Annotated in this window: 85 protein-coding genes and 1 tRNA gene (1 of these 86 cut by a window edge); 41 read left to right on the forward strand and 45 right to left on the reverse strand. The window is 57.2% G+C overall.

The window, feature by feature from the left end:
- A protein-coding gene (locus tag F0155_RS14190) for a leucyl aminopeptidase family protein (RefSeq protein ID WP_150525190.1) crosses the window boundary here: on the reverse strand, positions 1 to 1365 show its 5' portion. Its footprint begins 30 nt before the window's first position; the window shows 1365 of its 1395 coding nt (coding positions 1–1365); it begins with the start codon at positions 1363 to 1365; its stop codon lies beyond the left edge, outside the window.
- A gap of 173 nt (positions 1366 to 1538) precedes the next feature.
- Between F0155_RS14190 and F0155_RS14195 the strand changes: the two genes are divergently transcribed.
- Positions 1539 to 2321, forward strand: coding sequence for a tetratricopeptide repeat protein (locus F0155_RS14195; RefSeq protein ID WP_192913815.1), 783 nt, complete (start codon positions 1539 to 1541; stop codon positions 2319 to 2321).
- A gap of 154 nt (positions 2322 to 2475) precedes the next feature.
- On the opposite strand, the gene F0155_RS14200 is transcribed toward F0155_RS14195, so the two are convergent.
- From F0155_RS14200 to F0155_RS14250, 11 genes are all read right to left on the reverse strand, one after another.
- Complete coding sequence (locus F0155_RS14200; protein ID WP_150525191.1) at positions 2476 to 3450, reverse strand: type II secretion system F family protein; 975 nt, start codon at positions 3448 to 3450, stop codon at positions 2476 to 2478.
- Between the two features lie 11 nt (positions 3451 to 3461).
- Entirely contained in the window at positions 3462 to 4484 is a 1023-nt protein-coding gene (locus F0155_RS14205; protein ID WP_150525192.1) for a type II secretion system F family protein, read from the reverse strand.
- A 21-nt stretch (positions 4485 to 4505) separates the two neighbouring features.
- The gene (locus F0155_RS14210; RefSeq protein ID WP_204934479.1) at positions 4506 to 6008 is read right to left on the reverse strand and encodes a TadA family conjugal transfer-associated ATPase; all 1503 of its coding nucleotides are present in this window, start codon (positions 6006 to 6008) and stop codon (positions 4506 to 4508) included.
- A 42-nt stretch (positions 6009 to 6050) separates the two neighbouring features.
- Positions 6051 to 7340 carry a CpaE/TadZ family protein gene (locus F0155_RS14215; RefSeq protein WP_150525194.1) on the reverse strand — a complete coding sequence of 430 codons (1290 nt, stop codon included), beginning with the start codon at positions 7338 to 7340 and terminating at the stop codon, positions 6051 to 6053.
- 7 nt (positions 7341 to 7347) lie between these two features.
- The gene (locus F0155_RS14220; protein WP_150525195.1) at positions 7348 to 8058 is read right to left on the reverse strand and encodes a CpaD family pilus assembly protein; all 711 of its coding nucleotides are present in this window, start codon (positions 8056 to 8058) and stop codon (positions 7348 to 7350) included.
- Between the two features lie 13 nt (positions 8059 to 8071).
- Positions 8072 to 9517: a type II and III secretion system protein family protein gene (locus tag F0155_RS14225; RefSeq protein ID WP_192913816.1), complete on the reverse strand. Its 1446-nt coding sequence runs from the start codon at positions 9515 to 9517 to the stop codon at positions 8072 to 8074.
- Positions 9518 to 9528: 11 nt separating this feature from the next.
- The gene (gene cpaB / locus F0155_RS14230; protein ID WP_150525196.1) at positions 9529 to 10299 is read right to left on the reverse strand and encodes a Flp pilus assembly protein CpaB; all 771 of its coding nucleotides are present in this window, start codon (positions 10297 to 10299) and stop codon (positions 9529 to 9531) included.
- A 169-nt stretch (positions 10300 to 10468) separates the two neighbouring features.
- The gene (locus F0155_RS14235) at positions 10469 to 10978 is read right to left on the reverse strand and encodes an A24 family peptidase (RefSeq protein ID WP_150525197.1); all 510 of its coding nucleotides are present in this window, start codon (positions 10976 to 10978) and stop codon (positions 10469 to 10471) included.
- 194 nt (positions 10979 to 11172) lie between these two features.
- On the reverse strand, positions 11173 to 11364 hold the full coding sequence (locus F0155_RS14240) for a Flp family type IVb pilin (RefSeq protein WP_150525198.1): 192 nt from the start codon (positions 11362 to 11364) through the stop codon (positions 11173 to 11175).
- 443 nt (positions 11365 to 11807) lie between these two features.
- Positions 11808 to 11975 (reverse strand): Flp family type IVb pilin, encoded by a 168-nt coding sequence (locus tag F0155_RS14245; RefSeq protein ID WP_150525199.1) that lies wholly within the window; start codon positions 11973 to 11975, stop codon positions 11808 to 11810.
- A 1475-nt stretch (positions 11976 to 13450) separates the two neighbouring features.
- The gene (locus F0155_RS14250) at positions 13451 to 13630 is read right to left on the reverse strand and encodes a Flp family type IVb pilin (protein WP_150525200.1); all 180 of its coding nucleotides are present in this window, start codon (positions 13628 to 13630) and stop codon (positions 13451 to 13453) included.
- A gap of 449 nt (positions 13631 to 14079) precedes the next feature.
- On the opposite strand from F0155_RS14250, the gene F0155_RS14255 reads away from it, so the two are divergent.
- The 5 genes from F0155_RS14255 (at position 14080) to F0155_RS14275 (ending at position 18484) form a co-directional block, all read left to right on the forward strand.
- Complete coding sequence (locus F0155_RS14255; protein ID WP_150525201.1) at positions 14080 to 14559, forward strand: pilus assembly protein N-terminal domain-containing protein; 480 nt, start codon at positions 14080 to 14082, stop codon at positions 14557 to 14559.
- Positions 14560 to 14588: 29 nt separating this feature from the next.
- On the forward strand, positions 14589 to 15158 hold the full coding sequence (locus tag F0155_RS14260) for a TadE/TadG family type IV pilus assembly protein (protein ID WP_150525202.1): 570 nt from the start codon (positions 14589 to 14591) through the stop codon (positions 15156 to 15158).
- A gap of 11 nt (positions 15159 to 15169) precedes the next feature.
- Positions 15170 to 15748 (forward strand): TadE/TadG family type IV pilus assembly protein, encoded by a 579-nt coding sequence (locus tag F0155_RS14265; protein ID WP_150525203.1) that lies wholly within the window; start codon positions 15170 to 15172, stop codon positions 15746 to 15748.
- A gap of 136 nt (positions 15749 to 15884) precedes the next feature.
- The gene (locus F0155_RS14270) at positions 15885 to 17303 is read left to right on the forward strand and encodes a bifunctional enoyl-CoA hydratase/phosphate acetyltransferase (protein ID WP_150525204.1); all 1419 of its coding nucleotides are present in this window, start codon (positions 15885 to 15887) and stop codon (positions 17301 to 17303) included.
- Positions 17300 to 18484 (forward strand): acetate/propionate family kinase, encoded by a 1185-nt coding sequence (locus F0155_RS14275; RefSeq protein WP_425299945.1) that lies wholly within the window; start codon positions 17300 to 17302, stop codon positions 18482 to 18484. The genes F0155_RS14270 and F0155_RS14275 overlap by 4 nt, the downstream gene beginning before the upstream one ends.
- 3 nt (positions 18485 to 18487) lie before the next feature.
- On the opposite strand, the gene F0155_RS14280 is transcribed toward F0155_RS14275, so the two are convergent.
- On the reverse strand, positions 18488 to 19411 hold the full coding sequence (locus F0155_RS14280; protein WP_150525205.1) for a phosphate/phosphite/phosphonate ABC transporter substrate-binding protein: 924 nt from the start codon (positions 19409 to 19411) through the stop codon (positions 18488 to 18490).
- A 77-nt stretch (positions 19412 to 19488) separates the two neighbouring features.
- Between F0155_RS14280 and F0155_RS14285 the strand changes: the two genes are divergently transcribed.
- Positions 19489 to 20106: an HAD family hydrolase gene (locus tag F0155_RS14285; protein WP_150525206.1), complete on the forward strand. Its 618-nt coding sequence runs from the start codon at positions 19489 to 19491 to the stop codon at positions 20104 to 20106.
- A 5-nt stretch (positions 20107 to 20111) separates the two neighbouring features.
- Here F0155_RS14285 and F0155_RS14290 read toward each other — a convergent pair whose 3' ends face one another.
- From F0155_RS14290 to F0155_RS14380, 19 genes are all read right to left on the reverse strand, one after another.
- Positions 20112 to 21146 (reverse strand): histone deacetylase family protein, encoded by a 1035-nt coding sequence (locus tag F0155_RS14290; RefSeq protein ID WP_150525207.1) that lies wholly within the window; start codon positions 21144 to 21146, stop codon positions 20112 to 20114.
- 21 nt (positions 21147 to 21167) lie between these two features.
- Entirely contained in the window at positions 21168 to 22151 is a 984-nt protein-coding gene (locus F0155_RS14295; protein ID WP_150525208.1) for an aldose epimerase family protein, read from the reverse strand.
- A gap of 94 nt (positions 22152 to 22245) precedes the next feature.
- Positions 22246 to 23745: a phosphomannomutase/phosphoglucomutase gene (locus F0155_RS14300; RefSeq protein ID WP_150525209.1), complete on the reverse strand. Its 1500-nt coding sequence runs from the start codon at positions 23743 to 23745 to the stop codon at positions 22246 to 22248.
- A gap of 64 nt (positions 23746 to 23809) precedes the next feature.
- Positions 23810 to 24319 carry a retropepsin-like aspartic protease family protein gene (locus F0155_RS14305; RefSeq protein WP_150525210.1) on the reverse strand — a complete coding sequence of 170 codons (510 nt, stop codon included), beginning with the start codon at positions 24317 to 24319 and terminating at the stop codon, positions 23810 to 23812.
- A gap of 69 nt (positions 24320 to 24388) precedes the next feature.
- Positions 24389 to 25294 (reverse strand): ribokinase, encoded by a 906-nt coding sequence (locus F0155_RS14310; RefSeq protein ID WP_150525211.1) that lies wholly within the window; start codon positions 25292 to 25294, stop codon positions 24389 to 24391.
- Between the two features lie 296 nt (positions 25295 to 25590).
- A complete protein-coding gene (gene upp / locus F0155_RS14315; RefSeq protein ID WP_150525212.1) occupies positions 25591 to 26220 on the reverse strand; it encodes a uracil phosphoribosyltransferase in 630 nt (209 codons plus the stop codon).
- 76 nt (positions 26221 to 26296) lie between these two features.
- On the reverse strand, positions 26297 to 27523 hold the full coding sequence (locus F0155_RS14320) for a DUF1688 family protein (RefSeq protein WP_150525213.1): 1227 nt from the start codon (positions 27521 to 27523) through the stop codon (positions 26297 to 26299).
- Between the two features lie 36 nt (positions 27524 to 27559).
- Entirely contained in the window at positions 27560 to 28561 is a 1002-nt protein-coding gene (locus F0155_RS14325) for an adenosine deaminase (RefSeq protein ID WP_150525214.1), read from the reverse strand.
- A gap of 24 nt (positions 28562 to 28585) precedes the next feature.
- A complete protein-coding gene (locus tag F0155_RS14330) occupies positions 28586 to 29806 on the reverse strand; it encodes a phosphopentomutase (RefSeq protein ID WP_150525215.1) in 1221 nt (406 codons plus the stop codon).
- Between the two features lie 65 nt (positions 29807 to 29871).
- Entirely contained in the window at positions 29872 to 31188 is a 1317-nt protein-coding gene (gene deoA, locus F0155_RS14335) for a thymidine phosphorylase (RefSeq protein ID WP_150525216.1), read from the reverse strand.
- A gap of 2 nt (positions 31189 to 31190) precedes the next feature.
- Positions 31191 to 31970, reverse strand: a complete 780-nt coding sequence (deoC, locus tag F0155_RS14340; RefSeq protein WP_150525217.1) for a deoxyribose-phosphate aldolase — start codon at positions 31968 to 31970, stop codon at positions 31191 to 31193.
- The gene (locus tag F0155_RS14345; RefSeq protein WP_150525218.1) at positions 31963 to 32775 is read right to left on the reverse strand and encodes a purine-nucleoside phosphorylase; all 813 of its coding nucleotides are present in this window, start codon (positions 32773 to 32775) and stop codon (positions 31963 to 31965) included. Before F0155_RS14345 ends, deoC begins: the two co-directional genes overlap by 8 nt.
- A gap of 6 nt (positions 32776 to 32781) precedes the next feature.
- Positions 32782 to 33177, reverse strand: a complete 396-nt coding sequence (gene cdd, locus F0155_RS14350; protein WP_150525219.1) for a cytidine deaminase — start codon at positions 33175 to 33177, stop codon at positions 32782 to 32784.
- Positions 33174 to 34142: an ABC transporter permease gene (locus F0155_RS14355; protein ID WP_150525220.1), complete on the reverse strand. Its 969-nt coding sequence runs from the start codon at positions 34140 to 34142 to the stop codon at positions 33174 to 33176. The genes cdd and F0155_RS14355 overlap by 4 nt, the downstream gene beginning before the upstream one ends.
- 12 nt (positions 34143 to 34154) lie before the next feature.
- Positions 34155 to 35261 carry an ABC transporter permease gene (locus tag F0155_RS14360; RefSeq protein ID WP_150525221.1) on the reverse strand — a complete coding sequence of 369 codons (1107 nt, stop codon included), beginning with the start codon at positions 35259 to 35261 and terminating at the stop codon, positions 34155 to 34157.
- Entirely contained in the window at positions 35258 to 36823 is a 1566-nt protein-coding gene (locus tag F0155_RS14365; protein WP_150525222.1) for an ABC transporter ATP-binding protein, read from the reverse strand. Before F0155_RS14365 ends, F0155_RS14360 begins: the two co-directional genes overlap by 4 nt.
- A gap of 33 nt (positions 36824 to 36856) precedes the next feature.
- On the reverse strand, positions 36857 to 37855 hold the full coding sequence (locus F0155_RS14370) for a BMP family lipoprotein (RefSeq protein ID WP_150525223.1): 999 nt from the start codon (positions 37853 to 37855) through the stop codon (positions 36857 to 36859).
- 82 nt (positions 37856 to 37937) lie between these two features.
- Positions 37938 to 38936: a BMP family ABC transporter substrate-binding protein gene (locus tag F0155_RS14375; protein ID WP_208999282.1), complete on the reverse strand. Its 999-nt coding sequence runs from the start codon at positions 38934 to 38936 to the stop codon at positions 37938 to 37940.
- 56 nt (positions 38937 to 38992) lie between these two features.
- On the reverse strand, positions 38993 to 39994 hold the full coding sequence (locus F0155_RS14380; RefSeq protein WP_192913817.1) for a sugar-binding transcriptional regulator: 1002 nt from the start codon (positions 39992 to 39994) through the stop codon (positions 38993 to 38995).
- A gap of 661 nt (positions 39995 to 40655) precedes the next feature.
- Here F0155_RS14380 and F0155_RS14385 point away from each other — a divergent pair.
- The 5 genes from F0155_RS14385 to F0155_RS14405 all read left to right on the forward strand — a co-directional run bounded on the left by F0155_RS14385 (position 40656) and on the right by F0155_RS14405 (position 46462).
- Complete coding sequence (locus F0155_RS14385; protein WP_208999283.1) at positions 40656 to 41399, forward strand: DUF1194 domain-containing protein; 744 nt, start codon at positions 40656 to 40658, stop codon at positions 41397 to 41399.
- Positions 41400 to 41566: 167 nt separating this feature from the next.
- On the forward strand, positions 41567 to 41992 hold the full coding sequence (locus F0155_RS14390) for a methylglyoxal synthase (RefSeq protein ID WP_150525225.1): 426 nt from the start codon (positions 41567 to 41569) through the stop codon (positions 41990 to 41992).
- A gap of 7 nt (positions 41993 to 41999) precedes the next feature.
- Positions 42000 to 43043: a glucokinase gene (locus F0155_RS14395; RefSeq protein ID WP_208999284.1), complete on the forward strand. Its 1044-nt coding sequence runs from the start codon at positions 42000 to 42002 to the stop codon at positions 43041 to 43043.
- A 6-nt stretch (positions 43044 to 43049) separates the two neighbouring features.
- Positions 43050 to 45533, forward strand: a complete 2484-nt coding sequence (gene hrpB / locus F0155_RS14400) for an ATP-dependent helicase HrpB (RefSeq protein WP_150525227.1) — start codon at positions 43050 to 43052, stop codon at positions 45531 to 45533.
- A 164-nt stretch (positions 45534 to 45697) separates the two neighbouring features.
- Positions 45698 to 46462, forward strand: coding sequence for a hypothetical protein (locus F0155_RS14405; RefSeq protein WP_150525228.1), 765 nt, complete (start codon positions 45698 to 45700; stop codon positions 46460 to 46462).
- A 19-nt stretch (positions 46463 to 46481) separates the two neighbouring features.
- On the opposite strand, the gene putA is transcribed toward F0155_RS14405, so the two are convergent.
- Positions 46482 to 49622, reverse strand: a complete 3141-nt coding sequence (gene putA / locus F0155_RS14410) for a bifunctional proline dehydrogenase/L-glutamate gamma-semialdehyde dehydrogenase PutA (protein WP_150525229.1) — start codon at positions 49620 to 49622, stop codon at positions 46482 to 46484.
- A gap of 128 nt (positions 49623 to 49750) precedes the next feature.
- Between putA and F0155_RS14415 the strand changes: the two genes are divergently transcribed.
- The 4 genes from F0155_RS14415 to F0155_RS14430 all read left to right on the forward strand — a co-directional run bounded on the left by F0155_RS14415 (position 49751) and on the right by F0155_RS14430 (position 53971).
- Complete coding sequence (locus tag F0155_RS14415; protein WP_150525230.1) at positions 49751 to 50215, forward strand: Lrp/AsnC ligand binding domain-containing protein; 465 nt, start codon at positions 49751 to 49753, stop codon at positions 50213 to 50215.
- Positions 50216 to 50363: 148 nt separating this feature from the next.
- Positions 50364 to 51587 (forward strand): ABC transporter substrate-binding protein, encoded by a 1224-nt coding sequence (locus F0155_RS14420; RefSeq protein WP_150525231.1) that lies wholly within the window; start codon positions 50364 to 50366, stop codon positions 51585 to 51587.
- Between the two features lie 39 nt (positions 51588 to 51626).
- Positions 51627 to 53315: an ABC transporter permease gene (locus F0155_RS14425; RefSeq protein WP_150525232.1), complete on the forward strand. Its 1689-nt coding sequence runs from the start codon at positions 51627 to 51629 to the stop codon at positions 53313 to 53315.
- A gap of 8 nt (positions 53316 to 53323) precedes the next feature.
- On the forward strand, positions 53324 to 53971 hold the full coding sequence (locus F0155_RS14430; protein ID WP_150525233.1) for an ATP-binding cassette domain-containing protein: 648 nt from the start codon (positions 53324 to 53326) through the stop codon (positions 53969 to 53971).
- A gap of 8 nt (positions 53972 to 53979) precedes the next feature.
- Here F0155_RS14430 and bfr read toward each other — a convergent pair whose 3' ends face one another.
- Positions 53980 to 54465 carry a bacterioferritin gene (gene bfr / locus F0155_RS14435; protein WP_150525234.1) on the reverse strand — a complete coding sequence of 162 codons (486 nt, stop codon included), beginning with the start codon at positions 54463 to 54465 and terminating at the stop codon, positions 53980 to 53982.
- Positions 54466 to 54469: 4 nt separating this feature from the next.
- Positions 54470 to 54724: a (2Fe-2S)-binding protein gene (locus F0155_RS14440; protein WP_150525235.1), complete on the reverse strand. Its 255-nt coding sequence runs from the start codon at positions 54722 to 54724 to the stop codon at positions 54470 to 54472.
- 127 nt (positions 54725 to 54851) lie between these two features.
- On the opposite strand from F0155_RS14440, the gene F0155_RS14445 reads away from it, so the two are divergent.
- The 12 genes from F0155_RS14445 to F0155_RS14500 all read left to right on the forward strand — a co-directional run bounded on the left by F0155_RS14445 (position 54852) and on the right by F0155_RS14500 (position 66666).
- Positions 54852 to 55610, forward strand: coding sequence for an SDR family NAD(P)-dependent oxidoreductase (locus F0155_RS14445; protein WP_150525236.1), 759 nt, complete (start codon positions 54852 to 54854; stop codon positions 55608 to 55610).
- Positions 55611 to 55943: 333 nt separating this feature from the next.
- Positions 55944 to 58388: a methyl-accepting chemotaxis protein gene (locus F0155_RS14450; protein WP_150525237.1), complete on the forward strand. Its 2445-nt coding sequence runs from the start codon at positions 55944 to 55946 to the stop codon at positions 58386 to 58388.
- A 177-nt stretch (positions 58389 to 58565) separates the two neighbouring features.
- Positions 58566 to 59519, forward strand: a complete 954-nt coding sequence (locus F0155_RS14455) for a class I SAM-dependent methyltransferase (protein ID WP_244303518.1) — start codon at positions 58566 to 58568, stop codon at positions 59517 to 59519.
- Complete coding sequence (locus tag F0155_RS14460; RefSeq protein WP_150525238.1) at positions 59516 to 60355, forward strand: TrmH family RNA methyltransferase; 840 nt, start codon at positions 59516 to 59518, stop codon at positions 60353 to 60355. The genes F0155_RS14455 and F0155_RS14460 overlap by 4 nt, the downstream gene beginning before the upstream one ends.
- Before the next feature lie 4 nt (positions 60356 to 60359).
- Positions 60360 to 61235: an SDR family oxidoreductase gene (locus F0155_RS14465; protein WP_150525239.1), complete on the forward strand. Its 876-nt coding sequence runs from the start codon at positions 60360 to 60362 to the stop codon at positions 61233 to 61235.
- Between the two features lie 18 nt (positions 61236 to 61253).
- Positions 61254 to 61715, forward strand: coding sequence for a YtoQ family protein (locus tag F0155_RS14470; protein ID WP_150525240.1), 462 nt, complete (start codon positions 61254 to 61256; stop codon positions 61713 to 61715).
- 317 nt (positions 61716 to 62032) lie between these two features.
- On the forward strand, positions 62033 to 62233 hold the full coding sequence (locus F0155_RS14475) for a cold shock domain-containing protein (protein ID WP_150525241.1): 201 nt from the start codon (positions 62033 to 62035) through the stop codon (positions 62231 to 62233).
- Positions 62234 to 62436: 203 nt separating this feature from the next.
- On the forward strand, positions 62437 to 63699 hold the full coding sequence (locus tag F0155_RS14480; protein ID WP_208999285.1) for a TCR/Tet family MFS transporter: 1263 nt from the start codon (positions 62437 to 62439) through the stop codon (positions 63697 to 63699).
- Positions 63696 to 64361 (forward strand): alpha/beta hydrolase, encoded by a 666-nt coding sequence (locus F0155_RS14485; protein WP_192913818.1) that lies wholly within the window; start codon positions 63696 to 63698, stop codon positions 64359 to 64361. The genes F0155_RS14480 and F0155_RS14485 overlap by 4 nt, the downstream gene beginning before the upstream one ends.
- Before the next feature lie 71 nt (positions 64362 to 64432).
- Positions 64433 to 65011 carry a hypothetical protein gene (locus F0155_RS14490; protein ID WP_150525242.1) on the forward strand — a complete coding sequence of 193 codons (579 nt, stop codon included), beginning with the start codon at positions 64433 to 64435 and terminating at the stop codon, positions 65009 to 65011.
- Positions 65012 to 65116: 105 nt separating this feature from the next.
- The gene (locus F0155_RS14495; RefSeq protein WP_150525243.1) at positions 65117 to 66175 is read left to right on the forward strand and encodes an aromatic ring-hydroxylating oxygenase subunit alpha; all 1059 of its coding nucleotides are present in this window, start codon (positions 65117 to 65119) and stop codon (positions 66173 to 66175) included.
- Positions 66176 to 66456: 281 nt separating this feature from the next.
- Positions 66457 to 66666: a cold-shock protein gene (locus tag F0155_RS14500; protein WP_150525244.1), complete on the forward strand. Its 210-nt coding sequence runs from the start codon at positions 66457 to 66459 to the stop codon at positions 66664 to 66666.
- 68 nt (positions 66667 to 66734) lie between these two features.
- On the opposite strand, the gene F0155_RS14505 is transcribed toward F0155_RS14500, so the two are convergent.
- Entirely contained in the window at positions 66735 to 67628 is an 894-nt protein-coding gene (locus tag F0155_RS14505) for a DMT family transporter (protein WP_208999286.1), read from the reverse strand.
- A 66-nt stretch (positions 67629 to 67694) separates the two neighbouring features.
- On the opposite strand from F0155_RS14505, the gene F0155_RS14510 reads away from it, so the two are divergent.
- From F0155_RS14510 to prfH, 3 genes are all read left to right on the forward strand, one after another.
- A complete protein-coding gene (locus tag F0155_RS14510; RefSeq protein WP_150525246.1) occupies positions 67695 to 68060 on the forward strand; it encodes a winged helix-turn-helix transcriptional regulator in 366 nt (121 codons plus the stop codon).
- A gap of 257 nt (positions 68061 to 68317) precedes the next feature.
- Complete coding sequence (locus F0155_RS14515) at positions 68318 to 69505, forward strand: RNA ligase RtcB family protein (protein ID WP_150525247.1); 1188 nt, start codon at positions 68318 to 68320, stop codon at positions 69503 to 69505.
- On the forward strand, positions 69502 to 70155 hold the full coding sequence (gene prfH, locus F0155_RS14520) for a peptide chain release factor H (protein ID WP_150525248.1): 654 nt from the start codon (positions 69502 to 69504) through the stop codon (positions 70153 to 70155). The genes F0155_RS14515 and prfH overlap by 4 nt, the downstream gene beginning before the upstream one ends.
- A 52-nt stretch (positions 70156 to 70207) precedes the next feature.
- On the opposite strand, the gene F0155_RS14525 is transcribed toward prfH, so the two are convergent.
- Positions 70208 to 71254, reverse strand: coding sequence for a M42 family metallopeptidase (locus tag F0155_RS14525; RefSeq protein ID WP_150525249.1), 1047 nt, complete (start codon positions 71252 to 71254; stop codon positions 70208 to 70210).
- A 289-nt stretch (positions 71255 to 71543) separates the two neighbouring features.
- Here F0155_RS14525 and F0155_RS14530 point away from each other — a divergent pair, with 289 nt between their 5' ends.
- From F0155_RS14530 to F0155_RS23935, 4 genes are all read left to right on the forward strand, one after another.
- Positions 71544 to 72629 (forward strand): patatin-like phospholipase family protein, encoded by a 1086-nt coding sequence (locus tag F0155_RS14530; RefSeq protein ID WP_150525250.1) that lies wholly within the window; start codon positions 71544 to 71546, stop codon positions 72627 to 72629.
- Between the two features lie 17 nt (positions 72630 to 72646).
- Positions 72647 to 73750 carry a penicillin-insensitive murein endopeptidase gene (gene mepA, locus F0155_RS14535; protein WP_244303519.1) on the forward strand — a complete coding sequence of 368 codons (1104 nt, stop codon included), beginning with the start codon at positions 72647 to 72649 and terminating at the stop codon, positions 73748 to 73750.
- 79 nt (positions 73751 to 73829) lie between these two features.
- On the forward strand, positions 73830 to 75635 hold the full coding sequence (lepA, locus tag F0155_RS14540; RefSeq protein ID WP_150525251.1) for a translation elongation factor 4: 1806 nt from the start codon (positions 73830 to 73832) through the stop codon (positions 75633 to 75635).
- 50 nt (positions 75636 to 75685) lie between these two features.
- Positions 75686 to 76264, forward strand: a complete 579-nt coding sequence (locus tag F0155_RS23935) for a PhnA domain-containing protein (protein WP_150525252.1) — start codon at positions 75686 to 75688, stop codon at positions 76262 to 76264.
- Between the two features lie 118 nt (positions 76265 to 76382).
- Here F0155_RS23935 and F0155_RS23600 read toward each other — a convergent pair whose 3' ends face one another.
- Complete coding sequence (locus F0155_RS23600; RefSeq protein ID WP_192913819.1) at positions 76383 to 76520, reverse strand: hypothetical protein; 138 nt, start codon at positions 76518 to 76520, stop codon at positions 76383 to 76385.
- A gap of 126 nt (positions 76521 to 76646) precedes the next feature.
- Between F0155_RS23600 and F0155_RS14550 the strand changes: the two genes are divergently transcribed.
- From F0155_RS14550 to pheT, 4 genes are all read left to right on the forward strand, one after another.
- The gene (locus F0155_RS14550) at positions 76647 to 77588 is read left to right on the forward strand and encodes a LysR substrate-binding domain-containing protein (protein ID WP_150525253.1); all 942 of its coding nucleotides are present in this window, start codon (positions 76647 to 76649) and stop codon (positions 77586 to 77588) included.
- A 293-nt stretch (positions 77589 to 77881) separates the two neighbouring features.
- The gene (pheS, locus tag F0155_RS14555; protein ID WP_150525254.1) at positions 77882 to 78964 is read left to right on the forward strand and encodes a phenylalanine--tRNA ligase subunit alpha; all 1083 of its coding nucleotides are present in this window, start codon (positions 77882 to 77884) and stop codon (positions 78962 to 78964) included.
- 35 nt (positions 78965 to 78999) lie between these two features.
- Positions 79000 to 79653, forward strand: coding sequence for a phenylalanyl-tRNA synthetase subunit alpha (locus F0155_RS14560; RefSeq protein WP_150525255.1), 654 nt, complete (start codon positions 79000 to 79002; stop codon positions 79651 to 79653).
- A gap of 81 nt (positions 79654 to 79734) precedes the next feature.
- Positions 79735 to 82152: a phenylalanine--tRNA ligase subunit beta gene (pheT, locus tag F0155_RS14565; protein ID WP_150525256.1), complete on the forward strand. Its 2418-nt coding sequence runs from the start codon at positions 79735 to 79737 to the stop codon at positions 82150 to 82152.
- Positions 82153 to 82313: 161 nt separating this feature from the next.
- Here pheT and F0155_RS14570 read toward each other — a convergent pair whose 3' ends face one another.
- Positions 82314 to 82664 carry a hypothetical protein gene (locus tag F0155_RS14570; protein WP_150525257.1) on the reverse strand — a complete coding sequence of 117 codons (351 nt, stop codon included), beginning with the start codon at positions 82662 to 82664 and terminating at the stop codon, positions 82314 to 82316.
- A gap of 76 nt (positions 82665 to 82740) precedes the next feature.
- A complete protein-coding gene (locus tag F0155_RS14575; RefSeq protein ID WP_150525258.1) occupies positions 82741 to 83769 on the reverse strand; it encodes an NAD(P)/FAD-dependent oxidoreductase in 1029 nt (342 codons plus the stop codon).
- A gap of 155 nt (positions 83770 to 83924) precedes the next feature.
- Between F0155_RS14575 and F0155_RS14580 the strand changes: the two genes are divergently transcribed.
- A complete protein-coding gene (locus F0155_RS14580) occupies positions 83925 to 84575 on the forward strand; it encodes a nucleotidyltransferase family protein (protein WP_150525259.1) in 651 nt (216 codons plus the stop codon).
- 23 nt (positions 84576 to 84598) lie between these two features.
- On the opposite strand, the gene pabB is transcribed toward F0155_RS14580, so the two are convergent.
- From pabB to F0155_RS14605, 5 genes are all read right to left on the reverse strand, one after another.
- Positions 84599 to 86413 (reverse strand): aminodeoxychorismate synthase component I, encoded by a 1815-nt coding sequence (gene pabB / locus F0155_RS14585; RefSeq protein WP_150525260.1) that lies wholly within the window; start codon positions 86411 to 86413, stop codon positions 84599 to 84601.
- Between the two features lie 214 nt (positions 86414 to 86627).
- On the reverse strand, positions 86628 to 88121 hold the full coding sequence (locus F0155_RS14590) for a methyl-accepting chemotaxis protein (RefSeq protein ID WP_150525261.1): 1494 nt from the start codon (positions 88119 to 88121) through the stop codon (positions 86628 to 86630).
- Positions 88118 to 88450: a hypothetical protein gene (locus tag F0155_RS14595; protein ID WP_150525262.1), complete on the reverse strand. Its 333-nt coding sequence runs from the start codon at positions 88448 to 88450 to the stop codon at positions 88118 to 88120. Before F0155_RS14595 ends, F0155_RS14590 begins: the two co-directional genes overlap by 4 nt.
- A 149-nt stretch (positions 88451 to 88599) precedes the next feature.
- Complete coding sequence (gene msrA / locus F0155_RS14600; RefSeq protein ID WP_150525263.1) at positions 88600 to 89244, reverse strand: peptide-methionine (S)-S-oxide reductase MsrA; 645 nt, start codon at positions 89242 to 89244, stop codon at positions 88600 to 88602.
- Between the two features lie 97 nt (positions 89245 to 89341).
- Positions 89342 to 89665, reverse strand: coding sequence for a hypothetical protein (locus F0155_RS14605; RefSeq protein WP_150525264.1), 324 nt, complete (start codon positions 89663 to 89665; stop codon positions 89342 to 89344).
- 393 nt (positions 89666 to 90058) lie between these two features.
- Between F0155_RS14605 and F0155_RS14610 the strand changes: the two genes are divergently transcribed.
- Positions 90059 to 90148, forward strand: a tRNA-Ser gene (locus tag F0155_RS14610).
- The last annotated feature ends 89 nt before the right edge of the window (positions 90149 to 90237 follow it).

Genomic DNA, 90237 nt, shown 5'->3' on the forward strand with positions numbered 1-90237 from the left:
CAAATCAAACAGACACCGTATCCCCTGTGCTTCCCCACCTGATGGCTTGCCCGGCTTGTCGGACGGGTTCCAGGCGTAAATGTCGAAATGCGCCCAGGACTTTGCGTTTTCGACAAAGCGGGACAGGAACAGGGCCGCTGTGACGGAGCCGGCGAAACCCGTTCCGCTCGTATTGATGTGGTTGATGTCCGCAATCGGGCTGGTCATATATTTGAGGTAGGGCTTCCAGAGCGGCATCCGCCAAAGCGGATCGGCAGCCGCATCCGCCATGAGGGCGATATCCTCGGCCAATTCCTTGTCATCAGTGTAGAAGGGCGGGAGGTCCGGACCGAGCGCAACACGGGCAGCGCCGGTGAGCGTTGCCATATCAATCAACAGGTCTGGCGCCTCTTCATCGGCGAGAGCAAGAGCATCTGCAAGGATTAGACGGCCTTCTGCGTCCGTGTTGCCGATCTCAACCGTCAGACCCTTGCGGCTCTTCAAAATGTCGCCCGGACGGAAAGCATTTCCGGAAATCGCATTTTCAACACACGGCACCAGCACCCGCAGGCGAACCGGCAGCTTTGCTTCCATGATCATTGAGGCAAGGCCAAGCACATTTGCAGACCCGCCCATGTCCTTTTTCATCAAGGCCATCCCGCTGGCCGGTTTGATGTCCAGGCCGCCCGTATCGAACACGACCCCTTTCCCCACCAGCGTGACCTTGGGCGCATTTTCATCCCCCCACGAGAAGTCGGCAAGGCGCGGAGCTCGATCGCTGGCGCGGCCCACGGCATGGACCATCGGGAAATTTTCGTTGAGCAGATCATCCCCGACGATGACCTTCCCTGTTCCTCCAAACCGCTGGAACAGATCAGCGACTGCAGAAGCCAGTTCTTCCGGTCCAAGGTCATTGGACGGTGTGTTGACAAGATCACGGGTGAGAGTGACGCCGCTCAGGATTGTGTTCAACCGGTCAAGGTCGATCTCATCCGGAACCGCAAGACGCGGGCGCGGCGTCGCGGACTGGCGGTATCGGTCAAAGCTGTATGCGGAAAGACCAAAGCCTAGGATAATACCGGCGGCATCTTCCAGATTTTCGGGCAGCAGATAATCTCGCGCTGGCAGCGATGCAATTGCCGCCCCAATGGCGAAGGGAGCCGTATCCTCGCCCGGCTCCATGCCAAGCAGCACAACTGTATCCGTCTGACCGTTAGACGGCACGAGAAGCGTCTGCCCCTGTGCGCCCTTGAACCCTCCGAACTCGGCGAGCGTTTCGGCACTGGCACCTGCTTCCTTTAGCCTTGCTTCCAGATCGGCCGAAAAGACCGGAATGATGGCTATCGGGCGCTCGGCCTGAGCGGGACGGATCAGGACTTCTTGCACTTTTTGCTCCTGCTGACGAGAGAGTGATGGTGGTTCAGAGACTTAAGCCTTTGCCGTCAAGTTGGCAATCCGGCGCTTTCCAAGGGAACGCAGCGGAGCTTAACCAAGAATTAGGGTTAATAACCTATTGCTGGAAATCCAGAATGCGAAAAGTACCGCTCGAGGATTGAGCCATGAACAGGTTAGACACCCAAACTGCTGCAAAGCGCCGTCGTCGTCTCATGGCGGTTACCGCCCTTCTTTCTGCATTGACAGTTCTCGGCGGCTGCGCTTCTTCCAACAAGGGAAACGTCGGCACCCATTCATCGGCAACTCAGGGCGTCGATGTCGTGCCCGGTACCTCCGAAGCGCGCCAGGCTGTTGCCTACTGGTCGAACGCCTATGAAAGGGACCGGAACGACCGGAAAGCAATCCTCGGCTTTTCCGAAGCGCTGATCACGAATGAGCAATTTGTGCAGGCCAAGGCCGTCCTGCGTGCCGGTGTCATCACCCATCCCCGCGACAGGGATATTGCGAGCGCCTACGGCAAGGTACTTGCAATGAATGGCCAGCTCGAAGAGTCCCTCAATGTGATCCAGCAGGCGCAGGATCCACAAAAACCGGACTGGAAGCTTCTGTCTGCGGAAGGTGCGGTTCTGGACCAGATGGGACGTCATGAAAACGCCCGCCAGATTTATCAGCAGGCCCTCAAGATCGTCCCGGACGACGCAAGCCTCCTGAACAACCTCGGTCTTTCCTATCTTCTGTCCAACCAGCTTCCCGAGGCCGAATACACCCTGCGCAAGGCTGCGGCCCTTCCGACCGCTGATAGCCGGGTTCGTCAGAACCTTGCACTGGTGCTTGGGGTACAGGGCAAGTTCGACGAAGCAGAAAAAGTTGCAACAGCTGAGCTGGATCCCCAAGAGGCGGAAGCGAACATTGCCTATCTCCGGAGCATGCTGAAGGGGCGCGGCTGAGCAGAAGCCGCTTCTCGCGGCTTCCATAGCCAAGGCAATCTAACAAATCAAAATCGTGAAAATAAGAAGCCCGGACTGATCAAATCAGTCCGGGCTTTCTCTTTTTGATGTCCTTCAGACCGCAGCGAAGCTGTTGTTAGGTCCGTCAGAAATCCTAACCGCCGGTGAGGTCCATAACCTGCATGATTGCAGGAGCCATGATGATCACGAACAGTACCGGCAAGAAGAATACAATCATCGGCACGGTCAGTTTTGGGGGCAGAGAGGCAGCCTTCTTTTCGGCTTCCTGCATGCGGGCCTCACGATTGTCATCAGCCATGGCACGCAGTGCCTTTGCAACGGGTGTACCGTAGCGTTCAGCCTGAATGAGCGCCATCACGACGTTCTTGACGTTCTCCATGCCAGTTCGTCTGGCAAGGTTTTCATAAGCCGCGCGTCGTTCCTGAAGGTAGGAAAGTTCAGCCGTGGTCAGCGTCAATTCCTCGGCAAGGTCACCTGACTGGACACCGATTTCATCGGCGACCCGCTGCATGGCCACCTCGACCGACATACCCGCTTCCACGCAGATGAGCATGAGATCGAGCGCATCCGGCCAGGCGCGACCGATAGATTTTTGACGCTTGGTGATTGTGTTCTTCAGATAGATGTTGGGCACATAGTACCCGATGGCTCCGAACACGGCAGCAATCAGAAGTGCCAATCCAAACGGCTGCTTGATGATCACCGCAGAATAGAACAACGCGGCAACAAACAGTGCAGGCGGCGCGAATACGCGTGCAAGGGCATATTTGTAGATTGGGCCCGGACCCCGAAAGCCTGCCTGGGCAAGGCGTGTCTTCACACTTGCATCATTGATCGTGGCTTGAAGGTTAAACCGGTCCGTCAGCTCCTTCATGCGAGCTGTAGGCTGTGTGCCACGCAGGTTCTTGCGCGAATTCTTGCCGTCACCGGCGAGCCTTGCCCGTTCACGCTGACGAATGCGGTCACGCTCAAGTGCCACATTCTTCATGCGATCTTTCAAGCCGTCGCGCTCAAACAAGGGCGTAACCACTACATAGAGCGTTGCGGTCACCGAAATCATGACGACAAACGAAGCTATGATCTGAACGAAATCCAAGCCAGCAAACATTGTACTACTCCTTAGAAATCGAAGTTGATCATCTGACGCATCACAAGGACGCCGGTCAACATCCACCCAAGGGCACCCGCAAGGATCAGATTACCGTTCAGTGTGCTGAAAAGAGGCTCCATGTAGTTCGGTGCCAGCAAATGAATCGCGCCAGACACGAGAACCGGCAGCGCTCCAATGATCATCGCAGAACTCTTCGCTTCAGAGCTCAATGCAACGATCTTGCGTTTGAGAGACTTACGACCGCGCAAAACTCGGGAGAGGTTTGCCAGGGCTTCTGACAGCGCACCACCGGAGGACTGCTGAACAGAGACCACGATCGCAAAGAAGTTTGCTTCAGGCAGCGGAACCCGCTCGGGCAGCTTCATGAAAGCTTCCCCCATCGAAATCCCGACCTTCTGGGCTTCGACGATCTTGGCAAATTCTGTTGAGACGGGCGCCCGCGCTTCGTTTGAGACAACACGGACACAGTCCGCAAGCGGCAAACCTGCCTTCACACCGCGAACAATGATATCGACAGCGTTGGGCAGCTCATCGAGGAAATCGTTGAAGCGACGCTTGCGCTTGGAGTTGATGTAAAAGCGCGGCAAGCCAAAGGCTCCGGAAAACCCGCCAGCCAAAGCAATAATCGCGTTTCCGGTTATGATCATCAAAAGCACTGCAGATACAAAACCGCAGCCAATGCTGATCTGCCAGAAGCGTTTCAGGCTCCAACTCAAGCCAGCCTGCTCAATCCGCAGGCGGAGTGAGGGTTTTGTTCGAAGTTCTGTTTTTTGCTGGGTCTTCTGGTCCAACTGGTCCAGCTGATCCTTCACAGTCTTTCGCCGACGGTCCGCGTCCTTGTTCACTTTTGCCAAACTTGCGCTGCCGACAGACCGTCTGGAAACGGACGACATTCGTTCGTTGCGGCGCTTGTTTGCGCTCATCGACGGCTGCAGGAAGGCGAAGAGAATACCGCCAATGCTGAAAGCGACCAGAAGCATGACTGCCACAGTGGTCATTTCGCTCGTCATTACGGTATCAAGGTTTTCCATGGCTACTCTTTACCCAGTACATCAATCGGACACGTTTGCATCGTCCAGAGCTTCTGCAAGACGCTGCTCTTCGCCGTAGTAACGCGCCTTTTCCCAGAACTTCGGCCGGCCGATACCCGTGGAACGGTGGCGACCCAGTATCTTGCCATTCGCATCTTCACCAAGCATGTCATACAGGAAGACATCTTGAGTAATGATTACGTCGCCTTCCATTCCGAGAACTTCGGTCACATGCGTGATCCGACGGGAGCCATCACGCAGGCGAGAAGCCTGAATGACCACGTCGATCGAAGAACAGATCATCTCGCGCAAGGTCCGCGAAGGCAGCGTGAAGCCGCCCATGGTAATCATCGATTCAAGACGCGAAAGAGCCTCACGCGGAGTGTTGGCGTGCAGCGTGCCCATTGAGCCGTCGTGGCCGGTGTTCATGGCCTGAAGCAAATCGAACGCTTCAGACCCGCGCACTTCACCAACGATGATACGTTCGGGACGCATACGCAGACAGTTCTTGACGAGGTCGCGCATGGTGATTTCACCCTCGCCCTCGATATTAGGCGGTCTGGTTTCAAGGCGAACCACATGCGGCTGTTGCAGCTGAAGTTCCGCCGAGTCCTCGCACGTAATGATGCGTTCATCACTTTCGATGAAGGCGGTCATACAGTTCAACAGCGTCGTCTTACCCGAACCGGTACCGCCCGAGATCAGGATGTTACAGCGACTGCGGCCGATGATCTTTAAAACTGTCGCGCCTTCTGGCGAAATGGCTCCAAAGCGCACCAACTGATCCAGCGTAAGCTTGTCTTTCTTGAACTTACGAATTGTCAGTGCCGGCCCATCAATCGAAAGCGGCGGTGCAATCACGTTCACACGAGAACCGTCAGGAAGACGGGCGTCACAGATCGGGCTTGAATCATCGACGCGGCGTCCGACCTGGCTCACGATACGCTGACAGATGTTCATCAACTGCGCATTGTCGCGGAACTTGATCGGTGTCATCTGGGTCTTGCCCATCGTTTCGATGTAGACCGTGTGGGCACCATTGACCATGATGTCGGCAATATCGTCGCGGGCCAGCAAGGGCTCCAGCGGGCCGTAGCCGAGAACGTCGTTACAGATGTCTTCAAGCAGGTCTTCCTGCTCGGAGATCGACATAACGAGATTCTTGAGCGAAATGATGTCGTTGATGACATCGCGAATTTCGTCGCGTGCCTCATCTGCTTCCATCCGCCCGAGTTGCGACAAGTCAATCGCTTCAACGAGCGCGTTGAAGATTTGTGCCTTTGTCTCGTAGTACTCGTTCGTCTTCGCCTTTGCCGGCTTTTCAACAGTTGGCTGCGGCGGCGGAGGAGGAGGTGGTGGTGGCGCAGCTTTTTGAACCGGCTTTGCCTGAACGGGTTCCGTAGCACGCTCCTGCTGAGCAACAGGAGCAGCAACGGGAGCCGGTTCCTCAACGGGCATTGCGGGAACCGGCCTTGGTTGACCTTGTCCTGCGTGCCCTTGTGATGTCCCGCGTCTTCCAAACATTTTGTCTGCAACCCCTGTTAGTCAGATGCTCGTTAATATCGATCAGCGTCCAAGCTTTGCCATCAGGGCGCTTAGACCAGATCGCTTGTTCTTTGCCGGATTCACCTTGCCCAAAACCGTGTTGGCCAAATCCGAGAACGTATCCGAAATCGCATGCTTGGCATCAACCTCGCAGATCATTTGACCGTTATTTGCCGCTGTTCCAAACAACTGCGGTTCAAATGGAATCTGGCAAACGAGATCCAGGCCGAGCGCATTGGCGAATTCTTCCGGCTTGATTTCCGGACGCTTGGGGACATTCACCCTATTGATGACCAGCCGAGGCGACCGATCATTCGGGCGCAGCTGCGCCAGCACATCCACCACGTTCTTTGCGTTACGCAGGTTGGCCAGATCGGGTTCTGCAACAATGACCACTTCATCGGATGTCATGAGGACATTCCGGGTCCAACCATTCCAAACATGCGGAACGTCCAGAACGATCGACGGGGCAGCGGCACGCATGACGTCCACGAGAATCTCGTAGGCGCCTTCGCCCTGATCATATGTCTTGTCCAAAGTTGCCGGCGCAGCAAGCAAGCTGAGATGCTCGGAACACTTTGCCAGAATACGATCAAGCAAGGTCTGATCCAGACGATCTGGAGCCGAAATCGCCTCAAAAACGCCCTGAATAGGATCCTGATTGAAGTCCAGTCCTGCCGTACCGAATGGCAAGTCAAGATCCGCCACAACGACGTCGTGTTGGAACTGGCGTCCGATCGACCAACCGGTGTTGTGCGCGACCGTCGACGACCCGCACCCGCCCTTTACGCCGAAGAACGCAATTGCGCGCCCAAGAGGCTCTGCGTCGGGATCAGCGTAAAGACCGCTGATGGATCCGATCAACTGATAGATGTCGACCGGGCTGACGAGATAGTCACTGACCCCGGCCTGCATCAACTCGCGATAGAGCTTCACATCATTGAGGTCACCCAGCACGATAACCTTCGTGCCGGCATCGCAATACTCCGCGAGATTATCGAGTTCGCCCAATACGTTGCCATTGGACGCCTTGACTTCGACAATAATCAGATTTGGGGTCGGCGCCTGCGAGAAATACTCTACCGCAGCCGCAATCCCGCCAAGATGCACTTTCGTGTGCGCCTTGGCCATACGCCGATCTTCCGCCGCGGCCTCAACGGTTCTGGCGGAATGATCTGACAGACAGAACGCCTGCACCGAAATTCTGGGCACCGGAGGAAAGTGGGAAGTATCCACCTGCGAAGAGAGTGCCTCTTCCGGTTGGTAAGAGGCCTCATGCGAAGCTGCTTTTGGCTGAACCGTCACACTCATGGGACCCTCACTCTGAAACCGCTGCGCCTACACCTTCGGCGAAAGTGCTCGCAGTGGTTTTTCCTTCACGGAAATTCTTGTAAACATTCGCGCGTCTTGCCTGATCCGCCGGTGCCGTTGCACGCGGTGACAGCAAGTCAGACGGATTTTCGACCATCGCCGCAAGATTTGCCTGCGTGGCGCAGCCGTAGTTCCCGTAGTCGATGTTCTTGTTCGGAACATTGCCCAGGTTTCCGTCCCAAGACCCGCATGGGCCTGCCGTAGCCTGAATTCTTGGATAGGACAGGCGAATTGGGGCATCTGCCGATGCGTCGCCCACGCTATAGCTTCGTGTCGAAATCGCTCCCGCCGACAATCCACCCGCCCTCAAGGCGCTGCGGATCTGGGGAACAACCGAGTGGACAGCTGCCTCATTCCGGCTACCCGACGGCACCAGGATCTCCACGCGGCCGTTGCCACGTTTGCGGGAATCTGCACCGAAGCCCTCAATCGTTCCTTTGAGACTGTTGTTGAGGTTGCGCATATTCGCACCGACCGGAAGATCGAGAACCTCAGGCTGCTCGGTGACGACGATCGGATGACGCAGGCTGTAGTCCGTCAACGCGAGCTGGCTGTTGTTCTGTCCCACGGTTTGGGAGTTGCAACCGGCAAGAACCAGGGAAACGAGGAATGTCGCTCCAATTGCGGTTCGAGACCGGGACATTTTGATGGCTACCATTTTCTCGTCCGCCTTACTTGTAAATGAACCCGACTTGGCCGTGATACTGTCCCTGACCAGCGTTTCCGCCGGCGCGGTAGACCTTGTTCAGCCTGTTCAGGAAGATCGTTTCGGAATCATCTGCCGGAGCCAGGTTCTGGTCAGGACGCTGGATCTTAGAAGCAGCAACCGGGTTGACGATATACGGGGTCACGAACACCACCAGTTCTGTCTGCTTGCGCAGGAAGTCACGGCTCTTGAACAGGGCCCCGAGCACCGGAAGTTTCATCAGGCCCGGAACACCATTGACCGTCTGATTGTAAGTTTCCTGCAAAAGACCAGCCATCACCAGAGTTCCGCCTGAGGGAAGTTCCAGCGTGGATTCCGCGCGGCGTACCTTCAGGGCGGGAATGGCAAGTGTTCCGATATCCACCGCACCTTCGGAGCTCAGCTCGCTGACCTCGGTCTTCACGCGGAGGCTGATACGACCCCCCGACATGACCACCGGAGTAAAGTCGAGACCGACACCGAACTTCTTGAATTCGACAGTCACTTCGCCGTCCGAAGAGGAGATCGGGATCGGGAATTCGCCACCAGCCAGGAAGCTTGCGTTTTCGCCGGAGATCGCTGTCAGCGTCGGTTCAGACAAGATGCGTGCAATGCCTTCACGTTGCAGAGCCTTCACATCCGCCCCGATGGACGTCGTACCGGACTTGAAAAGACCCGAGATCGAGCTTGTCTGTGTGGCGATGGAAGGGTTTGCAGTGAAGGACGTGTTGTTCGCAAAGCCGATGCCAACATTTCCGATTGCAATTGACCCGTTCAAAGCGACACCGAGCTGCTTGATAACAGAGCGGTCCACTTCAGCTACCGTCACGCGCAGATGGACTTGATCCTCACCCTCTACGGTCACCATGTTCAGGATGTCCTTGGCATCAACATCCGTGCCGGCATAGCGTGCTGCAAGGTCGGCGGCGCGCTGCGCATCGGCCGTGCTTGAGGCAGTTCCGGACAGAATGATGTTGCCGTTGAGCGACTGAGCCTGAATGTTGGACCCAGGGATGTATTTCTGGATGAACCGGACCAGATCCGAGGTGTCGGGCTCAACACGCAGGTTAAAACTCGCCAGTTCGCGACCCGTGCGGCTGAACAGCACCAGATTGGCCTGCCCCGCCGTATTGCCGAGGACGAAGATCCTGTTTGGCGTGCGGACCACAGCGTCAGCCACACGCGGATTGGACACCAGAACATCCGCAACCGGCTCTGCGGTATCGATGATAACCGACCGGCCAACACCGACACTCAGAAGTCGGTTGGAGACGCTCTCTCCGGACGCGACATGAATGCGCTTTTCAAAGTCCTGTGCGTGTACGCGTTCTGCACCGATGGCCATTGTCATGAGAAGGGCCACCGTCAACAACGCCTTTACAGCAACGCCGACCACTCCGCGCCGTTCTGGCGCCCCATTGTCTTTGTGCATGTTTGAAGTCCTCATTGCGATGCTGCCTGGCTTGGAAGGCCATATTTGACGTATGTGACAGCCCGCTTTCTGCGAACTATCTTCTCTGCATCGTCTGCAGAGTCCTGAGCGCTACGCAGCGCCAGGGAAATCGTGCCCAATTGTTGGGCCTGAGCGATTATTTCAGATTGCGGAAGATTGAGTTCGAGCGTTGCGGTCCGTTTTGGATCGACGTTCTTTTCTTCCTGCTCACCGGCCGTCACCGCGTCGATGGCAAGGACACGAACGTTTTCAAGGATCGTATCCGACACCGCTCCGGCGCTGTCAATGCCCGACTTGGTGAGAATGACATCAACCTTGTCACCGGGAAGGATAAAACCGCCAGCCGTTGTTTCCGATTCAACGCTGACCGCGATGGCCCGCATGCCCTTCGGCAGAATCGCGGCCATGAATCCCTTGTCGGTGCTGATCAACCGTTCTTCGCGAATGGGCTCACCGGAAAAGATGGGAGTTCTGGTAATCTGACCTTCAAGGCGCTCAACGGCGCCGGGATCACCGTCCCGGGTCAAAACCCCGGATGGCAATGCGTCCGTGGGCCAGGATGCCCAGGTCAAGTCACCGCCAGAGAGCTTGCTTCCAAGAGTGATATCGGTAGATGCCACCAGGACGTCTGTCTTCTCAATGACCGGAGCTGCTTCGGCGACCGGCTCAGGGGCGGGGGCGGAGGAGGTGGAAACGAGACGCGCAGCCAAGAGGCCTGCACCTACTGCCACTCCCAATATTGCCAATCGTGCGTACTTCATTGTTCAATACCCGTGATCATGAGTGCGCTGGGCACCATTTCAACACTGATATTGACTAGGCAATCGTCAAAACATGGTTAATACGTAGTGATTTTATTTGGTTAGCGCATTTTAATAAAATTCTAAGAAGCAATCCAAAGACTTTCAGGGTCGCAAAACCCCACTGCCGCTAAGGCAGCATCAGTGCACCGTAGACAGATGACGCAGGGTACACAGAGAGCGCTCCGGCCGCGATGGCAAGGCCATAGGGAATGCCGGTTTTCGGGTGTAGCAAATGGGTAAGCCACCCGATTTGCGCCAGCCTTGAAGGCAAAATGATATAAGATCTCGCAACAAGAAGCCCCAGAGTCAGGGCCGCTCCGAACACAGCTGTCAGAAGCAGGAATTCGAGCAAGGTTAGGGTCCAACCAAACCAAAGCGCAATTGCGGTCATCAATTTCGCGTCCCCTCCCCCCATGACACCGAGGGCAAAAAGGCCGAAACAAACAACGAAAACAACTCCGGCGCCTGCCAGATGCATTCCCAGTTCCTCAATCCCAAGACCAAAGAACGGCACATAGAGTGCAAACAAGACACATAACAATATGCAGAGCTTGTTCGGAATGGTCATCGTCAGCAAATCTGACACACCCGCGCGGATGATCAAGAAGGGAAACGCCAGTGACATGACGGCAAACATGGGAAACTCCGCACAAATTCAGTCTGGTCTTTTGTGACCTACTGCGCAGGAATAGCGGAGAAAGCTTAATATCCTCTATCTGCGGATAGGATCACCGAAAGAGGAAAAGCCCCACCATATTGGCAGGGCTTCCGGCCTTCCGAGAGTCCGGTCGGCATTTCCTTTGAACCCACTCTGACAGCGGGTCTCTTTCCTTACTGGGTGCCGCCTGTGCCGCCAGAACCCTTGAGTGCAGTAGAAATCTTACCGAACGCCGTATTGATTTCTCCGCCGAGCGTCTGCGCGGCTCCAATGATCGCAACCGCGATCAGACCGGCGATAAGGCCGTATTCAATTGCAGTGGCACCAGACTCGTCATTCGCAAAACGTGCAAAAACCTTTTTCATAGCTCGCTCCTAAACACCTGTAACTAGACAACTTTCCCTACCAGACGGAGCTAGTTCACAACCGCCAGGCTTGAGGAGAGAGGTAGTTCCAGGCCCTTTCCGAGCGGTTAATGCACTCGGTAAAGTTGTCTAGCCCGCAAGCCGGAATTTTCGTGGTAAATTTTATACTAACCGCAAAGACATGTTTGATGCTTGCTCAAAGCTTGACTTCCTTTGCGGCGCTCTTGAAAAGCCTAAATCGTCACCACAAACAGGTATAACCGCGGCAGATCAGGCATATTGAAATATAATTCTTCGCCCTACACACAAATGCAGGCAAAATGAATTGTAAATATCCTTTTTCACGTAAATAAAAAAGCCCCCTCACCTGGGCGAGGGAGCCTTATCTTTTTTAAGAGCTTCGGAAACCCAATAGCTCCTGAAGTCTATCCGGAACTTATACTTTAATTCGGCAGCGTGTTCGCGATCGTGGTGAACATGGCAGACAGTTTCGTGCCGAGCGTGGTTGCTGCGCCGATGATGGCGATAGCGATCAGACCTGCAATCAGACCATATTCAATTGCCGTTGCGCCAGATTCGTCCTTGGCAAAGCGGGATACAATATTCTTCATCCTTAGAGCTCCTAATTCCACTTGATTTGACAGCTTCAGTCCGCCTGACTTGTTTCTGCCCGGTCGAACTTGACGAAAAGTAATACTCCCAACATCTTTCCAATCGATTAATCGGATCATCCAAACCAAACACTAAACAGGAGATTACGGATAGTACGCTACGTCACTATACAACCTTCAATTAGGTTATTTTTGTGATCCGATTGTATTCTTTCGACATTCCAGCTTTTACTGGAGATATTTATCGGCGATTTCACAGATTTTTCTCCGTAAAAATATTTTGCATACTACAATCCAGTCTATTCCTCCACATACCTGAAAGTAATTTTGCGAAAATTCACTTTCTTGCGACCTAATTTCGCGACTCTACAAGAAATTCAACGTATCTGTACTTTATGCTTATTTGTGTATTTTTTGTAAGTAATTGATTAACTATACTGCAACAATAGCTACGAAATGCTGCGTCGTAGGCAGTTCTTTTCTTTGGAACCGTGAAAATTCCACCTGGCTTCTGAGAAGAATGACAAGCCCTCGCACGCAGAACACGGCAATTCTCCCGGACCAAGAGGCAAATAACCTCCAGCTATCCCGAGCAGCGGGAACGAACTGGCCACGTATTTCGTGGGTTAAAAGGCAAAGACGATGGAATGGGACCTGCAGAACGTATTGAAAATTCGCCCAAGGGGATGTTTCCGCCAGATTGCGGCTGCTTCTTCCACCCGAAGCGCCGGGCCTGCATCGCCCAGCATCAGGAGCAGCAGGTTGGGATAAAGGAGACACGCGGAGCGGCCCTGAAAAGGATCACACGCCACGGATATCGGCAGCCCACATGCACGAGCGCGCTTTCAGAGCTTCCATCCACTGGCACGTATTGGGCAGGCAAGGACCCAGAGCTGCATTGAGAGATCAGACCGGTACCCCTGAGCTGGCATATGCCCAAAACGGTGTGACCACATCATTTCAAGCCTAGGCTAAGAGGTTGAATTGGAGTCTCATGTTTCAAAACAAGATGAAACCGGCATAGGTAATGCCGCGCATCGTTGAACGAGACTAATTGTGATGTTGAGCGGCGCGGACCCGGCCACGATCGAGGTGAAGCAAGTGGCTGCATTTTGAAGGACGCGGCCTTTTAGACGTATATACAATACGTTCGCGCGCGTCCTTTCCTTCGCTTCTTGCCTCTTGCTTCTCGGAATTCGTCTCGAAGTCGCCCGAGCAGCCTATTAGCTTAATGGTTCCAAAGGCAGATAGGAAACATAAGAGCGCTCATGTGGCAGTGTGCGAGCCATTATCCCCGCACGGACACCGAACTCTTGCGCATCCGGCTCGACGGCCCGTCGATCACATAATTCAAGTAGAGATTTTTGGGGTATTGCTGCCTGCGATTGCTCGCTCGTCATTTTTACCGGCGGGATACGCTCACCCGGGTGTCGGCAGGAAACAGCGGGTTGGAATGAACCGAAAAAGCGCCCAGCCTAAGAGCCAATGGCTGCCACAACTGTATTGACCACCATGGAGAACATGTTTGATGTCGCCGTTCCGATATTCGTCGCCGCCGCAATTACGGCAATAGAAACCGCTACACCAATCAATGCATATTCGATGGCAGTCGCACCTGCCTCATCCTTTAACAAGCGCCTCAACATGCTTTTCATGGAGAACCCCCTACCCAACCAAGTCTCGATCCCAGAATTTGCTGAACCACATTCTTATTCTTGCCGGGGGTATTTCTGCCGTAAAATCCCTTTCCATCCGATTAATTCTATATTTTTTTATAAAACTCCTCTTCGTCAGCTCACGCAAAAACTGAGACTTTGTCGAGGCTGCAGAAATGAAATTTCATCGATACCTGCGTTTGAACTGAAATACGCAGCATCAGCTTCATATTTTTACGCACGGATCACAGTACTTTATTCACCAAAGCGAGACTTTCAAATGAACTAAAGTGACCCAAGGCATATATTAGCCAGCGAGTTTCATTTTGAATTAATAACCGCCTTATATTTACGGGTCTGAACCAAATTTCAGCTACGTCATCGATTGTTAGCAAATCTTTCACCATGTTTTGCGCTAATGCAAAAAACTAGTTTTGCTGGAGCCGGAAATGACTTTCCCCGCTAAAATTAAGACCTACGCAGCGATCTTCCTTACAGGAATGGTCGCCAGCACCGCCACTCAGGCTCAGGAAGGGCCGGTAACCGTTATGGTTGACCGTGCAAAGGTCTTCCGAATTCAGGAGCCTGCGAGCACCGTGATCGTTGGCAATCCGTTTATTGCAGACGTTGCGATGCATGACTCCACCACGGTGGTTATCACGGGCAAATCCTACGGCAGCACCAACCTGGTCATCCTTGATGACAACAACGAGCCGATCATTGACGAAGTGATCACCGTAAAGGCTGCTGGTGACGGAACGGTGCTGGTTCACCGCAACGCTTCGCGTCAGACTTATTCCTGTGCGCCTGAATGCGAGCCCACACTGCGTCTTGGTGATCAAACTGAAAACTTCGACAATGTCGCTGAACAGGCAACAAAGCGGAACGAGCTTGCTCTGAAAGCAGCTGGTGGTGGCGGCGGACAATAATGTCTAACAATACTCCTCCAGAAACCAGGATGCCACGAGACCGCACTGGCAAGAAAGTTGCCAGCAAGCCACTTTCGCTACTCCGCAAGGCGTTCCGAAGGTACTCTCGGGATGATCAGGGCGTCACGGCGATCGAATTTGGCATCGTTGGCCTTCCGTTTTTCATGCTCATTTTCGGCATTCTAGAATTTGGCCTAGCATTCTTCGTGAACCGAATTGTCGATAATGCCGTTCTGGAAGCTTCGCGTCTTGTGCGTACTGGCCAGGGCCAGGCCTTCAGCGTCAATATTTTCAGAGACAAACTTTGCGCCAACATGCCTGTGCTCCCCTGCGGAGCAGGAAAGGTCCAGATCAAGGTGGACAAGATCAAGACTTTCTATGATGGAAAAGACTTCGATAGTCTTCCGCCCATGCTGGACAAGGATGGCAAGCCGACTGGCGATCAATATGCGTCCAATATCGGTCGGTCAGAAATCGTGGCCGTGCGCGTGATGTATCGCTGGCCAATGTTCTCTTCCATTCTCAAATTCGGTCCCGGCGACAGTTCGGGTGAGAGACTGCTCTACTCGACCCATATTTTCAGAACTGAGCCGTGGTAGGTGTATGCAGCATGAAGTCCTTTTGCTCCCATTTCCGTCTTTTTCGTTCCCTCTCCTCCAAAGAGGAGGGGGTTGCAGCGGTTGAATTTGCACTACTTTTGCCGGTTCTGCTTATTTTGTTGATCGGTATGGCAGAAACCACGGAAGCGCTGAACCACGACAGAAAAGTCAGTCAAGTTGCGAGCACTTTGGCCGACTTGGTTTCTCAATCGCAAGAACTAACGCGCCTGGAAGTTAACGACCTCATGTGGAGCGCCCGAACCATCATGTTCCCGTATGCTGCGGGACCGATGACCAATGTTGTTGCAAGTGTTGGGTTTGATGCGCGCGGCAAGGCGACCGTTCTTTGGAGTGTAGGCAACAGGCAGTATAGACCATGGCCAACCGGTACAGAGCCTCCAATCAGCATCCCAGCTGTAGTCAAGATACCGAACTCAACAGTAATCGTCGGTATGTCTACCTACAATTATGTGCCGATGTTTGCGTCTTTCGCACAAGGCATATTCCCCCGAGCTAAATCAATGACACTAGAAGACGTTTATTTTCTGCGACCCCGCCTTAGTGATGAGGTCGTCTGCAAGACATGCTGAGGACGTTTTTCTCCTGAGTTTGAATGCCTTAGTGAAATCGGCAAAATAGCAGATACTGCGTATTTGTTTTGTCGCTTTGAAAAGATAGGGTCCCCGGCGCTGCAACCTCGAATGAGCACTGTGCCGGGAGCTACACATGGCAACGAACAAGACCTATGATGAAATCTACGTCGGTCAATCTGCCAGAATTTCTCGGGTCTGTACGGTCAATGACCTGCTGATCTTTGCGCATGCCTCCGGGAACCGCAACCCGTTGCACCTACCTGACACCGACTGGACCGGCGACGGCAAGGTAGATGCGCCAGTTGCTCCATCTATGTGGATTGGAGCTCTTGTGTCCGCTGTTCTTGGCAATATTCTCCCCGGTCCCGGCACTATTTACCGATCTCAAACCTTCACCTTCCATGGGGCTGTCTCCGTTGGAGATCAACTCACGGTCAAGGTGGACGTTGCTGAAAAACTGCCGAACCAGCGGGTGCTTCTCAATGTTTCGGTGACGATCGATCCGGATGGGCGCTTGATCGCATCAGGGCGCGCGGAAGTGACCGCACCGCCGAAGACCATTGAATTTGACGCCTCCGACCTTCCCGCAATCCTCGTTGAGCGGCATAGGCACTTCAACGGAATGATCCGTGCGGCCCAAACGCTCCCAGCCCTGACCACTGCGGTTGTCTCTCCGACAGATGATGCGTCACTTCAAGGCGCCCTTCTTGCAGCAGAAAACAAGCTGATTGGGCCGATCCTGATTGGCGAACGCGCCCTGATCGAAAAGGCGGCCGCCAGTCTTGGCGCAAACCTTGGTCAGTTCCGCATAATTGAAACTCAGGATGAGACGGAGGCTGCGGCCCATGCCGTGCAGCTGGTGCATGCAGGAGAAGCCAAGGCCATCATGAAGGGGCACATCCATTCCGATGACCTGCTGCGCCACATTGTCAAACGGGACGCCGGGTTGCGCACGAAGCGCCGGATCAGTCATGTCTTTGCCATGGACATTCCCGGACGGTCGACCTTGGTGCTGATCTCCGATGCCGCCATCAATATCTCGCCAGATCTCAACACCAAGGTCGACATCACCCAGAATGCGATCAACGCGGCGCTTGCGGCCGGTCTGGAACAGCCCAAGGTCGGTATTCTGTCTGCAATTGAAACGGTGAACCCGTCAATTCCCTCCAGCCTTGATGCGGCTATCCTTTCCAAGATGGCCGAGCGCGGGCAAATTACCGGCGGCATTGTCGACGGCCCGCTTGCCATGGACAATGCGATAGACCTTCAGGCCGCTCGAACGAAGGGCATCAAGTCTCTCGTTGCCGGGCGGGCGGAGGTATTGATTGTTCCCAATCTTGAATCGGGCAACATGCTGGCCAAGGAGCTTACATTTCTGGCTCATGCGGAAGCAGCTGGGCTCGTGGTCGGAGCCAAGGTCCCGGTCATGCTGACAAGCAGGGCAGACAACGGGCGTGCCCGTCTTGCCTCCTGCGCCCTCGCGGTTCTTTATGACTATTGGCTTGCAAACGGAGCGCCGGTCCCTGCTCTCCTTCAGGCTGACGAGGCATGATGGCCGCCGCCCGGTTGATCCTCGTTCTCAATTCCGGTTCCTCGTCGATCAAATTCCGCCTTTACCGAAACACCACGGTGCTTGCGGAAGGCCAGATATCCGGTCTGGGCGCTCGCCCCGAGATTGACTACGTGTCGAAACAAACCGGCATTCGGACGAAGGCGCAGCTCCCGACAGACGACGCCACCCACAAAGACGCGCTGGACAGTCTCTTGCCGCTGCTTTTGCGCGAAACGGATGGGCAGGACGTTGCCGCTGTCGGGCACCGGGTGGTGCATGGCGGCATCCGTTTTTCCCAGCCTGCCGTGATCGACCGAGCGGTTCGCGCAGAACTGGAACGGTTGATCCCGCTTGCTCCCCTGCACCAACCCCACAATCTGGCGGGCGTGGACGCAGCCACTCTGGCCTTTCCGACTGCCACACAGGTTGCCTGTTTTGATACGGCGTTTCACCGTGGTCACCCGTGGGTCCAGGATACGTTCGCTCTGCCCCGCTCCTTTTATGACGAGGGTGTTCGCCGCTACGGCTTTCATGGACTTTCGTATGAATATATCTGCGACCATCTGGCTCAGCATCATCCAGACCTCTTTGCGGGCCGGGTCGTGGTTGCGCACCTGGGAAACGGGGCTTCCATGTCTGCGATCAAGAATGGCCGCAGCCTTGGCTCCACGATGGGCTTCACCGCGCTGGACGGGCTCGCAATGGGCACAAGATGCGGCCAGCTTGACCCCGGTGTCCTCCTCTATCTGATGAGCGAGAAAGCAATGTCTGCCGAGGAGATTTCGAACCTGCTCTACACGGAGAGCGGGCTCAAGGGTCTGTCGGGCGAAAGTCAGGACATGCGTATATTGCTCACAAGCAGCTCCCCGGCTGCAAGGGAAGCCATCGACTACTACGTTGCGCGCATCCGACGAGAACTGGGCGCTTTGGCGGCTGTCCTAAATGGTCTCGATACGCTGGTCTTTACCGGGGGTATTGGCGAAAACGCAGCACAGATCCGGGAGGAAGTCTGCGCGGATCAGGACTGGCTGGGGCTTGTGATTGATGCAGAGCGCAACAGGTCAGGCACGGAGATAATTTCCGCTCCTGCCAGCCGGATCAAAGTCCTTGTCATTCGCACTAACAAGGAGGAGATGATCAGGCGGCATGCAGATAAACTCCTTGCGCCCGCCTCGTTATGAACCTTACCGGCCGAAGACTGCCTGCAAATCCGGATCGTAGGTTCTCATCACGGCGCGATAGTCTGAGTGAACCACTGGTATGAAGCCACCGGGAAAGTCCGGTTCGATCGCTCGATAGGCGCGCGCAGAAGACTTCTTCAACTCCATCAGCCCGGCCCGGAGCGCCCGCTTCATGTCGTCAGGCAATGCGGTGCGTACAACATGGGCTGAGAACGGGATGCCTTGTGACTGCCAGACGACCGAGAGCTTTCCAAGGTCGCGCTTGTTCGCCTTATAGATGTCGCGCAGGGACCCCGCTGAATAACCGGATTTCTGGTCTCCGCTCATGGTCGACCAGGCCAAGGTTGCTCCAAGGCGTCCGTCCAGAACAGCGCGCGCGCCTTCCACACCATCGGCCACCTGAATCAGGGCACTGAAATGGGTCCAGGGGTCTACCCCCTCATATTTCAAGTTCGCAAGCGGTACCCGATAGCCGGCAACCGAACGCGTGTCCTCAACACCCAGATGCACCCCCTTGAGGTCCTGCAAGGTCGTGAGTTCTTCCTTTTTGGGAGCCACCAGAATGGCGTGAAAACGGTCAGTCTTTTCATCCGGCCGCGCCGATACCATGGGCTCGACACATTCGCACAAGGCGTCCGTTGCAGCATAGGCGGTTGGTGTCAGGCGGGCATAGTCGATTTCACCAGACGCCAGAGCCTCCACCAGCCCACCCATCGTGTCGATCAGATAAAGATCAACGGGGCGATCAATGATCTTCTCGAGAGCAACTCGGAAAGGTTCCATTTGCTCACGCGCATCTTCCTGCGTTCCGATGGCCACACCAACCCTGAAGCGGGTTACTTCATTGTCCGCCAGAGCTGCGCCGGAGCAAAGGCTGCCAAAGCTGAAGGCGAACGCCAAGGAAAAGAGGATACGAATACGCGTCATCAAGTTGCCACAGCTCCATGATTCGAAGATAAACCACGTTCAATTAGGCGACAGTCCCTTAACATTCAGGTGTCTTCATGGCGGCAAGTCCAAAAACAGTGATATTTGACTTTGGAAACGTACTGCTGCGCTGGGACCCAAATCTTCTCTACGAAAAGCTGATCCCGGATGCCGAAGAGCGTGAGTACTTTCTGACCCGGATCTGCTCGCCCGAATGGAACGCGGAACAGGATCGCGGCCGGCCTTGGGCTGAAGGCATAGCTCTTCTCGTAGAGCAGTTTCCCGATCACGAGCACCTGATCAGGCCGTTCTATGACCGGTGGCACGAGACCCTGCCGGAAGCCATCGAGGGGACAGTCGAGATCCTGGAAGCTCTCAAGGCGAACGGAGTGCCGCTCTATGCAATCACCAACTTCTCAGTCGAGAAACTTGATGAATGCAAGGTGCGGTTCCCCTTTCTGGCAAACTCTTTCATTGACACCATCGTGTCTGGCGACGTGCGTCTTTTGAAGCCAGATCCGGCGATCTATCACCTGTTGATCGAACGGAATGATCTGGTTCCGCAGGACTGCGTCTTCATTGACGATTCACTTGCCAATGTCGACGCAGCAAACTCTGTCGGGCTGCACGGCATTCACTTTACCACCCCGGCAAAGCTTCGGTCCGAACTGAAAGGCCACGGCTTTCCGGTTTGACCCGGTTAGCCTTTCTCAAAGGCCTCAAGAACATTGACGCAGTTGGTGCCAAGGGCATCGACTGCATATCCGCCTTCCATCAGGAACACTGTCGGCAAGCCGGTCTTGCCGAGCCGGGCGCCAAGGCGGGAGAAGTCGTCGCTGGTGAACTTGAAGCCGGAGATCGGGTCGTTTTCAAAACAATCCATCCCGAGCGACACAACCAGCGCATCAGGCTTGAACACCTTTAGCCAATGGCATGCCTCTTCCAGTGCAGGCAGGTAGCCCTCCCAATCCGTACCGAGTGCCAGCGGCCAGTTTTTCGTAAAACCGGTCCCGCCCTTCACGCCCGTTTCGTCGCCATGACCAAGGAAATAGGGATACTCCTGACGCGGGTCCGCGTGAATTGAGAGGAAAAGCACGTCGGGACGGTCGTAGAAGATCGCCTGGGTTCCGTTGCCGTGATGATAGTCCACATCAAGGATCGCGACCCGTTCAGCCCCATTGTCCCGAAGCCATTGGGCTGCAATCGCAGCATTGTTCAAAAAACAATAGCCACCAAAGAAATCCTTTCCGGCATGGTGCCCGGGCGGGCGGCAGAGGCCAAAGGCAGCCTTGTTTCCCTCATGCACCAGCTTGGCAGCTGTGAGGGCCGTGTTCGCAGACGCTTTGGCAGCTTCCCATGTCCGGGCACCAAGCGGCGTTCCCGCGTCCATGGAATATCGGCCGAGCTGGCCGTCGATGTGATCGGGCACTGGATCTGCGCGCAGTGAGCGGACCGGCCAGATAAACGGGAAGGCCTCAGCCGAGGCTCGCCCCTCCGCTTCCCACTTGCCCCAAAAGCATTCGAGAAAGGCAAGGTAGCCCTTGTCATGCACTTTCTCCAAGGGCCGCTGACCGAAGTCGGACGGTTCCAGAATGTCACCGAGGTTTCGGGCTTTGACTGTTTTCAAAACAATCTCGGCCCGGCTCGGAATTTCAACTGCAGGCTTTAGTTGCCCATCGGAAATCTCGTGCCGCGGCGCATGTAGCAACTGGTCATCGGAAAATACCGTTTTCATGTGAACTGCTCCCGTCAGATGTCAGGAAAACCGAAATTCCGTGATCTGGGTATAGGTTTCGCCGGGCCGCAAGACAGCTGACGGAAACCCTTCGTGGTTGATCGCGTCCGGCCAGCGCTGTGTTTCCAGCGCGACACCGGCTTTGGGGCCGTAAGGAAAGCCCGACAACCCCTTTGCTTCCGTCAGCATTTGACCAGCATCGTAGAGCTGCAACCCGGGCTCCGTTGTCCAGACTTCCATCCGGCACTCGCCGCCCGCATCTTCCAGAGCCGCGGCAAAAGCCACGTCATCCTGCGGTTCGTCTGCAAGGCAGAAATTCAGATCGAAGTTCTCCGTAGTCCCGATCCTGCGCCCGTCCTGAAAGTCAAACGGGGTCCAGGCGACGTTCCGAATTTCGCCGGTCGGCACGAGCCCCTCTCCAAGAGGCAAATAGCGCTCGGCCGCAATCTCCAGCACATGATCGGCAACCGACACGCTGCCATCCAGATTGAAATAGCTGTGCTGCGCGAGATTGACGAGAGTTGGTTTGTCCGTCGTGGCTGTAATCTTCACCCGCAAGGCTCCGGCACCGGTCAGCGTATAGCGGACCAGAGCCTCCACACGCCCCGGATAGCCTTCTTCCCCGTCTTCAGACACCAGCTTGAGGAGAACGCTTGCCTTGTCGTGCTGCTCCACGCTCCACACACGTCGGGAGAACCCAATATGTCCGCCATGCAAATGGTCTCGCCCGTCTACGTTGAGGCTCAAGGCGGAAGCCCGGCCATCAATGACGGCGACACCACCGGCAACCCGGTTCGCACAGCGCCCGACAACAGCGCCAATATAATTGCTGTCTGCCAGATAGGCGCCGAGATCAGCAAAGCCAAGGACGACCGATTTGCCATTGAAGGTCAAATCCTTGACGATGGCACCATAGGTCAGCACCTTCGCTTCCAGGGCGCCCTTCTTCAGCGAAATTTCCTGAATGTCCGTCCCGTCCGGCAGTGTGCCAAAGATCTGTATCATGAGCGGTTTTCCGATTGCCAGAAAACCTCGTTAAAGGAAAAGGCGCCCGAACCGCAAGGGCCCGGACGCCTTTTCATGGAGCTCATTTGAACAATCAGATGGTCTGATTGTACTCACCCACTTCCGGGTTTTCCCGCAACACGCCATCGACCGCCTTGAACATCGCGTGCAAACGCTCTTCAGACGCAGGGCTTTCGATCACAACAACCAGCTCCGGTTTGTTGGAGGAAGCTCGCACCAGACCCCATGTGCCGTCATCCGTCACCACGCGGACGCCGTTGACGGTGATGAGATCCGTGATCGGGTGACCGGCGATCTTTTCGCCCTTGGCCTGCATGTCCTTGAACCGGGCAACGACCTTGTCAACGATGCCGTATTTGATCTCGTCGTCACAATGCGGCGACATGGTCGGAGACCCCCAGGTCTTGGGAAGATCACGGCGCAGATCCGCCATGGTCTTGTCCGGATTCCGGTCCAGCATGTCGAGAATGGCGATGGCCGATACCAGTCCGTCGTCATAACCGCGCCCAATCGGGGCATTGAAGAAATAGTGACCGGACTTTTCAAAGCCGACGATGGCTTTTAGTTCCGTCACCCGGCGCTTGATGTAGGAATGGCCGGTCTTGAAATAGTCGGTTTTCGCGCCGTTTGCCTGAAGAACCGGGTCCGTGTTGAAGAGACCAGTCGACTTCACATCGACCACAAACTGGCTGTTCGGGTACAGTGCGGAGATGTCGCGGGCAAGCATCACGCCAACCTTGTCAGCGAAGATTTCCTCACCCTCGTTGTCAACAACGCCGCATCGGTCGCCGTCGCCGTCAAAGCCAAGCCCGACCTCCGCACCGGTTTCCATCACCTTGTCGCGGAGCGCATGAAGCATCTTCATGTCTTCCGGGTTGGGATTGTAGCGCGGGAACGTGTGATCCAGCTCTGTATCCAGCGGAATGACATCGGCCCCAAGCGCGGAGAGGATACGCGGCGCAAAAGCTCCGGCAGTCCCATTGCCACAGGCTGCAACCACCTTGATCGGGCGCTTCAGCTTGGCCCGGTTGGTCAGATCGTTGAAATAGACTTCAGGGAAATTCTCGACAAAACGATAGCTGCCGCTTCCCTTCACGATGAACTGGGCTTCAAGGACAATGTCCTTCAACCGTCCCATTTCATCCGGGCCAAAGGTCAGCGGGCGGTCGATACCCATCTTCACGCCGGTCCAGCCATTGTCGTTATGCGATGCGGTAATCATCGCCACCGCCGGAACATCCAGCGCGAACTGTGCGAAATACGCCATCGGCGACAAGGCCAAACCGATATCATGCACGTTGATCCCAACAGCCATGAGGCCGTTGATCACCGCCATCTTGATCGAGGCCGAGTAGCCGCGGAAGTCGTGGCCGACAACAATATCCGGACGTACGCCGCGCTCGTGAATGAGGGTACCAATCCCCATTCCCAAGGCCTGCATACCCATGAGATTGATTTCTTTTTCAAAAAGCCAACGTGCATCATATTCCCGAAACCCCGTGGGTTTCACCATCGGGGCGGACTCATATTCGAATGTGTTGGCCTTGAGAAAAGGTACCGGCTTCGGGAACATGGAAACCTCTTGTATGGGTGGGGTGAGTTACGATTCAGACGCAACCCAAGGATTGCTGCGGACCTTATTGGACCAGTATCAGGGTGTCATTTGAAAAGTGAAACTTGTCGAGCTTACCCAAAGCGGACATGCCGAGCAGCGTGATGCTCAAAAGGTCGTCTTTCAGAATGATCGCATCGACATCTCGAAGGCGAATGGAACCAAGCTTCATTTCGCGAACCGTGGCCCGCGCAGCCTTGGCGACGCCATTGGCCGTACTCACGGGCAAGGTGTAGTCTGAAGGCTTTGGAAAGACACCGATCTTCTTGGCAACGCTCTCCGGCAGGGCCAGTGCGGAAGCGCCGGTATCCACCAGCATGGTCACGGTCCGACCATTCAGTTTTCCATCCGTCACATAGTGCCCATCACGCCCTACCTGGATCTTGTAGATGCGTTCACCACTCTCATTTTCATCATCGGCCGATTGGCGCGCACTTTCCTCCGATTGCCGGGAATCCACATAGGTCTGGAGAACTCCAGGCACGAACGGAGCTGCAACGGCGATTGCAATGACCGGGACGAGCAGACGCCACATCTTCTGATCCTGTAAAACATCCAAGGAGACTGTACGTTACCCTGTCAGTCTTATCAGGTCGTGAAAGGATCAGATTTTTTCGACCTTTTCGGCCATTTCTGCAATCTGAGCGGAGGTTGGAGCACTCGACTGCGCTCCGGTGCGCGTGCAGGCAAGGCTGCCAGCAGCAACGCCCTGCTTGAGCGCAACTTCCAGCTCAAGCCCGCTGTGGAGGGCTGCTGCCAGCGCTCCGCAAAAGGCATCCCCTGCTCCGGTTGTGTCCACCACTTCAACAGCCGGCGGCCTGAACCGAAAGCGGTCCTTGCCCTTGCGGGCCACAACTCCGTCGGCACCAAGAGTGACCACGACAAGATTATGATCCGAGGCGACTGCCTCAGCAAAGTCTTCCGGCTCTCCAGCCACACCCAAGGCGCTCCCGATATGCTGGGCCTCGGTTTCGTTGACCACCAGAACGTCGACCTGCTCGATCAGTTCAGGAATAGAGCTCCGGGGAACCGGAGCGGGATTGTAGAATACGGATGCGCCGGCAGCCTTCGCCGATTTCATGGCTGCGAGAGCCTGTTGCGCTGGCACTTCGCCTTGCAACACCAGCATGCCATCGACTGCCAATGCTCCCGCCAGCCAGTTCGCGTCAACGCGCGCATTGGCACCGCTTGCAACGATGATCTGGTTTTCTCCACCTGCGTCGACCCCGATAAGGGCCAGCCCGGTTGCGCCGTCCAGACGGCGAACATGGGACAGCTCGACGCCAGTGGCCAGCAGGTTCGCCAGCGCAAGATCGGCAAATGCATCCGATCCCACGGCCCCGATCATGGAGACTTCAGCGCCAGCAAGACGGGCGGCAAGCGCCTGATTGGCACCTTTTCCGCCCGCAAAACTTTGGTGATCCGGCCCGTTGACGGTTTCACCCGGTCCGGGCAGGCGCGGCACGACCACAACAAGATCGAGATTGATGGACCCGAATACCGTGATCATGGCTGCCCCTGCTCTTAGGCTGTGTAGACGAATTGGCGATGTATTTCGCCGGGAAATTCAGCGTTCAAGACAAGGCAGAGCTGGCGCAGGCGATGTGGTGCATCGTCAAGCCGGATTTGCCTTGGTATTGGGCGCTGCAGGCCCGGCCCATTCGGGTGGATCAAACGTCTGCAATCTGAAGGAAACGTCCCCTTGAACGTATGATCAATACGTTCTTCAGGCCCCTTTCCATCATATTTTGCCCTTTGATCCACGAAATACGCCTCCAATTCGTCCACGCAGCCTAGATCGAAACCTTACTTCGTGCCGTACATCCGGTCACCGGCATCGCCGAGGCCCGGAACAATATAGCCTTTCTCGTTCAAACGCTCATCGATGCTGGCGGTATAGATCGGCACGTCAGGATGATGCTCGTTGAATTTCTGCACGCCTTCCGGGGCGGCCAGCAAGCACAGGAAACGAACGTTGTTTGCTCCGCGCTCCTTGAGTTTCTGGACGGCGGCAATCGCTGAATTGGCTGTTGCCAGCATCGGGTCAACGACGATCACGAGACGCTCGTTCAGGTCTTCCGGTGCCTTGAAGTAATATTCAACCGGCTGCAGCGTTTCAGGATCACGATAAAGACCGACATGCGCCACGCGCGCGGACGGGACCAGATCCAGCATGCCTTCAAGCAGGCCGTTTCCTGCGCGCAGGACGGAGGCAAAAACCAGTTTCTTGCCCGCGAGCGTCGGTGCCTGCATTTCCGCAAGTGGTGTCTCGATCGTCTGGCGAACGAGCGGCAGGTCGCGGGTTACTTCATAGCAAAGCAACGTGGAAATTTCTCGAAGCAGACGGCGAAAGCCCTGAGTGGATGTCGACTTGTCCCGCATGATTGAAAGCTTGTGCTGTACAAGCGGGTGGCTGATCACATTTGCTCCGGACATGGCTGCCTCTTTCTGTTTGATCCGGCAGGTTGCCGGTTCCGATTGTTGTGTGCGATTTCAGATGTGGCTTTTGAAGCTATGCCCCTTTTGGAGCCCAAAAAACAGCCCCGGTAGACAGGATATTCCTGACTTTCTGAAATGCCTCGGGATTTTCCATTGCCAGTTTTGCCGCTGCCCTGACCGTTCCCCCCTCGATAATGCAGGGAAGAGGAAGACCGTCAGCGTCTGTTTCCAGAATTTGGCGCAGACGTGCGGCGAGTTCCACAATGAGCGCGGACGACACTGCCCGCAATTCGGTTCGCTGCGCCTCGGCGGGAAATGCGTCTTCCGGTCTAATTGCGCCCGAAGCCACCAGCAGCCCGGCGTGGATACCGTCGCTGGGCGCGGGAAGCTCCTCGAAGCCGGATGTGCCGATACCCGCCCATGAGAAAGGCTCAATCAGATTGAACGCCAGTGCCTGCACCGCATGATGCAGTGGCACGATGATCTCGTCGTCACCACTTTCCAGACGCCAGCTGTCCCCGAGGATCAGGTCGCCTTCCTGTGCTCCGCCATTCCAAAGCGGCGCAAGTGCATCAGAGAGGCTATCGAAAACTGTGCTCATCTTGAGATCACCGTCTTCCACATGCTTCAACATGGCAACGAGCAGGCGGCCCGGACGGAGCGTTCCCTTATGGCCGAAGACGTCCGGCCGCATACCGACCACTTCACCAAACCGGCGCAAATGCCCCGTCATGGCGGCGAGCCACTTTGGATGAACAGACCGATCAAGGCCGAAGGATGCTGCGATCTCGTCCTCCTCAAGCCGGATCAGGGCGTCAACATCCACGCGGAGCGGGTCATTCGGGTCGGCGGAAAACACGCCTGACTGAAACATTGCAAAGACAGCAATGAAGAGGGCAGTCCTGCCACGATGAACCTCGCCGGTTCCCGGTTCGGTATAGATCCAACCTTCGGGCGGGTTTACGTCTGCGGCACCCAGCAGGATCGCCAGATCTCCGGCGACCTGCAAAAGATCCTCGGCAGACGAGAAGCCTCGGGCACTTGCAAGACTATCCCAGCGATCCATGCCGCTGCTTTCCAGCATTCGCCAACAGCTTGCCGGCGGCACCTGATAATCGGGATATGTTTCCTGCATGGCCAGGTCACACAGCTTTGCAACTTCGTCCAGTCGGGAAAGGTCGACGGACAAGGAGCGCGTCTCGCCACGAAGGGCCCTTTGCAGCACGTCAGCAGTTTCACGGCGTGTCCGCTGCGCAGTCAAAAGGTCCAGAAGTGCTGACGGAGCCGTTTCAGATGTCATGTGTTTTCCCGGTGCGTTTTCAGTCGACAGGCAATGTTATTCGGCATCCGAAGTCGCACTGTCGAGACGGACCAGAAGCCGGTTCTTTGTCGCTTCGTCGCAGAAGGCCGCATCAATGGCCGTTCTGGTGATCGCCAGCTGATCCTCGAATGTCAGCCCGAACGTGGTGCTGACCGTCTTGTATTCCTGTCCGAGCGTGGTTGCGAAAAACGGCGGATCATCCGAATTCAATGTGATGCGAACCCCTTCGTTTCTCAGAATATTGACCGGATGAAATCGCAGGACCGGGTAGACGCCCAGAGCCACATTTGATCCGGGGCAGACTTCAAGCACGATCTTCTCATCAATCAGTCGCCGTACGAGGCTCTTGTCCTCAACCGCCCGCACCCCATGGCCGAGCCGTGTCACACCGAGGAAGTCCAGTGCTGCGGAGATGCTCTCAGGCCCACCAAATTCGCCCGCATGCGCGGTCAGCCCCAGCCCGGCTTCGTCGGCCATCCTGAAGGCCTTGGAAAAATTGGATGGGTGGCCGTCGCGCTCATCTCCTGCAAGGCCAAAACCTGTGACCAGAGGATGCGGATTGGCAATGACTTCGCGGGCAACGCGTTCTACTGCATTCGCCCCAAAATGGCGGACACCGATTGCGATCATCCGGCCTTCTATACCGGTGTCGAGCTTGGCACGTTCCATGCCCGCAGCCAGTCCCTCGACATAGGATCGATAGGAAAGCCCCGCCGCCTGCGCATGATCTGGCGAAATGAACACTTCGCCGTAAATGGCCCCCTCAGCCGCCAGCATGCGGAAATAGGTTTCGCTCAACAGCGAATAATCACCCGGTGTCTTGAACACAGAGCTTGCCAGATCATAGGCCTGCAGGAAGGTGGAAAAATCCGACCAGCGATATTTGCCTTTCCGGTCGATGATCGACGACACGTCAATTTGATAGTGTTCAGCCAGACGCATGACCAGCGTGGGAGATGCTGCCCCCTCAATGTGGCAGTGGAGCTCTGCCTTCGGCACCGTCACATAGTCTGTCATGGATCATCACCTGTTCAGGTCAATTCAAAGGAAGCTGGTTCCGTGCGGCCCTGCCGGAATGCCGAGATGCCTGGCAATGGTCTCGCCAATGTCAGCATAGGTCTTTCTGGCGCCGATGCCACGCCCCTGAAGCCCGGGACCTGTGCACAACACCGGCACGTGCTCGCGGGTATGATCCGTTCCGCGCCAGGTCGGATCGCAGCCATGGTCCGCTGTCAGGACAAGAAGGTCGCCTTCTTTGAGGTGGGCAATCAACTCCGGCAGCCGCGTGTCGAAATGTTCAAGGGCTGCAGCATAGCCGGGCACATCGCGGCGGTGACCATAAAGAGAGTCAAAATCGATAAAGTTGGCGAAGACGAGATCCCCGTCCCCGGCAAGATCCATTGCTTCCAGCGTCTTGTCGAACAATTGATCATTGCCCGCGCCCTTCAGCACCTTCGAGACCCCCTGATGAGCAAAGATGTCAGAGATCTTGCCAACGCCAATCACTGTCCGCCCCGCATCGGTCAGGCGATCGAGAACAGTGCGCTCGGGCGGCAGCACCGAATAATCCCTGCGATTGGGCGTGCGCTCAAAGGTGTCCCTGCTTTCGCCGGTAAAGGGGCGAGCTATGACGCGGCCGATATTGTAGGGATCGGCGAGTTCCCGGGTAACCTCACAAAGCCGATAGAGCGCCTCCAGTCCGAAGCGTTCCTCGTGTGCCGCGATCTGGATCACGCTGTCCGCGGACGTGTAGAAAATCGGCAATCCAGTGCGGACATGTTCCTCGCCCAGCTCTTCGATGATGACAGTGCCCGAGGCATGTTTGTTGCCGAGAACGCCGGCAATGCCCGACCTTGCTTTCACCCCTTCGATCAGTTCATCAGGAAAGGTTGGCACGGTTTCGGGAAAATAACCCCAGTCGAAGCGAACCGGGACACCGGCGATTTCCCAGTGACCGGACGGCGTATCCTTGCCGTTGGAGACTTCTTCGGCGTAGCCCCAAAGCCCTTCAGGCTCACCTGCAAAATCGAGACCCGGCGCAGCCTTTCCATTTGAGGCAAGAGACGCTGCGCCCAGACCGAGCCGATCCATGTTTGGCACATGCAGTGGACCGGAGCGCAGACCGTCGCGGTCGCCCTCGCCGATTGCACAGCGTTCTGCAATATGGCCCAGCGTGTCGGATCCGGCATCGCCAAACTTCTCCGCATCGGCGGCACCGCCAATTCCGAAGCTGTCCAATACGCACAGAATAGCTCTAGGCATGAGCCTGTCCTCTTTATTGCCGACCGATGGCCGGAGAGGCCCCGTTTTCCGGGGCCCTTGAGATCTCAAGACGCGATCCGCTCGACAACGGCGGGGTAGTCCGGCACGTCTCTCGCATCGCCGATCCGGTAGGCTGCACGCACCATGCGGGATGCTTCTTCAACCTGGTCCTGCGTCTGGGCATGCACGATGGCGAGCGGAGCATCGGAATCGACCGAATTGCCAAGACCGGCCAGATTGGTCAGTCCGACAGCCGGATCAATCTTCTGGGCGGCAAATGTCCGGCCACCGCCGAGAGCAACAACGGCAAGGCCAACCTGACGCGCGTCAACGCCGGTGACGATCCCGTCCATGTCTGCGTAGATCGGTGCCTCGATCGGCGCCTTGGCCAGATACAGTTCAGACTTTTCCATGAAGTCCGCAGGACCACCAAGAGCGGTGACCATTTTCGCGAAGATCTCCGCCGCCTTACCGCTTTCAAAGGCGTCCCGCATTTTCGCTTCACCATCGGCGCCGTTTTCGGCAAGACCACCGGTTGCGAGCAACTCGCCACCTTGTGCGACCGTGACATCCCACAAGCGGCTATCAATCGCCGTGCCTTTCAGGAAGTCGACAGCGTTTTGAACTTCAATCGCGTTGCCGGCAGCCGAGGCCAGCGGTTCGTTCATGTCGGTCAGGATTGCAGTTGTCTTCAACCCGGCACCATTGGCGACCAGAACGAGGCTTTGGGCAAGGGCCCGCGCATCTTCCAGCTTCGCCATGAAGGCACCCGTGCCCCATTTCACGTCCAGCACCAGACCCTCAAGTCCCGCTGCCAGCTTTTTCGACAGGATGGATGCTGTAATCAGGTCGATGCTCTCCACAGTGGCCGTAACGTCACGAATTCCATAGAACCGCTTGTCGGCAGGAGCAAGGTTGCCGGTTTGCCCGATAATGGCGCAGCCAACTTCCTTGACCACTTTCTTGAAGAGCGTGTTGTCCGGTTGGGTCTTGTACCCTGGAATGCTGTCGAACTTGTCGAGCGTACCGCCGGTATGACCGAGGCCCCGACCGGAAATCATCGGCACGGCTGCGCCACAGGCAGCAAGCGCCGGAGCGAGCATCAACGAAACATTGTCGCCAACACCGCCGGTGGAATGCTTGTCGAGAACCGGTGCATCGACATCGGACCAGTCCAGCACATCGCCGCTGTCGCGCATACCCAATGTCAGTCCGACGCGTTCTTCAACAGTCAGCCCCTTGAAGAAGACCGCCATGGCAAAGGCCGCAACCTGGCCTTCTGTGATGGTTTCGTCGGCCAGACCCCTCACGAAAAACGCAATCTCTTCCGGGGTGAGCGTCTGCCCATCCCGTTTCTTTCTGACAATTTCCTGCGGCAGCATTTTTAGTATCCTTCGCCCGCGTGCACAGTTTTTCCCTCAAGTTCGGCGATCAGGGCATCCAGAAGCCCACTTGCTCCAAACCGGAAGGTGGTGGCGGACACCCAGTTGTGTCCCATGATCTTGTCGGCGAGAGCCAGATAGGCAGCGGCATCTTCGGCCGTCTTGATCCCCCCGGCGGGCTTGAAGCCCACGTTGCGACCATGATCCCGGCGCTCCTCCTCGATTGCCGTCAACATGATCTCGGCAGCTTCCAGCGTGGCGTTCACCGGCACCTTGCCCGTGGAGGTCTTGATGAAGTCCGCGCCTGCGCCAATGGCAATTTCCGATGCCAGATGGATCAAAAGCGGATCCTTGATCTCTCCGGTTTCCAGAATGACCTTCAGCTTTGCCGGAGCCGGAATTGCTTCTTTCACCCGAATGATCTGCTCCTCGGCAAAGCCTTTCCGACCTTCCATGAAAGCGCGGTAGGGCATGACAAGATCGATCTCGTCCGCACCATCGGCAATTGCCTGCCGGGTCTCGGCAACAACTGCAGAGGTTTCAGTGCCGCCTGCCGGAAAATTGACGACCGTTGCCACTTTCACACCAGTACCAGCCAGTTCCCGCACGCCCTGCGCAACGAAGCGCGGCCAGATGCAGATGGCGGCAACAGAACCATGTGGCGTTACGGCCCGTCCGGTCAGCGTTGTGATGTCTGCCTCGGTGCAGTCGTCATTCAAATTGGTCAGGTCGACGAGACCCAGCGCTCGCCGTGCCACGTCTTTCAGGGACAAGTCATCCACGGCCAGCCTCCTTCACAAATCCACGTACAAGCTGCTTCATCCGGTTCATGCCCAGTTTGGCGACAGACTTGGTCTCGTCATGGGAAAGCGCATGCGACTGGATACCAGCGCCATAGTTGGTGATGATCGACATGGCAGCGACACGCATGCCAAGGAACCTTGCCATGATGACTTCCGGAACCGTGGACATGCCAACGGCATCCGCGCCCAACACCTTTGCCATGCGGATCTCGGCAGGCGTTTCGAAGGACGGACCGGAGAACCACATATAGACGCCTTCGGCCACCGGATCGCCGGTTTCCTCGGCCACCTTCTTCAAGGTCGCGCGAAGCTCGGGATCGTAAGCTGCGCTCATATCCAGAAAGCGGCTCTCGTCCTCTTCCCCGATCAAGGGGTTCATTCCGGACCAGTTGATGTGGTCGGAGAGGATCATGGGATTGCCGGGAGCAACATCTTCGCGCAGGGAACCTGCAGCATTGGTAGCAAGCAGGATCTCGCAGCCCAGCTCCTTCAGCGTCTCCACCGGAGTTCTCATGATGGAGGGGTTGCCGCTTTCGTAGTAATGCGCGCGACCGGAGAGGATCACCACCGGCACTCCATCCATCGTTCCGGCAACCAGCTCGCTGGAGTGGGACGTAACGGTGGAAACCGGAAACTGCACCAGACGGGAATAGGGAATGCGAACAGCATCCTCGACCTCTTCGGCCAGAGATCCGAGGCCGGAGCCGAGGATCATGCCGATCTTGTAGGAACCCGAACGGGCTGCGCGGACAATATCCGCGCATTCACGACCATAACCGCTCATGAGGCGTCAGTCCTTTTCGTTTAGTTCAAAACCGGCCGGGAGGAGTTCGGCCACAGTGAAGGTCTTCTTCACTTCATCGAGATTGGCGATGTGCACTTTCACATCATCACCGGCAAATTCCTTGATCTTCTGGCGACACCCGCCGCAGGGCGTGCAAAGAGCCGCATCGGCCATGACCAGCACTTCGGCAATTTCCGTTTCCCCTGCGAGGATCAAGGCGCTGATTGCGCCGCCTTCCGCACAAACCCCTTCCGGATAGGCCGCGTTTTCCACGTTGCATCCGGCGATGATCTTGCCACCCTTTGTGCGCAGGGCCGCGCCGACCTTGAATTTCGAATAGGGCGCATAGGCGCGCTCGCGCGCTGATTTCGCTGTTTCAAAGAGAAGCTGAACGGAACTCATGTGCGCTCCTTCAGATAGGGAATGCCCGATGCCTTTGGCGGGATCGCCTTGCCGATGAACCCGGCGAGAAGAATGACCGTCAGGATGTAGGGCAGCGCCTGGAAGAACTGGACCGGCACTTCGCCAATGCCCGGGATCTCCTGTCCCTGCAGGCGGATGGCAACCGCATCGAGGAAGCCGAAGAGCAGGCAGGCGAACATGGCATTGCCCGGCCGCCACTTGGCGAAGATCAGCGCGGCCAATGCGATGAAGCCCTTGCCAGCCGTCATTTCCTTGATGAAGCCAGAGGATTGAGCAATCGACAGATAGGCACCGGCCAGGCCGCACAGGATGCCGCAGATCAACACCGCACGGTAGCGCAGCCAGATCACATCAATGCCTGCCGTGTCGACCGCCGCCGGGTTTTCGCCGACGGCCCGAAGACGCAAGCCAAACCGGGTGCGGAACAGGACCCACCACGTCAACGGCACGGCAGCAAAGGCCATGTAAACGATGATGTTGTGGCCCGACAGAAGCTCTGAATAGATCTGCCCGATCACCGGCACACCGCTCAACGTTTCCGCCAACGGCAGGTTTATGTTCTCGAAGCGCCCGCCATCGGGAAGCGCGGGTGTGCGCCCGCCTTGCTGGAACCATGTCTGCCCAAGAAGGCCGGTCAGGCCGATGGCAAGGAAGTTGATGGCTACCCCTGAAACGATCTGGTTGCCCCGGTTGGTGATGGAGGCAAAGCCGTGAATGAGGGCCAGAACGCAGGCAACACCAATGCCCGCCAGAAGGCCCAGCCACGCGCTGCCCGTTATATATCCGACAGCACCGGCGCCAAAGGCCGCGCCAAGCATCTTGCCTTCCAGTCCGATGTCGACGACGCCGGAGCGTTCTGAATAAAGCCCGGCCAGACATGCCAGCAAAAGCGGCGTGGACAGGCGAACCGTGGAATCCAGAATGAGGATGAGAGTTTCAAACATGGTCGTTCCTCCTCAAGCCGCTTGAGCTGCAGGTGAACGACCTGCCGAAAAGAGCCGGATCAGGGCCGGACGGAAGAGATATTCCAGTGCCCCGGCGAAAAGGATCACCAGACCCTGAATGACGACGATCATGTCACGGGTGATGGCGGGCATCTCGAAAGAAAGTTCCGCGCCCCCCTGATAGAGCATGCCGAACAGGATCGCTGCCAGAACGATGCCGACCGGATGACTGCGCCCCATCAGGGCAACAGCAATCCCCACAAAGCCGTATCCGGCCACGTAGTCGATCAGCAGCCGATGCTGCGAGCCCATGATCTCGTTGATCGCCATCATGCCCGCAAGCCCACCGGAAATGAGCATGGTCACAATGATAATGCGGACCGGATTGATGCCGGCATAAACGGCAGCGGTCGGGTTCGCGCCAAAGGAGCGGATTTCAAAGCCGAGCTTGGTGCGCCAGATCAGCAGCCAGACGAGAATGCAAGCCAGAAAGGCGACAAACAGCGAGAGGTTCACCGGCGCATAGTCAAAACCAAAGCCGGGGAAGATATCATTGAGGAATGGCAGACGACCGCCTTCCTCGAAGGTTCGGGTTTCCGACTGCATGGACCCGGCCTTCTTCATCACATTGTTCAGAAGATAGACCATCAGCGAGGCGGCGATGAAGTTGAACATGATCGTGGTGATAACGACGTGGCTGCCACGTTTGGCCTGAAGCCAGGCCGGAATAAAGGCCCACGCAGCTCCCATAAGAGCAGAACCGAGAATGGCGAAAGGCAGGGTCACCCACCACGGCACATACTGGTCGAGCGCAAGACAGGCAAAGGCGACGCCCAACCCACCGAGATAGGCCTGCCCTTCCCCGCCGATATTGAACAGTCCGGCATGAAAGGCGACCGCAACCGCGAGCCCGGTGAAGATGAAGTTGGTGGCAAAGAACAAGGTGAAGCCGAAGCCCTCGCCATATCCCAATGAGCCCCAGAGAAGGACCTTTACGGCGTCCAGCGGGTTTTCCCCGATCAGGACCACCACAAGCCCGGAGACCAGAAACGCTGCAGCAAGGTTGAGCAGCGGGATCAGGCCATAATCCACCCAGCGCGGGAGCTGCCCAGCACTCATTTCGTTTCTCCTTCAACACCGGCCATCAGCAGGCCCAGTTCGCCCTCGTCGGCATCTGCCGTGCGTTCACCAACGATCTTGCCGTCGAACATCACGAGAATTCGGTCCGCCAGAGAGCGGATTTCGTCCAGTTCAACGGAGACAAGCAAAATGCCCTTGCCGGCATCCCGCAGCTCCACGATGCGCTTGTGAATGAACTCGATGGCGCCAATATCGACGCCGCGCGTCGGTTGCCCCACCAGAAGAACGGTCGGATCGCGTTCGATTTCGCGCGCCAGAACGATCTTCTGCTGGTTCCCGCCGGAGAAGTTGGCGGTCTTCAAAAGCGGATTGGGCGGGCGAATGTCGTATTTCTCGATCTCACCGCTTGCCAGTTCCTTGATCTTGGCGATGTCGAGAAGCAGCCCTCTCGAGTAGATCGGGTCATTGTGATAACCGAGGATCGAGTTCTCGTATTCGGCGAATTTGGTGACCAGACCCATCCGGTGACGATCTTCGGGAACATGCCCGAGGCTGCGCTGGCGCATCTGCGCCGGATCAAGCGGGTTTTTCGCCAGATCAATTTCCTCGCCATCGATCCAGAGCGTGCCCGTGTCGGCATGCCGGATACCCGCGATCGTTTCCAGAAGTTCCGATTGCCCGTTACCCGACACACCGGCGATCCCGACAATTTCACCGGCGCGAACATTGAACGAGACGTCCTTGACGACCCGAACGCCGCGGCTGTCCGTAACGTTGAGGTTTGAAATCTCGAGAACCTTGTTCGTCGGGGTGGCCGGTGTCTTGTCGACATTCAGCAGCACGCTTCGGCCAACCATCAACTCGGCCAGTTCGGACATGCTCGTCTCGGACGTCTGGCGTGTTGCCACCATCTCACCGCGGCGCATCACAGATACCGTATCCGTGATTGCCATGATTTCGCGCAGCTTGTGCGTGATCAGGAGAACGGTCTTGCCCTGATTTTTCAGAACTTCCAGGATCTTGAACAGGTGGTCTGCCTCTGCGGGCGTCAACACACCGGTCGGCTCGTCCAGAATGAGGATTTCTGCGCCGCGGAACAGGGCTTTCAGAATTTCGACACGCTGCTGGAGACCGACGGGAAGTTCCTCGATCAGAGCATCCGGGTCCACCTTCAGTTCATATTCGTCTTCCAGACGCTTCAGCTCTGCCCGCGCACTGGCCAGCCCTACCGACAGGTTCGCCCCGCCTTCAGCTCCAAGCACCACATTTTCCAGGACGGAGAAGTTGTCGACCAGCATGAAGTGCTGGTGAACCATGCCGATGCCGAGCGAAATGGCCGTTTTCGAATCCGGAATGGCAACCTTCTTGCCATCGACCAGAATGTCACCTTCATCCGCCGTGTAGAAGCCGTAGAGGATCGACATCAAGGTCGATTTACCGGCGCCGTTTTCGCCGATGATGCCGTGAATGGACCCTTTCTTGACGAGAAGGTCGATGTCCTTGTTGGCGTGGACCGGACCAAAGCGCTTGTTGATCTTGCGCAGCTCGATGGCCGGTTGAGCTGTCGTTTCCAGCTCCTGTGTGGTGATCGGCTTGTTCATGGGATCAATACCGGGCCTTTCCAAGAATTCATGTCACGAGTGCGGGCACGGGCCGTCGCTGAGGATGTCGTGCACCTTCAGCTCCCCGGACGAAATGGCCGAAACGGCTTCATCGGCAGCAGCTTTCATGTCCGCGCTGATCAGGTTCCGGTTGTTGTCGTCGATCACCCAGTCCATGCCGCCTTCAGCAAGGCCAAGCACACGAATACCCGGCTTGAAGGACCCGTTCCTTGCGGCTGTGAAACTGTCGTGGACCGCATTGTCCACGCGCTTGCGGATTGATGTGAGCACATTGCCGGGATGAAGCGCATTCTGGTTGGAATCGGTCCCAATGCCCAAAACATTGGCATCGGCTGCGGCCTGCAGCACACCGATGCCGGTGCCGCCTGCGGCCTGAATGATCACATCTGCGCCAGCCTCGATCTGTCCGCGCGCCAGCTCGGCGCCACGAACCGGATCGACAAAGGCAGCGGGCGTGTCGCCCGCCATATTGTAGAGAACCTGAATGGTTGGATCGACCGCGTTGACACCGGCCTGATAGCCGCACAGGAAACGCCGGATGATCGGAATGTCCATTCCGCCGACAAAACCCACGACACCGGTCTTGCTTGCTTTCGCGGCAAGAAGGCCCGCGATGTAGGCCCCTTCGTTTTCCCTGAAGACATAGGAAGCAACGTTCGGGGCATCCACGACCATGTCGATGATGGCGAAGGAACTCTCGGGAAAGTCTTTTGCCGCTTCGGCAACGGCAGACGCCTGATTGAAACCGATGGCGACGATGGGTGTCTGGCCGCGCTTTGCGAAGTTCCGCAAGGCCTGAATGCTCTGCGCATCCCTGTCGATTTCGAATTCGCGAACTTCAAGTCCGGTTTCCTCGCGAAACCGGGTTACACCGCGAAAGGCGCTCTCGTTGAAGGAACCGTCAAACTTGCCGCCAACCGAATAAACGATTGCGGGTTCGCCATCTGCAAGAGCGCTTGCGGGCTGCATCAATAACAGCGCGATGGCCGCGCTCAGTCGCCAACGTTTCATGATGCCCCCCTGCGGCAATCGTCAAACGCAATGAAATAAAACGGCCCTCCCGCCCTGCGGCGGGAAGGCCAAGGCTTGCACCTTAGAACGGGCAGCTTTCGTTAGACATGTAGTCGTGAACAACGACCTTGCCGGAGACGATGTCAGCCTTTGCCGTTTCAACAGCGGCCTTCATTTCGTCGGAAATCAGCTTGGCATTGTTGTCGTCCAGAGCCCAGTCGACACCACCTTCAGCAAGACCGAGAACGGAGAAACCGGCGCTCCAGTTGTCGTTCTTTGCGTCTTCGAATGCCTGATAGACGGCAACGTCAACGCGCTTGAGCATGGAGGTGAGAACGGAACCCGGATGCAGGCCGTTCTGGTTGGAGTCGACGCCGATGCCGAGCTTGCCTGCATCAGCTGCTGCCTGCAGAACACCGATGCCGGTGCCGCCTGCAGCGTGATAAACAACGTCTGCGCCACGGTCGAACTGGGACTTGGCCAACTCACCGCCCTTGACCGGGTCATTCCAGGCAGCGCCGGTGGTGCCGGTCATGTTCTCGAACACTTCCGCAGACCCGTTGGCTGCCATTGCACCCTGCTTGTAGCCGCAAGCGAATTTGCGGATGAGCGGAATGTCCATGCCACCAACGAAGCCGACCTTGCCGGTTTCGGACGCCATCGCGGCCAGCATGCCAACGATGTAGGAGCCTTCATGCTCCTTGAACACGATGGAACGTACGTTCGGCAGGTCAACGACCATGTCGACGATCGCGAATTGCAGGTCCGGGAATTCCTTTGCGACCTTCTCGACGGCATTTGCCTGAGAGAAGCCGATGGCGACGATCGGGCTCATGCCGCGCTTTGCGAAATTGCGCAGGGCCTGCTCGCGCTGGCTGTCGTTCTGGATTTCGAAGTCGCGGTATTCGATGCCGGAATCGGTCTTGAACTGCTCGGCGCCGGTATGAGCCGCTTCGTTGAACGACTTGTCGAACTTGCCGCCAAGATCATAAAGCAGGGCCGGCTTGATGTCCGCTGCCATTGCTCCGGCCGCCATCAGCATGGATGCTGTTGCGACACCGATCATCAAAAACTTTTTCACTCTTTTGTCCTCCATACAAGGACCGGCGACATGCCGGCCCGGTTCGGATCTTCCCCTCAGGCTGTTCCATGCAATGAGCTGGAACACTGTGTTTGCAGGCCAGCTTTTTTACACACTGCCCTTGCCAAGGTTTCGTCTGCTATCAGGTCGGTGATCACACCGGTCCTGAGAGCAGCCAAAGTGGCGACGGCTTTGCTTTCACCGCCCGCCAAAGCCAGAATGCGCGCTCCGCGCACGTCCTCGTAATGCAGGCCGACCGCGCAATCGCCAAGCGTGCCGCGTGCCTCCCGCCCATCAACATCCAGAAAGCGCCCCATCAGGTCAGAGGCCGCGCCCGTGCTGATCAGCGCGGACTGTTCTTCCTTGGTAATGATGCCCCGCTCGACCAGGTGCCCCTCATTTTCCATGGAACCGATACCGACAACGAAGAGATCCGACCCTCGTGCGCGGTCCAGAAGTCCCTGAACGCTGCTTTGCCCAAGGAACACCGCCTTCTCGGCCGGCGATTCCGCAAAATAGGGCACCGGCAGATAATAGCCGACACCGCCAACCCGCTCCTGCATTTGCTGGACAACGTCATAGGGGTTTGCCGCAAGGCTTCTTGTCAGCGAGCCACTGATCGAAATGATCTCGAGATCAGGGCGGGAAATCTTCGGCAGCGCTTCGACAGCTGCCTTCAAGGTGCGGCCCATGCCGACACCAACGCGGCGCACATTTTCCGAGGTCAACAGGCCGGTCAGCATCTGGGCCGCGGTCCCGGCAATTGCGCGGATGGCCGTTTCCTGATCGGAAGAACCTAGATCCGGCGTCACAATGCAGCGGTTCAGTCCGAATTCGCCTGCGATACTCTCTTCGAGTTCAAGACATTCAAGCGGACGCCCCTCGATCTGAAATTTGACGAGACCGGTCTTTTGCGCATGCGCAATCAGGCGATGAACCTTTGCTGGCGAGACGCCAAGTTGACTTGCGATTTCGCCTTGCGTCCGGCCACCAACGAATGAAAGCCAGGCCGCGCGAATGGCCAGATAGGTTGTCCAATCGTCCTCTTGCGCCCGCATGGCGTTCGCCTACTCCCACAGGCGGCATATCGGTCACGCAGGACCGGGTCTGCCGTCACCAGGCAATTTTTGCCCTCTCGAAGCTCAAACCCGCTATAATGGGTTGGTGAAATTTTCTTCACCGGCTGATTATTTATTCACTTTTGTACCAGCCTCAGCAGGAACGTCAAGAACCCGTTGGCGAAAAGAGCGCGATTCGCGGGAATTAGGTAGTTTTATCACCTGCGTCCGGGCATGTGATGCACGGCAAATTTTGCCCTCCGCCGCTTGCAGATTGCAATCATTGGCATTTTTCCATTGAAACCCACCTCCTCTGGCTGCAGGGCCAATAACTTGGGCACAAGGTGTGAACTGCCGGCACATTGATTTTGCCGGTTAAACCAGAATCTGACATTATTGGCATGCACTTTACCAAGTAAACTGCAAACACCCTCAACGTAAGTATTCTGTAGTCGTCTAAATTCACGAGGAACGATTCGATAACAAATTAGAGTCACCATAATAAAAAACAGCTTGGGAGACGTACTGAACCGGCCTTCGGGTCTAGAAGGAGAAAAAAATGCTTCTCGGTACTTCCAGAGCAGTCAAAACACTGTGCACGACGCTGTTCGGTCTGAGTTTCGGTTTGAGTATCCAAACCTGCGTATCGCAGGCCGCAACAATGAACCCCATCAAAACCGCGACCACCGCGTATTCCTACGACTTCGCCAATGAAGTCGATGTGGAGCTGGTCCTTGCGGTCGATATCTCCCAGTCCATGGACACGGAAGAACAGGAAGTGCAGCGCGCCGGTTACATCTCGGCCCTCACCTCCAAGGAATTCCTTGAGGCCATTCAGCTTGGCCCGATCGGCAAGATTGCCGTCACATACATGGAATGGGGCGGCGTCGATGAGCATTTCATCGTCGCAGACTGGACCATCATCGAAAATCTCCAGACGGCGGAAAGCTTTGTCAGCCTCATTGCCGAAGCTCCCCTTCGTCAGGTGCAACGGACTTCCATCAGCTCTGCGCTGAAGAAGTCCGTCGATCTGGTACAGGACAACCAGTACACCAGCCTTCGGCAGGTGGTCGACATTTCCGGCGACGGCCCCAACAATCAGGGTGGCTCAGTCACGGAAGTGCGGGACCGGCTACTCTCCACCGGCGTTGTGATAAACGGTCTTCCGCTGATGATGAAGGCCAACACCAACACCTGGCAAGCGATGCTCAACCTCGATCACTATTATGAAGACTGCGTGATCGGTGGACCTGGCTCCTTTGCCATTCCAGTCCGCTCTCAGGAAGGGTTTGCCGATGCAATCCGCATGAAACTCGTGATGGAGATTGCCGGCCTGACATTCCCGAAGAGCTACGTGCAAAAGGTGAGCATGCGCGAACCCATTCGCTGCAACATGTTCGATTGAGTAATGTATATGCCGGGCAACTGAACGGAGCGGGTTTTTGTCCCGCTCCGTCGATATATTGCTGAACACGACCCTGCCTTGATTGACTTCATTTCCGAACGTGCTTTATCTGCCCGCAGCCGTGGCGTTACCTTTTAAGCGCCCATTTACGAACGGATGCAGATTTCATGGCCGCACGCCCAACCCTTGCCCTTGTTGCGCATGACGCAAAAAAGGACACCATGGTGGCCTTTGCGCAGCGAAACACCGAAAAGCTCAGGGACTATGATCTTGTGGCCACCGGCACGACGGGCGGTCGCATTCTTGAAGTCTGCCCCGGTCTCAAGGTGACCCGGTTAAAAAGTGGGCCCTTGGGCGGCGACCAGCAGATCGGGGCCATGATCGCGGAAGGGCGCCTTCAGGGACTTGTGTTTTTCGTCGATCCGCTCAGCCCGATGCCGCATGATGTAGATGTGAAGGCCCTTATGCGCTTGTCCCTGGTCTACGACTTGCCGATGGCACTCAACCTGTCCACTGCAGAGATCCTGCTGCGGTCCGCCCGACTGTCGGGACTGAAGACCACATCAACCACTCCGGAAGTCAACTGTGGCTGATAACTCCTTGTCTACCAGACCTACCGAATTCGAGTATCCGGTCCTCGTTGCCGATATCGGTGGAACGAATGCCCGCTTTGCGCGGATTGACGGACCGAATACCGAGACGGTCAAATGTCCCAGTCGCGGCACCGGAAACCATCCGGGCCTCGTGGAAGCCATTCGCGACAGCCTCGCCGAAGTGGCAGGCCCTGCCCCCAAGACCCTTATTGCCGCCGTCGCCGGGCCCGTCACTGGAGACACCATCCCGCTGACCAATGCGCCATGGGTTATCAAGCCCGCCGAGGTTCTGAAGGAACTGGGACTGTCTCAGGTCGTGATCATCAACGACTTTGAAGCGCAGGCGCTGGCGCTGCCGGGCCTTTCCGGACCAGACATCGAACAGATAGGCGGAGGCAAGGTTCGCCCGGATTCCACCAAATTCGTTCTTGGCCCCGGCACAGGACTGGGCGCGGCCGCAATGATCTATGCGGCGGGCACTTGGATCCCCGTCCCGGGCGAAGGCGGGCATGTGGAGATCGGCCCGGTGACAAAGGAAGACGAGGCCATCTGGCCGCATATCGAGCGCATGGGCGGTCGTGTCGGGGCAGAGAGCATCCTGAGCGGGAGTGGACTGCCAAGGCTTGCCAAGGCCGTTGCCGCAAGCCGTGGAACCGAACACCGCCTCACCACGGGTGCGGCCATTACGCAGGCTGCAGGCGAAAATGATCCTGTTGCGCTTGAAACGCTGCATGTTTTTGCTCGCGCCCTTGGCCGCGTTGCCGGTGACTTTGCCCTCAGCCTTCTGGCGCGCGGCGGTGTCTACCTGACCGGCGGCGTCACCCCCCGCATTGACCGCTTTTTGAGCGATGGCCAGTTCCGTGCGGCCTTTGAAGCAAAGGCACCTCACGAAAGACTCGTCGGTTCAATCCCGACCTTCATTGTCCGCCATCCCAATCCCGCGCTTGAAGGCCTTGCTGCTTTCGCACATGAACCGGAACGCTTTGCGGTCGACCTGTCGGGGCGCAGCTGGCATTGCGCGCCGACGCAGGATATCGAACGCGCGGTCTGACCCTCCATGGCAGACCGCACCCGTTTTTCTTCTCCCCTGCCGATTGACGCCGTTCTTGATGAACTTCTGGCGGCCCTGAGCGACAGCGTGAACGCCGTTCTGGTGGCAGAACCGGGGGCAGGCAAGACAACACGTGTTCCGCTTGCCCTGTTGGAAGCCGAGTGGCGCAAGGACGGAAAAATCATCGTTCTGGAACCGCGCCGTCTTGCAGCGCGGGCCGCAGCCCGCCGCATGGCATCGGAACTTGGCGAAAAGGTCGGCGAACGGGTTGGATATCGCGTTCGCATGGACAGCAAGGTATCAGAGCGTACCCGCATCGAAGTGGTCACCGAGGGCGTGTTTACGCGCATGATCCTCGACGACCCGGAACTGACCGGGATCGCCGCCGTCCTGTTTGACGAGTTTCACGAGCGCTCGCTGGACGGCGACCTCGGACTTGCGCTCGCTCTGGACGTCCAATCGGCCCTGAGAGACGACCTTCGCCTGCTGCCGATGTCTGCGACGCTGGATGCCGCCCGCGTTTCGGACACCTTGGGCGGCGCGCCGATTATCGAGAGCACGGGGCGCAGTTTTCCGGTCGAGACCAGATATCTGGGCCGAAAGCCGACTGACACCATCGAAGACACGACGGCAAGAGCCGTGCAAAAAGCCCTTGCCGAAGAACCCGGTTCCATTCTCGTCTTTTTACCCGGGCAAAAGGAAATCACCCGTACCGCAGAGCGCCTTATGGGCAAGGTACCGCATAACACGGTTCTGGCACCGCTCTATGGAGCTCTGGATGCGAAGGTTCAGGACGAAGCGATCCGCCCCGCGCACGATGGCCAGAGAAAGGTCGTACTGGCCAGCGCCATTGCCCAGACGTCCCTGACAATCGAGGGCATCCGAGTCGTTGTCGACAGCGGCCTTGCCCGTGTTCCCCGCTTTGAACCCCAGACAGGCCTGACCCGTCTTGAAACCGTGCGCGTGTCGCGTGCCTCGGCGGACCAGCGGCGCGGCCGCGCTGGCAGAACGGAACCCGGTGTCTGCTATCGGCTGTGGGACGAAGCACAGACCAATTCGCTTCCTGCAGCTGAAGCCCCGGAGATACTCGAGGCGGACCTCTCCGGGCTGGTGCTAGATCTGGCAAGTTGGGGCACATCCGATCCTGCACAATTGAGATTTCCAGATGCTCCTCCCCTTCCAGCATGGTCTGAAGCAAGCCTTCTGCTGAAATCCCTTGATGCACTGGACGATGACGGACGGCTGACACGGCAAGGGCGAGATCTTGCCCGATTGCCGCTGCACCCACGCCTTGCGCACATGATCCTGCGAGCGAGCGACGACGGCGACGGCTGGACGGCCTGCCTTCTTGCCGCTGCCATTTCGGAACCCGGACTTGGCGGGCGGGACGTGGACCTTCGTGCAAGGGTGTCAAGGATTGCGTCTGACGGCAGCCCGCGCACCCGCGATGCGCGCAAACTGGCCGAGCGATGGCTGGCCCAAGCGGGAGGTAAAAAGAATGATCTGCATGCAGAGGCAAGCGGACGCCTTCTTGCGCTCGCCTACCCGGACCGGGTTGCAGAGGCCCGTGGCAAGGCTGGCCGCTACCGGCTCGCCAATGGACGCGGCGCTGAACTTGACGAAGGTCACCCCCTTTGCACGGAACGATTTCTGACCGTTGCCGACATTCAGGGAAAGGCTGCGAGTGGTCGCATTGCGCTTGCTGCCCCCTTGTCACAGCCCGATATCGAGGACCTCTTTGCCGACCGGATCGAGGACGTCGACGAAGTCACCCTTGAAAAGAACGGCAAGCTGAAAGCACGGCGGGTGCGAAGATACCAGAGCGTGGTTCTCGACAGCCGGATCATCTCTGCTCCCGATCCCGCTGCCATCACCGCAGCTCTTCTGTCCGAGGTCCGGCGCAGGGGCATCGACAAACTGCCCTTCAGCAAGGAGCAGTTGCATCTTCGGGGCCGCGTCGCGTTCGTTCGTGCCTCCGGGCAAACAGACTTGCCAGATCTCACGGATACCCATCTTGCCGAAACGCTGGATAGCTGGCTCGGACCTTTCCTTGCCGGTGCCACAAGTCTTGATGACATTGATGCCGAAACTCTCGGGAATGCGCTGGCCATGCTTTTGCCTTTTGATGCAAAGGCAAGACTGGATGAAGCGGCTCCATCCCACTTCACCGCGCCGACCGGATCGAAGCTACCCATCGATTATGGAGCTGAAAACGGGCCGACCCTGTCGGTTCGGGTGCAGGAACTCTTCGGGCTTGGCACCCATCCTTCCGTTTGCCATGGCAAGTTGCCGCTGACACTGGAACTGTTGTCTCCGGCTCATAGACCGATCCAGATCACACGCGATCTGCCCGGCTTCTGGTCCGGCTCCTGGGCCGATGTGAAAGCGGACATGCGCGGTCGCTACCCGAAGCACCCCTGGCCAGATGATCCTCTGAATGCCGAAGCGACCCGGCGAACAAAAGCGCGTTCCGGCGACAAATCCAGCTGAACTCCCAGCACAACCCGCTTGGATGAAAATGCAATTTCAGGTTAGCATGTGGCATGGATCGCGCTCGCATCATTTCTAATCTGGCCGGGAGGACCCGGTTACCGTGGGACGCTCTCGACTACTGTTTGGGCAGGCGGGGGCGGAGCTCGACGATTTTTCTCGCAATGCTCAACCGCCTCGCTTCGGGAGGCTCTCTCTCGGCCGACGAAGAAAGCGCATTGTATTATGGCCTTCTCGTTCTGGCGTATCACCAGCGAACCGCTGCGCTACCGGACCTTTTGAAACTGCTGGAATGTCGACGCGAGGAAACCGATCGTCTGCTTGGAGACGGCGCAATCGGTGAGGTCCTGCCGCGTGTCCTGATGGCGATCGGCGAAGATAATACCGACGATCTTTGGTCTTTTGCGATGAATGCGCCGGCAGATTGGCTGATACGCGATGCTGTCCTCAAGGCATGGGTCTATTTTGCCCTAACGGACGCCGTTCCCCGGGAGACTGCTCGCGCGCATCTGGAGACCTTTCCAACGGCAGTGGAGCTTGGCCCGGAAGATCCCTATTGGATCAGCTGGATGAATGCGGTTGCCGATCTCGGACTGACAGAGCTGGGACCGCTTCTGAGGACCATCGTCGAAAGCGGGCGGATCGAACGAGGGCCGCTTGGCCTCTCGGAAGCAGACTATCGGGATATTCTGGCGCGGCTTGAAGAAAGCACCGAGTCTTCCCGCAAATCGGTCAGCTGGCGACAGCGGGCGGGATATACCCCCTTCGGTGAAGAAGACCGGGTCAAATATGACTTCTACAACGCGGCGCGTCTTGCTCCGGGAACAAGCCAGAGCGTGTCACAGACCTTGATGATGCAGGCGGCGGAAGATGCCGCGAACCAGCCTTACCGGATTGATCAGGCGGGAAATGAAAACACCCCCGCCTGATCAACCTCACGTCTTGCTTCTACTCGTCTGATGCGGCAACGAGGCTTGCGTTGCCGCCTGCAGCAGCCGTGTTGATCGAGACGACCTGTTCCTGCGCAAAACGCGTGAGGTAGTTCGGCCCACCAGCCTTTGGCCCGGTTCCGGAGAGACCCGAACCGCCGAAAGGCTGGGTTCCAACGACAGCGCCAATCGTGTTGCGATTAACGTATACGTTACCGACTGCGAGGCGGTCGACAACCTTCTTGACCGTCGCATCGATACGGCTGTGAACGCCCAGCGTCAGGCCGTAGCCGGTGGCTTCGATGGAATCGAGAACCTTGTCGAGCTCTTTCGTCTTGTAGCGAACCACATGCAGGATCGGACCGAAAATCTCTCGCTCCAGCTCCTCCGGCTTGTCGAGTTCGATGATATGCGGTGCCACCCAGGTTCCGCCAGCCAGTTCACCGCGCGGTGTCGGCCCGGCATAGCGAACCTTCTTTGCGGCCTTCATCTTCTCGACATGCGAAAGGATGTTGTCTCGCGCTTCCGCGTCGATGACCGGACCGATGTCGGTGGACGGCTTTTTCGGATCGCCGAGAGCAAGTTCCCGAGCGCCACCTTCCAGCATCTTCAGCAAGGTGTCAGCAATGTCCTCCTGCAGGAACAGAAGACGCAGGGCCGAACAGCGCTGACCAGCAGACTGGAATGCCGAGTTCATTACATCGTCGCACACCTGCTCCGGCAGAGCCGTGGCATCAACCAGCATTGCATTCATGCCGCCGGTTTCGCCGATAAAGGGCACGATCGGACCGTTCTTGGCGGCAAGGGTACGATTGATGGCCCAGGCGGTTTCGGTTGAGCCGGTGAAGGCAACGCCAGCCACCTTCGGGTGCTTGGTCAAGGCTGCGCCGATAGCACCGTCGCCGGGCACATACAGCAGCGTGTCTTCGGGAACGCCCGCCTTGTGCAGCATCTTGATGGCTTCATAGGCGATCAACGGGGTCTGCTCTGCCGGTTTGGCGACAACCGCGTTTCCGGCAACAAGCGCAGCGGCCACCTGACCAAGGAAAATGGCCAACGGGAAGTTCCATGGAGAGATGCAGACGAAAACCCCGCGTCCGCGGAAGCGGTAACGGTTTTCCTCACCAGTCGGCCCCGGCATCAAACGCCCGGCGCCGAACAAGTTTTGTGCTTCAGCGGCGTAGTAGCGACAAAAATCAACCGCCTCGCGGATTTCCGCGATCCCGTCCGGCAGGGTCTTGCCTGCTTCGGTGCAGAGAATGGCCATCAACCGATCAAAATCGGCTTCCATGAGATTGGCCATCTTTTCCAGCGCCTTGGCGCGCTCTTCCACCGGCTGACGAGACCATTTCCGGAAGCCGGCGACGCCCGCCACCATGGCTTCTTCAACATTCTTGACCGTCGCAAGTGTCACATTTCCTGCAACAGTCTTGCCGTCGACCGGCGAAAGCACCGGCTGCGTTTCGCCAAAGGTGGTTGCACCGGGGATCAGGGGACGTGCATTGGTCGCCGGAAAGGCAACGGTCTCAATCGCGTCCGTCAGCGCACCCCGTTCCTTTGCCCAGCCGAGTTCCCGTCCGGAGGAATTCCTGCGGCTAGCGCCGTACAGATCGAGTGGCATGGGAATGGACCGATTACGTGAGCGATCACCGTCAGCAAGAATTTCCTGCGGGCGCTTCAACAGCTGGGCAACAGATACAGAACTGTCCCCGACGATGGTCACGAAGGACGAGTTCGCGCCATTTTCGAGAAGGCGGCGCACCAGATAGGCAAGCAAATCCTTGTGCCCCCCGACAGGGGCATAGATGCGGCAAGGATACTTGTCCTTTTCCGTCACGGACTTGTAGAGGCTCTCGCCCATGCCGTGCAGCCGCTGGAACTCATAGCCGTCCTTGTTGCCGGCGATTTCAGCGATCTGGGCAACAGTCAGGGCGTTGTGGGTGGCAAACTGCGGGTAAAGCACATCGCGCGCGGCCAACATGCGTCGGGCACAGGCCACGTAGGAAAGATCCGTTGCCGCCTTTCGCGTAAAGACAGGATAGTCTTCCGCACCCATTTCCTGCGCGTGCTTGATTTCCGTATCCCAGTACGCCCCCTTCACGAGCCGAACCATAAGACGGCGATTGTATTTGCGGGCAGCGGAAATCAGCCAGTCGATCACATGGATGCCGCGCTTCTGGTAGGCCTGAACCGCAAGGCCAAAACCATCCCATCCTTCCGTCACCGGGTCGGCAATCACGGCGGCAATCACATCAAGCGAGATTTCAAGCCGATCCGCTTCTTCCGCATCGACCGTAAAGTTCAGATCGTATTTGCGGGCTGCTTTCACCAGTTCCAGCAGTTTGGGGACGAGTTCGTCGCGCACCCGTTCTCCGTTGACAGCCTCGTAGCGCGGATGCAGCGCTGACAGTTTCACGGAAATGCCGGGCCGCGCGGGCAGCTTGCCATCTCCGGCGGACTTGCCGATAGCCTCGATCGCATTCGCGTAAGACTGGAAATAGCGTTCCGCATCGTGGGCGGTGCGAGCCCCTTCGCCCAGCATATCGTAGGAATAACGATAGCCCTTGGCTTCCTGCGTCTTTGCCCTCTCAAGAGCCTTGGAAATCGTTTCACCCAGTACAAACTGGTGTCCCAGAAGCTGCATTGCCTTGCGGGTGGCGGTGCGAACTGCCGGCATGCCCATTCGTTTCACGAGGGAGGCGAGAATGGTTTGCGGCGTATCACCGGGATGAAGCAGACGGGAAGTGACGCCCAGCGCCCAGGAGGACGCCGACACCAGCCACGTGTCTGACTTTGGCTGGCTTGGTTCGTCAAAACGGGCAACGGCCAGCTTGTCCTCGATCAGCTTGTCGGCCGTTGCCGCATCAGGCACCCGCAGCAGAGCTTCTGCCAGCACCATCATGGCGAGGCCTTCACGCGTTGTGAGACCAAACTCGCGCATGAAGTCCTCGACACCGCCAAGTCCGGTCGGCGTGGAGCGCATTGCATGAATATAGGCTGTCGCCTGTGTGTCGATCCGGCGTTCCTGCGCATCACTCAGGGCAACTTCCGAGAGAAGCTGCTTTACCAGCGTCACATCATCCGGAGCATAGTCGGCCCGAAAAGGCGGCAAGCCGGAGGCGTCAAGAGCAAGACTGGCAACAGACGAATTGGCGGGCATTCCCATCTCCCTGAAAGACGCGCGGCTGCGCGAAACTTTTCGCATCTTGCCTGAATGCAGAGATTATTTTTCACCAATTTTGTGCCATCATGCGGTGGATTTTGCAAAAAAATACCGTAGGGACCGCGATGAATCACACTCTTGATCCAATTGACCGTAAAATCCTCAAAGCACTACAAGTCGACGGCAGGATCAGCAACACCGACCTTGCCGACAAGGTTGGGCTTTCTGCCAATGCGACAAGCGAACGGTTCAAGCGGCTGGTCCGTGATGGCTATATTTCAAGCTTCTCCGCTGTTCTGGCTCCTGAAAAGGTAGGCCGGGAGTTGCTTGTCTTCGTGGAGATCAAGTTAGATCGGACGTCCTCTGAAATCTTCGACGCCTTCCGGCGGGCCATCGAGCGTTCCAGCGACATACTCGAGTGCCATATGGTTGCCGGTGGGTTCGACTACCTCCTGAAGGCGCGCGTTTCCGATATGGACACATACAGGCGGTTCCTCTCCGATGTGGTGCTCGCCCTGCCCGGAGTCAGGGAGACCCATACCTATCCGGTCATGGAGGAAATCAAGGAAACGCATGTGTTGCCGGTCTGAGGCTTATTTCCTGTCTGTGCCCAATTCTGGCTTTGCGCCATAGCGTTGATGAGCATCGGCAAGGTTCACAAGATTTCACAAAGCCTTGTCTTGACCGTAAGTTGTCGGACGCGCCAAACGATTCCATTGGCAAATGAAAGAGGTGCCCATGCGAACCCATCGATTCAGAACGTCCCTGGCAGCAATCCTGTTCAGCTTGACCGGCTCCTTGGCCAGCAGCGCCGCCGTTGCCGAAGGCTGGTCCGATACCACACTGGAAGAGGCGAAGGGTCAGAAGGTCTATTTCTACGCCTGGGGCGGAGAACCGAGGATCAACGCCTATATCGATTGGGCCGCGCAGGAAGTTGAAAAGCGGTACGGCGTTTCGGTCGAACACGTGAAGGTGAGCGAAACCGGAGCCGTGGTCACCCAGATCATCGGCGAAAAGACGGCAGGGCGCGAAGATGGCGGCAGCGTTGATCTTGTCTGGATCAACGGTGAGAATTTCAACACGCTGAAATCACAGGGCCTGCTGGCCGCTCCGGGCTGGGCGCAATCCCTTCCGAACTGGACGCATGTGGATGTGAACGGTAAGCCGACCGTGCTCAGTGATTTCACGGTTCCAACGGACGGGCAGGAAGCTCCCTGGGGCATGGCGCAACTGGTCTTCATGTATGACACCCGCGTTCTGGCCGAACCGCCTCGCAGCCTTCAGGCCATCAAGGATCTTGTCAAACGCCAGCCGGGCCGTTTCACGTATCCGCAACCACCGAACTTTCATGGCACCACATTCCTGAAGCAGGCCCTTATCAACCTGATCGAAAACCCGGAGAAACTCTCCAGCCCCGTTGATGAGGCAACCTTTGACCAGGACGTGGCACCGCTCTTTGCCTTTCTGGACGAACTGCATCCAAACCTGTGGCGCAAGGGAGCCGTGTTCCCGAACAACGCAGCGCAGATGCGACTGCTCCTGGCGGACGGGGAGTTGGACATCGCCTTTACCTTCAACCCGAGCGATGCTTCGAGCGCCATTGCCAACAAGGAACTGCCCAATACAATCCGCACGTTCGTGTTTGAAGACGGCACATTGGGCAACACCCATTTTGTGGCCATCCCATTCAACAGCTCGGCAAAACAAGGCGCGATGGTTCTCGCCAACTTCCTCCTGTCGCCCGAGGCTCAGGCACGCAAGCAGGATCCTGCACATTGGGGCGATCCGACCGTGCTTGATGTTGCCGGGCTTGAGGCAGCAGACCGTGCCGCCTTTGACAAACTCGACCTCGGGATCGCGACCCTGTCGCCTGCAGAACTTGGGAACACCCTTCCAGAACCGCATCCAAGCTGGGTTACGGCCATCGAGAAAGCCTGGGAAACGCGCTACGGCAATTCCTGACGGCCGGGCCAAGGGGTGACAAGACAGGGATCAACCAGAATGGCCCTCTGGCCCAAGGCGATTATCATCGGCCTTCTCGCGGGACCCGTCGTGACGGGTCTCGTCGGAACGCTCGTTCCGGCCTTTGGTTATCTACCGGCTCTTGGGTCCACCGAAGTCTCGATCGCCCCCTTCCGGGCTGCGTTCAATGCGCCGGGCATGTTGACATCAATCGGGTTGAGCCTTGGCACCGGACTTGCTGCGACCGCGCTTTCCCTTTTGATCGTGATCCTCTTCACGGCCGGCTGGCTCGGCGCGCAAATCTTCTCAAGGATCAGCCGCTTCCTGGCACCGCTTTTGGCAATTCCGCATGCTGCAACGGCCTTTGCACTTGCCTTCCTGATTGCGCCTTCGGGTTTTCTGATGCGCCTTTTTTCCCCGTGGGCCACAGGGTTTGAGCGACCACCCGATGTCCTGATCCTCAATGACCCGTACGGGATCGCCATGACAGCCGGTCTGGTGCTGAAAGAGGTCCCATTCCTGTTCCTGATGATGCTGGCTGCGCTACCCCAGAGCCGGGTTCTGGAACTTACCAAGGTCGTGACAAATCTTGGCTATGGCCGGATCAAAGGGTTCCTGTGCGTGGTCGTTCCGCAGATTTATCCGCAGATCAGACTGCCGATCTTCGCCGTCCTTGCCTATTCAACGTCGGTTGTCGATGTGGCAATGATACTGGGGCCGACTACCCCTCCACCTCTTGCACCTCGGATCCTGGGCTGGCTGTTTGATCCGGAACCCGCCATCCGGTTTCAGGCATCCGCTGCCGCGATTTTGCAGATCGGGGTAACCGGCGCCGCAATACTGGTCTGGGTGGCAGGCGAGACGGTTTGCAAGACCTTGGCCGAACCTATGTATCGATCGGGAAATCGAGGCCCGAAGGACGGGCTTCAAAGGTGGCTGGCGGTTTCTTTCATGACCGGCTCCATGATCGCTGTGGTTGGTGGTTTTGCAGTTCTCGGGGTGTGGTCGTTTTCTGACGGCTGGTGGTTCCCCGAACTGTTTCCAAGTGCTTTCGGGCTAGACCATTGGCAATCGGCACTGAAAGATAACAACGGAACAATCCTCACGACCGCGGTCATTGCCATGGTTTCGGCCGTTCCATCGCTTCTTCTTGTAGTCTGGCTGCTGGAGGCTCACACAAGGGAAAATGCAAAGCCGGGCCCCCTCTTGCGCGGCATCCTTTTCATCCCTCTTCTTGTCCCTCAGGTATGCTTCTTGTTTGGCCTGCATGTGGCGCTGGTCTATCTGGGGCTCGACGGCACATGGTTTGCAGTTGCTCTTGCCCATGCGGTCTTCGTCCTTCCATATGTGTTCCTGGCGCTGACTGACCCCTGGGACCACCTCGACCCACGATTTGGGCGCATTGCAGCCTCGCTGGGGGCATCAACGCAGCGAATATTCTGGAGGATACGCCTGCCGCTTCTCCTGCAGCCGTTGCTGGTAGCACTGGCTATCGGCCTTGCGGTCTCCGTTGCCCAATACCTGCCGACCATTGTCATCGGCGCCGGGCGCGTCACAACCATCACAACCGAAAGCCTTGCCCTTGCTTCAGGGGGCAACCGCCCTGCCCTTGCAGTCTACGCCCTGCTACAGCTCGTTCTGCCCTTGTTCAGTTTCGCCGTCGCCCTCATGCTGCCTGCGCTCGTCTTCCGAAACAGGTCTGCGATGCGTCCCGCCTCAAGCTTCTAGGAGCCCCCTTGCACTCCGCCGCAGCCTCATCCGGTCTGAAACTTGCCTCTGTTTCGCTTTCACTTGGAACGCGGCAGCTCCTGACCATTGACGAGACAATTCCCCAAGGATGCGTCCTGACTTTGATGGGCGAAAGCGGCAGCGGCAAGTCGTCCCTTCTGGATTTCATTGCCGGGTTCCTCGCTCCAGCCTTCACCGCGGAGGGCAAAATCGTGCTTAACGGGCGGGACATTACGGATACGCCGCCCCAGAACCGGCGCACGGGTCTGATGTTCCAAAGCCCCCTGCTGTTTCCCCATATGACCGTTCTTGGAAACCTGCTCTTTGCCTTGCCCGCAAAGGGATTGACGGCTTCCCAGCGTCGGGCGGAGGCAGAGGCTGCATTGACCGAGGTCGGACTGGAAGGGCTTGGCGAGCGAGACCCGGCAACGCTCTCTGGCGGGCAGCAAACACGCGCCGCGCTGATGCGGCTCATTCTCGCTCAGCCAGAAGCACTGCTGCTGGACGAGCCGTTTTCAAGTCTGGATCGCGCGAGGCGGCAAGAAACCCGGGAGCTGGTCTTCAGCATCGCGAGACAGCGCAATCTTCCGGTTCTTCTGGTGACCCATGATCCGGAAGATGCAGAAGCGGCAGGCGGGTCTGTCATCACCCTTTGAGGCGATGCTTACTCGCTTTTGTCGGCTGAATTTGCCTGAAGGAAAGAATACTCGTCGATGCCGATCCGCTCGATGAGGTTCAACTGGCTTTCCAGATAGTTGATGTGCCCTTCCTCGTCGGCCAGCAACTGCTCGAAAAGTTTCATGGAAATGTAGTCGCCCACCTCATGGCAGACTTCCCGAGCCTCATGATAAAGCGCGCGGGCGACATATTCCGCCGCCAGATCGCATTCGATGCACTCCTTGACCGACTGTCCGATCCGCAGCGGATCAAGAACCTGAAGGTTGGGCAAGCCCTCGAGAAAGATGATGCGGTCCATCAGGTCCTGGGCGTGGGTGCGTTCTTCCTCCGCCTCAGCCTGTTCCTTTGCCGCCAGCTTGCCAAAGCCCCAGTCCTGCAAAAGGCGGGCATGCAGCCAGTACTGGTTGACGGCGGTCAACTCATGCCGCAAGGCCTTGTTCAGATATTCAACGACCCTTGCGTCACCCTTCATGGACCTACTCTCCCGCTGCCAACAGTTTGGTTTCGCCGTCCGGTTTGTCTGTCGCCCCGGAGCCAGCTTGGTCTTCAGACGCCTTTTGGTGAATGATGTCAATCACGTTCGGAAAACATCCACCACAACGCGGACGACAGCCAAGATGGCGGAACACGGAACCTGGTGTTGGCATCTTGCCATTCGGGTCCTGGCGCATCTCTTCCGCTGCCTTGCGCAGCTGCTTGTCTGATAACACATTGCAGGAGCAAACTAGCATCCGGTCGTCCGATTAATTTCCCGTGGCCAGCGAAATTCGCATATAAGGAGTTTCGCGGATAAACTAAACTGGCATCAAAAAGTCAACTTTATTCGCACTCGCAATTATCCATCATCAGGGCTTTCCCATGAATGAACAACGCAGCATAGATACACGCCAGACCCTCGTCCTGACGGGCGCAAGCAGAGGGATCGGTCATGCGACTGTGAAGCGTTTTTCCGCTGCCGGTTGGCGGGTCATTACCTGCTCGCGCCACGCGTTTTCCGACAAGTGCCCCTGGCCGATGGGACCTGAAGACCACATCCAGGTGGACCTTTCCGACCCGGAGAACCTCGGCTACGCCGTCCAGGAAATTCGCAAGCGCCTTGAACCGCATGGATCGCGTCTGAATGCCCTGGTGAACAACGCAGGCATCAGCCCCAAGGGAGAAAAAGGCGAGCGTCTCGATTCGTTCACAACGTCGATGCATGTCTGGCGCCACGTCTTCCAGGTGAATTTCTTCGCACCCATCATGTTGGGCCGTGGGTTGTTCACCGAACTGAAAAATGCCCAAGGTTCGATCGTCAACGTGACTTCCATTGCCGGTGGCCGGGTTCATCCCTTTGCCGGAACGGCTTATGCGACGTCCAAGGCCGCACTTGCCTCCCTGACACGCGAAATGGCCGCGGATTTCGGACCGCACGGCATCCGCGTCAACGCCATTGCGCCCGGTGAAATCGACACCTCCATCCTGTCTCCCGGCACGGAGAAGCTTGTCGAGGATATCCCGCTGCGCCGCCTCGGGCGCCCGGACGAGGTTGCGGAAACCATCCACTTTCTGTGCAGCGAAGCTTCTACCTATGTGTCCGGTGCGGAAATCCACATCAATGGTGGCCAGCACGTCTAGAGGCCACGTCTTTCAGGCTACCGGGGAAATCGATCGAAAACGGAAGGTGAAATATTCGCCTTCCGTTTTTGCATTTTTTGGATCAGGCGACAGCATCAGCCATCAACACTCTTTGGTTGTTTTTTTCTCAAGCGCTCGACCTGATTGCTTTTCTCGTTACTTCTCGCAAGCCCTGATCGCCCCTGTGGCGGATCACCGGGAGCAGTTTCGACACTGTCGATTGTTTTCAGTGTAACCATCTGTATTTATTGTTTTTTCTTTACCTGAAATTTAACCCGAACGCCGACGTTCCGGTTGAAATCAATCCCTTTCATTTGGGCTGGAGTATCAGGTTTGAACATCACAGCTTTCAACAATTTGAAGTTCGCTCACAAAGTCTGGATAGGCTTTTCTGCTATCCTTCTGCTCACCATCGTGGTGGGGGCGACGGCAACGCTTTCCATTCTGGATGTCTCCAAGAGAACCGGGCTTTCCGACCAGACGACAGCTGCCTTGAGCAGCCTGCAGACCCTTTCTGCTGCCAGAGAAACCTATCTGGATAGTCATAAGGATGCAGACGCTGCTCACGTTCGCGACCTGACACTGTCCCTGAAGGACAAGTTGGTCAGCTTGCAGGCGGGCCTTGCCGAAGGTGACAAACAGGCCGAAGCCGCCGCACAGGCCTCATCTTTGACCCGGCAGTTCGGCGAGACCTTTGAAGAAATCGTATCAGCCGTCAATGCGGAGGAAGCAGCCGTTCAAACGGTGCTTTCAACCAGCAAGGCTCTGGCAGATATTTCCCGCCTGATCGAATACGAGATTTCCATTGTCCAGCAGGAAGCCGAAGCGGAAGCCCAACGCGGCCAGATGGTGCAACGGACGGTTCACCGCTATGGCGAAGCCGCATCGGCGATCCAGTCCATGGCAGAACAGCTGGAATCTCATTTCGGACTGCGTGGACACATCAAGCCCGCAGATAACACACCGGAGTTTCAAGCCGCGATCGCCCGCACCCTGCAGGCCATGGAAGAGGCCGCGCGTGAACTGGATCGTGACAGCAATATCGGGATAGACCGTGAAGCCTTCTCCACTCTATCCGGTCAAATAACCAAATACGCCAGTGCAGCACCTGATTATCTGCGCGAGCAAAACCTTTTCAAGAAATCCAGCAAGAAGAAGATGGTTTCCGAGCTTCACATGGGGATCAACGCCAGCATCACAGAGGTGAAAGTGGCGCTGTATTCCGCATTGGAGAAGGAAATGATGAAGGCAACTGCCATTCAGGAAACTCTGCTCGACCTTTCCAATCTTGGCGAGCAAGCCATCATTCTGGCGCGCAATATTCTGTCGGCCCGATCCAGCACCATGCAGCTGGCTGGCAGCATCGGCGAAAATCATGAAGCTCCGGTCAGAACGGCGTTGAAGGAACTCAAAAGAGCCTCCGAAAAACTGACCGAAGCCACAACACGCATGTCCGAGGAAATCGCTGACAGTGTTGCTGATGTGGGCACTGCCATTGCGAAATTCGAGGCCGCATTTGATGAGATCCTTGTTACCAAGGCCCAGCAGGAGCAGAAGCATCAGGAACTGAACGTGATTGCCAGCTCCACCGCCGATCAGATCAAACGCATGGCGGCTGACCAATCCCAGTCCACACGCGAGGCCAGCAACAAGGCGCTGATCGTGATCGGGGCAATTCTTGCAGTGGCGTTCGGCGCGGGCCTTGTCATCGCCTTCATTCTCAACATCGCCATTTCGCGTCCGATCATCAGCCTCAATCAGTCAATGGCCCGTCTTGCGGAAGGAGACCGGGACGTTTCGATTGGATTTGGTGACCGCGGCGATGAAATTGGCGACATGAGCCGGACTGTGGAGATTTTCAGGAAGAATGCGATTGAGCGCACTCGTCTGGAAGAAGAACAGGCCGGGCTGCAATCAGCACAGATGGAACGCCAGAACCTGATCGGCTCCCTGATCACCAACTTCCGTGCCGAGGTACAAGACCTTCTTTCCAGCGTGAGCATGACCTCGCAGACGCTGGATACGACGGCCCAAACCTTGACCGGAATTGCCCGTGACAGCTCCAATCGGGCGACCGCCACAAAGGATGCTTCCAATCAGGCCGCTGACAACGTGCAGAGCGTGGCGTCGGCTGCGGAAGAACTGGCGGCCTCCATTTCCGAAATCGGATCGCAGGTACAACGCACCACGGAAGTTGTTGCCCGTGCATCCGATGGAACGCGGTTGACGAACGAAAAGGTCGAGGCGCTTTCGATTTCGGCGAACAAGATCGGTGAGGTGATCACACTCATTCAGGCCATTGCCGAACAAACCAACCTGCTGGCTCTGAATGCGACCATCGAGGCGGCGAGAGCGGGGGATGCCGGAAAGGGCTTTGCGGTGGTTGCTGCCGAAGTCAAGGAACTGGCCAGCCAGACCTCCAAGGCCACGGAAGAAATCGCCACACAGATCGCCGACATCCAGTCCGCAACCCGTGACTCCGTTGAGGCCATTGCTGCCATCACGGAAACCATGGACGAGGTTAGAAGCTACACCGACGCCATTGCCTGTGCTGTCACCCAGCAGGGCGAGGCAACGAACGAGATCTCGACAAACGTCCAGCAGGCCTCCGGAGGCACGCAGGTTGTCATGTCCAATATCAGCGAACTGAATGACGCTGTGGACCAGACAAGCGCATCGGCAGAACATGTCGTAAATGCCTCCACTGAACTGAAAACTCAGACGGAAACCCTGAAATCATCGGTAGATGTGTTTCTTGAAAAGGTTTCAGCTGCCTGACAATTCCTGTGACTGACATGACCGAAGGCGGCGGGTGGATAGCCTGCCGCCTCTTGCCATCCGGACCGCTAACGTTATCTTGAGCCGTCGAGTGTCCGGCAAAAAGGCGATTGACCCGAACCTGCCTGCCCCTTATGGCCTCGATCACACTCCCGTTTCCTGCCTGAAGGTTGCATCTTGACCGAGTCTACCGCCACGTCCCGTTTCACCTCACCAGGTTCTGCTCCCGCTGCCGACTATCCCGTCATGCTGGAAACAAAGGGCTGGAAAGACTACCGGCTGCTGGACATGGGCGAGGGCCAAAAGCTGGAGCGGTATGGTCGCTACACCATTGTCCGCCCCGAGCCTCAGGCCATGGGGTCGCGCCGCTTGAAACCCTCCCAGTGGGACCGAGCAGACGCGGTCTTTTCCGGTGATACGGACGAAGAGGGACCGGGTCGCTGGAAATTTTCCGGCAACGTGCAAGAACTTTGGGAAATGGAATATGGACCGGTCCGCTACAATGGCCGCTTCATGTCCTTCCGCCATGTCGGCGTCTTTCCCGAGCAGGCCGCTCACTGGGACTGGGTCAACGGCCAGATACGCGCCGAACGCGAGCGCAATCCGGACCGTCCCCTGAAGATCCTCAACCTCTTTGGTTACACCGGTCTGGCATCCCTGCTTCCTGCGACCGAAGGGGCTCAGGTGACTCATATCGATGCCTCGAAGAAGGCGATTGCCTATGCGCGGGAAAATCAGGCCCTGTCCGGCCTTGATGACCTGCCGATCCGCTGGATTTGCGAAGACGCTTCCAAATTCGTTGCCCGTGAAGTGCGCCGAGGCAATACCTATGACGGCATAATTCTTGATCCGCCGAAATATGGCCGCGGTCCCAAGGGAGAGGTCTGGGACATCTATACCTCCCTCCCCGGCATGCTGAAGGAGCTGCAGCAGCTTCTGTCCAAGGATGCCCTGTTCATGATCCTGACGGCATACGCCATCCGATCCAGTTTCATTGCCGTTCACGAACTGATGGCCGAAACCCTTTCCAGGCAAGGCGGCCTTCTGGAGTCTGGTGAACTGGTCATCCGGGAAGACGGCGGGCACCGCGCTCTTTCCACATCCCTCTTTTCACGCTGGAGCAGCCGATGAGCGGTCCGGGAAAAACCACACGGGTCGGCGCGGTCAAGCAGATCACCAGCCACTCCAATCCGATCGTGAAAGAAATCAAGGGCCTGATTGCCCAGCGGAAGCACCGCACGCAGGCAGGCCTCTTCGTGGCAGAAGGCCTGAAGCTGGCAACCGACGCATTGGAGGCGGGTTGGGATATCCGCTATCTTGCAATCGGCCCGGATGCCCGGGACAATCCTATCGCGCAGCAGGCAGCCGCAAGCGCCAAGGCGCGCGGCGCGCTGATCCTTGAGGTCAACACGGCGATCTTGTCCGCGATGACCCGCAAGGACAATCCGCAGATGGTCGTCGGCGTCTATGAGCAAAGGACGCAAAGTCTTGCCAGCATTCGGCCAGAGGAAGCAACCACATGGGTTGCGCTCGACCGGGTTCGTGACCCCGGCAACCTTGGCACGATCATTCGCACGGCCGACGCGGTTGGTGCCTCCGGCGTCATTCTGGTTGGTGACTGTACGGACCCGTTTGCCGTGGAAACTGTCCGCGCAACCATGGGCTCGCTGTTCCATGTACCTCTGGTCAAGACCACACGAGAAGCCTTTCTGGACTTTGCCGCCAAGTGGCCGGGATCGGTTGTTGGCACTCATCTGGAGGGCTCGGTTGACTATCGCAAGGCCGAGTACGGCGAACCGGTTCTCCTGCTGATGGGCAACGAGCAGCAGGGGCTTGATGCTCCCATGACGTCGGCCTGCAACACGCTGATCCGCATTCCGCAGGTTGGCCAGGCGGACAGCCTGAACCTTGCTGTTGCCACCGGCATCACCCTTTACGAAATTCGCCGACCCTATCTGGAGCTTTGATCCCATGACTGATCGCTTGTTTGTCTTTGGCGTCGGATATTCTTCCCGTGCCTTGATTGACGCAGTGCGCGAGCAGTTTGACTGGATTGGGGGAACAACGCGCTCTGCGGACAAGGCTGAAAAGCTTCGGGAAGCCGGGATTGCTCCGTTCCTGTTTGATGGCGAGACGGCTTCCGCCGACCTGCTCACCGCTTTGGCCGAAGCAACCCATGTCCTTGTGTCGATTGCACCTGATGAGTCCGGGGACCCGGTGCTCAACACCTGCCGCGCAACACTTGCCTCCTCCAGACCAAAATGGATCGGCTACCTCTCGACCGTTGGCGTTTATGGCGATCATGATGGAGCGTGGGTAGATGAAGAGACTGCCTGCAAACCGGTCTCCAAACGATCGGTTCAGCGGGTCGAAGCCGAGACGGCCTGGCTGGACTTTGCCAAAGCGACCGGTGCCCCTGTGCAGATCTTCCGCCTGTCCGGCATTTACGGACCGGGGCGCAATGCCTTTGAAAACTTCCGCAAGGGCCGGGCACGCCGCCTCGTGAAACCGGGGCAGGTGTTCAACCGCATTCATGTCGAGGACATAGCCGGGGCCGTGAAGGCTGCGATGGGCAGACCGCAAACGCGGGTTTACAACGTGACTGATGATGAACCTGCTCCGCCGCAGGACGTTGTCGCTTTTGCCGCAGAGCTTCTAGGTGTTGCTCCGCCGCCAGAGATCCCATTCGAGACAGCAGATCTCACGCCAATGGCGCGATCCTTTTATGGCGAAAACAAGCGGGTCTCAAATGCACGCGTGAAGTCTGAACTCGGATATTCCTTCCGCTATCCGGACTACCGCACAGCGCTTCGGGCTCTTCAAGAAACCGACGTTCAAGATACATAACCAATTTGGGAGGCCCAAATGCAGGATTGGCACGTCTACCTTTCCGGTGAGATTCATACCGACTGGCGCGAACGCATCATCAACGGGGCAGAAAAACTGGAGTTGCCAGTTACCTTCGCCGCGCCCGTCACCGACCATGATGCAAGCGACGACTGCGGTGCGGTGATCCTTGGCGGCGAGGAGAAGAAGTTCTGGTACGATCACAAGGGTGCCAAGATGAACGCCATCCGGACCCGCACCCTGATCGAACAGTCTGACATTGTCGTGGTGCGTTTTGGCGACAAGTACAAACAATGGAATGCTGCTTTTGATGCTGGATATGCCGCAGCACTGGGCAAATCCCTGATCATCCTGCATGACGAGACCCTGATCCATCCCTTGAAAGAGGTTGATGCGGCAGCTCTCGCAGTGGCGGAAACTTCTGAGCAGGTCGTCGAAATACTGCGGTATGTTATCCGCGGAGAACTTGTTCGCTCATGATAAAAGAAAGCCCCGTGAAATGGGGCTTTCACTCAAGACTCTTGAAAATTAATTCATAAAGACCCTATATAGTATTTGGAAAGAGCCTCAAGCGTGGCCATTTTTCTAGTTTTCGCCACAAGAAACGTTGAAAACCGGCTCTTTTTCCCGGCGCCGTTCCGTCTTTGACGCACAATAGCAGCAGTCAATGGACCGGAAATGCGCAGCGAAGCGCCTGACTGGCAAGCTTCGCTTTTTAATTACTGTCATCAAGGCGTGTCATTCCCCGGCTAGAAACGGATTGTTTGAACGCTGCAAAAATTTTGGAAAGAGCAACCATGTTGCATGGAAATGTAAAATGGTTCGACATCAGCCAAGGTCTTGGCTCCATCGAACCTGAAAGCGGAAGAGAAGTACTCGTCGACAGTCTGGCGTTGAAGCGCTCCGGCATTGACACCTTGAGCGAAGGACAGCTGGTCATGTTTGACCTTGCCTATCGCAAGGGACAGGCCATCGCCGAGGACCTGAAGGTCCTGTAGACCCTTCTTCTTTCAAACCAACCACAAGGGCGGCTCGACCGCCCTTTTCTATTTGCCGACGTTCTCCTTTGGCTGGAAGATCCCTTGCGGTCGCATCCGGCGCAGTCTGGTCCACAGTTGACCTGACTGGATCGGAAGATACTGTCGTCTGCCAAGAGAGGTTTTGTACTCTCCTCCCTGTTTCCTTCGAATCGGCAGGTTCCGTGTCTGCACATCCCCCCACCCGCAATTCTCTGAGCTTTATCTTTGTTACCGTTGCCCTTGAGGCGATGGGTATCGGACTCATTGTTCCCGTGCTTCCGTCGCTTCTGACGGAGATATCGGGAAGTGGTCTCAGCGATGCGGCACGATGGGGCGGGTTGCTGACCTTTATCTATGCGTTGATGCAGTTTCTGTTTGGACCGGCTTTGGGCAATTTGTCTGACCATCTGGGCCGTCGGCCAGTGTTGCTGACATCCCTCTTCGTACTGGCGATTGATTATGTGATCATGGCCGTTGCAGGATCCCTAGCCCTGCTCATTTTCGGAAGGATGCTGGCGGGCATTTGCGGCGCCACCTTTTCCGTCGCCTCCGCTTTCATCGCAGATGTTTCTTCCAAAGAAGACCGGGCGAAAAATTTCGGACTTATTGGCGCCGCCTTCGGGGTTGGCTTCATCATAGGCCCGGCCCTCGGCGGTTTGCTCGGAGAATTCGGCGCGCGTGCGCCTTTCATCGCGGCCGCAGTTCTTACCTTCGTGAATTTTCTTTTCGGGTATTTTGTACTTCCGGAAACCCTGACGGCAGGAAACAGGCGTCCGTTTTCCCTGCAGCGCGCCAATCCCCTCGGGGCCCTGCGCCAACTGATGAGCATTCCGACGTTGGGAATGCTGCTGGCCTCAGTCCTTCTGTTTGACCTAGCGCACTATGTCTATCCGAGTATCTGGTCGTATTTTGCCGCCGAAACATTTCACTGGAGCCCCGGCGAAATTGGCGTGTCACTTGCGGTGGTGGGGGTCGGTTTTGCTGTCGTGCAAGGCTATATCATAAGGGTCATAGAGCCAAAAATTGGTGCGAAACGCACGCTCTACCTGTCCCTTCTTTGCAACCTCATCGCCTTTGTTGCCCTTTCAGTGGTCACAACTGGTTTGGTGGCCTATGCCTTTTTCCCCTTTTCCGCACTGGGAGCCATGGCCACACCTGCCTATTCCGGGCTTATGTCCAATATGGTTGCCGATGACCAACAGGGCGAATTGCAGGGAATGCTTTCCAGTGTGACCGGGATAGGCATGATCATTACCCCCGTCGCGACGACCCAACTCTTTGCAGTTTTTACCGCACCGGGCGCTGCCATCTATTTCCCGGGCGCGCCTTTCGCATTATCTGCGATATTGATCATCCTGGCGGCGGTTTGTGCAGTCATAGGCCTTACACCAACCCACAAGACGAAGCTGCATGAAGCAGCAGACAGCAAGGACCAAACGTCGTGATATCTTCCTCTCTTTCCGGCCCCCGTCTCGAGCCACTGAGTGGCGGACCTGCACGGCAACTTGTTGTCATCCTGCATGGATACGGCGCCGATGGGCACGATCTTATCGACCTTGGCCGAGCGTGGGGCACGTCCCTTCCAGACGCTGCCTTTGCGGCACCGCATGCGCCCGAACCGCTCCCGTTCGAAGGCTTTGGCGGGCGGCAGTGGTTTGCTCTGCAAGAGCGCGACATGCGGGAATACAGTCTTGGTGCAGAGGCAGCACGCCCTGTGCTGGACGTGTTTTTGGACGCAGAACTCGCACGCCTTGGGCTTACCGATCACGATCTCGCCCTTGTCGGGTTCAGTCAGGGCGCAATGATGGCGCTCCACACGGGTTTGCGCCGGAAATTCCCACCGGCGGCCATCATTGCCTATTCCGGTCTCTTGCCAGCCCCCGACCAGCTGGACACCATCAAGACGCCCACTCCGGTTTTGATGGTTCACGGAGCAGACGATGATGTTGTCTTGCCATACCACTTGCCGGCAGGCGCCGAGGCGCTTCGGGGCGCGGGCATTACAATCGAGGCCCACCTTTTAGAAAACCTTGGCCATTCTATCGATGAACGCGCGATGGTTTTGGGTGGACGGCATCTCAATCGCTGTTTTGGCGCCTCGAACTGACCCATGGTTAACGCGGTGTTAACGCTTTTCCCGGACGCTTGGGGGAGCCCTTTAAGCGGAGCGCCGCCGGCATGCAGATATCCATCGAGACCACGACCCAGTCCGCAAGCATCTTTTCAGCGAACTTCGGCAACCAGACCTCTCTTGCCCGTCAGAAAGACGAGGGAGAGGGAGCGAAGGCCCCTGCCGTCAGTCTGCTGGAACAGGCCGCCGACAAGGCGGAGGAAGACGCCGTCGTGATCGCCGCCCTTCAGGAGGCCGTCGAGAAAGGCCGCGACAACGGGGACGACGACAAGGACAAGACCGGCTCGCTTGCCACCGTCGAGGACTACCAGAAGGCAGCTGGCAAGCTGAAATCCGCACTGGTTGCAGAAGAGGCCGCCGGACCGTCCGTGTCCTATGAAAGCGGAAAGACAACGACGACAACCATTGAGGCGCAGTTTGGTGACCAGACCATCTCCGCCCAGTTCGTGTCCTATGAGCGGATCTCCTATTCCAGTGAAACCGGCTTTTCCGTGCGCACTGCGAGCGCATCGAGCATCGAAGGTAAACTTGGCGATGCCGAATTCAGCTACCAAAGCGCAGCCGTCAGTTCGCTCTACGCGGGCAGCGGCTCGCAAATTGCCAGTCTGGCTGAACTGACCGCTTGAGCTCTATCAGGTTTTCTTCGTAACCCGTTTCACTTGAGGCTTGCCTGAACCTCGGTTAAAGCTTCGCGCATCCGCAAATCGGACATGCCGCGAAGGGGAACATCCGTGGACAAACTTCAAGCCGACCTGTTGCGCGGTCTCTGGTACGTTGCCTGCCCGGGCCGGGAAGTGAAGAAGGGTGCCATGACCGGCAAGAAGCTGATGGGCGAACTCGTGCTCATTGGCCGGGACGAGAACGGCAAGGTGTTTGCCTTGCGCGATATCTGCCCGCACCGAGGCATTCCGCTTCGCCACGGCTGGTTCGACGGAAAACACGTTCAGTGCTGCTATCATGGCTGGAAGTTCGACACGGAAGGCACCTGCGTCGACATTCCGTCAACCCATGAATACCAGACCATCGATTATTCGAAGATCTCCTGTGGCGCCTATCCGGCGATCGAACGGCAAGGCCTGATCTGGATCTACTTCGCTGCCAATGGAGAGAAGCCGGAAGACGGCCGTCAGCCGGAGCCGCCGACACTGCCGGACTTCCCGCTGGACGCTGCTCCGACCGTCGACATCATGCAGCCGTTCATCTGCTCGGTTGATCATGCGGCTCTCGGGCTGATGGATCCGACCCACGCGGCCTTCGTGCATACCTCCTGGTGGTTCAAGAAGAACGCGACGAAGCTCCGCTCCAAGGAAAAGCACTTTGAACCGGCAGAACTCGGCTGGGCCATGGTGCGTCATAAGCTTCCGCCGCAGAACATCGCCTACAAGGTGCTTGGCGACGACGTGACCACGGAAATCCGCTATCAGCTGCCGGGTTTGCGCATCGAGCACATCAAGGGATCGAAGCATTCCGTCGTCGGATTGACCACGATCACGCCTGTTACGCCGGATGAAACCGAAGTGCGCCAGCTGTTCTGGACGACAATGGGCTGGGTCAAGCCACTCAAGCCGCTGGTCAAGCACCTCATGAGCGTCTTCCTCAATCAGGATCGGCAGGTCGTTATCCAGCAGCGCGAAGGTCTGGAGTTCAATCCAAAACTCATGCTGATCAATGACGCCGACACCCAGGGGCGCTGGTGGATGCAACTGAAGCGCGAATGGGACAAGTCGGCTGCAGAGGATCGCCCGTTCGAGAACCCTGTTCAAGCGAAGACCCTGCGCTGGATGAGCTGAAGGCGGTACAACCTGACAGATTTGCCAAATCCGGCATTGCGGTCAAATGGATGGCTTTAGGATTTGGTGACGAAAAAGGGGACAGGCTCGCGCTTTACAACCGAATCCCATTGCTTTTCACGGTGGCATCCCTTAGAAAGCGTCATCGATTTTGTTTGCCGAACTTTGTTACTGCGCAGTTTTCTGCGGCCTGAACGATCTTCCCTTCAACGTCGACTAAACCGCTGCATGGCCGAATTCGACCTGCAGCATTCTCTATGACTGATTGAAAGGAAATCATCATGGCTATCGGTACCGTAAAGTTCTTCAACACCACCAAAGGTTATGGCTTCATTCAGCCGGAAGACGGATCTGCTGACATTTTCGTTCACATTTCCGCTGTTGAGCGCGCTGGCATGCAGTCTCTGGCTGAAGGCCAGAAGGTCAGCTTTGAAGTTGTTCAGGACCGCCGTTCCGGCAAGTCCGCTGCTGACAACCTGCAGGCTGTCTAAGCTTCTGGCGTAAGCCGAACGAGTTTTAAAAGGCCGGGCCCAGCGCCCGGCCTTTTTGCATTTGCACTTTATGCCAGCGCAATCAGGGCAATCCCGAACACTGCTACCGCGGCCCCGATCACCCCGCTGGCTCTTGGCAGCTGCCTGTCGCGAATCCACAGAACCGGGATGATCAGAAGCGGGGACAGGGAGCCGAGAACCATGGAGACCCCAGCCTCCATATGGGCGTAGGCATAGAGCAGCAAGGACGTTGAGAGCCCATACCCGATGACGCCCGGGATCACCGTACGCATCAAGAGATAGGGCGTGGCGATGGAGACCGGGCGGAACAGGGCAGCTGGCCAGAGCGCGACCAGCGAGATCATAACCGCTGCCATGGACAGCCGGATTGCGCCGATTGCCAAAGGTTCGGCTCCTGCTTCCAACGCCGGTTTGACCGCCAGAAAGCCGAATCCCTGAAATGCGGCTGCCGAGATCCCCAGAACGGCGATCCACACCAAGCTGTTCCTGCTTTGAAGAACCGGTCCGTCCTGGCCTTGATGTCGCCCGATCGCCAAGATGACACCGGCAATCACCAATGCCCCGCCAAACAACTGTGTTGCTTGCAAAAGCTCACCAAACCAGACGAACGCAAGCACAGCGACGATCGGGGCCTTCAGGCACAGAAGCAACTCGGTCAGACGGGGACCTGCCTGACGAAGCAACTCGATCATGGCGAGATTGCCCAGGATAATTCCCACGGACGAAGACAGGACAAAATTCGGCCAATGCGACCAGTCGACACTCGGCCAGAGATCAAACAGGGCCGACAGGACGCACAACATAGCGCCGCAGGACAACAGCTGGACGCGGGTGAATTCGAAAGCACCCAATTGGCGGGCGGGCCACTGAGCGAGGGCGGCACCGGTTGCCCAACCTGCCGAGGCGCCAATGGCTGCCAGTGCCGGGAAAAGAGTAAACAAGGGCGCCTCCATTTGCTATCATATGAGTAGCAATAGATCGCTACATAAAAGATAGCAAGGAACCTTATGCCCAAATCGGCTCCAAAGCCCGGCTCCCCGGTACGTGGCTCCAAGTCCGGCAAGCCTATCATGGCCCTCTTCGACCTATTGGGCCGAAGCTGGGCTCTCGGAATTCTTTGGCAACTGTCCGATGGTCCGTTGACCTTTCGAGACCTGCAGGCGCGCTGCGAATCGGTCTCCCCCACCGTGCTCAACAAGCGCCTAAGAGAATTGCGCGACAGTCTTTTTGTCGGGCGCGGAGATCACGGATACGAACTGACACCGCTTGGTCGCGACCTTTTTGCAAAACTGCATCCCTTGGGAAACTGGTCAACTAAATGGGCGGAACAATTGGCCTGCGAGCCCTCAAACCAGGAAGCTCAGCCCGAATAGACCTGGCGTGACATGAAAGGCACACATAGCCAGCAATGCTGACTACAGGCATCGCTCGTGCTTGTGTATCGAACCGAATTCGGTTTTCTACCCACTCCTGAAGTTCATTTTCAAAGGGGACGGACATGCGTTTCGCACACCGCTCGCCCGCAGGGGCAGCACTTCCGAACTAATCCGCGCTAGCGGTGCAGACGGTCAGTCACAGGGCAAGACATCTCTTGCGCCTGACCTATTCCCATTGAAAATGGATTATCCAAATGGGCACTTCCCATATGGGTGGGCAATCCGCTGAAACATCATCAGCGGTGGTTCACCACTTCTATTCCCAAAAGTCCTGGATTGAAGGCAAGGCCACAGAACAGCTTGAACAGGTCGCCCGGCTCAGGGGCGTTCATGCGGTCGCAGCCTTTCCGGATCTGCATCCCGGCAAGTTCGGCCCGGTTGGCTGCGCCATCCTGTCGGACCGACTTTACCCGCATCTGATCGGCAACGACATTGGGTGCGGCATGAGCCTCTTTGCGCTCGATCTTGAGGTCAGAAAACTCAGGCTCGACAAGGCTGCCCAGAAAATACGTGACCTTGAGGGCGAATGGACTGGTCCATCCGCTGCTCGCCTGTTGTCTGTGGGCCTTCCTTCTGACCTGTATCCTCATGCACTCGGCACGATCGGCGGGGGCAATCATTTCTGCGAGCTTCAGGTCTTTGAAGATCTCCCTGGAGATCTAGCGACGGCCCCCTCCCTTTCCAAGGGGCAACTGGTTTTGCTGGTTCACAGCGGCTCCAGGTCCTTTGGGCCAGCTGTGTTTGACACCGTGATCGAGCATGTTGACGGGCTGGATCGTCAATCGCGCGAGGCCGAAAGATACCTTGCCCTGCATGATCAGGCCGTTGGCTGGGCCGCGCTCAACCGACAGGTCATCGCCGAGCGGGCCGCCTTTGCCCTCAAGGCCGAAGCACACCTGATCGCCGATGTCCCACATAATCTGGTTGAAGAACATGAGGGCCGTCTCCTTCACAGAAAAGGAGCGGCGCGAGTCAAAACCGGCCTTGTTCCAATTGCCGGATCACGCGACACGGCAAGCTATGTGGTGAAACCGGGCGCAAAGGTATCCAGTGGACTCCAGTCCCTCGCTCATGGTTCCGGTCGCAAATACGATCGCAGCTCCATGATCGGACGGGCTGGAAAAACCCGATCTGACAGGGATGCCCTGACCCGCAATGCTTCAGGTGGTTTCATCATCTGCGAGGACCGGCAACTGCTGATCGAGGAGGCTCCTCAGGCTTACAAACTCTCGCGGCAAGTGATTGACGATCTTGCAAGTTTTGGACTTGCCGACCCCGTCGCAACGCTGAGGCCGCTTCTGACCTACAAGAAGTCGACCAGCGAGGACGCGTCACGCCCCAAGTCCAAACCTCGCGACAAGGACCGGAGGCTAAGGACATGACGCAGTTTTCCAAAGAGACCGCTGATGCGGTTCGGCTTCTGGTTAGCAGCGGTGACGGCCCTCGGGAGTGTCGGCGTGCGGTGTCGCTGGTTCTCCAGCGCATGAGAAAGGAAGCGGCCGTACTGAACCTTGGCGTGGAGGTTACCCTGGCGGGTGAGAACGATGATCGGGACCCGGCTTCCGCCATCGTTCGCCTGACCGGTTTGGCCTCCTGCCAATTGGCGCGGCGCTGGACCGGGACCATCCAGTGGACGTCTCCAAGCCCGTTTCGTCCCCACCACAAGCGCAAGAACTGGTTTGTCGGCGTGTTCGAATTGGCGGAGGAACAGGAGGGTATGGAAGAACTTCACCCCGCCGACCTGAAGTACGAGACTTTTCGGGCAGGTGGTCCGGGCGGTCAGCACCAGAACACCACGGACAGTGCGGTTCGTCTGACCCATCTTCCTACCGGCTTTTCGGTCATTTCGCGAGACGAACGGTCCCAGCACCGGAACCGGCAACGGGCTCTGGCCCGGCTACAGGATCGCCTGTTTCTGGAGCGAGCGGCATCGGAAGCCCGGTCGAAGTCTTCGGAAAACCTGCTGCACAAGCGACTTGAAAGGGGCAACCCGGTTCTGTCGTTCAAGGGCGACAGGTTCATCGAGGCCTGAAGGAGGAAAAGCCGCCCGACCGGGGCGGCTTTTCAATTCATATGCGGTGATCTCAGCTTTTCTTCAGATAGGCCGCCAGAATATCCAGAGCGGCCTGAAGGTCGTCCTTGTGGATCATTTCGGTGACCGTGTGGATGTAGCGGGTGCCAACGACAATGCCGACAGCCTTCGCCCCGGCAGCAGCCTGCTGGGCAGCTGCGCCGTCCTGACCGCCGGCTGCCAGCATGGTGCGCTGGTAGGGGATCTTTTCGGCAATGGCCAGAGCCTCGATACCTTTCACCAGCTCCCGGTCCGCAATGAAGCTGGAATCCTTCACATGAAGGCCAAAGCCTGCGCCCTGCACCGTGGTGCGGTCTTCTTCGGGAACGCCCGGTGTGTCACAGGACAATGTCACGTCGATGCCAAGACCGATGTCCGGCTTGATAGCAAACGCTGCAGTGCGAGCACCGCGAAGGCCAACTTCTTCCTGACAGGTGAAGGCGACGTGGATTTCGGACGTGTGTTCGGCTTTTCCGAGCGCACGAATTGCCTCGATGCCAAGCCAGCAGGCGATCCGGTTGTCGAGAGCCTTCGAGACGATTTTGTCGCCGATTTCGATCAGCGGCTCATCCATGGTGACCATGTCACCGATCTTGACGATGTCCTTGGTCTTCTCGCCAAGTCCCATGTCGATGATGAAGTCCTTCGGCTCCGGCACCTTCTTGCGCTCTTCCGGCGAAGAGATGTGGATCGGCTTGCCACCGGGGTTCATGACACCCTTGAAGTCGCCGTCGTCAGTGGAAACCAGAACACGGCGCGAGAAAAGGTTGCGCGCGTCGAAACCGCCGACTGGCTGGACGTGGACAAAGCCCTTGTCATTCACATGGGAAACGAGAAAGCCGATCTCGTCCATATGGCAAAGAAGCATGATTTTCTGGGGTGCAGCACCCTTGGCAGGTGCCTTGCGCGGGGCGCGCTTGCACAGAAGGGATCCCATCGGATCGATTTCGACCGTATCGAACAGGCCCTCGATTTCGCTCTTGATGAGATCGCGAACACGGTGTTCATGGCCCGGAACACCCGGCGTCTCGCACAGGCGGCGCAGGAGATCAATATTCATGAAATGAACTGCCTTTGTTGTTGCTCACCGGCAGTGAGCCGATGCCTACTGGTATCCGAGCTCTCCTGCTTCTGCAACGGGCGGATTGGGCTCCATCGACCGGTTCGCGCAGGTTGTTGGCACGAAACATCCGGGATTTTTTAACCCGATTCAAATCATGTTTGGAAACCTCGCCAAAAGTCCCAAAGACGTGCCTTGAGCGCGTCGCAATTCATCTGCAAAACTACCCTTATGTCAGCAAGTGCCCCATATCTGTGGGTGCTTCAGCCAAAAATATCGGGGAACGGTCATGGCGAAAAAGAAAAAGTTTGTTTTGTCCATTGATGGCGGCGGCGTGCGCGGTCTTATTCCGGTTCGCATTCTGGAATCCATTGAAAGCCGTTTGGCGCATCGGGGGGTTTCCGTCCCCATGCACCGTGTGTTCGACCTGATGTGCGGCACATCCACGGGCGGCCTGATCACCGCGGCCCTTGCTGCTCCCAAACCCGGCGGGGCGAAGGGGGAAGCTGCCGCGACCTTGTCCGATCTTCGAGACTTCTATGAGCGGGACTCGCGGGAAATCTTCTCGCAATCCCTCGGCAAACGACTTTCGCGCATGGTCATCAATCCGTTTGGCCTTTTCGACGAGACATATGATGCCCGCCCGCTTGAGCGGATGCTCAAGGACAAGTTTGGCTGGACGTCCATGGCCAGCGCGCTGACGCATCTGGTGCTGACAGCCTATGACATCGAACGCCGACGGGCCGTGTTCATGACCAACGGTCTGGAAAGCAATGGCAGCCGGGCGGATGACTATTATTTCTGGCAGGCGGTGCGGGCGACAACCGCAGCCCCTTCCTATTTCGAGCCGGCCCGGGTGGAAAACCTCTCCCGCAAGCAGGATGAAGCGCTGATCGACGGCGGCGTTTTCATGAATGATCCGGCTATTGCAGCCTATCTGGAAGCGCGCAAGCTGGGCTGGGATGCGGAAGACATCGTCGTCCTCTCGCTCGGCACGGGCCATGCCCCGGAAAAGCCGTTCCCTTATGAAGAAGCCATCAACTGGGGTTCGCTGGGCTGGATGCAAATTGCCAAAGGCGTGCCGCTTTTGTCGATTTTCGCGGATGGCCAAAGCCAGACAGCAAGCTATCAGGCAGAGCACCTGTTCTGCGAAATGGGGTGCACCCGCTACATACGCCTGAACGGCGACATTCCGGCGGAAGCGGAAGCGCTGGACAATGCCCGCCCCGGCAACCTGATCCTCTTGAACGGTGCGGCTGACAAGATCATCCGTGACAATACGGTTCTTCTGGATGAAATCGTCGACATGCTGATTGCGAACTTGCATTCGGACAACGGATCACCTCACTCTGGGTCACTTGTAAACGCTGCCTGAGGAAGGCCTGCATCATCGTGACCAAGACACTCGCCAGCCGCTGTCGGATTGCTGCTGCCACCCTTGTTGGCCTGCTGGCTGCAGGGGCCGCAGCAGCACAAGGGCTTCCCGTGCCGCAACCAAAGCCGGGTGCGCTTTCCGTGCCCACAAGCACCATCATGCCCGGCCTTGTCGTTCCTGTATCCGATACGGCAGCGGTCCCGATTCCGATGCGAAAGGCGGCTGTTCCGGAAGGCTACAAGGCAGAGCTTCCCGTCACGCGGATCGCGCTGCGGGGAGACGGGGCTGCCAAGGACTATTTCGGCGCGGCAGCCCGGCCGGCCAACCTGAAATCCCGCGCCATTGGCTCCTATGCAAAGGGCTGTCTAGCAGGAGGCGCAGCGCTACCGATTGACGGTTCCACATGGCAGGTCATGCGCCTGTCGCGGAACCGGAACTGGGGCCATCCGGAGTTGATCAACTTTCTGCAGGATCTGGCTGCCGATGCGCCCGGACTGGGGTGGAACGGCTTGATGGTGGGCGATCTTGCGCAGCCCCGCGGCGGGCCCATGCTGACCGGCCATGCCAGTCACCAGATTGGCCTTGATGCTGATATCTGGTTGCGAGAAATGCCGAACCGACGCTTGAGCCCACAGGAGCGCGAGGAAATCTCTGCCATCTCCATGCTCAAGGGGCCGCTTGATGTGGCGGGCGCTGATCGCAGCGTTGACCCGACCAAGTGGACGGACGCGCATGCGCGGCTGATCCGCCGGGCGGCTCAGGATCGGCGGGTTGCCCGCATTTTCGTCAATCCGACCATCAAGAAGGCTCTGTGCGAGTTCGAACGCGGACCTGACAGAACCTGGCTGCGGAAAGTCCGGTCCTGGTGGGGCCATCACTATCATTTCCATGTCCGGCTTTCCTGCCCGCCAGGCAGTGTCGGTTGCCAGAACCAGAACCCACCCCCACCGGGCGATGGTTGTGGCGAGGACCTTGCCTACTGGCTTTCCGATGAACCCTGGGTGCCGAAAAAGCCCAAAGACCCGAACAAGAAGCCGGTCGTAACGAAGAAGCGACCGATGCAGTTGTCGGCGCTGCCCAACGATTGCCGGGCTGTCCTTCAGGCAGAGGCGCAACAATAAGGAAAAAGTTGCAGGATTTCGGCTTCATATCGCGCTCATTCCACTAGGCGAAACGCAAATGCAGTGGTAAACGGGCGCCATGACGAGCGAACCGATTTCCAACATCCGCAACTTCTCCATCGTGGCCCATATCGACCACGGAAAGTCGACCCTTGCCGACCGGCTCATCCAGATGACCGGAACGCTGACTGATCGGGAAATGACCGAGCAGGTTCTCGATTCCATGGATATCGAGAAAGAGCGTGGGATCACCATCAAGGCGCAGACCGTCCGGCTGATCTACAACGCACAGGATGGACAGCAGTACATCCTGAACCTGATCGACACCCCGGGCCACGTTGACTTTGCCTATGAAGTGTCGCGCTCCCTTGCCGCTTGCGAAGGCTCCCTTCTGGTGGTCGATGCTTCGCAGGGCGTGGAAGCACAGACGCTTGCCAACGTTTATCAGGCGATCGACAACGACCACGAGATCGTCACCGTTCTCAACAAGATCGACCTTCCGGCAGCTGAACCTGACCGGATCAAGGAACAGATCGAGGATGTGATCGGCATCGACACGTCACAAGCCTGCATGATCTCGGCCAAGACCGGTTTGGGTGTCGACACGGTTCTGGAAGCGATCGTCAAGCAATTGCCGCCCCCGCAGGGCAACCCGACCGGCACGTTGAAGGCGATGCTGGTCGACAGCTGGTACGACACCTATCTCGGCGTGATGGTCATGGTCCGCATGATCGATGGTTCCCTCAAGCGCGGCCAACGCGTGAAGATGATGGGCACCGGTGCGGTCTACGACATCGATCGTGTGGGCGTGATGACGCCGAAGTTCCTTCAGGTGGACGAGCTGCGCGCTGGCGAGATCGGCGTGATCACCGCCTCCATCAAGGAAGTGGCGGACACCCGCGTCGGTGACACGATCACCCTCGACAGAGCCACGAACGTAGAAGCGCTGCCGGGCTTCAAGCCTGCCCAGCCGGTGGTGTTCTGCGGTCTCTTCCCGGTCGATGCCAACGACTTTGAGGACCTGCGCGCTGCCATGGGCAAGCTGCGCCTCAACGACGCCAGCTTCTCCTTCGAGATGGAAACCTCAGCCGCGCTCGGTTTCGGCTTCCGCTGTGGCTTCCTTGGGCTGCTTCACCTGGAAATCGTTCAGGAGCGCCTGTCCCGCGAATTCGATCTTGATCTGATCGCAACAGCTCCGTCCGTGGTCTACCAGATGACCTTGACCGACGGGACCGAGATGGAACTGCACAATCCGGCCGACATGCCGGACATCGTGAAGATCCGCGAGATCCGCGAGCCGTGGATTCGCGCCAACATCATGACCCCGGATGAGTTTCTCGGCGGCATCCTGAAACTGTGCCAGGAGCGACGTGGCCTGCAGATCGATCTGGCCTATGTCGGCTCCCGCGCGATGGTGACCTATGACTTGCCGCTCAACGAAGTCGTGTTCGATTTCTATGACCGGCTGAAGTCGATTTCCAAGGGCTACGCCTCGTTCGACTACCAGATTTCCGACTATCGCGAAGGCGACCTCGTTAAGATGTCGATCCTCGTGAACGAAGAGCCGGTCGATGCCTTGTCCGTTCTGGTTCACAAGTCACAGGCGGAACGTCGTGGCCGCGCCATGGTGGAGAAGCTGAAAGAGCTAATCCCGCGCCACATGTTCAAGATCCCGATTCAGGCAGCTATCGGTGGCAAGGTGATTGCCCGCGAAACCCTGTCGGCCCTGCGCAAGGACGTGACCGCAAAATGTTACGGCGGTGACGCCACACGTAAGCGCAAGCTTCTGGAAAAGCAGAAGGCGGGCAAGAAGAAGATGCGCCAGTTCGGCAAGGTCGAGATTCCGCAGGAGGCCTTCATTCAGGCCCTCAAGATGGATGATTAAGGCCGGGCACGAACGGTCTCGACCTGATCATCGGAAAACAGGACCTCGGCATGAGCATTGATCGCGAACTGCAGACCCGTGCGGACGGGAAGTGCGAGCTGTGCGGTGCTACAGAGACGCTTTCGACCTTGGCAGTCGGACCGGACGCGGATGGCACGGCAGCGACTTCGGTTCTGGTTTGCGAGACCTGCGGTGACCAGATCAGCGCGACTTCGGACCCCGATGCCAGCCATCTGCGTTGCCTGAATGAAAGCGCCTGGAGCCAGGTACCAGCTGTTCAAGTTACCGCTTGGCGGCTTTTGTCCCGCATGGGCGACGAAGCCTGGGCGCGTGAATTGCTGGAGATGATTTATCTCGACGATGAAACGCTTGCCTGGGCAAAAGCCGGCATGGCGGCAGGAACGAACGGCGACACTGTCATCCACAAGGATACTCACGGCGCGGTTCTGTCTGCCGGAGACACCGTGACCCTGATCAAGGACCTCAAGGTCAAGGGCGCGAACTTTACGGCCAAGCGGGGCACTGCGGTTCGCAATATCGCTCTGGTGCCGGACAATGCCGGACAGATTGAGGGACGCGTCAACGACCAGCGAATTGTGATCCTGACCGAGTTCGTTAAGAAGGCCTGACCTCAACCGGCGGCCTCCTGACACAAGGCAAGAAACACAAAACGGCGCTCAGATCATCTGGCGCCGTTTTCATTTTTCAGATCAAAATGATCACGTCCGTTCGGGACGAAGTCTTACCTTATCGCCGATTGAGCGGCAGATCTGCCAGTTCGCGCTGGGTCATGCGCTGAACCATCGGATGAGACATCGGATCGGTCCGGTCGTAAGACTGGAAGCGGGTGGGAGAGCCCATATAGCGTGTGAACAGTTTCATCATGAGTTTCATTCCTTTTATTTTTCTTGCGTTGCCAAACCCCGTATGGATTTAGCTATGCTCTTAAAATAGGAGCTTTTTCGCGAATTAAAATCGACTTCTTCTGTTTTTTGCTTTAGTTTTTCTAAAATGAATGATCTCAATCGCATCCATCTTTCCGGCCTGCGTGCCGTTGAGGCTGTCGGGCGCCTTGGAAGCCTCAAGGCGGCTGCCGAAGAGCTTGGCGTAACCATGGGCGCCGTGAGCCAGCAACTGCAAAAGACAGAAGCCCAATTGGGGGTAACGCTGTTCGAGCGGCAAAATCGTGCCCTTGTTCCCACCCCGCATTTGAAGGCCATGCAGCCGCACCTCACCTCGGCCATGTCATCGCTGTCGACAGCGGTCGCCGTTACCCGGCGTGGACGCGAAGATGCCTTGACGATCTCCGTCGCGCCGGTCTTTGCGGGCAAGTGGCTGGTCTGGCACCTGAAGACCTTCAACAAGGCCAATCCGGATGTACGGGTTCGCGTTGAGGCCACCAACAAGCTGGTCGATCCAAACACCAGCGACATCGATCTTTGCATCCGTGTGGGACGGGGTCCCTATCCCGGCCTTCGGGCGGAGAAGCTCCTGAGCCAGCGTGTGTTCCCGGTTTGCAGCCCCGCTCTTGCCAAACATATCCGCACGCCGGCCGATATCTGCAAGCTGCCCATCATTCAGGATCAGGATCAGAACAACGACTGGAAGACCTGGTTCGGTCACTTCGGGCTAGAGGTCACCTTGCCGGAGGACGGTCCATCCTATTCTGACGGCGCTCTGTGTCTGGATGCAGCCATTGCCGGCCAAGGGGTCTTTCTTGCGTGGGAAACCCTTGCTGTTTATGCGGTGAAGACCGGCCAGCTGATTTCGCCATTCCCCGACCGCCCTGCGACAGGCCTGTTCTACTGGCTGATCACTGGTTCCACAGCACCGCAGACAAATGCCAAGCGCGCCTTCTCCAAATGGCTCAAGGAAGAACTGCAGGAGTCGATTGGCCGCCAGAAAGGCAGCGATGTGGTTGTAGACCCCGCTCAGATCCCGAAGATCGGATAAAGGCAGGGCTTGCCTTTCCCGACCGTCTTTGTAGAGTGCGCGGCATGAACACTTTGGGTCGCCACGACAATACTGCCCTTGAACGCGCAAATCCTGCGCGGCAGATCCGTCTTGTCGAACTGCAGGGCCCTGCCTGCGGACGATTTATACGCTGAGCCCTTTCACATCCTCGACATCTTCGCGCAAATCAGATGCGCGAGAGAGTAGCGGATGTACATTTTTCTGATAAAACACCGAACCACTCCCGTTTGACACCAAACGCGATCATTCGCGACAGGACGCACGAAGACCGCATGTCCCAACTAGACACTCTCAAATCCGAACTTCTGGCTGCGATTGAAGGCGCCGGAACCGAAGCCGCTCTTGAAGAGATCCGTGTCTCCGCACTCGGCAAGAAGGGCAGCATTTCCGAGCAGATGAAAACACTCGGCAAGATGAGCCCGGAAGGGCGCAAGACCATGGGTCCTGCCCTCAACGCGCTGAAGTCCGACGTCACCGACGCCATTGCCGCTCGCAAGACCGTTCTTGAGGAATCCGCCCTTGAGGCCCGCCTGCAGAGCGAGACCGTCGATGTTACCTTGCCGCTGCGTGCTTCCCCTGTGGAAACGGGCCGCATTCACCCGGTCAGCCAGGTGATCGACGAACTGACGGCGATCTTCGCCGACATGGGCTTTTCCGTTGCCGAAGGGCCGGACATTGAGACCGATGAACTAAACTTCACCGCGCTCAACTTCCCCGAAGGCCACCCGGCGCGCGAGATGCACGACACGTTCTTCTTCAACCCCAAGGAAGACGGCGAACGTCTGCTGCTTCGCACCCATACGTCGCCGGTGCAGATCCGCACGATGCGCAGCCAGCAGCCGCCGACCCGCGTGATCATTCCGGGCCGGACCTATCGTTGCGACAGTGACCAGACCCATACACCAATGTTCCATCAGGTCGAAGGGCTTGTGATCGACAAGGGATCGCATTTCGGTCACCTGAAGTGGATCCTGGAAGAATTCTGCAAGGCCTTCTTCGAGGTCGACAACATCAAGATGCGCTTCCGCCCGTCCTTCTTCCCCTTCACGGAACCGTCCATGGAGGTCGATATTCAGTGCGATCGTTCTGGCGGCGAAGTGAAGATCGGCGAAGGCAGCGACTGGCTGGAAATTCTTGGCTGCGGCATGGTTCATCCGAACGTCATCCGCAATTGCGGCCTCGATCCAGACGAGTATCAGGGCTTTGCGTGGGGCATGGGCATCGACCGCATCGCCATGCTGAAATACGGCATGCCGGACCTGCGTGACTTCTTTGATGCGGACGTGCGCTGGGTCCAGCACTACGGCTTCCGCCCGCTTGATCTTCCGACCCTGTTCGGCGGCCTGTCCTCGTGATCGCCGCGTTTCCAATTCGAAGAAGACCTTTTTCCATGCCGCTTCTATCCAGATTGATTGCAACCCTGCTGTTGACCTTCATGGCCTCTGCAGCACTTGCGCAGACCGCCGATCAGGACACCCGTGTCGCAACACCGACTTCCTTCATGGAGGCCTGTGCCGACAAGATCGAGAACCGGGGACGCCTGCGGTTCTGTGGCGAGTACTTCCGCGAAAAGCTGGGCACACAGGCTGATGCCCTGCTGTATCTTCGCGACCGCATCACCGGCCTGCGTGCCTCTCACGAAGAGGCCGCCGCCGAGAAATACAAGAGCTTCCTGTCCGCGATCTATATCGTCGCCTTTCTGACGATCTGTTCCATGGTTCTGGTTGCCAGCGACCGCCGGATCGGTGGCACGGCGAAATGGGCCAGCCTTGCAAGTTCGGCGGCTCTTTTTGTGATGATCGTCGTGGTCGCCATTGGCTGGCTCGGCAAGTATCGCGCCGAATATGCGGCGCAGATCGAACTGGGCATGCTGCGTGACCGGATCGAGACCGAAGCGGCACAGGCGATTTCGACAGGCCGCCAGATTACCCCGGAGCTGGTGCAGAGCTGGACCATCGAAATGTCGGAAATCGGTCGGCGTTTTGCGCAGAACTATGCCGAGGCCTCGACCCTGCCGGACATGGAACGATTTAGCGGCAACTGACCGCGAGCTGAACCGAAATTCAGGCTGGCAGGAAGGCTGACAAAGCCGCCGCAGCCCTAGGACACGAAAAGAGCTGAACCGATGAAATTCACCTTGTCCTGGCTCAAGGACCACCTTGAGACCGATGCAAGCCTCGACGAGATCGTCGAAAAACTGACCATGATCGGCCTTGAAGTCGAGGAAGTCACCAATCGCGCCGACCGCCTGAAGCCCTTCCGGATTGCCAAGGTCGTCGATGCCGAACAGCATCCGAACGCCGACCGCCTGCGCGTTCTGAAAGTGGATGCAGGCGACGGAGAGCTGTTGCAGATTGTGTGCGGCGCACCGAATGCCCGCAAGGGGCTTGTCGGTGTTCTCGGTCGCCCCGGCGACTATGTGCCCGGCCTTGATGTCACTCTCTCTGTCGGCAAAATCCGCGACGTGGAAAGCTTCGGCATGATGTGCTCGGAGCGGGAGCTGGAGCTTTCAGAAGAGCATGATGGCATCATCGATCTGCCGGAAGACGCTCCGGTTGGCGAAAGCTATGCCAAGTGGATGGGCCTTGACGATCCGATCATCGAAATCGGACTGACCCCCAACCGCCCGGATTGTACCGGCGTCTATGGTATTGCGCGTGATCTGGCGGCTGCCGGTCTCGGCAAGCTCAAGGAACGCCCGCACAACCAGACCCGTGGCACGTTCCCTTGCCCGACCAATGTTCGTCTGGATTTCGGCGACACGCCTGCGCTTTGCAAGGCCTTCGGCCTTCGGCTGGTCAAGGGTGTCAAGAATGGTCCATCCCCGAAATGGATGCAGGACCGTCTGGTTGCCATCGGTCTTCGCCCCATCAATACGCTGGTCGACATCACCAACTACATGACCTTCGATCAGGGTCGGCCGCTGCATGTGTTTGATGCCGATAAGGTTGCCGGTGACCTCGTCGTGCGGCGCGGCCATGCTGGCGAGACCATCGAGGGCCTCAATGGCAAGACCTACACGGTCGATGAGACCATGTGCGTGATTGCCGATGACAATGCGGTTGAGAGCCTCGGCGGCATTCTGGGCGGCGAGATTTCAGGCTGCACGGACGAGACAACCAACGTACTGATCGAATCTGCTCTTTGGGACGAGAACGGCATTGCCGCAACGGGTCGCAAGCTCGGCGTGAACACGGATGCCCGTTATCGTTTCGAGCGCGGTGTTGATCCAAACTACATGCTGCCGGGACTGGAAGCTGCGACGAAGCTCGTTGTCGACCTGTGCGGCGGCGAAGCCTCGCAGATCACGCAGGCCGGGGAAGTGCCGGACACGAGCCGCATCATCGATTTCCCTTATGCGGAAGTGAAGCGGCTGTCCGGTATCGATGCTCCGGTTCCCGAGATGAACCTTGTGCTGAAGTCTCTCGGCTTCTGGATCACCGGCTCCGGCGACACCGTCAAGGTTGCCCCGCCAAGCTGGCGCCCGGACATCGAGGGCAAGGCCGATCTGGTGGAAGAGATCGTCCGCATCCTCGGTCTCGACCGTGTTCCGTCAACGCCGCTGCCGCGGACCGATACGGTGACCGCTCAGGTGCTGACACCGGGGCAGATCCGTCGTTCCCGCGCCCGCCGCTCCCTGGCGTCTCGCGGCATGAACGAGGCCGTCACCTGGTCCTTCATCTCACACGATCAGGCCGTCCTGTTCGGTGGTGGAGCAGACGCGCTTGTGCTGGCAAACCCGATTTCCTCGGACATGTCGGACATGCGCCCGACGCTTCTTGCCGGGCTTTTGACAGCCGCCCAGCGCAATGCAGACCGCGGCTTCCCGGATGCGGCCCTTTTTGAGGTCGGACAGGTGTTCCTCGGCGACAAGCCGGAAGATCAGAAGATGGTGGCAGCAGGGGTGCGTCGTGGCAGCGCGGCTCACGAAGGCTCTGGACGCCATTGGGCAGGCTCTGCTGACGCAGTGTCGGTGTTCGATGCCAAGGCCGATGCAGAAGCCGCACTGGCCGCCATCGGCGCGCCTGTCGACAAGCTGCAGGTTTACCGCGACGCCCCGGACTATTTCCATCCCGGCCGCTCCGGCGCGTTGAAGCTTGGCCCGAAGAACACGCTGGCCGTCTTCGGGGAGGTTCATCCGCGCACTCTCAAGGCTCTCGACGTGGACGGCCCTGTTGTTGCGTTCGAGATCTATCTGGATGCCCTGCCGCAGCCGAAAAACAAGGCAACCCGTTCAAAGGGCCAGCTGCAGTCTTCGGACCTGATGCCGGTACGCCGCGACTTTGCCTTTGTCGTCAATGACGACGTGGATGCGGAAACACTGCTGAAGGCAGCTCGTGGAGCAGACAAGGCCCTCGTCAAGGACGTGACCCTGTTTGACGTCTACAAGGGCAAGGGCGTGGATGGGAGCCAGAAATCGCTGGCAATCGACGTGTTGCTGCAGCCGGTCAAGAAGACCCTCACAGAGGAAGATATTGACGCGGTTTCGAAGAAGATCATTGCGTCAGTCGAGAAGGCAACGGGTGGAACCCTGCGCGGCTAAAGCGTTTCCAGGCGATATGGACACCTGTTCGCCGTTAGGAAACACGCAAATCAAGTATTTAGAGCGCGTCGAGTCATTCAGTAAAAACGAGACGCGCTCTAGACGCAGCGCTCCAGCTTTAAAAACACGAAAGCCCCGGACAATATCCGGGGTTTTTTCATTCAAAATCCGCCACCAAAAATCGGCCGTTCTTCCTGACAGGTATAGCCGATGTGGCAACTTTTGTTGTCCTTGGTCGGCACAAAGGCACGGATCAGAAACTGCTTCTGGCTGACACAGAACTGACGGCTGGCAACGAAGCGATCATAGGTATTCGGCCCGGTATTCATCACCGCCGATCCCTTTTTCTTCACAAAGTCCCTAGCCTGCTCGCAACTCATGGACCGCGTATCAGGCCGCGCCTCGGCGCTTGTGGGGACTAGACTGCCCAAGACAGCCACAAGAACCACGACGGCGAGTACCATGCGCTTGACGCCATGGATAAAATAATCGCGTGTGAAAAAACGGGACATGGGAACTCCAATCATTATTCTCGATCATATGGACCGGAAATGGGTGGGATCAAGAGCACTGTCCCCAGAGAGGGAGTTAAAGGAAACCAATTTCACTTGCCAGCCTGCGAGCCGCAAGTGGGGCTAATATTACGCCCGGATGAAGGACAAATGTCCATAGGTTGTCGAACCCGGCAGCCCTGTGTGTCATAGGCCAATGGGTCCGTGGCATTGGGCGTCCGGAGATCCGGACCGATTCAATATCCAAACGGCCCTCAAGATCATTGAACGTTGCCAGCAGACCTGCTTTGGCCTTCGAAGCAACAGCGGCCTCGTTCAACCCCACGGCATCTTCGGCCACCTGCAATCTACCGTCCTGCAGCTGGCGCACCTCGACGTTTGGTGCGCAGATGATTTCCTCTAACGAGAAACCCAGAACTTTCTCGAGCCGAACAAGAGCAGCTGGAGACACATCAACCGGGTCCTCAATGCCAAGGGGGGCAAGCAACGGTTTCATTCTGGTGCCGTTGGCAAGAACAAGGGCGTCCGCCTTGAGAGTAAGATCTCGCGTCCGCACGCCCGACACCCTTCCGTTCTCCTCCAAAATCCCGATTATTTTCGTATTGAAGAGGGCCTGACACCCAAAACTCCCGGCAAGTTTTAACAACAACTCCGTCGCCGCCACCGTATCAAGCACCCCGTCCCTTTCCAGCAAGGCTGCATATTCAGGTACATCTCGAAGACGAGGTATCTTGCGTTTCAATTCGCCAGCTCCGACACGGCGAATTGCAGCACCCGCTTGATTGTGCTTTTGAAAGAAGCACTCCGTTTCGTCAGCTGTCTTTTCCCAAATCAACGAGGCAGTCTGTCGGAAAGGCCAATCTCCCCCAAAGTCTCGACCCCATTGGTAGTGAGCCTCCAAGGCTTCCTGCCTGAGTGCGTAAAGGGCCGGGTTTTCTTCAGGCTCCACTCCGATGGCGGCGTTTATCCAACCCATTGCGCTGGATGTCACCCCACCGGCCGGGCCATTTAATTCCTCTACAACAACGACTTCATGACCTGCTTTGGCCAATTCGAAGGCGATCGAAGCCCCGCAAATGCCGCTTCCAACGACCACTGCCCTCATTCAGGTTTCTCGCTTCGCTTTTTCCAGTTCATTCCAAAGATCTATCATGCCCGGTCGTGGAACGGCCATGAACGAGCCATGAAATCCAAAACCACAGGCCCTTTGTTGTCACGAGTGAATCAGCTAACGTCCAAAGAACAAACAGGGGGTAAAGCATGCTAGCCGCACGAGCCGATTCTGCCGTTTACGATTGGGCGCGCCTTGCTGATCCTTATCGGGCAAGCGAGGACGAGCGTGCAGATGCCCTGCGGCACATCATCCGCTCGGTTCCGGTTCTGATGGACATCCTGACGTCGATAAAGCAGCTTGCCCTTCCTGACTGCTGGCTGGTTTCCGGAGCCATCTACCAGACGACGTGGAATGTGATCACCGGCTGCCCTCGCGACCATGGGCTGAAGGACTATGACATCGTTTATTTCGATGGCGCGGACCTCTCTTATGAGGCTGAGGATTTGGTGATCCGCAAGGTGGAGCAGGCCCTGCCGCATCTGGCGTCAAAGATCGAGACCCGCAATCAGGCGCGGGTGCATCTGTGGTATGAAAAGCGCTTTGGCCGGACTTACCAGCCTCTCGACTGCACATTGTCCAGTCTGGTCACATATGCTGCCAAGACACATGCAGTCGCAGCGAGATTTGGAGCCGAAGACGCCATAGAGCTCCATGCGCCATTCGGGCTGACAAATCTGTTTGCCATGCGTCTTGTTCCGAATGCCGTGACCGACAACAAGCAGACATACGATGAAAAAGGCGCAAGGATGAAGGCGATTTGGCCCGAATTGACAGTAGAGTCGTGGCCTGAGGCCTAGGATGTCTGGATTCCTGCTCGTCGTCAGGACGCCGCTTTAAGAGCCTTGGTCGCTATCAGTTCTGCCCGAACAAGACCACGCACCGAATTCCCGACATAGAGGGCATCGGCTGTTTCCAGATCCCTCAAGGTGAGATCAGCCTCAAACGCCAAACGATTGTCGAGGAGCGCTTCCCGGAAGGTTCCCGGCAAAAGCCCATGCTCCAGCGCCGGCGTCAAAAGACGACCGTCGCGCTCAATAAACACGTTTGTAAAACTGCCTTCCGTGACATGGCCGTTTTCGTTCAGGAACAGGACCTCCTGACAGCCGAACTCGCCTGCCATTTTCTCCCGCGTCCTGTCGTAGAACTGTCGCACGGTGGTCTTGTGGAAGAGATAGGGATCGGATGAGGACACATTTTGGTCCGCGATGCAGACTTTCCAAAGTGCAGGAGACTGGTCCTCGGTGAGCGGAACCGACGTGATGTTCACGCCGCCATCTGCATCAAGCAGCAGCCGCACACGACGAGGGCCGGTTGCCTCGCTGACATGCACGCGCAATTGTTCGCGAACGTCCTTTTCCTCAACAGGATAGCCAAAGTAATCGGCCGAAGCTTGCAGGCGTGCCATATGGCGCTCCAGCAGAGCGAGGCCTTCATCAGGTCGGTAGAGCAGTGTCTCGATCAACTGCACTTCCGGCATGTCGGCAGAGAGGAATTTCAGTTTCAGCGCACATTCGTCGAACTCCGGCCCTGCACCGGAATCAAACACGACGCCCGACCCTGTTCCCGCAACACCGGTGCCGTCGGTCTTCAGATCAAGCGTTCTGATCGCCACATTGAAGCGAAAGTCGCCGCTTGGCTTCATTGCGCCGATGGAGCCGGTGTAGACACCGCGCGGCGAAGTTTCCAGACGACGGGCGATCTGCATCGCGCTGAGCTTGGGAGCGCCCGTGATCGAGCCACAGGGGAACAACCGCTCAATGATCTTCGGGAAGTGGACTCCCTCTTCCAACACGCCCTCGATTGTCGAGGTCATCTGGTGAACCGTGCGATAGCGTTCCACCTCGCAAAGGCTTCTCACCTTGACCGATCCCGGTTCGCAGATGCGCGAGAGGTCATTGCGCATCAGATCCACAATCATCGTGTTTTCCGCACGCTGCTTGGGGTCTGTCGAGAGTGCACGGGCGATGGCGCGATCCTCGGCATTCGTCCGCCCGCGTCCCGCTGTGCCTTTCATGGGGCGTGTCACTAGCATCTTGCCGCTGCGCTCCAGAAAGAGCTCCGGCGACACGGACAGGATCGCCCGATCTTGCGTTTTCACGAAGGCGGCATGAGCAACAGGCTGACGCTGAAGCAGATCGAGAAAAAGGCGTTCGGGATTGTTCCCGTGAGAGATCTTGCCCCGGATCGTGAGGTTGACCTGGTAAATCTCTCCCTTGGCGAGATGGCCCTGCACTTTTGCGAAAGCTGCCTCGTACTGCTGGCGCGTCATGTCAAAACCGGTCAACCCCACAGACGATTGTTGGTCCTGTGAACAGCCGCGCAAAAGGCTTCGCGCTTCCGGCAAGCTTATCGTCGTCACGCGGTCATAAACACCGAACCAAAGAAGCGGATCGCCATTTCCCGACCAGACATCCGCAAGCTTCGGCTCGAACGCATAGCCAAGCTCATAGGCGAGATATCCGGCGACATGAGCACCCGACGCCCGTGCCGCATCGACGGCGTCCAGGGCTGCAGGCACCTCTTTGAGGTCATGACAGGTAATGATGCGGAGGGGAGCTTCGAAAAGTTCTGCTGTGCGAGCCTCAAGGGCATCGACCAACAGAACGGTGCCCGGAAGCAGCTCCCTTTCAGCCATGCAAGTTGCGCTCAATCTCTTCACCGACGCCATTCAGGCAACAGAAAGCCAGCAGTTGCGAACCGGTTCTGTCACTTCAGGGTCGGCAAATGGCACCCATGCGACCTTGGGTCAAGGTTTCAGTGCTCACGAATGGGCGATCCCGCACACATGTTTGGAGGACACGGGCGCGGGATCGCGGGGCGCGGGGCTCTTGTGTGCGGGTTGGTGCTTGTCAGGCTGCCTTGACTTGCGTGAGGAACGCTTCGATTGACCGGCGCATCTCGCCAGCCTCCCGCTCCAGAAACTCTGCAGCATTGGAGACCGTCTGGGCTGAACTTGTCGTCCGATGTATCGCGTTGGAAACAGCGTTGATGCTCTCGTTGACGCGAGCCGAACCGGATACCGTGTCACCGAGATTTCTGGTGATCTGCACATTGAGTTCGTTCTGCTGTTCGATCGAATCCGCGATCTTGTTCGTGCAGGTACTAACCTCTTCCATCGTGGTGGAAATGGAGACAATGGCGTCCACGACCTCTCGTGTTTCCTCCTGAATGGCAGAGATCTGGGACCCGATTTCCTCTGTTGCCTTGGAGGTCTGCATGGCGAGATCCTTGACCTCTGCAGCCACGACGGCAAAACCCTTGCCCGCTTCTCCGGCGCGCGCTGCTTCGATCGTTGCATTGAGAGCCAGAAGATTGGTCTGTTCGGCAATTGCCTGAATAAGGGTAACCACCTCACCAATACGGTTGGCGGCCTCTGCTAGCCCGCCAACCTTTTCGTTGCTCTTCTCTGCACCCCTGGCCGCCGTGACAACGATATCCTTTGCCTGCCCTACCTGACCGTAGACATCGTTGATTGCCTGAGACAGTTCCTCTGCAGCGGAAGCCACGGCACTGGAATTGGCAGATGCAAGCTCGGAGGCCTGCGAGGCTTGACGAACCTGTCCGGAAGTAAGGTCCGCAACGTCTCCTAGATCGCTGGAGGCGTTGCGCATTTCCGACACTTGCGCAAATACCGCGTCCAGACGGCCTTCGATTTCAGACCGAAATGCATCGATTGCCTCGCCGACCCGCTTTTGCTGCTCCTGTTGCTTCTTTCGGGATTGGGCTTCAACATCCTGCAGTGCAAGCGATTTGCGATGCGCTTCCTCAAGGTTTTCCTTGGCCTGATCGTTCTTGGTCATCAACGCGCCAAGCCGTGTCACAGCAAGACTGAGCGCGCCCAATTGGGCGGCCACCACGACTGCATGGAACACAACCCGGGACAGGTCGGCTCCGTTCGGGAATACCAGGGTCGGATAGACAAAATTCAGGACCAGATGATGCAGAGCCACGAAGGCCGCATAGGCAACCAGTGGTCGCCAGTCGACCCAACCAGCCAGAACTGCAAAGACCACGAAGAAATACATGTGACCATCAAGCTGCAGTGAGTTTGCCTGATCGGGCGTAGACAGGGCACCGACAAAAAGGGAGACCAGTGCAGCCAACGTGATCCCGCTTATCATCCTCGTCTCACTTCGGATTCCAAGCCGCATCCAGGTCGCTGTTGCAACAGCCGCCAAGACAAGTGCACTTCCGGCGAAAATCGGGACAGATACATGTCCGACGATCCAGGCAGTCGCGATCACCAGAAGGGTATTGGCCCAAATCAGGTAAATCAGATAGAGCGACAAGGCTTTTCTAAGCTGGTCAACACTGGACGATTCCGTATTTTGCACTTCACTCATCTGTCAGTCTTTCCCGTGATGCCGATTAGCCTGATGCATGCCTGAGCAGCCAGCGCAGACGAAACAAATCCGGCTCCCTCGTCATAAAGACGCCGAATGAAGTCCTGATCTGTTGATTGGGTAATGGCGATACGACCGTTGCCGGAGGATGACAGGATGCTGCCACCTGCCCGCGCTATGACGGCTTCAGCCGGGACCGTGTTCCACGGCCCCTGAATAACGGCGACCTGCCCGTGTTGCGGCGGGAACAGCGGTGCGACCGCAACCATCACCCCTGCAAAGGCAAAGTACCCCAGCACCAATAAAGTCGATCGTTTTTGATTTGCCATGTAGCCTGTCCGATTTCGAATACAGGCTCGATCATTATGCTTAATACTTCCTGAAATGAAGAATAAACAACAATATATTTATAATTACTGTCATTTTATACGGCGCTTTATATCTTAAATACAAAATAATTATCATAATTTATACGCAACTACTCAAATAACACACCAACACCCTTCAGGATCTTACCCGTCCCCCCATTCCGCAGGGCATATTGCTGGTGATAATCATTGGCAAAATAGAAGTCGTCGCGCGCTGCAATTACCGTCGTTATCGTCGACTTTATACCTGCCTGTATCAGAGCGTCCTGATAGGCTTGCCGCGTCTCTTCCGCGACTGCAACACCCGCCTCATCGGCAACGTGGATCACGGACCTGAACTGGGTGCCCACATCATTTCCCTGCCGCATGCCCTGCGTCGGGTTGTGCTTCTCCCAGAATATTTTCAAAATAGCGCGCAGTGACAAGCGGGCTGGATCATATATGACACGCACCACTTCCGCATGACCTGTTCGCCCCGTGCCGACTTCGTTATAGGTCGGGTTGGGCGTGTGACCGCCGGAAAAACCGGCTGCAGTCATGAGCACGCCCGGCAACCCCCAGAACAGGGGCTCTGCAGCCCAGAAGCTGCCCATGCCCAACACCACCCAGTTGCCCCCAGCCGGAACAGGCTCCGCAAGCGGGCGGTCCAGAAAGGCATGCTTTTCAGAGGGGACTGCAGGTTCTAATCGACCCGGCAGCGCCTCGCTCGGTGACGGTAATTCGAACTTCCTGCTCAGCATCGTCATGAACGACATGCGCAACCTCTCCGCGAGACCTGAAAACATCGGGTCATCTTAGGAAGATTGCGTTTGCCGTGACAAGCTTTGAAGAGGCGATCAGCCTAAAGAAGGATCAGGCGCAAACCGGGCGAGAGGTCCGGCGCGGCGCAGTGCTCCAGAGCAGGATCAGCGCCAGCGGACCGGTCACGGCCCAGACAGGCCAGGTCAGCAGGGTTTGAACGATCGGATCCCAGAGAACCGGGCTGACATGTCTTTGAATGACAGCCTGAGCAAGATTGAGTGTTTCGGGAGAGTAGCTGAACCATATCTGGCCGAATGGCCGAGCCATCAAGTCAGACTGGGCGATCGAGTAACTGCCATCTGCGATCAGCGCAATAACAGCAGTTGCCAGGAAGAAATAACCACCAGAGCGAAAAAGAAATCTGATTACCGACATAACTCTCTACTCCCGGACCAACGTCCGTACTTAGACACCTCAATCTGAACTGACCAGCCAACTCGCTTCACGGCCGCTTGAAACTCTCTGACCTCCCAAGCGAAGCGACCAAGAAGAAGAACTTCTACGTAAGATGCAGATGACAGCTTTCAATAACCTGCAAAGGCCAGAGTGGAGTTATGACTCAGAAATTAACGTTTTACCAGCGAGTCAAAATTCAAAATTCCGTCAGACCTGCGTGTGGTTGACGCGCTGATTTCGACGGAATTCAGCCGAAGTTTTCGGCACTGGCAGAAAACTTATCCACGCAACTGAAAAAACATGATGTTGCTATTGCACTCCAACCTTTCCTGAGTATATTGCGGGCCTCGCAGGCAAGCTTTTTGCCTCAACGGACAGGTGGCCGAGTGGCTGAAGGCGCACGCCTGGAACGCGTGTATACGGGCAACCGTATCGAGGGTTCGAATCCCTCTCTGTCCGCCATTTTCTTTTTCAAGCCATTGTATTTTCGAGATATTTTTATCGGGTAGGTTTTCAGCCCATCACTCAGCCCATCAATTGAATTGCATTTC

Origin of the sequence: Roseibium sediminis (assembly GCF_008711325.1) — a bacterium.
GTDB classification, from domain to species: Bacteria; Pseudomonadota; Alphaproteobacteria; order Rhizobiales; family Stappiaceae; genus Roseibium; species Roseibium sediminis.

Excerpts from the sequence above, each read along its gene's own strand:
- F0155_RS14195 (WP_192913815.1), top strand. The coding sequence starts at position 1,539 with ATGAACAGGTTAGACACCCAAACTGCTGCAAAGCGCCGTCGTCGTCTC.
- F0155_RS14200 (WP_150525191.1), bottom strand. The coding sequence starts at position 3,450 with ATGTTTGCTGGCTTGGATTTCGTTCAGATCATAGCTTCGTTTGTCGTC.
- F0155_RS14205 (WP_150525192.1), bottom strand. The coding sequence starts at position 4,484 with ATGGAAAACCTTGATACCGTAATGACGAGCGAAATGACCACTGTGGCA.
- F0155_RS14210 (WP_204934479.1), bottom strand. The coding sequence starts at position 6,008 with ATGTTTGGAAGACGCGGGACATCACAAGGGCACGCAGGACAAGGTCAA.
- F0155_RS14215 (WP_150525194.1), bottom strand. The coding sequence starts at position 7,340 with ATGAGTGTGACGGTTCAGCCAAAAGCAGCTTCGCATGAGGCCTCTTAC.
- F0155_RS14220 (WP_150525195.1), bottom strand. The coding sequence starts at position 8,058 with ATGGTAGCCATCAAAATGTCCCGGTCTCGAACCGCAATTGGAGCGACA.
- F0155_RS14225 (WP_192913816.1), bottom strand. The coding sequence starts at position 9,517 with ATGCACAAAGACAATGGGGCGCCAGAACGGCGCGGAGTGGTCGGCGTT.
- cpaB (WP_150525196.1), bottom strand. The coding sequence starts at position 10,299 with ATGAAGTACGCACGATTGGCAATATTGGGAGTGGCAGTAGGTGCAGGC.
- F0155_RS14235 (WP_150525197.1), bottom strand. The coding sequence starts at position 10,978 with ATGTTTGCCGTCATGTCACTGGCGTTTCCCTTCTTGATCATCCGCGCG.
- F0155_RS14240 (WP_150525198.1), bottom strand. The coding sequence starts at position 11,364 with ATGAAAAAGGTTTTTGCACGTTTTGCGAATGACGAGTCTGGTGCCACT.
- F0155_RS14245 (WP_150525199.1), bottom strand. The coding sequence starts at position 11,975 with ATGAAGAATATTGTATCCCGCTTTGCCAAGGACGAATCTGGCGCAACG.
- F0155_RS14250 (WP_150525200.1), bottom strand. The coding sequence starts at position 13,630 with ATGAAAAGCATGTTGAGGCGCTTGTTAAAGGATGAGGCAGGTGCGACT.
- F0155_RS14255 (WP_150525201.1), top strand. The coding sequence starts at position 14,080 with ATGACTTTCCCCGCTAAAATTAAGACCTACGCAGCGATCTTCCTTACA.
- F0155_RS14260 (WP_150525202.1), top strand. The coding sequence starts at position 14,589 with ATGCCACGAGACCGCACTGGCAAGAAAGTTGCCAGCAAGCCACTTTCG.
- F0155_RS14265 (WP_150525203.1), top strand. The coding sequence starts at position 15,170 with ATGAAGTCCTTTTGCTCCCATTTCCGTCTTTTTCGTTCCCTCTCCTCC.
- F0155_RS14270 (WP_150525204.1), top strand. The coding sequence starts at position 15,885 with ATGGCAACGAACAAGACCTATGATGAAATCTACGTCGGTCAATCTGCC.
- F0155_RS14275 (WP_425299945.1), top strand. The coding sequence starts at position 17,300 with ATGATGGCCGCCGCCCGGTTGATCCTCGTTCTCAATTCCGGTTCCTCG.
- F0155_RS14280 (WP_150525205.1), bottom strand. The coding sequence starts at position 19,411 with ATGACGCGTATTCGTATCCTCTTTTCCTTGGCGTTCGCCTTCAGCTTT.
- F0155_RS14285 (WP_150525206.1), top strand. The coding sequence starts at position 19,489 with ATGGCGGCAAGTCCAAAAACAGTGATATTTGACTTTGGAAACGTACTG.
- F0155_RS14290 (WP_150525207.1), bottom strand. The coding sequence starts at position 21,146 with ATGAAAACGGTATTTTCCGATGACCAGTTGCTACATGCGCCGCGGCAC.
- F0155_RS14295 (WP_150525208.1), bottom strand. The coding sequence starts at position 22,151 with ATGATACAGATCTTTGGCACACTGCCGGACGGGACGGACATTCAGGAA.
- F0155_RS14300 (WP_150525209.1), bottom strand. The coding sequence starts at position 23,745 with ATGTTCCCGAAGCCGGTACCTTTTCTCAAGGCCAACACATTCGAATAT.
- F0155_RS14305 (WP_150525210.1), bottom strand. The coding sequence starts at position 24,319 with ATGTGGCGTCTGCTCGTCCCGGTCATTGCAATCGCCGTTGCAGCTCCG.
- F0155_RS14310 (WP_150525211.1), bottom strand. The coding sequence starts at position 25,294 with ATGATCACGGTATTCGGGTCCATCAATCTCGATCTTGTTGTGGTCGTG.
- upp (WP_150525212.1), bottom strand. The coding sequence starts at position 26,220 with ATGTCCGGAGCAAATGTGATCAGCCACCCGCTTGTACAGCACAAGCTT.
- F0155_RS14320 (WP_150525213.1), bottom strand. The coding sequence starts at position 27,523 with ATGACATCTGAAACGGCTCCGTCAGCACTTCTGGACCTTTTGACTGCG.
- F0155_RS14325 (WP_150525214.1), bottom strand. The coding sequence starts at position 28,561 with ATGACAGACTATGTGACGGTGCCGAAGGCAGAGCTCCACTGCCACATT.
- F0155_RS14330 (WP_150525215.1), bottom strand. The coding sequence starts at position 29,806 with ATGCCTAGAGCTATTCTGTGCGTATTGGACAGCTTCGGAATTGGCGGT.
- deoA (WP_150525216.1), bottom strand. The coding sequence starts at position 31,188 with ATGCTGCCGCAGGAAATTGTCAGAAAGAAACGGGATGGGCAGACGCTC.
- F0155_RS14345 (WP_150525218.1), bottom strand. The coding sequence starts at position 32,775 with ATGAGCGGTTATGGTCGTGAATGCGCGGATATTGTCCGCGCAGCCCGT.
- cdd (WP_150525219.1), bottom strand. The coding sequence starts at position 33,177 with ATGAGTTCCGTTCAGCTTCTCTTTGAAACAGCGAAATCAGCGCGCGAG.
- F0155_RS14355 (WP_150525220.1), bottom strand. The coding sequence starts at position 34,142 with ATGTTTGAAACTCTCATCCTCATTCTGGATTCCACGGTTCGCCTGTCC.
- F0155_RS14360 (WP_150525221.1), bottom strand. The coding sequence starts at position 35,261 with ATGAGTGCTGGGCAGCTCCCGCGCTGGGTGGATTATGGCCTGATCCCG.
- F0155_RS14365 (WP_150525222.1), bottom strand. The coding sequence starts at position 36,823 with ATGAACAAGCCGATCACCACACAGGAGCTGGAAACGACAGCTCAACCG.
- F0155_RS14370 (WP_150525223.1), bottom strand. The coding sequence starts at position 37,855 with ATGAAACGTTGGCGACTGAGCGCGGCCATCGCGCTGTTATTGATGCAG.
- F0155_RS14380 (WP_192913817.1), bottom strand. The coding sequence starts at position 39,994 with ATGCGGGCGCAAGAGGACGATTGGACAACCTATCTGGCCATTCGCGCG.
- F0155_RS14385 (WP_208999283.1), top strand. The coding sequence starts at position 40,656 with ATGAACCCCATCAAAACCGCGACCACCGCGTATTCCTACGACTTCGCC.
- F0155_RS14390 (WP_150525225.1), top strand. The coding sequence starts at position 41,567 with ATGGCCGCACGCCCAACCCTTGCCCTTGTTGCGCATGACGCAAAAAAG.
- hrpB (WP_150525227.1), top strand. The coding sequence starts at position 43,050 with ATGGCAGACCGCACCCGTTTTTCTTCTCCCCTGCCGATTGACGCCGTT.
- F0155_RS14405 (WP_150525228.1), top strand. The coding sequence starts at position 45,698 with ATGCTCAACCGCCTCGCTTCGGGAGGCTCTCTCTCGGCCGACGAAGAA.
- putA (WP_150525229.1), bottom strand. The coding sequence starts at position 49,622 with ATGCCCGCCAATTCGTCTGTTGCCAGTCTTGCTCTTGACGCCTCCGGC.
- F0155_RS14415 (WP_150525230.1), top strand. The coding sequence starts at position 49,751 with ATGAATCACACTCTTGATCCAATTGACCGTAAAATCCTCAAAGCACTA.
- F0155_RS14420 (WP_150525231.1), top strand. The coding sequence starts at position 50,364 with ATGCGAACCCATCGATTCAGAACGTCCCTGGCAGCAATCCTGTTCAGC.
- F0155_RS14425 (WP_150525232.1), top strand. The coding sequence starts at position 51,627 with ATGGCCCTCTGGCCCAAGGCGATTATCATCGGCCTTCTCGCGGGACCC.
- bfr (WP_150525234.1), bottom strand. The coding sequence starts at position 54,465 with ATGAAGGGTGACGCAAGGGTCGTTGAATATCTGAACAAGGCCTTGCGG.
- F0155_RS14440 (WP_150525235.1), bottom strand. The coding sequence starts at position 54,724 with ATGCTAGTTTGCTCCTGCAATGTGTTATCAGACAAGCAGCTGCGCAAG.
- F0155_RS14445 (WP_150525236.1), top strand. The coding sequence starts at position 54,852 with ATGAATGAACAACGCAGCATAGATACACGCCAGACCCTCGTCCTGACG.
- F0155_RS14460 (WP_150525238.1), top strand. The coding sequence starts at position 59,516 with ATGAGCGGTCCGGGAAAAACCACACGGGTCGGCGCGGTCAAGCAGATC.
- F0155_RS14465 (WP_150525239.1), top strand. The coding sequence starts at position 60,360 with ATGACTGATCGCTTGTTTGTCTTTGGCGTCGGATATTCTTCCCGTGCC.
- F0155_RS14470 (WP_150525240.1), top strand. The coding sequence starts at position 61,254 with ATGCAGGATTGGCACGTCTACCTTTCCGGTGAGATTCATACCGACTGG.
- F0155_RS14475 (WP_150525241.1), top strand. The coding sequence starts at position 62,033 with ATGTTGCATGGAAATGTAAAATGGTTCGACATCAGCCAAGGTCTTGGC.
- F0155_RS14490 (WP_150525242.1), top strand. The coding sequence starts at position 64,433 with ATGCAGATATCCATCGAGACCACGACCCAGTCCGCAAGCATCTTTTCA.
- F0155_RS14500 (WP_150525244.1), top strand. The coding sequence starts at position 66,457 with ATGGCTATCGGTACCGTAAAGTTCTTCAACACCACCAAAGGTTATGGC.
- F0155_RS14510 (WP_150525246.1), top strand. The coding sequence starts at position 67,695 with ATGCCCAAATCGGCTCCAAAGCCCGGCTCCCCGGTACGTGGCTCCAAG.
- F0155_RS14515 (WP_150525247.1), top strand. The coding sequence starts at position 68,318 with ATGGGCACTTCCCATATGGGTGGGCAATCCGCTGAAACATCATCAGCG.
- prfH (WP_150525248.1), top strand. The coding sequence starts at position 69,502 with ATGACGCAGTTTTCCAAAGAGACCGCTGATGCGGTTCGGCTTCTGGTT.
- F0155_RS14525 (WP_150525249.1), bottom strand. The coding sequence starts at position 71,254 with ATGAATATTGATCTCCTGCGCCGCCTGTGCGAGACGCCGGGTGTTCCG.
- F0155_RS14530 (WP_150525250.1), top strand. The coding sequence starts at position 71,544 with ATGGCGAAAAAGAAAAAGTTTGTTTTGTCCATTGATGGCGGCGGCGTG.
- lepA (WP_150525251.1), top strand. The coding sequence starts at position 73,830 with ATGACGAGCGAACCGATTTCCAACATCCGCAACTTCTCCATCGTGGCC.
- F0155_RS23935 (WP_150525252.1), top strand. The coding sequence starts at position 75,686 with ATGAGCATTGATCGCGAACTGCAGACCCGTGCGGACGGGAAGTGCGAG.
- F0155_RS23600 (WP_192913819.1), bottom strand. The coding sequence starts at position 76,520 with ATGATGAAACTGTTCACACGCTATATGGGCTCTCCCACCCGCTTCCAG.
- F0155_RS14550 (WP_150525253.1), top strand. The coding sequence starts at position 76,647 with ATGAATGATCTCAATCGCATCCATCTTTCCGGCCTGCGTGCCGTTGAG.
- pheS (WP_150525254.1), top strand. The coding sequence starts at position 77,882 with ATGTCCCAACTAGACACTCTCAAATCCGAACTTCTGGCTGCGATTGAA.
- F0155_RS14560 (WP_150525255.1), top strand. The coding sequence starts at position 79,000 with ATGCCGCTTCTATCCAGATTGATTGCAACCCTGCTGTTGACCTTCATG.
- pheT (WP_150525256.1), top strand. The coding sequence starts at position 79,735 with ATGAAATTCACCTTGTCCTGGCTCAAGGACCACCTTGAGACCGATGCA.
- F0155_RS14570 (WP_150525257.1), bottom strand. The coding sequence starts at position 82,664 with ATGTCCCGTTTTTTCACACGCGATTATTTTATCCATGGCGTCAAGCGC.
- F0155_RS14575 (WP_150525258.1), bottom strand. The coding sequence starts at position 83,769 with ATGAGGGCAGTGGTCGTTGGAAGCGGCATTTGCGGGGCTTCGATCGCC.
- F0155_RS14580 (WP_150525259.1), top strand. The coding sequence starts at position 83,925 with ATGCTAGCCGCACGAGCCGATTCTGCCGTTTACGATTGGGCGCGCCTT.
- pabB (WP_150525260.1), bottom strand. The coding sequence starts at position 86,413 with ATGGCTGAAAGGGAGCTGCTTCCGGGCACCGTTCTGTTGGTCGATGCC.
- F0155_RS14590 (WP_150525261.1), bottom strand. The coding sequence starts at position 88,121 with ATGAGTGAAGTGCAAAATACGGAATCGTCCAGTGTTGACCAGCTTAGA.
- F0155_RS14595 (WP_150525262.1), bottom strand. The coding sequence starts at position 88,450 with ATGGCAAATCAAAAACGATCGACTTTATTGGTGCTGGGGTACTTTGCC.
- msrA (WP_150525263.1), bottom strand. The coding sequence starts at position 89,244 with ATGTCGTTCATGACGATGCTGAGCAGGAAGTTCGAATTACCGTCACCG.
- F0155_RS14605 (WP_150525264.1), bottom strand. The coding sequence starts at position 89,665 with ATGTCGGTAATCAGATTTCTTTTTCGCTCTGGTGGTTATTTCTTCCTG.